Below are 115,343 nucleotides of genomic sequence, written 5' to 3' on the forward strand. Positions count from 1 at the left end.
AACTGAAACAATTAGGCTATGAAGTACAACTGGCATCATAAGTACAAGGCCGATTCTTATTGGTGAAACAATCCCGTCGGTGAAATTGGTTTTGCCTGCTTATAAGCACTTAACATTGTACAGCTATAGTACGGGGAAGAAAATTTTTAATCTTTAGCAGGCGCACTTATGATGCTTTATTAGTCAAACTCCAACCCTTACCCTTTCGCTTAACATCAATCCATTACTAAGGTGGCCTGGTGAAGAAAAAGTATTTGCATAACGTATTAAGAATTTTCGGAAGAAAAGAAAAATATCTTTAAATTATTTAAATAAGATTGTGATCATTAAGCAAACCAACAGAACAAAATGAGTTCGCGTTGTCGAAGCCGGAAGAATATATGGAAATTCGAAAGGAATTTAGCAATAACGTACGTGAAGATTAGTGATTATGCAAGGAGGATTATATTTAGATAAATCCCTAATGGCTAAATGGAGACATGAATATTTTGATGACTTTGTGGCAGAACGATTAACCTAAGAGCCGAACTAAATAAAGGCGGAAATAACTTCCCAGAGGCAGTAAAAAAACTACATACACTACAGCAAATCCCAGAATGTAGAAGCTGGATTATTACTTATTAAAACAGGCCATTCTATTCGCCGCATATTGAATTACAATGAAGGAAAGTTTGAGAAGGAGTCGCTTAATGTATAGCCACTGGTAATTATCCAAAAGATGTGGAAAATTTATCTTTAAATAACAAACTAAATAGGTTGATAAACCAAGCCGGACTCAATAAAAATGTTCGCCGAAACAGCGCACATATTTCTCTCAATTTCGATCCTTCTGAAAACTCTTCAAGTGTGAAGTTAACAGACATGGCACAGACATACATGGATGAAATAGGCCTTGGAAAACAGCCTTATTTAGTCTACCAACGCCAGGATGCCGGGCATCCACATCTACTTATTGTCACGATTAAAGTAAGAGAGGATGGGCCCTGGATATATACGCCAAAACCTTGGTCGTAATTAGTCTGAAAAAGCCACAAAAATAATAGAACAATCATTTGGATTAAAGAGGGCTGAAAATAGCAAACAAGGACAAGTTTACCAACTGAAACCAATTGATATACAATAATACAGTATGGAAAAACGGAAACCAAAAGGGCTATCGCTAACGTACTGAATGTTGTTTTGGATACCAACAAATACTCATCGTTCCCTAAGCTAAATGCAGTTCTGCAACGATACAGTGTAATGGCAGACAGAGGCAATGAAACTTCAAGAGTATATCAGAAAATAATGACTTACAGTTGAATGTTTAACGTCTAGCCACAAATGAGCTCTTCATTTTTAAAAATATGCTTATGGGGCCTAACCGTCTTTTTTCAACTTTGTCCTTTGGGCTGCTACCTATAAGGAGTATTAGTCTATTCATCTGCTTCAACCCCCTCGTAAAGCATTAATAGCAAACACTATGGCTTGCAGAATAACATCTTTAGGAAAATAACAACCTTTAAAAATCCAACAAATTCACCCCTTTACCAAATACTGTAGGGAGGTGCGACAAAAGTGAACCATTTGTTGCAGCATTTAAGGCACACACATCCAACCTTGGCTATTTTTCACAATTATCCTTTCAGTAACCTTAAACAGAGCAGGCAGGATGAAGAACTTACGCAAAATAGAAAACATAGCAGCAAACTACTCGATACCAAGCTGCTTGTAGCAACGGCAACCTCTGCTTAAGAAACCACTATTACTTCATGATCCAAAATAGATTTTATCTCAAATTGACACCATCCTTTTGACACGTTGGCTGAAATACTCTGAGCAGTTACTAAAGATCGAACCTTTCCACCACCCACTTTACCGGGAAGCTTAATTCTTACTTTCAATGGTCCTATAGCGATAAGTTCATCTAACGGTTGCCGCCACGTTGCCGCACTTGTTACATTTACAACATGCAGTATAAGTTTGTTTTGTTGACTGTACAAGTGGCAATCAACCAATCCTGCGCCTTCCACATCCAAAGGAATGTCTTCTTTTGCAGCCCAACGAACAATGTTTCTAAGTAAGTCTCCATGATCAGGAAGGTTGAAGCGACCAAATTGCCTGTCAATGTCAGCAGGTATAAAAATAATGCGGCTGCCATTAGTTCTGGTATTAATAATTACTCCGGGTATATCCGTTTTCGGCTCCCTCATGTACGCTTTTTCAGGTGGGTAAGTAGGAAATTGTGGAATAAAGGTCATGAGAACTTCAGCATCATTATCTATTTTCAGCGGTTCAAGTAAGCCACCGTACGGCAAGATGTCTGTTTCCTCAAAGCCTTTAAAAATAGGATGACGTTTACCAGTAATGACCGGCTCGTTTAGTGTGTGAGGACCTTCCATCTGTCCTCTCAACTCTGGTGTAAGTCGCAGGTAAGTATGATAGGCTTCCCCTGCCATTTTCTCCATCCCGGCGCCTTTTTTCGAAGTTGGCGATGTGACCAGGTGAGCGCCAAATAAATCGGCAAGTGCGTAATCACTGCGTGGATCTCCCCATTCATCAAATAAGCTGGTATCGCCGGTAGCAATGAGGCTGCCACCCCGATCAACAAAACGTCTTACAGCAGCTAGCTGTTCGTCAGTCATCAATGCTAAATTAGGAAGCGCCAATACTGAAAATTGGGCGGCATCGCGATCAATATGATCTGCATGAACGACAAGATGCGGTATTCGTGAACGTACCAATGCTTGTATCATGCCGCGCCATGGCAGATCTACCAATTCACCTACATCATCCCTGCCATAGAAATCAGTGTTTTGCTGCGACCATACTACTCCTATATTGGCAATGGGTTTACGGTTCAAAAGATAAGATTCATTAACATTATACCATTGAAGTACGGGTCCAGGAGTATGATACATGCGCCGATCCTCATGGTAAGCAGATATCATATGCCACCAAGGCTGTATTCCTCCTGCGATACCATTGAGCATCCACATTCTCGCTTCAGCCTGTGGCTTGCTTGACAGCCTGAACCACGGTCTCTGATGCTGGTACATAGCCATGCTTTCCGGCGCAAGCTTTTCCCATCCTAACATTCCGTGAACCAGTTTCCCAATTTCACCGTTGTGTTGAAAGCCGGTGGCATCTGAACGGGATTGATCATCGAGCATGATAATGTCGGCTCTTCTGGCTATCTCTTTATAATCACGAAAGCTTCTGCTCTGCCCGCTTATGGAGCCGCTGTTCATACCTGACCAGATACAGTTAACACCACCCGCGGCTTTGGTAGTGCGGTTATTCAAATCCCAGATTTCAAGCCGACGATCATAATTCCATCTTATCCATTGTTTATAAACTTTGTCATCCCAGTTTTTCGAAGGGATGTTTTTTCCTGTTTTGTCACGGAAACTTCTTTTACAGTTTTCGCAGTAGCAAATAGACTCACGACCAAGACCACTCCAACTGTTATCGGTAAAACCTTCCGGATGGTACATTGTAGCAATTTCAGTAAGTATTGATGGAATATACTCCTCGTAATAAGGACTGTTGACGCAACTAATATAAAGATCAGCAGCTTTGTAAGGTTTGCCATTAGCATCAATAGAAAACCAATCGGGATGTGCCTGGTAAAATTCTTCATGTGCCCTGTTTGAGTCCATCCTTGCAAACACCGCTATCCCATCTTCATGAGCAGCACGCGATAGTTCGCCAAACAAGTCACGCCCCTGCAGATATTCAGCTTTATGGTGAAGTGGGATGAGAGTGGGATAATAGGCAACAATACCTCCTGCATTCACAATTACACCCTCTGTATTTGTCTGCTTCCAGAACTTTCGCCACCAACCAATATCATATTGCCCGGGATCTTTTTCGGTAATATTAATTTGTCCCCAACGTGTAATCCTCTTATACCAGGGAACTTTATCGGCACGCATTGCTGCGCTAGTAGTATTATTAGCCGCAAATGACACAAAATCTGTAGTAGCAAGCATTGCTGCGGTAACGGCTGTTTGCTTTAAAAACGACCGCCTGCCTTTATTTGAATTTTCGTGTTTGGGATTGTCCATGCTTTTATCTATTTATTTATTGTTGAAACACCAACGCGCTTAAACACGAGACTTGAAATTGGGTGAACAAGCTGATAAATATATACAAAAAGTACAGAATGCTTTTTCAACTGGATTTATAGTACGATTTGAAATTACCGTAAAGGCAAGTAAATTACGCGTCGTCACTCTTACACCTTCCTCCAATTTTTCTTTCAAATGCGGATCTATTGTTTGAAATGCTACAATTACATTCAAAAAACCAATTACATTAGTTATTATTTGTGGTATCAGCGGAACCCGAGAGCTTTTCAAGTAAAGAAAGTCGAACACAAAATATATCACAGCAAGTAAAATAAATAAAAAATTCATTTGAAGACGTTCTTAAAATTAAGTGTTGCAAAAATCAAGATCAACATGTGTAGAGCAGTGGGAAAATTATTCAGCCCCTGTTTTTTGCTTTTCATTTTTCTTTATTCATTTTTCCCTGTTGAATGTAAAGCAACTGTTTTATCTGATTTAGGCTTGTATGTTATTCCTTATCCGCAAAAGGTTGTGGCAGATGGAGAAAACTTTATTTTTAAAAATGCACTGAATATTGTTTTAGATAAAAATCCTTCTGCCGCTGATAGGTTTACTGCTGAAGAGTTGATGCATGATTTAAAAAATAAGTGGAATATACTCTTATAATTCATTAAAAGAGGCGAGCCAGTCGGGTGTATTCGATGGAATGATCAGAACATCTTGGGATGATGTCGTATTTCGCAAACAGAAGACCCGATATGACTTAGCTGATCTATGATGAACAAAAGCTAGACTTAGAAGGGTGGTTGGAAAAATTAAAAACTTATATGGAAAAGTATAAAAACAATTCACTATAAAGTCAGTGAAAGAAATAGATTAAACTAAGTGAGTCATATTCTTCTAACTATTATGCTTTTTACTATTATTCATATTCATTCTATTATGAAAAGAAAGACTTTTAAAACACTAAGCGTTCAATTTTCTGTAGCTGCTTGCTGTTATTAATTTTTACAATAAATGGAAAAGCGAAAGGCGCTTATTTACCGAAAGCTGCGTTTACTGATGGCGATACAATTCGCCCTGGTCAATCAGATACGGTTAAAAGACGGGAAACGCTGAAAAAAATAGTAAGTCTTCTACCGCCTGACAGGGTAAGCAACGGGCCTGTTTCATTTCAAGATAAAACATTTGCAGACTGGCTAAAGAGAACAGGAGAACTTCCTCCTGACTTCGATAAAATGCCCTCTATCCCATTTTTACCTAATCCATTAATAATGGATGAAGGAGGGAAAAACATTCCTGTTACAACCATGTCTCAATGGAAAAATAAGCGGCAGTGGATAAAGAAACAACTTGAATATTATATTACCGGTACATGTCCTCCCGCGCCAACTAATTTAACAGCAAAAATAATGAGCGAAAAGAAAGATGGCGATGTTGTTTTACGCGTGGTTGAATTGACATTTGGACCAGAACACCAGGCTAAAATGACCGTAGAATTAATGATTCCACCGGGAGCAGGGCCTTTTCCCGTATACATGACACAATGGGATCATCGCAGCAGGGCACAAATTGCGGTAAGACGCGGATATGTCGGTTGTGTATATGCCGGATCTGATGATAAAGACGACACCGAAAAATATGGCGAAATATGGCCTAAATATGATTTTGACCGCCTGACAAGAAGAGCTTTCGGAGCATCGCGTGTTATTGACTATTTATTTACGCTACCCGAGATTGATAAAGGAAAGATTGGTTTATCAGGTCATTCAAGAAATGGCAAGCAATCGCTTATTGTTGCTGCATTTGATGAGCGCATTTCCGCTGTCATCCCAAGCAGCGGCGGCTCTGGTGCAGAAGTTCCATGGCGGTACAACAGCGTCAAATATGATGTAGAAGACATTGCTTTATTAACTTGTGCTCAGCCTTCATGGTTTCACCCTCGATTAAGATTTTTTGTCGGAAGAGAGAATAAACTACCTATTGATCAAAATTCATTTATGGCACTGGTAGCTCCGAGAGGTTTAATGTTGAGTACAGCAATTAACGAAGATGCAAGCAATCCATGGGGTATCGAGCAAGTTTATGACTCGATGCGCACAGTATATGATTTTTTAGGTGCAGGCAATAACTTAGCGATCAGATTTAGAAAAGGACTTCATGGAACCAATGGAGGAGATATTGAAGATTACATTGATTTCTTTGATTATGTTTTTAAAAGAAGCACGAAAAAACCGGAGAACAGGTTATTGTATAAGTATAGTTTCGAAAACTGGCGGAGGAAAAGTGGAGAGCATATAAATTCAAAAAATTTTCCTATACAGAATCGGAATAATTTATTAGCCACTGCGACAGGTGAACAGATACAATCAGTAAAAAGTTGGGAAAATAAGAAAACAGGCATTCAAAGATTGATTCGGTGGGGATTGGGCGACGAGCCTCCGGGAGTAACTGCCGTTGGTTCCAACAGCTTCAGCAACGGCGAAAGCGAAGCGTATTTTGGCAGCGTTATTGAACGACCTAAGACTACTTCAAAAATGGCAAGAATAAACATTTCTCCTGCAGGTACCGGGTCTAATAATTATCCAAAAGGTTTTGCCGATTACCTGTATGGTTATTTGTACTACCCTCTAAACAAAGAGGAAAAGATGAAAACCGGCAAAGAAAAATTGCCCGTTATTATTTATCTCCACGAATATGGATACTCAGAAGGTTTTACTTCTTCTAATCACCCGATTGATCCTTTCTTTGAGACCCTGGTAGATCAGGGTTATGCGGTTTTTTCATACGATATAATTGGATTTGGTAATAGGATAGAAGAAGGAACCAACTTTTATGACCGATATCCTCATTGGTCAAAGATGGGAAAATCAGTTGCGGACTTAAAAGGCGCTGTTGATGCATTAACACATCTTGATTTTGTGGATAGCGCTAAAGTTTATGTGGCTGGTTATTCCCTCGGTGCTATAGTTGGTCTGTATACTGCTGCGTTAGATAAAAGAATAGCGGGTGTTGTATCTGTATGCGGCTTTACACCCATGCGCACAGATACGCCTGATAAGGGTACAGAAGGAATAAAAGCATATTCGCACCTAAATGGAATGCTTCCAAGATTAGGATTGTTCGTAGGCGATGAAGCGCGTATTCCTTATGATTTCAATGAAATATTAGCTTGCATCGCTCCAAGGCCGCTGCTTGTAATTGCCCCTAAGCTAGACAAAGATGCTACTTATAGCGATGTCCAACACTGCATAAATGAAGATAAGAAAGTGTATCAACTGTATAATTCGTCTCAAAACATAGAATTTTTTTCACCTGATGATTATAATAGGTTTTCTGATGAAATGCGTAATAAAGTTTATGAATGGACAAAAAACAGGCTGAAAACTGATTAAGGCATAACTATTACGGTACAAATAGGGTTGGCAAACCAAATAGTATAAGTTTCTAAATAAAGCCAAGTATATCTTAAGGAAAAAAGCATTTTGGATTGGTTGAAGAAGAGGTCGTCTAATTCCCTTTGTAAGCTCATCCCGAATAAGTGCAACGTAAGTAAGGAATAAATGTTGCCGTTAGTAGTGAGGATGTAGTAAAAGGTCTGCTTGAAATTCCAATAATTATCGCACTAACTCTTCTGCAAGAAATTTGGTCCTAATATAGAGCACAATCACTAAAGCAACTCCGGCTATTTTAGGAACTATTACAGGCCTGTTTCCAAAAATCGCCTCCTGTACTCCTTAGGAATAACTCCGGTAATGCGTCGAAAATGCTTATAAAAATTTGAAAGGTTTTCAAAACCGCTCTCAAAAGATATTTGGGTGATATTTTGATCTTCGTTCATTAGCAATTTACAAGCGTGGCTGATCCTCATTTCTGTTACATAATCAGAAAATGTTTTTCTGGTATGATGTTTAAAGAACCTTGAAAAAGAAGCCTTGCTCATGAACAGCTTCTCTGCTATTTCATGTACATATATTTCTCTGCGAAAATTATTTGTTATATAATCAAAAATGGTATTGATACGACTTATTTCCTGGTCTCCACCAGCTTCAGTGGACCCACCTTTGGGCAAGGTAGAAGACAGGACAGGATTAAGATCAGCCCTCTCGGAAATCTTTACCAAAATATCAAGAAGACTTACCAGTCTTTGCGCCGCACTTTCACCATTCATCCTGTGAAGCCTGTCTATAATATAAGGCTTGACGTCTCCCTGGATCTCCACCGCATACTGAGCGTTTTCGAGTAACTTCTGTACCAGTTTCATTTCCGGCAGATCAAAAAAATTCTTTCCCAGGAAATCTTCTGAAAAATGAATAAAAATCGAGCTCGCTTCAAGCCGGCCATTTCTTTTATAGTAGTTAACATTGTTACGAAAAAAATGAGGAATCCTTGGTGCTAAGAGCATGAGATCCCCCTCTTCAAAATCACTTACCTTTTCTCCTATAAATTTAGTTCCCTTGCTTTTTTCAATCATTACCAATTCATATTCCTCGTGAAAATGCCATGGTTTATCAAAATAGTCACAATGCCAGTTCTTATATAAAAAAGAGCAGTCTTTTAAAGGCAGCTTATGCAATTGTGGTCTCATAAGGGGAATCGAAAGCTTTGCGTTGACAATTTATATATTTTTTTCGCCTGCAGGAAGGCTTTTGAGAAAATCTTCTTCAAAAAAGATTAAAGAAAAGTTATGGAAAATTGATTAATAAAGGAAAATAATCAGTGTATTTGTTATTATCTAGCGGGGTAAACGGGGAAGAAAAGATGTGCTTGCTAAAAAAACATAATTATTAGTTCAATAAGGCTATTTTTAGCTTTCTCAAAAACCTGATTTTTGCTGCAAGAATAATAATCTGAATATAACATATTGCTCATTTGTTTTTTAAGCGGAACTTATGATCTCAAATAGCACTAAAGATGGTATCGAAATTTTGACAACGGAAAATGATCAGCTCTTCTGCTCGATTGCTCCATCTCTTGGCGGGAAAATAACCAGCTTATACAACAAAAGTATTGACAGAGAATTTTTATGGACAAATGAAAATCTTTCTCTGAAAATCCATTCCCTAGGCGCTGATTATGATTCTAATTTCTTTGGTGCAATTGATGAATTAATTCCAAATGATATTCCAGAAACTGTTGACTCCATAACTTATCCAGACCATGGCGAATTGTGGACAACAGTTTTGCAATCTAAAGTAGAAGATGAAAAAATTACGGTCTTTGGTAGGCTTCCCCTCAGTGGACTTTTTTACAGTAAAACGGTTTACCTTGATTCAAACAAACCTATCCTCTACCTCGATTACAAAATAAGAAATGAGTCTGACGTAAAACGAAATTTTTTATGGAAACTCCATGCAGCATTGAAAATCAAACCGGGTGACAAATTGGAAACGGGCGCTAAAAATGGTAAGGTAGTTGATCCTGAATATTCGCGTTTTACGCAATTTGATGAATTTGCGTGGCCATTAATAGAAAATAAAGATGCTTCAATAATTCCGGCAAAAAGTAACACGATGGATTTCTTTTATCTCTATGGAATGCCAAAAGGTGAAATGCAATTATTGAGCAACGATGAGAAATACTTGTTTAGTTACAGCTACGATTTGAAAGTATTTCCCTATCAATGGTATTTTGCGTCTTATGGTGGTTTCTTTGATCATTACACTGCTATACTTGAGCCTTGTACAAATATGCCTATCAGCGTAAATGATGCGCTGGCAAAACATCAAAGCGCCGTTTTGGAACCAGGGGAAGAATTAACCACTACAGTACGAATTTATGCAGGAGAAAAAACTAATTATATTCCTTAAATGAATAGACCAAAAGTGTTAGTCACAGGAGCAGCTTCTGGCATAGGAAGAGCAACAGCTCTGCGGTTTGCGCATGAAGGTTACGATGTATGCGCAAATGATATTCAGCCCGCAAAACTTACTGCTTTACTTAGCGAATTCCCCCCGGGGCATCATTTAATACTAAAGGGAAGCTATGCTGATAAAGAAATTATACAGGAAGGAGAAAAGCTTATCAGGGAAAGTTGGGGAAGTCTTAATGCTTTGGTCAGTTGCGCGGGCATTTCTGAACAAACAGACCCGATAGCGATGGATATAGAAAGGTGGAGGGTGATATTTGATACAATGGTCAATGGCTGCATACTCATTTCTAAATTGGCCGCTCAATTTATGCCAAACGGTGGCAGAATAATTCATGTAACATCAATACATGGGACTCGTGCAGAATTTGGTGCCAGCAGCTACTCCATGGCAAAGTCTGCTATCAACCAATTTTGCAGGTCTTTAGCCGTTCAGCTTGCAGACCGAAACATTCTTGTCAATGCTGTTGCCCCGGGTTTCGTTGACACTGCTATGTCGAGAGTTAATGGTATGAATGAATTAGAGAGCGAATGGTTTAAAACAAATTATGTTCAGGGACATCATTTGCCCTTGCGAAGGGCAGCTACTGCAGATGAAATAGCGGGTGTTGCTTTTTTCCTTGCTGGCAAAGATGCTTCTTATATTACCGGCCAGGTAATTACTGTCGACGGAGGATTAACAATAACTTTTTAAATATTATAAATGAAAATTGAGTCAGTTGACTTCTTCTACCTCAGCATGCCTGAAGTACTCGATATTGGAGACGGTAGCCAGGATGCTTTACTGGTAAGAGTAAGAGCCGGAGGATATGAGGGCTGGGGTGAATGTGAAGCTTCTCCCCTCACCAGTATAGCCAGTTATGTTTGCCCGATGTCTCATAGCGCTTGCAAGCCATTGAAATACTCTGTAGAAGGAAAAAGTATAGACGATGTATCAGACATTCGTCGCATTTCTACTTTAGTTCATGAAAACTCTCTTGATCTTTTACAGGCAGATCATACACTTTCCGGTATTGACATTGCTTTGTGGGACTTATTGGGTAAGAAGCTTAACGAGCCCGTTTATCATTTATTAGGCTATAAAAGAGCTTTTCCCAAGTTGCCTTATGCTTCGCAATTGTTTGGTGACACACCAGAGGAAACTTACCAAAAAGCGAAGCAAACCAACGCAGCGGGATACAAGGCCGTAAAGTTTGGCTGGGGTCCTTTTGGCAAAAATGGAATTGAAAAAGATATTGCGCATTTGAAGGCTGCGCGTGAAGGAATGGGTAACGATGCTTTTTTAATGATTGACGCAGGCACAGTCTGGGGAGAAGCGGTTACTGCTGCTCAGGAAAGACTAGCAGCGCTCAGAGAGGTAAATACGTTTTGGTTTGAAGAGCCTTTTATAAACGGCGCACTGAGCCCATATAAAGAACTTTCAAATTCAAACCCAAAAGTGCCGCTCGCCGGAGGAGAAGGGTGTAACAATTTTGTACAAGCACAAGCGATGATTGATTACTCTGGCGTTTCATATATCCAGATAGACGCAGGAAGAATCGGTGGAATTACCACGGCAAAAAGAGTAGCCGATTTGGCAACTTCCAGAAATGTAACTTATGTTAATCATACCTTTACCTCCCACCTTGCACTAAGTGCATCACTTCAATCTTATGCAGGTATTGAAAAAGACTTTATCAGCGAATACCCTGTTGAATTAAAATCTTTAGCACAGGAAATCGGTAAAGAAAAAATTCTACCTGATAGCGATGGCTATATACACCTACCAGATAAACCTGGACTAGGAATTGAAGTAGATAAGGAGGCTTGTAGAAACTATTTAGTAGATGTGGAAATAAAGGTGAAGGGAAAGGCATTGTATTATATGCCGGAGTTGTGAGGTAAGATGGCGAGAACCGAAGTCAACTTTGAAAAGTGGTTTTCAATATCCGGAAGCTTTGACGAATAAAGCTCTTTTTCAATGAAAGTTTTACATTCTTTATATTGGTAATGTATTGAAAAAGGCATATGAAGGAAACGCACGTTGTAAACGAAAAACGACAACTTTTTATGGACATTAAGATCAAAGTGTGGCTAGGGATTTAAAATATTGAGGGAACCATAATTATTAACTTGAAAAACTACATCTATCATTCTCTACGCTTTAAACATTCTCGCCAACGCTTCAAGAGATTTTTTTGCTTTCCGGTCGACTGTCACAACCCCATATGGGCCGTACGCGGCGTACGTAATGAAATATTTCCTGTGAAAGTAATCAGCCCAACACCATAAGACTCCACCGGCTACTCCCGGAACACTTTTTATTCCTTCCCATATTCGTTCTATATACGCCGACTGGAACTCTTCCGAATAAGAAACATCACCGTGAATATTTTTAATACCCTGCGTACCAAACTCAGTTATCACTATAGGTTTCGATAATTTCTTTCGATGTTCAGCAAGTTCTTTTACAAATGGCTCATAACCTAACTTGTCTATATCAGAAATATGATCACAACTTTTTTCACTGAAAACTCCATTATATTTATTAATACAAACAATATCTGCGTTATCGTATGCAAGATGACCATCAGGACTACCTGCCACCACAAATGTTACTAATCTTGTAGGATCAAGAGACTTTGCCTGAACCAATAAATCGCGCATAACTTTTATTCCAATATCGTTGTTCGTTTCAGATTCATTTGCCATGCTCCAGAAAATGATCGATGGATGATTTTGATCCCTCGCAATCATCTTAGTAAGAGCAGGTTTGGCAAAATGGAGAATATCTAAACTTTGAATGGTGTCGCCATACCACTTTACTCCCCACCAGTTTAACGGAATTTCTTCCATCATCATAAATCCATATTCATCGTATAACGATAGCAAGCGTGAAGACTGCGGATAGTGCATCCTGATAAAATTTATCCCAACACTTTTCATTAAAGCCAGTTCTTCCCTCAAAACTTTTTCGGGGACGACCGGCCCATATCTTCCATATTCATCATACCGATTTACACCTTTTATATGTATCGGTTCACCATTTAAAAGTATTGACGTACCGCGAACGCTTACCTCCCTTATACCAAAACGATCACTCACATCATCAATCACTTTGTCATCTTTTGTTAGGGCTGCTGTTGCTGTGTATAACACCGGTGTTTCAGGAGACCATAGCTGCGGATTAGTAATAACCAGGTCAACACTTATTGACGTTCTTTGGTTTGATTTAAGATTAACTTTTACTTTTTTACTGGAAATAATTTTATCTCTTAGAATAGAAATATCTAAATCAAGTGCCGGGGCACCATTACTTTCACTAAATATGTTTACAACACAATTAATCGTGGCTACTTCTTTTTTGTGAGTTGTTTTAATAATCATGTCTTCTACGAAAACATGATCTGTACTTAGAAGCTCCACTGTGTCCAATATGCCACCATATTGTATCCATTCAATTTGCCTCGCGGCCGGCAGCCACTCTATTCTTGGTTTATTATCCACTCTTACAACCAGCGTATTCTCAATTCCCTGTTTCAACTTATCGGAAATATTGAAATCGAAAGGAAGATAACCGCCGATATTCTCACCAATAAACTCCCCATTGAGCCAGACTTTGCTATAAAACATTACTCTGTTAAACAGTATCAGAGTCCGCCTGCTCATATCAAAATCAACAGTATCTAACTTTGTCATATACCATCCGATACCTTCATATTCCCAGAGAGCTGTCTCATAATAATCCCATGCTTGCGGCACTATAACTTTTCCCCAATCACTATGACTAAACTGTTTGGTAAACCACTGCTCACGCTCACCTATATCTTTAATATCTACCTGAAATTTCCAATTGTCAGAAAGAACAATGCTTTTTCTCTCTGATTTACTTTTTACATCTCCTTTTTGCTGCTCCTGGCTAACGTACGGTCCTGCTAAATCCCGGCTAATAACAGCTGTTCCCAGCAGTAATCCTAATTCAGTTAACGCTTCTCTCCTATCCATAATATTGATGTGATTTATACTCTCTCCACATGCGTAACGACACTGAGTTTCTTTTCTGCACCCGCTCGCTTAGCGCAAAACAATCCGTAGATAATAATTAAAACAACACAAAAACAAGGAATTAAGTAACACAACTGAACACCTCTTGAGTCCGCAATCATTCCCTGCAATGGCGGAAAAACTGCGCCACCTACTACCGCGATGTTTATCAGTGCCGAACCTTTTTCAGTAAATGCTCCTGCGCCTTCAATTCCCAGGCTGAATATGCATGGAAACATTACAGATATGAAAGCGCCTAATCCTACCAGATAATAAGGATTTAATGATGAATTTGTAAAAGCGATAAGCAAATACAAAATCACCATACATGTGCCAAAAACAGCGACCAATTTGCCGGGAGATACAGATTGCAAAAGATAAATTCCGACTACGCAAAAAATAGTGGACGCTATATAGTAATAAGTAAGAAAAGTTGCAGCCTTTTCTGCTGAGAAGCCAGCAATGGAATTATCTCTAAGATAGTTAATAAAAAAACCGGCGGTGCCCGCTTCGGCGCCCATATAAAAAAACATTATGATCGCACCCCAAAACAATTGCGGATAATTTCTCGATTCCTTTATAATAGAAAATAGGGAAAAATCTTTAAGAACTTCCGGCTTAAGAGCAGGAAGAGCTGAAAACAGGATCAGGATCCCAAACAGAAATGTGCCGATACCTATTACGAGATAAGGAAGGTGAAACGAAATAGAGTTTCCGCTTCCATAAATTAAACTTGTACCTATAACCGGGGTGAACGAATAGCCAATCCGACTAAAAAGTTGCACAATATTTACCCGGACATGTGAACCAGAAGGATCTCCTAATAAAGCGGCAAGCGGATTGGCTGCTACGTTAATCATAGCAACGCCTGTCGAAACAATAAAGATGGCTACAAGAGCTAAAACATATGACAAAGCGTAGTACGCAGGAACAAAAAGCATACATCCACAGCCGCAAACGGAAAGGGCTGTCGCGACACTGATCTTGTAACCAAATCGCGAAATGTAGTAGGCGATAGGAATAGGAAAAATAAGATAAACAACGAAGAACGATTGCTGGATAAATGTTGCCTGGACGTATGAAAGGTGAAAAAGGTCTTTAAGTGATGGCAAAAGTATATCGTTCATGCATATCAATGAACCTGTAAACAGAAATACACATGAGACAAGTAACAACGGTTTCCATTGATGCTTCATTTGCGCTTTTTAAAATGTTTAATAAGTGGCGCGACCGCCTGAAATGTCGTAAACAAAACCGGTAGAAAAGCTGTTTTCATCAGAAACTATATAACAAGACATGGCGGCCACTTCATCTATAGTCCCTAACCGATGCATCGGAATTTTCGCAGTCATATAGGCTAATTGTTCGGGAGCCGTATTTTCGTTCATTCTTGTTTTTATGACGGCTGGCGCCAGTCCATTAACGGTAATATCTGTATCTGCAAATTCCTTAGCCACTCCTTTGACCAGGCCAATAACTCCGGCTTTAGTCGACGAATAACCCACCATTCCCGGGTTCCCTTCTTTACCTGCTATAGAGGCAATTAATAACAATCTGCCCTTTCCCGCCTTTTTCATCACTTTCAAAGTATATTTTGTAATGAGAAAAGTACCTCTGAGATTTATCTCGTAGATTTTATCAAAATCTGAAGTTGGAAAGTCAGTTATTTTGGTATTGGTAGGACCGACGATGCCTGCAGCATGTATCACAATATCTATTTTACTCCATAGCCGTTCTACTTCCAAAATTGCTTCTGATACCTGGGATTCGCTGCTCACTTCTACGACAAATCCCTTTGCCTGTATACCCAGACCTTCAAATTCTCGAATAGTCGAATCTAACAACTCCCGGTTGATATCAAAAACTGCTAACACTGCTCCCTCTTTACCCAGCCTGCATGCCACTCCCTTACCTATTCCATCTGCGCCACCCGTGATAATGGCAACCTTATCTTTAAAACGCTCTTTTATTATCATAGAAAATTTTTATAAATAATCAATGAACGGTGAACAATGAACAGCGAACCATGTTCTCAATGCTCAACCATACTTTTTACTTTTCAATTTTTCACTTTTCACTCCTTATCTAACCTGATTAAAAATCCTCCCCCTGGTGCAATGTGTATTTTCATTTCATCATTCTTTTTAACTGTTACATCCTTTTGAATAACATAATCTGCCGCATACCTGTCTGCATTGATTCCATCTTTGCAAATGGTGGCTTTATAATTTCCATCACTTAAAAAATCAAACTTTACACTTACATCTCTTTCAGACCAGTTACTCATTCCACCAACAAACCAGTCATTTCCTTTTTTTCTTGCGGAAACAATAAATTCACCCACTTTTCCGTCTGTAACAACTGTTTCATCCCATGCCGTTGGAAGATTGCCAAGAAGAGACATAAACTCAGCCTCCCGCATTCCTTCCGACGGATTACCAGAAAATATCTGCATAGGACTGTCGTAAACAACAAACATAGCAAGTTGATGGCAGCGTGTGCCAGGGCTTGTTACTACTCCGGCAACGGGTCTTGTTCCCTTTTTTGTTGCATTATTTAAAAGTCCCGGCTCGTAATCAAAGCCTCCTGCAAGCATTCTTGTAAAAGGTAATGTAACATCATGTTCGGGTGTCACCCGGTTACTCCATATATTAAATTCTGAACCCATTACACCTTCCCTTGCTACAGCATTGGGATAAGTGCGGTTAAATCCTTTTGGAGGAAAAGCACCATGATACATGATCATGATCTTATGGTCTGCGCACGCTTTCGCTATCCGGTGATAAAAGTTAACCGTCTTCTGGTCATCACGATCTATAAAATCCGTCATAATAAAATCTACTCCCCATTTGTTGAATTGATTTAGGGCACTGTCCAACTGCCTGTCAAGTGTTTTTGATAAAGTCCACATGCTTATCTTAATTCCCTTTTCTTTTGCATATGCCACCAAAGTGTCCATGCTAATAGTTGGTGTTATTTTAAACAAATCATTATTGTCACTCCAGCCGGCATCCATCATAATACGATCAAAACCGAATCGTTTTGCAAAATCAATATAATACTTATAAGAGTTGGTATTAAGACCTGCTCTGAAAGGCACATTGAAAAGATTAATATCTATCGTCCATTCATCAGTAAGATTTCCCGGCTTTACCCACGAAGCATCCCCAATTCTTGAAGGTGCCCCTAACCTGTACACGATATCATTTGACGGCAATTCTTTATCTTCAGCAGCAATCAGCAGTACCCGCCAGGGAAAGCTTCGCGTGCCGCGGGTTCTTGCAATATAAGGGGCGCGTTTGGTAACCTTCAGTTCTGAATACAACGCTTCTGTTGCCTGCTCTTCAAGCGGGTAAGGGGCAAATACACCTTTTAACATCGAAGAACCTGTGCCACCTAAAAACATTCCGGGATAATCTTCAAGATCAGACTCTGTGATGGCAATCTTAGGATTCAAATCGGGAGCGACAAGTATCGGTGAATAACTTATAACACCGTCAGCAAGAGTATCTATTCTTCTCAATGGATACTCCTCTTCAAAACTTGTATGAAAGATATCAGAATCTTCTCTTTTCTGCACTTTAGGAAAATAAGCTGATGGAGTGCCGGGGAAAGCAAACTCTGCGACTTCATTATTTACATATATAGAATCTTTAAACATAGTAGAGATGCGATAAGCTACCCCATCATCATAAACTCTGAACTCAACTTTATAGGGTTGTTTGAATGCAACAGATAAAACATTATATACATCTGGTATTACCTTTCTTTTCTCAGGAACCGGGGAAATGATCTGTTCCCTGACCTTTTTTACAGAAGACGATTTAATAGAATTATTTGAAGAAAGAGACCTGTTTTTGTCTAATAAAAAATCTATAGACGAAGGTGCGAGAATGACTTTGTTATCATACAAAATCTGATATTGCAACTGCTTACCCATCCATACCTTGACAGCAATTTTACCTAAGGGTGAACTTACCTGTAAAGTATCTTTAGACCATCCCTTAAGACAAATTGCAATAGAAAATATAATAATTATAACATGTTTCATTTTGTTCTGACTGTCCTTCATAAGTTTTTTCTCAAAGATTTTAATCTACCTGTTTAGCTGAACCCTGTTTTATTGTTGATTAATAGACTACTGTTATTAGAGCATGTTTTTCCGTTTGCGGAACTGTTATTAACTCCTTATCCGCGTCCCATTCTTTCCATGGTCGTCCATTGATCATAACTTTCTTTATCGGCCTTGCAAATGGTGAGCGCACAAAGAATAATATCTTCGGACACGGTTTGGGTGGCAATTGAAGATCCGCTTCAACTGTTTGCGGTAATCGTCCCTGGCGTAAGGAATAACTCACTTCGCCATATTCGGTTTGAGCTTTTTTTAGTTCAATATTTTGTCCGGCTTCGAGCCATCGACGAGGTGTGCCCGCAGCTAATAATAATGTATCTTTTTTTTCAGCCACTAAAAGATCACAAACCTGGCTGATGAAACGCGCTTCATCAGGACACTTGTAAAACGGCCCGCTACCATGTCCCCATTCGTGGTACTCTTCTGTATGGGCATTAACATCAGGATATAAACAGGAAACAAAATTATCATAGAGCCCACGTAACGTGGCAGGTATCTCCTGCCTTATTAAATATATCCCGACAGGGTTCTGAAGATTCGCCTGGAATACCATTCCTCCCCGGCTAAACCAATATTCATCATCCACCTTGCCATGCACATTAAGGTTTAAGGAAGACGATAGGGTGAGGTTATCTTCCCAGTCATCCAGTACCCAGTCTGCCATCGGCTCATCTGGGTCAATCAGGCCAGCCTTAAGCAGAACAATAGGACCATATAACGCTTCACGAATAGCAGATAAACGCATATTGGGAGATATGCCTTTCTGGTAACGATCATAATACTGTGCTTTCTTGGTTCCAAAATAACGGAACTGTTGGTAAGGCCGTGATGGCACGTAAGGAACATAGGTATTGTTTCTCAACCGAACAACCGGGCTAAGTTCACTCGAGGTCTTTACGCTTTCCCTGATGTCATCATGATACGCTTTCGCAGCCTTTTTAAAAGAATCGGCTTGCGGGAGACCGGCTTTTTCAAAAGCTTTTGCCATCGTCTCCATGCCTAAACATGCATACGCATTGGTAGCATACCAAAATTGCCAGTCATGAACATCTTCTAAAACTCCTGCCGGCAACAAACCGTAGTGAGGCAATTTATTACCTTTTTCATCTAATTGTTTCGTTTGCTCACGTTGTTGAATAATCCAATTAGCAGCTCTTATCATATGTGGGGCTGCTTTTAGCAACCATTCCCGATCGCCTGAATACAAATAGTGACTGGCCAGACCCCATAGTACCGTCCCATGATGCATGTTGTACCCGTTACCTTCTGTCCAATTATAAACGCTATCAATCTTTAACCCATAAAAAACATCTTTTTGATCGCCGGTGAAAGTCCCGGGTAACTTCACACTTCCTTGTAGCTGCAAAAATGTATTTAGGTATTCGGAAGTAGTTTTGAAATCTCCTAGACGATCGAGCAGCAGCGTCTGGAAAATTGCTTCATTAGGATATCCCCAGTATGATAGAGCGGCTGCAGGAACCATATAAAGGCCGCTTTTCGGTTCCTTGGTTACGCTCATACGAATGTGTGGAATAATAGCTTTTGCCATCTCATTAAACTTCCGTTCCGGCACATTGAAAATAATTGACTTTTCCACCAGCTCTCTCCAATACGAAGTCACCCTGTTTTTTTGAACCTCGTAGTTCAATGACGCCAGTTCGTTCTTATTAGCAGCAGTAAGGTCACCAACAAAAGGAAAGTAGAAATACAACGTTTCCGAAGAATTGGGTTGCAGGAAAAATTGACGGTGAATTGTTCTCATTACGCCTGTGCTGTCGGCCAACAATTCGCTTTTAATCTCGGTTTTGTTCGCCGAAGGCATATAGCACCTCAAGTAATTTTTTTGGTCTACTTCATCCACTAGGAATTCTCCTTCTTTAGCAAGATTTTTAATAGCCTTGTTAGCAGCGAGCCACACGTGAGCGGTATCTGCATGAAGAGATGGATTAGATACGGTGAGTTTAACCAGCAGCACAGCCGGTGTTTGTTCATCTCTTTTAGGATCATTCGGCGCTAAAGGACCGCCTAGCAAAACGGTGAAAGCTTCTTCCCGATAATTCAATCCCTTGTGGTTCCACGAAGACTGCACTACCGGCAGGTAATCGTTCAACATCGACACCTGGCAATTGTCCCTGGTCCTTTTAAAAACCGGGTCGTTGCCCGTGCCTATATTCCATCTAAGATCGTTTCCGATCCAATTACATCTTAAAAGCTCTTTGCCCTGCGCCTTTGTTTCCTGTTTATCCAGTAAAATGTTACCTCCCCATTGCACCGCAAATTTTTGCCAGCTCGCGTCAGAAGCGAGCGGAAGATCAATTGGTCCACCGTGTGATCTATTTGTAGGATCGAGTGGCGGAATTTCATTCCTCGCTCTATCATACGTTTGTTCCGGTTCTTCTAAAATTCTTTCCCGTATCGTTTTACCCTTTTCTACCTTTGATTTGGAAAAAGAAACATTATCATTTGCTTTGGTAATATACACATTGACATATGGAATATAGACAGGACCTTTTTCAACGTCATTCATTGAGAAAGAAAAGGTGCCGGCAGAAGATCGGAAAGTGACTACTGTTTCATCATTGGAACCGGGAAGGCTTTGAGTGGATGATGATATATCAGCAATAATGCCCTTCGGTTTGCCATTCCAGTTTAGGACAAAAGCGTTATCACCTGTTTTTTTATCTGTCCTATCCCAATTCAGGCCGGAAAAAGTCTTTAAGTGGCCATTAAATACATCAATACTGCCAGCTATTCTTGAGTTCTTCTTCTGATTGTCCAGCAACTGAATCCTTATACCGGTATTTTTTTCTTTTGACGTCGAAAAAAAACGGACGGATCTAATCGCCTCATGGTTTACCGGGTATAGTAACCGGAGCTTCAATGTTCTTCGATAAGCAATTTGTCCAGGCAGGTAAGCTGCATTAGGATTTTCGTTTGTCGTCAAAGGCTGGAAGGTATATGTAACTGTGTTCCCATCTGCTTTAATATTAGTGGCTGCGGTTATCCACTTACCTTGCCAGGGATCATCTTCTAAATCCTCCGTAGAAGGCATTTTGGGAGGCGCTTCAGGCCACGTTTTATGCCAGTATTGAACAATAGGCAATCGAGCCGCGTCATTAGCAACGTTTGCTTCGTGAACGACCTCTATTCTTTCAATATCTCTTGCATTCCACCAAAACTCTCCAACATCTGACGAGTCTGTGGTTGTGTTCAAATTAAATTCCTTTAAGCCAACTGTTTTTCCTAAAGGATCCTTCGTTTTGCTCCATGTTTTAAGGACGCCAAATGGAGTAATATCCAGGCTTGCGCTTCCTTTATCAACAGAGGTAACCAGCGAAGAGGCTGGTTGAGCTATAGAAGAGCCGCATACCAGTAGGTTAAATACCCAAAAGAACAACAATCGGTTATGTACAAGCATACAGGATAATTCTATTCTTGAAATTATATATTATACTACTCCTTTTCATGATGTTACTAGCTTGAACCAAGCTTAAAAATATAGATACAGATATCATCAGCCTTAGTAAACTTTGCATGATATCAGCACCTTTTTTCGAAAAATCATTTTTTTGCTCCAAAGAATATGATTTTCGCGCCACCTGTATCAAAAGTCATTTGTAAAACAGCTCTTCCTTTTGCATCAAATGAAACCTCAACTCCTTCATTTTTCCAGGTATCTTTTGCTACTTTATTTTCTGAAACATAAGTGTACTTTCCCGGAATAGTTGCAAATACTACCATAACACCTTTGCCTGTTCTTTCATTAATTTTTTCATATATTTCAGGGCTCGTTCCTGTCTCACCTTGCCTCACGAGACTACTTTCGGTAATGTCATTTTTTACTTGTTTGTATACGCCCAGAACTTCATTAAAATATGCTATGCCTTTCGGCGATACTTTCATAAGCTCACCCCATAAACCGTTAGCACCGAGTATCAAAGAAGCGATATTGATGGTTTGCGAATTTCTTGGTTCATCGGACATATAAGGAGCAAAAAGTAAAATAGAAGGAATCCATTGATCATAGTTTAAAACAGATCGGGCAAACCATCCCCTTGCCGGACCGGGATTGACAAATATATTAGTGTTGCCATTTTTCAACGGACTTTTGCCTTCGGCTGCCAGGTCGTAATTAGAATAGTAGGGCCCATTATTGATGAAGAAGAACTTTCCTGATGATAAAAACTGTAACCCTACAGTTCGCCCTTTTTCAGTTACATCGAAATCAAAAATAGTGTGGGGGTAAGTTTTGCATACTTTATCTATTACTTTCGACATGTATATAGGAAGCTGAAATGCATAACTTCCAGCCCTTTCTTCTTCTGAATTATCAGTCGTACCGTGAAAATGGTGAGGATCATCACATCCATAAGAACCAACACCATCCCAATAAATATAAGTAATGCCTAATTTTTTTATCGTTTCAATTAATTTATCGGCATAGGCTTCCCAGTATTGACTTACTAAACAAAGATCAACACTTTCTTTTGTTTCCCATATTAGTTTCGGTTTGCTCTTTTCTCCCTTCCAGCTCATTACCGAAGAACGATTAGCTGTAAGCAATTTACTGTCAATAGCAGCGACTGTCGGGTTGAACCATAAGCCCAGCTTCATACCATAGTCGTCTAATTTTGCTTTCACTTGCTTAAGCGTGTCAGGAAAAAAAGAAGTGTTTACATCCCAGTCACCTGTTTTTGAAAACCATCCGGCATCAATTTCAAAAATGTCTACGCCCATTTTTTTTGCAATATCTATTTCTTTAAGCGTAGTTGCCATGTTCATGCTACTTAAATAACTCCCGCTTACATCCCTATCACGCTCCTGCCTTCCCCATGAATTATAAAAAATATAAGGCTTACGACTTTCCAGGTTTTCTGTAATATAGCGAAGCATGAAGTTGCGGTAATGCTTTTGCAGGGCAGACTGGTCGCCTTTTGCCCCACCTATCTCAAACCAAAGCGTTTCATATGCCTGTTGATGGTTTAATGGCTGATTATTTACGTAATTTGATTTCGCTGCCTGGAGCGATAAATCATGTGATGGATGAAATTGAAATTCGAGGAAACGGTCAGGCAATTGTGACCCGTGTTCATAAGCAAGTAGAAACTGTTCTTTGGGATCTGAAAAAACGATCATAGGCCCCATAGCTGAAAAATCGTCTTCAAAATAGCGGTTATCCAAAGCTTCTTCGTGCAGCAAATAAGCATGATATTTTTCATTAAATTCTGAAAACCGTATTTCTTTAATACTATTGAACTTTTTTAAAGAAGTAGAACAATAAGTGAAATTATCTTTTCCACTTGTCTTTGTGAGCCGGTGATTACCGGTGGTGTGCAACGCATATTGAAACCTGACAATGGGATTACCGGGAGAGACCCGAAAAAGTATACTAAGTTTTATGGAAGGATCAGAAACAATAGGCCCTTCAAATGTATATTCTTGAACTCCATTAGTAAGGTGAATATCCGGCTTTTTATCAAATACAGACACCTTTGCTGCAACTTTTCTGCCATCAATTTCAAACACCGGCACCTGCATACTCAACGTATTTTGTCCTTCGGCCAGCTGGTAAGTCCATAAGGTACTATTAGAATTATGCACAGCTATCTCGCATAAATTGTTTCCTATTTTACCTGCCTGACTTAGTCCCTCCGCCATTAACGCAACGGGATTACTTGCAGTAATTATAAATATAAAATATAGAAATATTCTTTTGTAGACTTTCATTATGCGTAATGAATGCTTGTAGTAGATGCCCCTGAAGTTTCTTTACGTGCCTCTTCAGGTCACCACTTAAAATCTATTATGCACAAGCATATTATTTTTAACTCCTGATTATCAAAACAACTATTATTTCAATTAATGCGAAGAGTTCTGACGATGCAATGTGCCCAACTCTCCGTTAAAATCTTTACGATTAATATCCCGGATTTTGCACCAGTTGAGGTGCCCTGTTCATCTCGTCAACCGGAATAGGAACCCAATACATTTTTTTATCTGCAGGTCCCCGTTTCTGAACAACAATCTGCCGCCATGTTGTAGTCACCGTATTATTATCCTTATTTCTTGTTTCAACAATATCAACTCCAGTCGCATCGGTAAGCGCCTGGCTTAAAATTTTCCACCTCCTGATGTCATACCAACGAATATCTTCATATATAAACTCAATCCTTCTTTCATATCTTAATGCAGCGGTAATGTCACCAGTAAAATCAGGAAGACCTGCTCGGTTCCTTATGATATTGATGTATTTAGTTGCTTCGCCCGTCTCATTCAATGCCAAACTGGCCTCCGCATAGTTCATAAGAATTTCTGCATACCTAAATTCAAACCAGGCATTCTCATTATTATTCGTTTCGGTGCCGTACACTTTATCGTCAAGGTATTTCTTAAAAGTGTATCCTGTGTAGGTTCCATCGTCGCCGTCAACAGGACCTTGCCGGGTGTCAATTCCAAATATTTTACTTACTTCCTGCCCATTCTGTATAGTGACACGAGTGCGTCTGTCATAAATTCCAAGAGGATCTCTTCCGGCAAGATCAGCATAACGTTTTTGCCAAACTGCACTGTCGTATAATATCTCGGCATAAAACCTTGGCTCGCGGTTATAATACATATTCGGGCTCGTGTACCTGGTGGAGATATTTTTATAGAAACCGTTATTATCTACCTTGTAATGGTTTTTAAAATCTGATCCATCAGCCATTTGAAAAGCGTCTACGAGGTTTCCGGTAGGAGCATTACAACCATACATTACAAACCCGTTTGTGCCATTGATAAGGTTGATCTGGTTACGGCTTCCTACATCTTTCAAAAACATTTTCCCCCAGATAACCTCATTGCTTGACAGATCTTTTGCTTTGAAGAAATTAAAGTAACCTGCTGACACTGCTGCCTGGTCTGGAGCGCCAAAATCCTCGACCTTATATGTTCCCAGGTCCATTACCGCTTTTGCTGCGTTTTTTGCCGCTGTCCACAATGCAGTACGATCAGCGCTTTTATATCCTACAAATTCATTTTCAGCAGTACCGTCTGCGGTAAGATCACTTGCAGCATATAGTAAAAGTCTTGATTTCAGGGCAAGAGCGGCTCCTTTAGTTGCCCTTCCCATTTCCATGTCCGCCTTATCTCCCAGTAATGCAGCAGCGGAATCACATTGTCCTGAAATGAAATCAACTGTTTCTTTAAAACCTGATCGCTTGATGGAAAGATAATCTTCTCCTATCTGAAAAGGTTGAGTAATAATGACCAGTCCACCATAATTACGGGCAAGTTGATGGTAACAAAAGGCCCTTAGAAACAGCGCCTCTCCTTTCATTCGTTCAGCTTGTGTTTTAATAGCCGCTTGTTGTGGTGCAGGGTAAGCGTCAGCAACTTTTTCTATGTTAGCCAGAAATATATTTAGTCTTTGAATATTCTTGTACATAACTCCCCAATTGGTATAATGGAAAGCCCAGTTGCCAAACGGACCGGTAGCGCTGGGTGAAATATTTCCTTGCAGGTAGTTTCCTGTTTCGAAACCATGTGTATCGTGCGATTCATCTGAAATAGAAGCATAAGATAAATACCCAAAGCCGCCTTGTAAACTTTCATTATAAGTATTGAGCAGGTAGCGGTCGGCGAGGTTAATGTCTGAGAACACCAGGGCATCTGAAAATTTATCCTGGGGAGTTTTATCTAAAATCTTGCTACATGACGCAAGGAAAAAGATGGCGAGGGTTAAAAGTGGTATATATAGTTTAAAGAGTTTCATATCTATTTCTTATTTAATTCTAAATCTTAAAACTGATTTTAAAACTGATTATAGGGAAATTCTTGCTCCGACTGTAAACACTCGCATAATAGGATAACTATACACGCCAGGAGCAGGGTCGGTGGCAACGGTAGTGCGTATGCCGCCCACCTCCGGGTCAATCAGTTTGTTGCCAGAATACAGCAGGAAGAGATTTTGCCCGGACAAGTATATTTGCGCATCTTTAAGGCGTATCTTATTTTGTATACCTACTGGAATCGTATAAGCTAATTGAAGATTTTTCAAACGTGCATAAGCTCCACTCTGATAGGAATAGTCCGTTACATAGTCATTCCTCCAATAAGCATCATTTCTATCAAAAGCTCTTGGCTTGTTAGCATTAATATTATCAGGGGTCCATCTGCCATCGGCATCATAAGCAAAATAATTACCGGCAAAACCCTGTAAGCCTACCAGTACCCTCCTGCTTGCATTTGCCGCACCTTGCACAAGGCCATTCAGGCTCCAGTTCTTATAGGTTACGCTAAAAGAAACTCCATAAGTAATCTCAGGGTTAACAGTTTTAGTGTGCAATACCCGGTCATCAGAGTTGATCTGCCCGTCGTTATTATAATCCTGGATAATTATATCTCCGGGTATAGCTCCAGACACATGCGGAGTTTTAGTGATTTGCTCCTCATCTCTAAAGATACCTATAGAATGATAAACAAGTTCTGAACCCTGTGGTTTACCTGTTAACACCTGCCACGGAACGTTGCGTGCTGGTTCATCAAACTCTATCACTTTGTTTCGGGCAAATGCAATGTTCCCGTTGAGCGAGTAAATAAAATCTCTAACCTTGTTATTATATCCTAATGATATTTCAAAACCTCTGTTATCTACAATTCCAAAGTTTTCATCTGGCAATTGAATACCGGTAAAATCAGGCACAGATGCATTTCTTTTTACCAGGATGTTATTACGTCTCTGGTAGAAAAAGTCAGCATTCAGTGTAAAGTGGTTATGAAAGAACATCGACTCAAAGCCAGCGTTGTAAACATTTGCCACTTCCCAAGTAATATTTGGATTAGTAGCGCCTATTTGGCTAAGACCTGTTGAGTAACTTCTGCCGGATCCTAAAACATACCCGGTACTTAAAGAATATGCAGTCAGATATTGGAAGGGTGCAACCAAGTCATTACCCAATTGCCCCCACGACGCTCTCAACTTAAAGTAATCTATAAACCTGATATTATTTTTCCAGAAATTTTCGTTTGATATTCTCCAGCCTGCCAGTACGCTTGGAAAATTACCCCACCGCCCGTGTTCTTTTGAAAATCGTAGTGAACCATCCCTTCTCATCGAAAACTGGAATAAATACGTTTCCTTATAATTATAGCTCAGTCTTCCAAAATAGTTGATACGCGAATCAAGCGACACGAACTCGTTGTTGTTCTTTTCCGCATCTCCCCCAGCGAACAGGTAAGGTAATTGCGAACTAATGAAATACCTTCTATAAGCATCAATACCTTTACCATCATATTCAGAAGATTCGTAAGCAACAAAGGCACTTATATTATGCACTCCCTTAATGGTAGCAGTGTAATCGGCTTTTATATTAAAGGTTTTCGTTCTGGCATCATCGTAAAAATCTCTTAGCCATGGTTCCGGCACTCCTTTTAATGTTCCTACAAGGAAAGCAGAACCATCTTCCACTCCTGTGTTGCCCGCAGCCAGGTAAGCCGGTTCATCTAACTGGTAAAGTGTCCATGGTTTCTGAAATAATTTTCTTTGACCGAGATTAATATCATAAGCATAATAACTTGAAAGAGTTAAGCCTTTTACGCCCGGAATTTTAAGATTAGCACTAAAAATATTATTTGCCCTGTAACGTTTAGAATTATCAAAACCCGTTTGATCTGTTACCGTTACTACAGGATTTTGACCATACGCAATGTCTGGTCCCGGCAGGCCGTTGGGATAAACTGCAGGAGAGGTTGGAAGGCTTTTAATTGCGCCATCGAGATTGAAGCCAGCATCTACGGAAGGATAATTCCTGTTTTCCTGCGAACCATTTATGTCAACTCCAAGTGTTAAATACTCGTTTACTTTAGCGTTAACTGTTGCTTTAAGATTATACCTGTTAAATGAAGTTGATGAATTTTTAAATATTCCATTTTCATATTCAGTACCAAAAGAGACATAATAGTCTACCGCTTTATTTCCACCACTTAGTGCTACATTATGGTTCCGTGTCTGGCTGAATTTCCTGAAAGATGCATTTATCCAATCAGTATTAGGATGTGTCCATGGAAACTTTCCTGACTTATATTTTTCTATATCATCAAGTGAAAATTTCTTGTTTGCTTCGTCAACACCTCCATATGTTTGCACCTCTCTAATCATTTGCGCATAAGAAACAGCATCGGCCATTTTTGGAAGTGCGGTTGGTGTAAGCAATCCCTGGTAAAAGCTATAATTAACAGTGAGAGGAGAGCCTTCTTTCCCGCGCTTAGTTGTAACAAGGATTACTCCGTTAGCAGCTCGTGCACCATAAATAGCAGCAGATGCATCTTTAAGAATGCTAATGCTTTCTACATCGCTTGGATTGATGGAATTTAAATCCCTTCCCAAAATACCATCTATTACAACAAGTGGTTCGTTGTTTCCCAGCGTGGCCATTCCACGAATTAAAATAGTTGCTCCGTTATTTCCCGGCTCTCCGTTTGACTGCTGTACGACAGCTCCGGGAAGGCGTCCGGCTAATGCGTTGGAGATATTTGGAACAGGCGAAGAGGACAGCTCTTTGCTTCCAACAGTTACGACAGATCCTATAACATTTACTTTCTTTTGTGTGCCATACCCCACCACCACAACATCATTTAATGTTTTATTTTCTGCTTCAAGTCTTACATTAACCGTAGTCTGTGATCTTACAGCAATTTCCCTTGAACCGAACCCAACGTAAGAAAGGACGAGGGTACTGTTGTTAGCAGCAGGAATGGAAAATTTTCCATTGTCGTCAGAAGTTGTGGTCTTAGTGTTGCCTTTTACCGAAATACTTACTCCGGAAAGAGGCTCCCCTTTATCGTCGGTTACAACCCCTGTTATAACCCGGCCGCTTTGTGAAGTTTGTGAAAATGTGATAAAAGGAATAGAAAAAATGAAAATCACTATTAGAGTCATTTTAATAAATGACCTAAAAAAAAGCCATTTTCTTTTCATATGGTAATGATTATAACCGTTAGAGTGTTAGCTTGGATAGATAAATGTAGAGGATTCTTTAAGCATAAAAATTCACTTATTTTGCTAATAATTATGCTTTTTTAACGAGTTTAACTTCTTTAGACGCTTGTATTCATTTGCCTCCATTTTCAGCAAAATCAAGAAAGAAACCTGACATATTAATCTTACACATGGAAGTGGTAGGTAATGCGGCCATAAAAAAACAAATCACGCAGCCTTACCCAAACGTTCCGTACGGTAACGTGAGTGAGGATACGGAATAATTTAGGTAAAAGACTGACTAACTAGGAATGAACGGTAGAAGGGAAACTGCGAAAAGGTCATGTTCAATCATCCTGGGTAACGACAATGACTAGCACAAATGTTCTCGTAGCTTGCGCCGTTAAAATGCCGCGGTAACAGGGTTAGCAATACTTTTTTAGAAACAGGCACGGGTGATAGGATTAATACTAGTACTTAATGTAACAAAAAGACGAGCAGTATTAATAAATAGTTAACAATCAGCGGAAATCGAATCCAGTCTTGGGCACTTAATAACCCTTGTATTTCTTTAATTACTATTGATTTACAAGGGTTTATTATTTCCTGTGGGCCATTTTTAACCGCTTTTTTTCTCTTTCTACCTTCTTTTTTGACTAACTTTTGACGAACCGGAAACCGACATTTTGAAACTAGCCTTACTGCTTTCAACAACTTTCTTAAGAAAGATCTATATCTGCTATTGATATTACTGAAAATTTGTGCGAAGGATTACGAGACTATTTGCTGAAAAAATATAATGGCGAAACTCCCGCCAACTAATTATGGGTTTTAAAAGGGTTTTAAAAGCCGGAAAAAAAGATGGAAACAGATGTTTGCATTCTCTTTTAACGTTTCTAGACTTGCATCTGCAATTATTTAAATTTATTTTATGCAAATTCCATCGAGTTAACATTAACCCTTCTACGATACTCGCTAGGGGTCATTTTTTTTATTTTTTTAAATTGCCTGTTGAAATTAGCTAGATTATTAAAACCACATTTGTAAGCAATCTCAACTATGCTTTCATCGCGCTCGCTTAAAAACTTGCAAGCATGGCCAACTCTTACAATATTTAAATATTCAACGAACGTAACTCTATAATGCTCTTTGAAGAAGTTACAAAAAGTAGTGACGGCCATATTTGCTATGGACGAAATTTCTTTCAACGTTATGTCTTTATCAAAGTTTCTCATAATGTAGGCCGTAACCTTACTAAAGCGATTTGTACAGTTTAGCTGGCTATGTTTTAAATAACCCGGGCTTGCTAAAAGTTCGTAATCAGAACTAGTACAAAGAATATCGAATATGGTAAATAATGCTGCAATTCTCTGTATACCATTCATGTGCAGCATTTGTTTCATTAGGACATTTATTCTTTCCCGGCTATTTCCTTTAATCACCATCCCATGCTTTGATAGAGTTAAAAAATTTTTTAAGGGCTTCATTTCAGGGAGGTCAAAAAAATTCTCTCCAAGAAAATCGTCAACAAAATGAATTACAATAGCTTCGGCTAAAGAATCAGCCTGGCCATTGATATACTCCGGATCATTTATCCAAAGGTGTGGTAATATAGGACCCATAAATACAAGGTCGCCTTCGGCGAAATAACCAACACTATCTCCAACCATTCGGACACCGGTACTTTTAGTAACTAATACTAATTCATATTCAGGATGATAATGCCAGGGACATGGAAAAAACTTACCCTTTTCTTTAAATACAATGAAGGATTTGTCGAATTCCTGTGGCAGACGGTATTCTACAGCTTTCATTAAATAAACAGTTAATTATTGGAAACAAAAAAGTAATTAGAATTTTTCACTTTGGCAAACTCTTTTCTCGTCAAACCAATATGCAATAAAATGAGTCTACACTTTATTTTTATAATCTCAATTATAATCCAACGTCGTCTCCTTAATATTACTACTTCAAAGAAAACACAATAGCTTCAGTATCGTAAGGGACAAGGGTCCATTTTCAAAAAATGGAAAGACCATTTATTTTAGCATCAGACTGCTTCTTTACTCCTCTTTACAATGGCAATCTTTAGCCGAAATCGACCCATAATCCTGTATCAAACATCGATAAAAATCTATTTTATGTCTAATGGCGTAAGTGTTACCTGCCTGAAAAATATTTCTGCTCCCTCTGATTGTATTTGAATACGCCCCTTAGAAGGCCGAACATTTACAGCCTGGTTAACTAAAGTACCATTGAGCATTATTGATATTTTATCCCCTTCTGCAATACATTCCATATGGTTCCACTCTCCGGTAGGCTTTTCAATATCATTTTTACCCCGAAATCCTTTAATATCTTTCCAATTTGGGTCACGAGCAAACCAGTTAATGCGGCCGCCGTGAATTGTTGCAAGAGAACCATTGGGCTGAAAAATGTAGGTGCCATTTTGTTTTTCCTGGGCCACCGGGCTCGAGAGCGAAAAATTGGTGGTAGAATCGCCCACTACCAGTAAATCTCCTGTTCCGCCTTCAATAATCTGGCATTCTATGGAATGCATCCAGATACCTGAATAGCCTCCATCCTCACCGTTTGAATGTATCAGCACACCATTATCCCGCGCATTTTCTATTCTGGGTGAATATGTATGTGTACCCCATTTAAATTCTACAACAAGTTTATAGTTTTCAAAGACATCATTAGTTATAATACTTCCATATTCCTCCCCCGAAACATGTATCAATCCATCATGAACAGTAAATACTTGTTTTGGATCATTATCACGGCCCCGGTACTGAACGAACTTGTACCAACCGTCTAAATTTTTACCATTAAATAAGTTCACTCGTTTTGAACCGGCAATATCCGTTGTATTCTGCGGGAACTTCGCAGTGGTGCAGCCCGCCATTACAAGCATAGACAAGAGGAAGTCAAACAGTACAGGAAATACTTTATTCATTTGTAAATTGTTATTTTTATGTCAGCAATCAGTGTTCATTTCCATGTCCCCCCATTCCATCAGGAAGAGAAGTAAGATAAGCTATTAGGTCTGATAATTCTTCGTTGCTTAGTTGTTTATCGAGTCCTGGTGGCATCATTGAAACACTTTGTGGTTCAATTGCTGTAATTTCTGAACGCTGAACGCGAACATTTTGCCCTGGTGCAATTGATACAATAAGGGCTTCAGGTAATTGTTGCCTGATAATGCCAGTATAAGTGGAAGTTTTCGTAATCACTTTAGATGTTTCATGCTCCCTGGCAAAGCTGGCGCTGGGAAATAAAATCGCCTCCAATATATCATGTCTTGAGCGTATTTCTCCAATATTTGTTAAATCAGGAGCAAAATCTCCGCCTTGATTTCCCACAGAATGGCATGTAGAACAAATCGCTTTTCCAAAGAAAAGTTTTCGCCCCTGCGCGACATCGCCTCTTTTCAGATTGGCTTCTACCTGTTGTAATTGTGCGAGACGGCCAGCATTGCGCTCACGCAATTTTGCCATTAATGGTTCGGCTGAAGCTTTTACATCCTTAGGATATTCACCAAATAATTTTTCGAGGTCCTGTTCAGAAAGATTATCCAAGCGGTTTGCTTTACTGCTTAGTGCCGCAATGAGCGCTTTGCCTACTTGTGGATCACTATTCCCCTGGAAAGCGTTTACCAGGTTTGGCAAAAGGAAAACATCGGTCTGCGAAACTTCTTCCTTAGCAAGTGTCAGAAGTTGCATATTACTTAATTTTGCGGAACCAAGTACACGTGCAGCCAATTGTCTTACCGGAGATTCATTTTTTGCATCAAGATAGTTCAATACCATTCGAAATTCTGTTTCAGAAAGTCTTGGATCAGATGAAAGCATAGAGCCGAGCGCTTTAAGGCGAAAATCGGCAGGGGTATTTGGATTTTGCACAATTAATTTTAATTGTTCATTCAAGGCCTTTATGTTCCTTGATTCAATAAGTGCCAGTACGAGTGATCGTAATTCAGGATCTCCCGACTGTAGAAGTTTGCTCAATTGCTGAACCCAAACACCGGGAATTTCCTTTACAGACGAATGATTAATAACATCTATCATTAAAGCTTTTCTTGCAACAGGTGTCGCATCGTTGCCAAGTTGACCTCCAACAAAATTTTGTAATTGTTTGTTTTCAGCGAACGTAATCATCAGATCGCGTACAGGGGTTGCATCTGTAGTAGAAAGATTGGCATTATTTAAACGGTTGCGAAGGAAGTTTACAACTATATCTGCCCAATCTGTATGATGTGAAGCAACCCAAATTCCTGTATTCCGTAATTGAGTGTTTTCGCTTGCAAGAAAAGGGACGACCGCTTCCTTCTGCAAAGGCGTCCCGTCCATTTGGTCAAGCGCGATAACTGCTACCTTTCTTACATTTGGAGAAGAATGATGTAAAGCAGCAATCAGTGGAGCAGGCGTTTTGAGGTTAATAAGCGCATACGTTATTGCATGGTCTACAAAACGATCAATGCTATCTGTTGCCCCATTTAACAGTGCAGTAACCGCACGACTGTCTCCAATTTGACCTAAAGCCGTAGCTGCCTGCCGGCGAACTGATGGTTTGTCCTTCTGAACGATTTCCATAAGTTTATTAACCGCTTCTTTGTTTTTTCCTAATCCCAAAACACGTGCGGCGGCGGTCCTGACTATTGCCGATGAATCATTCAAAGCTGCCCGCACTTCCTGCCATGCATTTAATGTATTGATCCTGGAAAGGGCGAAGACACCCGCAGCCCGAATCTCCTCGTCGTTGGATGCAAGGATTGAATTTTTGATTGGAACAACAGAACGTTCTCCGATTTCAATAAGCTGCTCAATTGCATTGTCACGAACCGCATGACGTGGATCTTTCATATACGCTACGAGATTTTCGGGTGTAAGAGACTTAAATTGTATCTTATGCCCCCAGGGATCTTCCACATGCTCTGAACCTTTTTTCTTTATCCGGTATATGCCGCCATGTACATCTAATTTAGCTACCCTTGACAACGGGCATCCTGCAATAAACCATCCACCTGTATTAAGTACCAGCATACTTCCGTCGGCATCCTCTAACACATCGGTAAGATGTATATCAGAAACAGTTGAAGTGATAAAAGGCTCATCAACCGTTTTATAAGTAGCGCCGTCAGGAGTAATCTGGTGACGCATGATACGGCCTGTATTGAACTCAGCACTAAAAAGGTTTCCCGTATATTCTTTTCCAAAACCCGCTCCCCTGTACCTCATTAAACCTGATGGCGCTACGCGGGCCGTCTTAGTCATCACGGGCATAAGGTCTCCTGTCAATTTAAAATGATCCTGCTCGATAACGGGATAAGGTTTGGGGTACACACCTCCCTCTACCCAATGCATAAGCGCATCTCTCATCCCGCCTTGTGGCTCGATAAAATAGGTCATAGTGCCAATTGTTTCGCCAGAAGGCATAAAGGATAGTTCAATTGCATTGTCATATCCCCCACCCGACATAGACTCCAGCCCTGTTCCATCAGGCCTGCATCTCCAGATGCGGGCACTTGTTCCTTTTAAATTTTTACCCTCTTTCGTAGTAATATCAAATCCCCTCCGGGCATCTGTTAGATACATCCAACCATCAGGGCCGAAGAAAGGCCCACCTAATAAGGCACCATTGTGATTTAGTACCCATCCCGTAAGGATAACGTCACGTTTATCTGCTACACCATCTCCATCGGTATCAGTAAGGCGTAAAAGATCAGGTGAGGCAGTTACGTAAAGACTTCCCTTATAAAAGACCCCTCCTTTTGGAAAAGAAAGAGAGTCGGCAAAAATTTTGCTTTTATCAAAAATTCCGTCACCGTTTGTATCCTCAAGCAGCCGAATATGATAAGGAGGTTTTTTAAGCATATCTTCTGTTGATGGTGAGCTTCCATCAGACTCAAAAACAAAGAGCCGCCCCTGTCCATCGAAAGACGCAAACATTGGATAGGTAACCATACCAGGTCCTGCAACACGCTCAATAGAAAAACCGGCAGGCACTTTTAACCCGTCAACCTCAGTTGTTTTATCACTTTTATCGTCAGAATGACCAGGTTTACAAAAAACAAATAACGTCGATATTATTACCGGAATTATAAACAACTTGTACTTCGATGTTCCGGTATAGTTTGTAAAAAATGTAATTTTTTTCATTAAATCACTTTTATTGTTGAATTAAGTAATGCTCCATCAATCCTTTTGAAAATAAATCTACCAACCCTCGTTCTGTTTTAAATCCCTGTTTAAATCAAGCTCTTTCTGCGGTATAGGCCATAGATAATCCCTTTTTTGAAAACTTCTCACAAATCCAGGTTGAACAACAGTTGTCAATTGTCCATTTTTTACATAAGTAATTCCGGCAACAGGAACAGTAAAAACCTGGTCTGCAATGCCCCATCGTCGTATGTCGAAGAATCGTTGTCCTTCAAACGCCAATTCAACCATGCGTTCGTGACGAACCGTTTCCCTCAACTCTGCTTGTGTTTGGGCCTCGCTGATTGAAGGCATATTTACATCGGGACGTTGCCTCACTGCATTAATGGCATCGTAAACAGATCCATCAATTTGGCCAAGTTCAATTTTTGCTTCAGCATACGTTAATAAAACTTCGGCATAACGCATCAATATGATATTAATTCCACAATTTCCCAGATCAGTAATGTCTTCGCTATTGATATATTTTTTTACATAAAATCCTGTTACAGACACCTGATAGTTCGAACCTACGGCGTCAGCAGTACCACTGTTTGGCCGCGAATCAAAAATAGCCCCTGTAGGAAGGGTGTCACCCGGAACATATATTGAGTATTTGAGGCGTGGATCGCGGTTCTTATATGGATTATAAGGATCAAAGCCGCTGCCGGTTTCATTGATGCCCTTACCATTTGTCATCTGATAATTATCTGCAATCTTTTTAAGTGGTACTACGGTTACTCCATTTGATAATATTGAAAAAGGAGCAAAGAGTTCCATTACATTATTTGCATAAACATTTTTCAAAAACTCCTTATCTAAAACCACCTCACTATTATTCTCCGCAGCATACGAAAAAAGCTGTTTATATGATGGATAGAGGCTATAAACGCCTAAATCAATAACGGCTTTCGCCAATTCAGCAGCTTTATCAAACCTCTTTGCATAAAGCATTGTTCGGGCATTCAATGCAAGAGCTGCTCCTTTCGTAATCCTTCCTTTTTCAGTCGCATTAACCGGCAATTCATTTGCAGCCTCGTTAAGTTCGTTATAAATAAAATCAACGATTTCACTTGCAGGAGTTCGAACCACATTTTTTGCTTCATCAATCGAAAGGGATTTTGTAATAAGTGGTACGTCACCATAAATAAAAACGAGGTTTGTATAAAAGTATGCACGGAGAAAACGAACTTCTCCGGTCAAATGGGTAATAAGGCCAGTATCAATTGATGCGACCTTTCCAATATTTTCAAGAAAATAATTTGCACCGTGAATGCCTTTGTAGTCATTCGTCCACTCTGCCTGAACTACCGGGCTAATAGCATTATAAGCGCCTGTTTCTATTGCTTTATAATCGCCATATTCGTTGTTTGTATGCGCAACATCGCTGAATACGTCCCTCTGCAACTGGTTGGTACCATCAAGAAAGGTGTAGAGTGCATTGCAAGCGGTAACTGCATCTTTTTCCTGAGTCCAGAATATGTCTGAAGTGATACGGTCGTTAGGAATTGTATTTAATAACTCCTTTTTACAACCTACACTCACCAAAACAATGAAAATGCTTATGTATATTTTTAATAGCGGTTTCATAATGAGTTTATTTATTCTTTATTGAAATGTTGGAGGTTAAAAGGTAAGGCTGACGCCAACTGTAGTTAAAGAAACTTGGGGGTATTGACGCATACTCGTGTTAAATTCCGGATCCATTCCCCATTTATTAACTTTGGAAATAGTGAATACATTCGACTTAGCAACGTAGAGCCTCAATCTTTGTATGTTCGCTCTTTTTGTGAGAGAAGAAGGCAACGTATATCCCAGCTGAAAATTCTTCAGTTTTAAATAAGCCGCATTTACTATCCAAAAATCAGAATTTACCCAGTTTTTATCAGCAAAAGCCTCAGGACGAGGAAACTTTGCATTAGGGTTTTGTGGGGTCCAGTAATCTTTTTCAAAATCCATTACGAAACTTTGCCACTCAATGTTGCCTGCCGCTTCCCCTATCATTGCCTCAGCTTTGCCGACTCCCTGAAAAAAAAGATTCATATCAAAGTTCTTATAGTCAAAATTCATATTCATTCCGAAAGTAAAATGTGGTATATCGGAACCAATGGGAACCATATCATCGGAGTTCAATATCCCGTCTTTGTTGACGTCTACATATTTCAGATCTCCCGGCTTAGTTCCCGGGTATAAAGTTGGATAATCATCAACCTCCCGCTCACTTTGAAAAAAGCCCGCCGTCTTATATCCCATAAATGAATTAATAGGTAGTCCTTCTTTCTGAATAGTTGTCACCCAGAAATTGTTATATATGTAAGGACCCGAGCCAGCCAGATTTGTTATTTTGTTTGTAACGTTTGAAATATTAAATGCGAAATTGTAACGAAAGCTCTTTGCCGGCGACCTGTAGGAAACTCCCAGCTCCCATCCTTTATTTTCTACATTTCCCGCATTTTGCGGAGGTGCATCCAACCCTAGCGATAGTGGAATAGGCAGGTAAAGAAGAATCCCTTCTGTTTTTTTCTTATAGTAGTCAAATGAAAGACCGAGCTTTCCACTAAGGAAAGATGCATCCAAACCTATATTTGACTGCACGGTTGTTTCCCACGTAAGATCTTTATTGGCAAGTGTTGCCTGGTAAAGGCCTTGAACAGGGCTTCCACCAAAATTATAATCTCTTGCCGATAGTGTTTCCAGGTAAGAATACAGCCCTACACTCTGGTTTCCGGTTTTACCCCATGATCCACGTATCTTAAATTCATCTGCTATGTTCGATAAATTGTCCCAGAATTTCTCTTTAGAAATACGCCACGCACCCGATACGGAAGGGAAAAAACTGTACCTGTCCTTCCCTGTAAACCTGGACGAACCATCGTAACGCGCATTTAATTCAAAAAAATATTTTTCTGCATAATTGTAATTAAACCGACCAAAATAAGAGCGCAGCCCCCACGCAGATTCATATCCCGTATTGTCCCTTGAAGCAAGTGACCCCTGAGAAAGAGATTGAACATCATTATTATAAAAATCCTTGCGGCTGGCAGATAATAAATTATAGTTATAAGCGACCTGCGAGTAACCTAACAAAGTATTGAACGAATGGCTTCCGGTTGATGTTTCATAAGTTAGAAGATTATTGAGTGTTGACTGCTCTGAGTAATCACGGGTTTCTGTAAGTGAGTTTGTTAATACCTGCTGCCTGATTATAGTCGGATCATAGTAATCGCGAATCGTATAAGCGTTTGAAAATATCTTCTGACTTAATCCATGAAGTGTAAGGCCGTATTGTGTTTGAAATTTCAGTCCCTTCAATATCTCGATATTAGCTTTTAAATTAGCAAAGCCGAAATTATCTTTAAAGTGAGATATTCCCCGGAGATCCGACTGCACCAAAGGGCTGATGCCGTCGGAGCTTAAGCCGTAAGTTCCATCAGGATAACGTGGAACTGCAAAATTGGAACTGGCCCACATATATTTGATCGCATTTTCCTCATAGGTCGGAGCCCTGTAATTTTTCAAACGATAATTGAAGTCGCCTGACAGAGTAATTTTGTCAGAAACTTTGAAATCTGTATTTAAACGAATACTTGGTCTTTGGGAATGACTATTATGAATAATTCCATCCTGGTCGAAAAAATTTACCGCCAATAACGTTTTCATTCTATCCGTACCGCCGGATACTGATAGTGTGTGATTTTGCTGGGGAGCAGGGCTGAACATTACGTTAATCCAATCGTTTACCAATGGATATTTTATTCTGTCAGTGGAATTAACCCAGGTTGTAATGGTATCTTCAGGAAATGGGGCGGGCTTCCCTGCATTGACATAAGCCTCATTTTGCATATGCATGTAATCAGCCATCCCCATCTGCTTTGGAAAGTAAACAGCTTTCTGTATCGCGTAATAGCTATTCAGATTTACCGACAACTTGCCTGACTTTGCTCTTTTGGTAGTTACCAGCACAACACCGTTTGCAGCCCTGGATCCGTAAATTGCTGTAGACGCGGCGTCTTTAAGAACCGTAAGAGTTTCAATATCACTTGGATTGATATCATTCAGAGATTGTTCGATACCATCCACCATAATCAGCGGATCATTACCGCTTAATGTTGTTATACCTCTTACCCTAATAGAGACTTGTGATTGCCCAGGTCCACCACCTTGATCTGTTACCGTTACGCCTGGTGCGAGTCCCTGCAATGCCTGAGTAGCATCTGCCACCGAACGTTTGTTCAAATCTTCTCCTTTTATATCTGCTACAGCACTTGTAAGACTCGTCTTCTTTTGTGTTCCATAACCAACTACAGTTACTTCGTTTAGGGAGTTAGCTTGTGATACCAGTACAACATCAATGGAAGTCCGACCATTAACATTAATTTCCTGTTTTAGATAACCGATGGAAGTAAAAACAAGAATTCCTTTGCTACGAAAATTAACTGCGTATTTTCCGTTTTGATCAGTAGTGCTCCCAATTGAAGTTTGTTTGAAATTTACACTAACACCAGAAAGCGGTTCGCCTTTTTCATTTTTAACCAGCCCTGAAATTTTCGTCTGACCAAAAGAGGAGAACCAAAGAACCTGTAGAAAAATGAAGATATATAACGTTCTTTTGTGAAGCGGATCCCTTTTAATTAAAGAGCATGAATCCACTTTTTTTTGCTCAACAGTAAAAATAAGGCTCATACGTTTTTGTTTAGGGTTTATGATTATTTATTGATCAGAAAGAAGATATAATTACAGTAGTTTTTCTTTGATGTTAAGATTGCTTTCTTTCAGCTTATCAACGACAGACAGGCGTGCTATGTAAGCCTACATGTTTGTCTTACCAGCATTAAATTTCTTAATCCATCTTCTAAAAGGTGTCTTCAAAAATAACTTTCATTTACAGATGAATTTGGTACTTTTATTTACATTAGTAATACTATTTTTCATAAAGTCCCTCACTTCATCACTTTCAATATCGCCAGGTTTTAGTACAACGTGTTTTTATTCGAAAGAACGGACAAGTCGATTGAGACTCACGAAAAAAATTTTAAGAATGCAATAAGAATTTAAGGAAATCGAGTTTAAAACCTTACCTTAAAAATTATAGTTCGTTTCTCCAGGTGCCTAAATAAATGGCACGAACTTATGGGCAGTTGTTATTTTTTGACAGAATATCAAAAGTATCTTCAATTGCAAAACGGACGCGTTCATTTATAGAGCTTAAAAAAAAGACTCTATAATACGTTCACGTCATATTGATGGATATAATAGGCAATTGTGACGGCTCCGTAAACCTTCAGATATTTGCGACGAGCAAATTCAGGTCGTTTAGTTAAGGAATCTTTTGCTTGCTTGTTTTTGGGATCTTAGTTATGGAATCGATTTTATTTTTATTCTATAACTCTGCCCTGCCGGTTTTTTTAATCACCCTGCAGAAAGGTTCACCTCAGCTAAATTCCACTGATCCATGAAAATATAGATGTTCGGTTTTGATATTATTCGAAGTAAGAAAAGGTGGTTCAGGCAATTCATCTCAACATCTGTAAAAAATAGTCTACCACATTTTCCCTTCAGTGTTTTTATATTGTGATAATAAAAAACCTTTCTGGCTATCTTTATCGTAAGTTCCCAACCTATATTTGCATCAAGGCTTTTCGTTGACTTTATTAGGGCTTGATGACAAACCACGCTAATAATTTGTTTAGGTAACAATTTGCCGTTGGCCTTCTCCTTTCAAAAACCCAGCAAACAACTTTCTACACAGGTAAATTCAAAATTGTAATATTCTTTTTCGTCTTCGAGAGAACAAAAAATTCAAAGCAACTGTCTTTATATACACGCTCGTTAGGACTAGAGTATATGGCTTTAGCAAATTTTTCACTTGCGTAATACTTTAGGCATAAGCAGCCGTCACTGTATTCAATTGCAAAAAAACTTGAAGTTTTTAGGTGTATGATAGCCAGGGGCATCACGTCAAGACTATTTCTTATAATGACATCAAGTGTCAGAGAAGGATTGTTAATAGGTACATGATTATCTACAGATAAAAATGGAACACGATTTCCTATATTATTTAAATCGTAGTAAGTATCAAACTTCGTTAAGTTAATATTTTATATTATAACTTCTTCTTCTTTTTCTTTCAGTTTTCTTTTAACAACATCAGCAGGATATTTCAATGCCAGGTTTCGTATTTCATAACTGAAAGCGGTAAATGTCTCTTCCCATAGTTTCGCCTCTTCTGGAGTATAAGAGTAAAATCCGTGGGCATTGGCAACACCTTTGCCTCCTGCCTTAACAATATCATCTATCAATTTTGGCATTTCTGTACTATTGCAGAGAGTGGGGAACAACTCTTTTATTACATTATGATAAGCAGGAACGCCGGTTAAATCCATCCAGCGAAAGACACCTACTAACGTCATCCAGTAACCGGCATTATTACGGCAGGCCCTGTCTACATCTTCAACAGTAGCATAGCCATTCTCAACAAGATAAAATGCTTCCCTGTACATTGCATACATCAGCCTGTTGGTGATAAATCCACGGATATCCTTTCTTACCAGTGTAGGCTCCTTCCCCCAGAAATGAGAAAGTTCATACAGGTACTCACCCTTTTTTACGTCACTCAGTTCTCCGCAGATCACTTCAAGAAAACGGGTAGTATGCGAAGGCTCAGCCCAGTGCAAACCGAAAAATCTTTCCGGTCTATTTGTAAGTTTTTGCAGCAAACTTATTGGGATGGCTGAGGTATTGCTGGTCATAAGCGCATCATCAGCAATTACAGATTCAACTTTTGAGTATACTGACTTCTTTATAGCCTCGTTCTCAATGGTGCATTCTATTACCAGCTTACAATTCTTCAGCAATGAATAATCTTCGGTGATCGTTAAATGCTTCATGTAATATTCTGGCACTTCATTTACCAGCCCCTGTTCGCGCGACTTTAAAAGATGATTACGAACGCGTGACTCGGCATGTTTCAAATCATCACTGATGGGTGCAACTGCTACCACCGGGTGCCCAGCCATAAGCAGGCAAGTTGTGATACTACATCCCATGAGGCCGAGACCAACAACACCAACCCCAATTTCTTTGGTTCTAATTGACATAATATAACTGCTATTATTGCATTAATCATTTAGGTTTCCCACCCTTTTACATCACAGCCTTTACGTTACACTAATGACACCACCTTTCCGGTTCTTACAGATTCATCACAGGCAAAGGCGATCCGCAGGCTGTTTACTGCATCTTCTGCATGGGCAGAAAGGTCCAGATCTTCTACTATTGCTTTCATAAAATAGCGTTGTTCCCTGTTGCACAGTTCCTGGTGATCTGGTTCATCCTGCAGATTGATCCACGTATCTTCTTTAGCAAATTTTTCATTTTCATCCAAGTCAGCATGATGAAACCGGAGCGCTTCTGTTTTTGTATGCGCTTCAATGGAAGAAGATTTTCCCGAGCCGCCGGCGTCTTTTGCCACTATCGATACCGAACCTTTAGGACCGAACACATCTTTTACAAAAAATGCTGTTTCACTTACCATAGGTCCCCAGCCAGCTTCATACCATCCAACAGACCCGTCTTCAAAACGTATTTGTAGCTGACCATAATTATAATTGCCTGCAGGGATTTCTTCCGTCAATCTTGCCCCAATTGCATATACCTGTACCGGCTTTGATCGTGTCATCTGGCACATTACGTCAATATAGTGTACACCGCAATCGACAATAGGACTTAAGCTGTTCATCAGGTTGCGATGAAGGGTCCACATGCTACCATCACTTTGTTGATTCAGGTTCATTCGCATTACCAGCGGTTTGCCAAGTTCGTGTGACAATTCAACAAATCGTTCCCACGAAGGATGATGACGTAATATATAGCCTACCACCAGTTTCTTACCTGCTTTTTTTGAAGCTTCCACTACCCTTTCCGCGCCTGCAACAGTATCCGCTAATGGCTTTTCAATAAATACATGACATCCACTCTCAAATGCTTTTATGGCAAATTTTTCATGTGTGTCAGGATAAGTTGAAATACAAACCGCATCAGGATGTGTAGCTTTCATTGCTTCATCCATATCATCAAATAATGCATACTTGTTTCCAAGCTTTGCATTCAAGACCTCTTTGGAATTACCTTTAGAAACAAGTCCACAAATTTCAAAGCCTTCATTGGTATGGTAAGCCATGGCATGAGATGATCCCATATTTCCACAACCCACTACAAGTACCCTCAAAGCTTTTTTATTATTTTGCATAGGCTAAATATGAATTATATTAAAAAATTACTTTAATTCTTTAATCCGGATATTTTTAGATCGTATTTTAATGCCGCCCCCTGAATGGATCTGCAAAGCAATAACCCCTTCTCCTTTTCCGATCAGCTCATCTTTCAGATGTACCATTTTTTTTCCATTAAGCCAGCTTGTTACCTCGTCATTTTTTACCTCGATTTTCATATGGTTCCAGTCTCCGAATTTCAATACCTTTTCGTCCTCCGGCTTAGGTTGTATCAGCCACTCTCTTCCATATGATTCGTATATACCCCCGGTATGCTGGCCAGGAGGAGCTATCTCTACCTGCCAGCCGCTGATCTTTGTTCCTTCGACTGCCGAGCGGATGAAAACACCACTATTTCCATTAGCGTCCTGTTTAAAATCAAGAGATAAAATAAAATTTTTGTAAGGCTTTTCTGTCGTGAGGTATCCATATCCTTTATCGGGACCACTCTCTGCAACAATTTCTCCATTTTGCACGTACCATTTTTCAGTACCGTTTATCTTCCATCCTGAAAGATCCACGTTGTTAAAGAGTGGTGTACTGCGCTGCGAGTATGAGAGATTAGCTAAAACAAAAAAACAACTTAAAAAAAATAACTGCTTGCTCATATTTCTAATAATTACGTGCTCAAAACTAACTCCCTGCTTTTTATCAATCTAATACTTTTGTTTAGATTCATAATACTATTTTTCTCAAAAAAGCTAAACTTCAATTCATATTATATTTGTTTACTTTCCAACGTTTCCAAAACCACTAACTTGCCTTCAATGTATGATAAACAGTTCCCTTAGCGTAAGCTTTAATAACTTAAAAGTTCTTACTATTTCAATACATTCAATAATAAAGAGGTTAGTTCAAAAGTATTCTGGCTATAGTGTTACGTCATTTTTTTTGGCGTACCTTAAGGTAATTTGTCTCCAAGCATTTAGTCTCACTCACCTTCTATTTCAGGCTAGGAAAGTATTCAAAATCTATTTTTTAGCCCTCAATTTTTAATGCTGGTTTTACCAATTGCGTGTGAAAGCAAAAGTTTTTAATATCCACCAACAATTGATAGCTGAGAACAAAATTGCATCAAGGCTGACAATTGTAATTCTTCTAAATCTCGATATTTCACGTTCTTATTTTTATCAACTTTCAAATCCTCTTGCCGATAAGCCTTTTCATTACAAAGACCTCATCACCAAAAAGAACCACCAATCATATTTTAACCGTTGTTGTTCCACCCCGTTCGAGCAATATATCAACCGGCATATTTTGCTTCCATGCTCCTTTTGTAAAATCGGGTATATCAACAGACGTCGAGCGATTAGCTACAGATTTTTCGCTCAAAGGTGCAATAGCACTCCATAGGGCGGCATCATACACATCCTGATCAAGAGGTAAACCATTACGAAGGCAATCAATCAGCCGCCAATCCATAAGAAAATCCATTCCTCCATGGCCACCTACCTGTTTCGCCATTTCCCCTACCTTTTTCACAATTGCAGGTTGGTATTTTTCCTCCATCGATTTCATTTCCTCCTCAGAAAGCCATTTCTCGTGTCCCATAGCTATTTTACCAGGTAAGGGATATTTTAACGCAGACCCCTTAGTTCCGCTGATCTTGTGTATCCTTGAGTAAACATTGGGAGATGTTACATCATGTTGAATCATGATGGTTCTGCCTTTATTGGTACGTATAACAGTAGTATTCATATTACCCCTATACGGTTTATTTACATATGCCTTGTAAAAATCATCTTTGGCAGCAAGCTCTTTTGCTTTTTCTCCCATCATAAAATCGTTGCCCGACATTGACACCAGATAATCAAGTTTATCACCCCTGTTAATATTCATCACCTGACAAACGGGACCAAGACCATGCGTTGGATAGAGATTTCCATTTCTTCCAATATTTTCTTTAAGGCGCCACATATCCCAATATGCGTTTTTATCAAAGTTTTCATCAAGAAGGTAATGAATATATGCTCCCTCAGCGTGAACTATATCTCCAAAAAAACCTTGTCTGGCCATGTTAAGAGTCATTAGCTCAAAGAAATCATAGCAGCAGTTTTCAAGCATCATACAGTGTTTTTTTGTACGCTCAGATGTTTTAACTAACTGCCAGCATTCATCCATTGTTTTTGCTGCAGGAACTTCAATTGCTACATGCTTTCCTTGCTCCATTGCGTATACAGCCATAGGAACGTGCAGAGCCCAGGGTGTAGCAATATATATAAGGTCAACATCTTTACGATCGCACAGCTTTTTCCATGCATCTTTGTTGCCAGAGTAGAGAGTGGGTTTATGCGCTGAATTGTCAACCTGCTTCTGAGCTTTAAGCACATGGTCTTCGCGAAGGTCACACAATCCCACAATTGATACCCCGCCTAGTTTTGTCATATTATTTAAATGACTTGGCCCTCGTTGACCGAGACCGATAAATCCTACCCTTACCGTATCTATTTTAGGAGCAGCATACCCACACATGTTGAACTGCTGATCACCAAATTTCTCATATTCCGACAGAACCGGGTATTTTTCCGTTTCGTTAGCAAAACCATTCATAATACCACTCGCGACGCCAAGACCGGCAAGACCTGTCAACTTTAAAAAATCTCTTCGATTATCTTTCATATGTATAGTTATTTTTAACTTTAAGAATAATGTGTCTGTTTTTGACTTACCTTTTTTAGCCGCTTCAATATAAACCCAACATTTATCAGACAAGATAACCACTTTTAGCGCTTTTGGATAAATCTTATTATTAATTGCCTTATCAACTTCAATTCTTTAAATTAAGCATCAACAGGATGTTTTGAAATAAATAATTTCAGGAAAAGTAAGTTGTCCCTTCTTAATCATCCTTACTATTTCTATTCCTTTCAAGATTTTTGATGCTGATTCAAAAACTTTTAAATTTTCGCATGTTCTGAAAAGGGTTGAAAAAGTAAAGGAAAGAACTGTCCTTCCATTTTTTCTCCTTTGTCCACCACTGGCACTCCTTGCAGAAGTTCATTATTTGTATCAGACAAAGTACCATCAGCAAATACATTCAAAACAAAAGCGCGGCGGGAGCGATTTGATTTGTTTTCATATGACCCATGTACCATAAGAGGGTGATGAAAGGTTGCATATCCTTTTTTCAACTCTATAGGTACAGGTTTAAATTTCGCCTTTTGCTCTTCGGTCAAATAATCCAACAAACCTTCCATATTACCGGCCAGTTCAGGCTTATCTAGCAACCCCCATTGGTGGCTTTTAGGTACATAGTACAGGCAGCCATTCTCGGTGCTGGCGTCATCCAATGCTGTCCAGCAGGTAAGGTGTTGCATTGGGGTGGTGCGTGTCCAATAAGAGTAATCCTGGTGCCATGCTACTACACCTCCATGATGTGCCGGTTTGCAGAAAAGCTGGTCGTGCCAAAAACGAACGCCCTTATCTCCCAATAATTGGCTTGCCGCCATCACAAATGCAGGATTCCATAACACATCGTGAAAACCTTCTGTAACCCGCCATGCTCCCAAGGCATGAAAGAGGGTGGTATTGGTATCAGCAGATTCATTGGAATGAAATTCATAGAATAGGTGATTGCCAGCGTGTTCGGGGTCTGTAATGGCAGCAAGTTCATCGTTCAGTTTATCTACCTGCCATTCTTCCAGCATTTTGATATTAGACAAATATCCGTTTTCATGAAAAAAATTTACCTGCTCATCGGTGAGCTTATATTGTTCCCATTCTTGGGGGCTAGAGGGTTGCTTAAAGAAATTGGAGATCGGCTTATGATATCCGGATAAATCTTTAGCTTTTTCCGTTGTTAACATAGTATAATGTTTTATTAATTATTAAACTGATTGTGGAGGCATCATTTGTTGAAGTTGAGTACTAAAAATACTTTGAAAAATATTTACCTGGCTACTTTCTTCCCGCACCTCTCCCACTAGTTATAAAGAGCTTTATGGCTATCAATTCCACTATTGCAAAGGAGTTAAATCATGCAGAAATTAGCTTTTCCAAGTACCTTTTTGTGTTTACAATGTAGTCTTTATTGTCTCCGGAAAGTTCACATTCAATTGTAATATTTCCTTTAAAATTCATCTTTTTCAAAAAGGAAATGATGGCCGGGAAATTAACTTCTCCTTTTGGTATAAGCACTTCCTTTCCCAGTTCATTGGGATTCGTAGGATATAATCCATCTTTTGCATGAAAAGATCTTACATACTTGCCTAGCACTTTCAGTCCATCTAGTGGATTTGCTTTTCCATATAGTACAAGATTAGCCGTATCATAATTTACAAACAGGTTACCGGTACCGATGTCTTCCAAAGCTCGAAGAAGGGTGACAGGTGTTTCCTGCCCTGTTTCAAAGTACACATCTATGCCTTTTTTTAAAGCATACTCGCATATAGGCTTCATAATACCTATAAACTCAGTATAAAGTGCATCTTTAGGGTTTTCCGGAATAAAACCAAAATGGGCATGAACAGCAGGAATACCAGCGGCTTTACAAAAATCAATTCCCTGTTTTAACCTTTCTATACGAGGTACCCTTGTTTCTCGCGGAATAAGACCAATGGTTGAAGGGCCATCCACTAAGTCCCAGGTGTAAGTACCAGGCCCCATGCAAATCAATGTAGTGGCTGAAAGCTTATAATTTTCAAGCGTAGCTGTTAAACGTTTTGCTAATTCAGGGGAATAATCCTTAATATTTAACTGGCAAGTTGGGAAGCCTAAGTCTCTTACCACCTTCAATTCTTCTTCCGGGTTATTGGCTCCTGATATCACACCAAGCGAAATATTTTTCAAAGCCTGCTCATCTCTTTTTTCTGCGGTATTTGCGAGACCTTTTAATATTGGTAAACCTGAAGCTAATGCTGTAGAAAGAAGAAAGCTCCTGCGGTTTGTCGCTGTCATTTTTTATTTATAATTTTTGCTTATGTGACTAAAATAATTTTTGTTTACATCTAATGAGCTATTTTTTATCGAATTGCGATAGACTCAACTTCGGATCTATTTTTTGATTTGATGAACGCATTTCATCCCATGTAATCTTTTTATGTGTCTGAGCAGCATTTCTTCCTAAAATTGCCGTAAGTGTTGATTCAGATCCTTGTTGAGTTTCATTTAAGTGATTTCCTGTTTCAATACTTTTGATAAAAGATTTCACTTTGTTGTCATCTGCATCATGTAGTGATGACAAAAAAGCGCCTGTAGCAACTTGTTCAGGGGTAGCTTCACCTTTTACTACACCCGAATCCCATTTATTTTCACCGGTTATATATACTCCCCTGTTATAATGAGCCTCGGCAATTCCTTTTGTTCCTATAAACCGGGCACAAACATCGCCAAAAGCAGGTCCTACCTGTGTCGAATGAATGCTCATATTTACGTCATTAGGATATTTATACAACGCCTGGTAGTTGGTCCATGCATTGCCAAACTCAAGTGAGCCTTTTATTCCCCCTGTACCCATTGCTTCAACAGGATGAGCTTTAAGGGCCCAGTTTGAAATATCCAGCATATGAATTCCCTGGTCAACTAATATTCCTCCGGATAATTCGTAAAAATGGAAGTGATTTCTAATACGGGCTTCATCGTTTGGTACCCCTTTATAAGGCTTAAGAGGAACTGCAGATGAGAAATAGTATAAATCGGCACTTATTATATCTCCTATATCCCCATTGTGGATTCTGTTGATCATTTCGACATAAGGGGTAGCATACCTAATTTCAAATCCAATTGCCACACTTAATTTTCCATTTAAACTTTTACCCAACTGTTCAACTTGCCTGCATCCATCGACGTCCATTGCAACCGGCTTTTCACAATAAACATGCTTTCCGGCTGCAAGAGCTGCTTTCATAAATTCGGGATGAGTATAGCAGGGTGACGATATTAATACCGCATCTACGTCTTTATTCTCCAGTAATTTCAGGTAAGCTTTTGAACCCTGGTACATGTTAGATGTTTGTATTTCGGGAAGTCCTTTGGCTTTATTCAGATCATTATATTTAACCAGGCCGCTTTGCAACTGGTAATCAAAAAGATCCGCCATTGCAATAATGTTGATGTTAGTATTTTTCGACATTGTTGAAATAACAGACGTTCCCCGGCCTCCACACCCGATAATACCCATTCGAATTGCAGAATTAGCTTTTGTTCCAAAAACAATTCGTGGTTTTAAAATTGTTGCCGCCGATATTACACTTGCATTTTTTACAAACATTCTTCTTTTCATGTTGTTATTATTTACCATTTTAAAAATTACCACCCTGGATTCTGTTCTAAATTTGGATTTGCCGCACGTTCATTGTCGGGAATAGGTAATAAGTTATCCTTCTCCTTATATCCTCCCGGAAACTTTGTCTCTATCAAACTTGCATCTGCGGCATGTACCTCAACAGGATAAATAGCAGGGCCAATATTCCAGCGCTTGATATCAGCCCAGTTAATTCCTTCTCCAAAAAATTCTATCCTACGCTCGTGCCTGAGTTTTTCACGCGCTACAACCTGAGATAACCCTGTAGGGAGAAGAGTAATTCTGACATCTTTTCGCTCGGTTCTAATTCTGTTTATAAGTGAAATAGCTTCATCAATATTTTGATTTGTTTCAATGAGCGCTTCTGCCTTAGCTAATAAAACATCAGCATAACGCAAAACAATAAAATTGAGCGGAGACATGCGTGCAGTTGTGATAGGCACATTTTCTCCTACATTTTTCCGTAAGCCAAAACCGACCCTTTGACCTGTATGATTTTTAATTTCAGTAGGATACACTTTTCCTTCGAATAGTGCACCTGGACGCAAAATTGTAAAATCCAGACGAGGATCACGTCCCTGGTAAGGATTGCTTGGATCAACAGCAGATCCATCAACCATTTCATAAGCATCAACAATATGTTGAGTGGGGGCAGGATCACTTGCTCCCGATGAACTGTTTTGAGGCAATGCAAGCCACGCAAAAAAGTTTCCCTGTTGTAACTGACCACCAATGTATTGTATATCAAACATCACCTCCTGGCTATTTTCATTTTCAAGTTGAAAAAGACCATTATAACTTGGAAAAAGTGAATACTTATTTAAAGCCTCTATTTCGTTGATCACATTTAAAACTTCTGCATACTTGTTTTGATATAGATATGCTCTCATTTTTAAACCTAACGCTGCTCCTTTTGTAGCTCTGCCTACCTCGGGAGCATCCACTTGAAGACTTGCAATTGCAGTGTCATAATCTGCAATAGCCTGATTCCACGTTTCCTCCCGTGTAGATCGTGTAACTTTTCTGGCTTCATCTACCCCAATAACTGAGTTAATAATAGGAACTCCACCGTATGTTTCCGCCAGAAGAGCGTATGCAATTCCACGTAAAAAATGAACTTCTCCTGAAAAAGTTGCTTTTGCGTCATTACTGAGGCTACTCACCTTTCCATAATTAGCGAGAAAATAATTTGACCGGCTGATAATTTGATAACAACTCGTCCATCGGTCAATTATTAATCCATCGTCTCCCGGAGTAATAGAACCGTTTCCAATCTGTTTTTCCTTACCATTCCAATGCGCCCATTGATACGCGTCCGGGGTGCACGCATCGAGGGTGGGGCCGGAACCATAAACACCCCGCTGTCTTAAGATACTATATATACCATTTAAAGCCAGGTTTACATCATTTTCAGTTTCCCAAAAGGTAGCTGTAGTTATCCGGTCTTCAGGAAGAACATTCAAATATTCCTTACTGCAACCAAAGGATGTTAGCAGTGATAAAGCAATTAAACTGTATATTAGATTTTTTTTCATTTTGATAATATTATAAATTGAGATTAACTCCGAAAGAAAATATTTTCGGAATTGGATAAAAATTTTCTCCTGAATCGAAAGTATTTCTTTCGGGGTCAAAACCTTCGTAACCCTTATTTACTAGAGAGCCCACATTCTGCGCGTTTAAATAGATATAAAGTTTGGGTACTCCTATTTTTTTAATAACACTGGTAGGAAGATTATATCCTAACTGTATGTTTTTTAATTTAACAAATGAAATATCAGAAACCCAAAAAGAAGAAGCCTGACCGTTCCAGGTGTCATTAATTTTTATACTGGGAATATCAGCTTGCGTATTTGTCGTCGTCCAGGCATTTTTCCATCTTTTTGTTACTGTTCCTCCAGAGATACCAAACGGCTGAGTCCAGGCATTTTGTGTGTAAACACTAGCACCGGCTATACCCTGTAATAGAATAGCCAGATCAAATCCCTTGTAAGATAAATTTGTATTGAAACCAAAAGTGAATTTCGGTATAGTATTTCCTAAACTTGATTTATCTTCAAATCCTATTTTTCCATCCTTATTTACGTCCTCAAATTTAATATCGCCTGCGTGTGGTATGTAGCCATTTGCAAACAAATGGTCCTTCGCCTCCTTGTCAGACTGATAAATTCCTACTGCCTTTAATCCATATAATTCCCTGTAAGAATATCCCTCACGAATCAGATACAATTGATCAGGAGAGTTTTTTCTAAACTTTGTTACCTCATTCACAATATAAGTCAGGTTACCTCCCACGTTAAACCCAAACTTATTCCTGTCCTTGACAGTATTTGAGTAATTAATGGAGAATTCCATACCGTTATTGGTCATCTCACCAACATTTTCAAGCGGAGCCTCCATTCCTCCTAAAACCAGGGGAATTGGTAACTGTACAATAATCCCCTTCGTTGTTTTTCTAAAATAGTCAGCTTCTACTGATAATTTATCATTTAAAACTCCGAATTCGACACCTATATCGGAAGTTACTGCCGTTTCCCAGCTAATTCGGTCTTCGACCAAACTGGTTACTGCAGCTCCCGGGGCAAATGTTCCTCCGTAATTATAGCTTAAAGCATTGGTTTGATTAACGACAGTTAAGTAGGGCCAGTATTGATTGATATTCTGGTTTCCTAACTTTCCCCATGAAGCACGGAGTTTCATATTCGAGAAGACATTCAAATCCTTAATAAACCTCTCTTCACCAAGTCTCCAGCCAGCGGAAAAAGCAGGAAAATATCCCCATCGGTAACCTTGCTTAAAACGGGATGATCCATCTGCACGAAAATTTACTTCGAATAAATATTTATTAGACAGAGTATAGTTAGCACGGCCAAAATAAGAGATGCCACGCAAGGCGTTCATATTACCAGCTGCCACAATACCTGAGGTCCCGGCATCTACCTGCGTCAATCCTTCTTTTGGAGGATCTGTCTTTTGTGAAAGAGAATTTTTGATTATTGAGTTTTCCACCTGCATACCTGCAACTGCGGATACGTCATGTACATGTCCCAGCTTTTTATTGAAATTGAGCGTGGAATATAAAACGTTATAAGTACTTTGAACATTAGTTCTTATTGCCTGTAGCTGAGTTTGGTAATCAAGATTTTTACCTTCGACACCGGCATCAGTAAATCCTGATATTAATTGATTATATCTATCCCCTAAATTGTTATTGTACTGAGTAGAAAAACTGGTTTTCAAAGTCAAAAAATCTGCAAACCTAACGTCTGCAAATGCATTCATTTTTAAAAAATTATTCTCCGCCTGCCTTTTTCCATTTGCCGTCTCAATTAACGGATTTCTGTTTCCAACAATAATATCCCCATTACTATTAATGGCCTGCACTGAACCATAACGACCATCGCGGGTATATGGTGCTGTAAACGGATAAGCTCCATTAGCAAAAATGTATAATATGCGACCAAAATCAAAAGGCTCTTCTGAAAACTTTTTTATGCCATTTATCCGGCCTCCAATAGTGAGCCAGTCTTTGACTTTAGAATCCACGTTAACCGTTAAGCCATATCGTTGTGAACTTGTGTTCTGCATAATACCATCCTGGTTCAAATAGTTAAACGACATGAAGTACCTCGTTTTTTCCGAACCACCTCTTAAAGATAGATTGTGACCAGTAATGGGAGCGGTCTTGAATACTTCTTTAAAAAAGTTTGTATTGGGATATTTATATGGATCGTTATTGTTCTTAAAATTATTTATCACATCGTCGGGGAACAATTTACTTCCTCCCTGGTTTACAAGCGCCTGGTTCCATAAATTCATGTATTCAACACTGTTGTCAATAATGTCATATCTTCTTCCAAGTGATTGCACCCCTACATAACTTGATAGGTTTACTTGCGTTGCCCCATTGAATCTTCCTGATTTAAGGGTTATCAGTACAACACCATTTGCTGCCTTTGATCCATAGATGGCAGAACTTGCCGCATCTTTTAAAACTGTTATGTTTTGAATATCATTAGGGTTTATTTCATTCATTGAACCTTCAACACCATCGATAAGTACTAATGGATTTGCGTTATTAAGGGTACCCCAACCTCTTACCATTATTTGAGCAGCATCACTTCCCGGAGAGCCGGAGTTCTGGCTGACCCAGATACCGGGAACTGCACCACCAAGAGCCTGAGATGCATTTGTAATCGGACGGTTTTCTAAAGCTCCCTCGAATTTAACGGTTGATACTGCACCGGTCAGGTTAACTTTTTTCTGCGTTCCATAACCGACTACAACCACTTCATCTAATCCGGCAGCTACCTTTTCTAAAGTAATACTGATTTCAGTTTTCTTGCCGACATTCACTGTTTTCTTTTGAAATCCTACAATAGAAACGTCGAGAACTATATTTTCTGCATTGGAAACATTTAATGCAAATCGCCCGTCATTATCGGTGATAGTTCCTTTTTTAGTGCCAGCTATTAATACAGACACTCCTTGCAGTGGCTCACCTTTCTCATTGGTTACTTTTCCGCCTATTGCGGCTGGAGGTAATGCCTTAGCACTTGCATTAACACAAATAGCGCATAAAAGAATAATTGTAAAATTGACAAGCGAAAGTGCTTTTAATAAATCCCTTCGCGACCGCCAGGTTAAGTAAATTTTAGATAATCTCATAGACATGTTTTTTGGTTTAAACAATAGATAAATTGACTCTACATTAGTTTGACATTGATTCCCAAAAGGCAGGAAGTGTTTCCGCTGTTCTTTTTTTCTTTTATATTAGACCTAATTGTTCTTTTTGTTATTTAATACTGCTAGTCATAAGGACAAAATTGGGGGGTACAATTATTTTTTCCCTGCGTTCAAGCGACACTGATTGGTGGCTGGGAGTTTCTAATTGTAGTAAGGCTAGTATTCAGTGGAATTTTTGCATAAAAAGAGCTTACTAATTCTTTTTATCCGAGATTGAACACATCATTTTGCTAACTAATAACGAAGTGATGGTCTTTCATTGAAGCAAAAATATTCGCAAAACAAATTGATTTAAACCTCTAATTTGCAAATACTTCTACTCTATTGAAATAATAATATCGTTAATTTAAATTTTTGTTCAAAAAGAAGAATTTAGTAAATGAAAGTTCATTTCGAAAAGCTTATTGCTCTGCCCGGAGAGCCTCTTCTTGTCAGTGAGGTAAAAGCGAAAAAATTTTCTGCTCCACTTCACTTTCATCCTGAACTTGAGCTTACATTGATTTTAGAAAGCTCAGGAAAAAGATTTATCGGAGATAGTATTGAAAATTTTGAAGCTGGAGATTTGGTTTTGGTGGGAGAAAACCTCCCCCATTTTTGGAGCAATGGGAATAACATTTCTAATAACAGCTATTCTCATGCTATTGTTGTACAATTTGAAAGATATTTTCTTGGTGAAAATTTTTTCGAAACAATAGGAGCAGCTCATATAAACAATTTACTAAGCAACAGTAACAGGGGAATTTGTATAAAGAACCCGACGAGGGAATTGGTAAAGGAAAAATTAATAAGAATACTGTCGCTGAAAACGTTTGAAAAAACCTTGCTTTTACTTGCAATACTTGACATCATTGCAAACTCTAGAGACTGTTATTACCTTTCCAGTAGCGACTTTAAACAGTATTCTAACAAAGAAGATTGCACAAGAATGAATAAGATTTATAATTATGTTTACAATAACATCAGTGATCCTTTAGATATAGCAGAAATAGCGGCCCTATTGCACATGAGCGCAAGCGCTTTTTGCCATTATTTTAAAAAGAGAACTCAAAAAACATTTACACAATTTGTAAATGAAATCAGAATTGGCAAAGCCAAACAATTACTGGTAGAAACTGACAAGTCTGTAGCTGAAATCGGTTACAAGTGCGGCTACAACAGTTTGTCTAATTTCAACAAACAGTTTTGTTCCTTAACAAAATCATCCCCAAAAAGTTTTAGGAAAAATTACACGGTTACATACTGAAAAAAGATGCCCAAAAAAAATGCACTTAAATGTTTGATAATGTTCTTATTAAACGTTGTCTACAACAGTCAAGCAAAGAAAAAAAGAACGGAAAATGACTATAAAAAAAAGGATAGGTAATAATCTTAAAATCATATGTTTCTTATTGTCAGGGAAATATTAGCATGAATAAAGGATTTTGCATACTAATACCGGTATTTAAACCTTCGCCCAAAACTTAAATAAAATCTTTCAGCTTTTTTTCAGCTTGTTTTGCCGCATTCGTCCAAATACCTTGCATGTTCGCAACGGCTCCGTTTGTTCGCTTACTTTCGTCTGCAGCTTCCATAAAAGCGTATATTTCCACGGTATCTTCCGGTCTTACCGGAGCTCTGCCTGTTTTAAAAAACTCAACAATTTGAACTAGTAAAGCATCATAATCTTTAAAGGGTCCGAGGCAGATATTCCCTTTGGCTCCGTAGACGGTGCCGCCATAATCGTGGGTGCCAGTACGAGTTCCCCTGAATGTACCCACTCTACCGTCATTCCAGGTTCCCGCAACTATGTCTGTGTCATTAGTACTTACACGCCTCACTTCTTTACAACCTGGCCCCATTACTGAAAATAATATTTCAATACCATGAATGCCATACCAGAAAAAATCAGGGTGAGTCTTTTCGATCGTAGCCGGACTAAAGGTATCAGCTCCTAATACAGTTCCAACTTTTCCTTTGACCACGTCCTGCACGCTTTCCATATATCTAAGAGAGGAAGAAGAAAATATCGGAACATTGTGTTGTTTTGCTGCATCATAAATTGAAATCACATCGGTCAAAGATGCGGCTACAGGTTTATCAATAAACATAGGCTTACCGGCTTTTATCACCTTCATGGCCTGTTCCAAATGAGGGCGTCCATCATTCGTTTCCAATAGAACAAAATCTACTTTTTTCAGCAATTCTTCCACAGAGCCTACAATCTCTACACCCAGCTTTTTTACTTCTTCAATGTATCCCGGAATTCTCTTAACAGACGATTCTATATCGTTGCTGCCTTTAGGATATGCTGCCACTACTTTATAGCCCTTAAATTCGGGTGCTGCTTCCGTACCGTTTAAGGATTTTGTAAAAGCAACACTGTGAGACGTGTCAAGCCCAATAATTCCAACTCTTCCTTCATTTCGAGCATTATTTTTTGCATACAGTTTAGGAAAGCTTTCTAAAAGAGCAGCTCCAATTCCTGCAGCAGTTGCAGTGCGGATAAATTGACGACGAGGTAAGTTTTTTTTCATATTTTTTCAAATTAGATAAACCATTGTTTACAATAAAATTTCAACGATTAAAATCAATAAAATTATCAAGGTGGATATCCTTCAAGAAAACTCTAAAACCTTTGACATTACTGGGTAGAATTGCTTAATTTTTTAAATCGGCCATTTCAAGCAAATCCTTTTCCTTCAAAATACCTGATTTATTATTTCTAAGATTTTTTATTTCTTCTGCTTTAACGGGTTTGCGGCCAAAGGAAAGCTTGGGGCTGGCAGCAACAAATGAATTGTGTAAATAATCAATAATACCTGCTATTTCTTCATCTGTGAAATTGTTTCCGAAGTTAGGCATGGCACCGTTGAACTTATAAAGTTGCCCATTTACATGAAGGGGACCTTCTAAACCATTCAAAATAATCATTCCTAATCTATCTGTACTTCCAGCCACAAATTCAGAGCCATTCAGCGGCGGAGCAACATACTTAATGCCCTCTCCATCTGCGCCATGGCAACCGGCACAGGTGTTACGAAAAATCACAAGGCCTTTTTGAAGTCCCGGCATGGGGATTTTTTTCTGTACGAAAATTGAATTCTTCTTCCCCTCCTGCTTATTCTTAATGGCTTCATTCAACAACTTATTTATTACTTCATCTGATCCTTTATTGTCTTTTGACTTAAGAGTTAGTGCTTGAAAATCCTCTTCGAGTCCCTTTAAACTACTTATGACCGCTTCCTGAAAAACAGCATTCGCTGGATAAGTGTTAGATAATTTTACAAGTATTGGTAAAAACATGTCGCGTGAAGTATCAGCCCAGGGACCTAAAGAAATCGCCAGATAAAGGTTGACAGTGGTATCATTCCCCGACATTAAATGAGTGGCCAATTCCTGCATTGGCTTCACATGATTACTCGTATTATACTTTTGCAACAGCACCAGGGCATGCGCCGAAAGCATTGAGGAACCATTAGCCGCTATTTTTTTAAGAAATTCAAAAGACAGTGCGTTTAGTCCCTCCAATGTATGCAAAGCATGTATCGCAGGAACTGCATCTTTACTATCTTGTACCAATTTTTCTAATTCAGGAATTACTACTCTCTGTTGCTTATAAATCAATAATTGTTGTGCCCTGTCTCTAACCCAGCCATTATTGCTTTTTAACATTGAAACCAAATCAGTAGCTGATGCATTAATCAGATCTGGAATTTTTCCAAGCTCTTTATCTTTATTTTTTATTCTTAATATTCGTCCGGCACTTAAAAGGGTATCGAGTTTTTTGTGGGCTATCCCATTACGATAATATGGCGTTGCAGATACCCTGTGTTGCATAGTACCGCGATGCATGTCTACTACATACATGGCGCCATCTGGTGCATTCCGTAAATTTACAGGACGAAAGCCTTCATCTGTTGAAGCAATAAATTCCCGGTCATTCCAGGCTTGAGTGGCTGTCGTTTTAAGGCTTTCAAAAGTAAGTATATCACGTTTGATTAGATTTCCTTCCGGATCACAAACAAAAGCGTTTTGACTGTAATTATTGGGAAATTGGTCTCCGGAATAAATTAAAGGTCCACAGGCTGCAGTAAAGTTAACAAGCACACTGTCTTTATTAAGTATTCCTTCTACATAACCGCGATTTACCGTTGTAGGATGTAAAGGGTACACCCTTTGGTTCTCTGTCAATAATTTATTGATTGCTTCTTTTGGTTTGTAATATGGATTACTTATAACGGTATTTGGCAAAACATAATCACCCGCGATTTGTATCTCGTTGTAATTGTAATAAAGCCGGCCGAAATTATCTTTTGTGATACCATATTGCCCCCGAAAGGAAGTAGGCTCCTTCATCCACTTCCCATCTTTAAGCTGATAACGGGATGTTGAATATGCACTATATATCCAATTATCAATACCCATAAGCAGGCCGTTAGCTTGATTTTCCGGATTTGAATATTCGTCCGTATATATCGAATCAACAAGGGTCCTTTTACCCGGTTTGTCATTATTTATTTCGACAAACCACAAGTTGGGAGGTGCTGCGTACAACACGCCGCCATAAGCAAGTGCTATCGCCCGGGGGAGCACTAAACTATCCAAAAACACCTTAGCATGCTCGGCTCTTCCATCTTTATCTAACCGATCAAGAATACTAATCCTCCCGTTTGGCTGATCTTCCCCTGTTCCAGCAAGATTAGGCATAAATCCTCTCATTTCAACTACCCACATTCTACCCTTATTGTCGAAATCCATAGCTACAGGAGCTTCAATCAGTGGTTCAGAAGCGGCTAACTGTATTTCAAAACCATCTGCAATTTTGTATTTATCAAAAGAAATAGCAGGGCTTTTATTAGCCCCGCTTTGGCAACTGGTAATTAATACAATTACTAAAAAAAATAATACAAACGAATTTTTAGTATTCAAAACAATGTTTTTAAGATGATAAAAAAATACATAATTCCAATCTTTTGCTTTATTCAATTTAAACTGCTTTTATAACACTCTTTAAAATATTACAGGTATATCTATTTGGTTGCCGCCTTTTCCAATACCTGAGCAATCTGAAAAGTCGTTTGAGCGCATAAAAATCGACATTGTTCGTGACCTGATGCAGTTGAATAAATTTTTAATCTCTATAAATTTTTGGCACTATCTTGATCCAAATAAAGTGTAGCATTACTATGTTTTCGAAGTACTGTTGAGGGATAATGCGCCTTCACCTCACTATTCAGGGTATGATAAACTGCATCTGCCTTTTTATTTCCAGGTACTATACAATAAATACTTTCTGCGCTAAATAATGCAGGAACAGTCAGTGTGATTGCAGAAGTTGGTACATCTTCAATTGTTGCAAAACACCCATCATGTACCTGTTGCTCACGCGAAACCGTGTCGAGGGTAACCTCTTTTACTACAAGCGGATCATTAAAATCGGCAGTATGAGGATCATTGAATGCAATGTGAGTATTCTCACCAATACCTATGCAGACAATGTCTGCAGGATATTGTTTTAATAAATTCGAATACCGCCGACATTCCATGCCAGTATCATCTGCACTTCCATTTATATAATGCACTTCATTAAAAGACACTTTACTAAATATTTTTTCTTTTAAAAATCGAGCGAATCTTTGTGGAGCATTTCTTTCTAAACCCACATATTCATCCATATGAAAAGCATTTACCCTACTCCAATCTACACCTTCCTCTTGTGCCAGAGAAGCTAGAAATTCATTTTGAGAAGGAGCAGCAGCAAAAATGATATTAACAAATCCCTGCTTCAATAATAATTCTTTTATTTTTTTGCATGCGTCTTTAGCCGCATCAGCCCCCATTTGTAACCTCGTTTCATAAATTCTAACTTTCAATTTATTTGCTGTTAATTCTTTTATCGGGCTCATTACCTGAAATTGTAATTTAATATATTTGATAAAAACTGATTTATTTTGAACTATTTAAATGTTGGCAGTCTAACCATCTTTCCGGTACGGGCGCTTTCATAAATGGCCAGTACAATTTCAACTGATTTACGACCCTCAATTCCATCTACTAAAGGCTTGTCTCCTGTTTTAAGAGAATGCAGCATATCTTCTATTTGTCTTTGATGGCCTGTAAAGCTGATGTCTGCAGGATTGGAAACACCGCCATGTGAAATACTTGCTCCTAACATTGAATTCATTATCATTTCATCTTCGCTGGTCTTTTTTTCAAATTGCCATTTTGTTAAACCACTTTCCTCCAGGATGGCTGTTCCTGCGGTGCCCATTATTTCAATACGTTTTAACGCGCCTGGAAAAACAGCTGTAGAACATTCAATTGTCCCTAATGCTCCATTAGTGAATTTTAAAGTAGACACTACTGTATCTTCAACTTCAATTTCTTTGTGTCGGATATTGGCAGTAACAGATTGAACCGATTCAACAGAGCCCATATACCATTGTAATAAGTCAACCGAATGAATACCCTGGTTCATCAGCGCACCGCCACCATCGAATTCCCATGTACCCCGCCATGCAGACGATTTATAATATTCGGGACTTCTGTGCCACTTTACATAAGCATCGCCTAATACCAAATCGCCGAATCTTTTTTCATCTATAGATTTTTTTATCTGTTTACTCGCTTCATAAAAACGGGAAGGGAAAATAACGCCAATTTTTACGCCTGCTTTATAAGCGGCATCAATTATTCTATCGCATTTCTCAAGAGTCACCTCTAATGGTTTTTCAATAAGACAATGCTTTCCGGCTTCAATACATTTAATTGCCGGCTCAAGATGTATACCTGATGGAGTACAAATACAAACGATATCTATTTCAGAAACATTCAGCATTTCATCCAAAGTATTATAAGCAGTGCAATTATTTTTATCTGCAAACGCATTCGATTTGCTTTTATTAATACTATACACCCCAATCAACCTTGCATTGTCTATTGCACTGATAGCCATAGCATGAATGTTTGAAATTACCCCGGCTCCTATTATCCCAAAACCAAACTGCTTTTCTTTCATAGTTAAAATTTCTTTTGTTTCACGATCATTTCTCAAAAACAATCTTTCCATTCTTAATTACTGTGTCAACTTGTATCTCCTTGCTATTTAATTGAAATATTACCTTATCATTTTTATTATTAAAGGTTCATCAATTTAAATAACATTTCAGCTTGCATAAGGATTTGCTTTTATGCTCGCTGTTTAAGAGCAACAATGAGATTTTTTACTTTAACAGGTACTGTTTCTGCAGTCAACCCTAATCCTATAAAAACAATTGCTGACACAATTGTAGGCAAACCCACTTCCAGCGCCAGGCTACTTACATGCATGTCTTTTGTTATGACGAAAGTGATCACCCCCCCAATAATCGAAGAGATAGCTGCTTTTGGACCACAGGACTTAAACACGGGAAGCAAACCTAATAATAACGGCAGGGCTGTAGGGCCCAATAAAGCCGCAAACCAGTTAACAATAAGTCCCAGTACTCCACCAAAGCGTTCGTAATTTAGCGCTATAGCAAGTGTTGCAAGCGTAAAGATAAAAGTTGTGATACGGGCAGTGCGAAGTGAATGTTTATCATTGCGAAATTTGTCTGAAACAACAGGGAGTATATCCCTGGTGATGACGGCAGCGATGGTATTGACATCTGAAGAGGTCATGCCCATCGTAGCGGCAAATAAGGACGCGATCACCAGTCCTATCATTCCCTGAGGCAATATTTTTACCATTAACCATCCATAAGATTCACTAGGGTTTTCCAAATTTGGCAAAATAATGGGAGCAGCCCACATCGGAAAAAATAATATTAAAGGCCAGACTAAGTACAATATCCCGGAAAGCTGCGCTGCTTTTGATGCTTCTTTTTCATTTGGTGATGAAATATATCTTGTCGCCAGGCTCCAGATGCCTCCATTATAACTTAGGAAGTAAACAAAAAACATGACGCCTACAAAACCTGCTGTATAAGGATCATTAAATAAATCACTATGACCAGGAGGCAGACGGCTCCACATTCTTGTAACAGATCCTACTCCACCAAGCTGCTTGACAACCAGCACAAACATAACAATACCACCAAGTATCTGAACAATAAATTGAATTAAGTCAGTTATAATTACACCCCACAATCCTCCGAACGTCACGTAAATTAAAGTAACAACACCTGAAACAAGGATACCAGGTGTCATTGGAACGCCGGCAACTACATTTAGTAAAATACCAATAGCGGCCCATTTGGCTCCCACATCAAAAATTTTCAGTAATACACCTGACCAAGCTATGATCTGTTGTGTTAATACATTATATCTTACATGTAAGTATTCAAGCGGAGATTGTATAAGCAGTTCCTTTCGTAAACGAACCCAATAAACAGGAAATATTTTTGCAGTAGTGATTACGACAATAGCAACAGGGAAAGCCCACCACATATACATAGTAAAGCCATGAGTATAGGCAACTGCAGCATATGCAACAAATACAGCTCCACTATGTCCTGAAACATGATGAGAAATACCTGCTAACCACCAAGGTAGTTTTCCTCCCGCAACAAAATAGTCTTCAGAGTTCTTACTTTTAAAATAAGAAATTACACCTATTATAATCATGCTTGAAAAGAAAAGAATAATAACAACTAAATCTAGTGTATTGAAAGTCATTTATTTGTTTTAATGATTTGTAAATTCAAAATGTTCGATTAATAATGTCAAGAAAAATAATAAAAGTGTATGTGTATACTAATCCTTAACCCAAGCCCATTTCATTCAGTTAACAAATAAGACAGAAGAAAAAAGTTTGCGAACGGTTCATTTCCTTTGATGACCATACTTCGTTGCTGGCCGTATGTCCCTTCAAGACGTCCATTATACCAGCCACCCATTACCCACATTTTGTTTTTAAAAACAACCGACATCGCCAGGTCGCTATGAATCCGCGGTGCGGATAAAGTGTTCCTGGTTGTAATTATTCATAGAGTAGTTTCCAACACACATTATTAAAATCATTTTACAGGCACAAGTACTATCCGGCGCAAATCGAGCATTGCACCTTTTGCCGAATCTGAATTTGATCTAAATACCATTTTATGAGGACCTGCCGGTAATTGAATTGTACCTATTTTCTCTTTTTTGTACGTAAACCATGACCCTGTTTTGCCTATCTTGCCTTTTAGTTTTTTGTCGCCTCCTTCAAAAACAAATGACTTACCTGCTTCAGCATCAGATACTGCCCAGTCGAGATAAACATTATATTTACCTTTTTTTCCTACTTCCACATCCCATTCCGTTTTATCGTCAGTGGTAAACCAGCCAAATGCTTTCCATTCCGGCATGTACTTGATATTAGATCCGATTGCCTCTGCCATCGCAGCGTCAAGGTAAAGCGTTCCATCAGTTCCGGCTTTTACAAGTTTTCGATCATTAACAGTGTCTCTCTCTTCTTTGAAAGATGCAGGCATGAGATCATGAACGGATTTCACAATAATATCTTCAACTTCCAAAGCAAAAGGTGACGGTTTATCGTAATAATACATACTTGACTCAGCTTCGTAACCACCTTCCTGTATAACACGACGTGAAGCAATATAACACGGTACATCGTTAGAGTAACCATTAATCCAAAGATGCTCGGCACCTAATTCGTTTTTCAACCTCGTAGAATAATCTACTACAACTTCACCAGCTAAATTAACCATCGCCAACTTGTTGCCGAAGTTCCAGACCTGAACGGGATAATTTAATTCTGAAGGAATTGCCTGCCCCCTTTGAATGCGATCAAGTGCAAGACGAGCATAGTAACCTTTAACTGTTTTATCCTGTGTTAATTGAATTAGTTCAGGAACAGTAGGAACTTTAGAGAACGGTAACTTAATCCATTTCATGTTGCCGGCGGGGGGCTCTGAAAGTATCTGAAGCTGTGCCTTTAGTAATTTATCTACGTTATCAGCTATCTCTTTTCCATGCTGCTGTACATCTTCCATGTTACCTCGCGGTTGAGGATTGGCATCAGCACCACAACCAAGGGCAATCATAGCAATAACTCCAGGATGCCGCTCCTCTATAGCACGTTGAGCTTCTCCGATCCAATCCCCGTGAACTTCATTGACATCACCATCTAATGTGGTACCATGACATGCATAATTAACAAATACTGCTCTTAATGTTCCATCCGGATTTGTAATCCGCATAAAAGGCAAAGAAGGATCAACAGGACCATCTTTTGTGCGGCGATTTGCTGCAAATCCGGCTTGCCCTTGTCCCCATGCAACAAATGCCGGCTTCCTGCCTTTTAAAGCCGCAAAGGTTACTTCCTGCAGCTTCTGGCTAAGTTGCTCGGTATATTTTGCTATATGTACCAATTGTTCCAGGTTTAGCAATGAGTCGCTGAAGTTTTCGCCGCGGTATTGAAGAATATTTAAAAGGTTACCAACTTCGGGGCCACCATGAGTGTGTGAGGCACAAATAGCAATCTGAGCGGGCTCTATTCCGGCTTTTTTTGAAATTTGCTCAACTAATTCCTGCGTGATGCGTGCCGGGATCCCAACAAGATCTACAGTAATAAGAATAGATGGATGTTGTGCATCGCTACCAAAAGCAATTGCTTTAGCTGACAGCCGCTGAAGCACCCCGGTCGACTCCGACTTGGGTCTGGCGCCATAACCGGCAAGACGTATCGGACCCTCGGGAGTAATGTCAACCCGAGCTACCCCTATGTCCATCGTTTGAGCAGCATCCGCCTTTTGGCCCAATGAAATTTTACTAAAAAGCAAAACAGATATAAAAACAAGGCAATAACAGTAGGCGCGAAAGCTTTTTTGAAATTTCATTACCAATAATTTTAAGTTTGATTTTATGATTTTATCCTGAAAATGATTAACGGCGCCTGCTACCTCTCACCGTTAAGATGCAAAATCTAGTTCAACATTTTAGCACCTTTTTTTAATTTAGTTGATTTTTGCCTCTGCCTGGGACACCCCAACTTCTGCCGCTAACTTCTGAGCCTCATACAAAATATCCGTTTCAATGCTTGATGCCCATGTACTCGGCAACCCGTACACCATTTGTGATGATGCTCCTTCATAACCTCCTTCGCGCAATATTGCTGCTGTTGGAACGTAGGCCATAACATCATTTGAATAGCCAAAAACAAAAATATCTTCGCCAAAAACCCTTTTCAGTTGTATTGCATATTCAATCACTGTTTCTCCGCTTAAAACAAAAATAGATTGATCGCCAAGCTTCCAAACTTCTACCGGATAAGGATATGAGGTAATGAGAGAATCTCCTGCATTTAATTTTTTCAGCAATCGCGCAGCCCATCGTTTTTGATAATTTTCGCCGCTCATTTCAACTATTTTAGACAACTCTGCTTTTGACGTGGGCGAATTCAGGGGCAGTTTTATTTCTGCATATGCCGTTTTTAGCTGAGGAGCTAATGCCTTCATATCCTCGCTAAGCACCCTTGTTACAGCCGCTGCTAATTCCTGTCCATATTGTTGAGCTAATGCTACTGTCCGGCGAGGCAAAGGATTTTGATTGGCACCACAGCCCTGAGTAAACATTGCAGTAACACCTGGGTAGGCTTTTTCTAACTCTAACTGTGCAAATCCTGCATAATCGCCTGAAAATTTATAGCCACTTAAAACAGTATTATGACAGGCATAGCCAAAAGTAATAGCCAATAATTTTCCTGTTTTACTTACGACTTTAATTGCAGGAACTGAATAATCGTTAGGACCTTTTAATTCAGTTTGCCTGGACAAAGTTGCTTCATCATTGTTGCGCCTGTTTACCTGAAATCGTGTAACGCCGTTTCCGGAATAAAGATCAGCAAGTTGCAATGCATGTAATGCTTCACCTACCAGTCTTACCATTTTCTCTCCTAACTGATTGGTATATTCATCAATCTTTTGTTGCTGCTCCAGGTTAACAGGATAAATATCTAATAATGCATTTGTTAATACGGGACCAGAATGAGTGTGAGATGTATTGATAAGAATTTGTGACCTTGTTAAATGATATTTACTTTCCAGCTGATTTCTTACACAGTCGGAAAGAGCTTTCGGAATTCCTACTAAATCTGCTGTAATAAGTACCGCCTGCTTACCTTCTTCATCTTCAAGTGCGAGAGCCTTTACCCACAAATCTACCAATGTTCCTTCTGATGGATGAGTTCGATTAGCATAGCCCGCCATCCAAAGGGGTTGTTCAGGAGTGATTTTTACACGGCTAACGCCAGCTTTCCATCCTTTATAATTTTTGGGTTGCGCATAAACGATGGTAGTAAATAAAGCAAGGGTAAAAAAGGTTTGCAAATGTTTCATTTCAGGTACTTATACTGTCTTATTTCGTATTTAAAAAATGTATCAAAGTGATAACTATTACAACCTACACATGACACCATACTATAAAAATCTTATACAACTATTTAAGGTTGCTCTTTAGATGCCCACTGAATACAATGTCCGGCAGCCCGGACCGGACCCTTAAATAACATACATTCTCCACAAGATTGATTGTCAGTTTTTGGAACAAATAAAGCACAATTACCACAAGAACGATCGGGTAAAGGAGACCTGTCGACATAAGCAAACGTCTTACGCTTCTCCAATTCACTTTTACTTACATTGGAAAGATCGTCGCAAAAGTTAGTTGCTGATGTCTGTTTTTTATCTGCTGGATTCGATTTATTTGAATCGCAACTGCTAAAAATCAGTGCGCCGCCCGCCATAAAAATGCTACTGCTACCTATACACTTACTTATAAATTTTCTTCGTGAATATTCCTTGTTTCTCATCTAAAACGTTTCGTTTGGGCTAATTATAATAAAACTGCTTTTAAGTCCTGCACTGCTTTTGCAGTGTTAACATCTACCTCTGCTTCAATATTCTTCAGGCTTTCTTTTACTGATGCATCTGATCCTTTTGATACTTCAAGACCTGTAGTTAAGCCTTTTACAACAGTTGGCTGCCAACTTTTGGCTTTTGCAGATTGAGATATTGTTTCTAATAAAGCAATTATTTGTGCTTTTTGATTTCTTGCGCCTACAACCGTAGCAAAGTCGTTAAGAAACTGAAATTTCCAGGGGGCAGTCGAATTAAAAAATGAACTTTTTTGAGATAAATTTTTCAATAAGTCAACTGATGCCCCTGCTGAAGAACTTAAAACTGCTGTTCTAAACCATGCGCTTTGGCCGTGCTTTTCTAAAACATTTGCCAATACCGCAGTTACTGATTGCTCATTAAACTCACCAAGACTTAACGTTGCCTGGAAAGCTACTCGAATTGAAGAGTCAGTAGTCATTTCTTTAAGTTGGGGCAAACACTGAGGATAACGCTCAGACAACATTGCTGCATTTTCCCGCACCCCGGCAGATGGATCTTTCATTGCCTTTTTTACAATTTCAGCATCTAATGCATTCATCCCTTCCAAAACATAAATGGCATGAAGCCTGAAACGCGGATCTTCACTTTTATTAAATAAATCGCGAACAGCAGGAATTACAGTTTTATCCTGGCGCTCTAAAAGGAGCCTTTGCGCCTGCAAACGCCACCAACGGTTTTGATGAGAAAGTGATGCAACCAGATCGGATGATTTGGTACTTCTAAGATCGACAGAAACTTTTTTATATGCAGGAGCATTTTTAGGAACAATCCTGTAAATTCTTCCATATCTGTTTCCGGCATTAAAGTCCATACCCACTTGTAAATCTTCAGGAATAGACATAGGAGTTTCAATATGTTGTCTATACATATCAATCATATAAAAATCTCCGTTGGGGCCAACTGTAAAATTTACAGGACGAACCCACGTATCAGTAGAAGCTAAAAACTCTTTGTTTTTCTCTTGCTCGGGCCTGCGTGCTACGAAAAACGGCGCAGTGTCGCTATTTGAAAGAATGTCTCTGTGAACCAAACTGCCGGACCCATCGCCGGTAAAAACATTACTATAATATTCTTTTGGAAGTGCATCTCCATCGTATAAAGTTGCGCCCGTTGCTGCAGTAAAATGATCCTTTTCATATTCTACCCTGTCTAAATGATTTTCCTTGAACTGCTTATTTCTTCGGTTTGTACGTTCTGCCCGCCAGTACGGGGCAGGGGTTTTTTGAAACATTAAAGGATCGTGATCGGAAATATTTACAATTGCTTTTTTTGCAGAAGCGGGAAGGAAAGGATTGCGTTCAAGGTAACGCCGGGGAATAACAGCCTGCTGAATGTGAAGCGAATTTTGTGTAAAAAAACGATGCCCCCAATCGTCTAATGCTAATCCATATTGTCCTGTACCTGTTGTAAGTTCAAATTGATTTCTATCGAGACGGAACCTAAAGTCGGCCCCCTGCATTAAAAGCTTTCGTGCACCAGGCACTCTGTTAAAAGTTATTTCTCCTGCCTGGCCATTGTTATTTGCATAAATCCAATTATCAATACCAAAGCGAAGATTTGAAATTTGAGCCTCTTCATTTTTATTAAAGAACCCTGTAAAAAGCACTTCCTTGGAATCTGCACGTCCGTCGCCATCAGTATCTTTAAAATACAAAATATTAGGTGCAGCGGTTACTATCAATCCGCCTTGCCATGGCAATATGCTTGTTGCTTCTCTCAAACTATCTGCAAAAACGATTGAGGTGTCGGCTCGTCCGTCTCCATTTAAATCTTTTAACATCACAATCCGCCCTTTTCCTTTTACCGAATCTGGTTTATAGGCATCCAGCATTCCCACCACATAAGCATTTCCCTGCTCATCAAATTCCATTGCTACAGGATCAATGACATTAGGTTCTGTGGCAAAAATTTCCGCCTTAAGATCTTCCGCAAACTCAAAAGTTTTTACAGACTCTTCCGGCGAAAGCGGACCATCGTAATGCGATTTGGATTCACATCCAACGCTTAATATTGCAAATCCTATTAAAATTTTTGCGCTATTAATCAAAACCTTTTTTCTAAACAATTTTGTTTTTTCTTTGATCATATATACTGGTATCGGTTTTAATTACCGGATTATCAAGACGATGATGTTAAAGCCTGAATAGCTTTTTTGCATTTTCATACAATAATTTACGCTCCACTTCTTTTGTTGGTGCCAATCTGCGAACTGCCTCTATGATTTGGGATCCATCACAATCTTTTCCCTTTCCTGCCATGTCTGCACAATCGCTTCCAAAAAGAAGTTTATTTTGATGCCGATTTAAATAATCGCGGGTAAAAGCTTCATCTCGTGTAAGAGCGTTAAGCCCCGAACCTGCTGACAAATCACCAAACATGTTCGGGTAATTACTAAGATACGCTTCTGTTAGTCCACCCTTTGCAATAGCGCCCTTTGGATATAACACCGACTGATCTTTATGTTCTTTGTCTAGGTTTGCATGCCATGTTTGGGCATGTCCGATAAAATTTACTCTCGGATATTTTTCAAGCATTTTATAGAAACGCTCAAATCCATAATTATACATCTGGTATTGCCAGTGCATCAGTACAGGCACTTTGTAAGCCTGCGCCAACTGATAAATCTTTTGCATTTCTGTAGAATCGCATTCTATCCCAAACTTCAACTCACCTATTACCACTGCTCCTAACTTTAAATATTTTTCAATTTCAGGTATTGCATCGGGTAGGTCAGGCACATTGTTGGCTCCAAAAAGAAACTCTTTTGAATGTTTTTGGGCAAATAAATAACATTCTGCATTTTCACCGGCTTCTGCCTGCAATCCATTTGAAATGCCGTTATGTGTTGATGCTGAATTTACCGGCCTTCCTGCAGGCAAGAGAATACTGGTGGCTATGCCCATCTCCATTTGATGAAAAAGCATTTGCTCATCCGTACGCTCGTGATAATGAATGTGCTGGTGGATATCTATAATGGGTTCCTTCTTTACTTCCGGCATTTCGGCACCTTTCACCTTTAAAGTTGCCCCAAGAACAAGACAGCTTGTATTGGCGATAAATTTTCTGCGAGAGTAAGTTTTTTTTGATATTGACACGATAAACCGGGTTTAGTTAAAGAAATTTAGTTATACTATTTTAAGTATGAGCAACGCCGAATATTTTATTAATAAAACAATAAGCTTCTTCACGAACTTCGGTCGGAAAATCGTGTTGAGAGTTAGGATAACGCAATTCCAATTTATCTTCCGCCCCTAAAAAACGATATACTTCTGACACATCTTCAATTCCTTTTCTAACTCCCGCTACAGCAAAATTGCCATCATTTACAGGAGAATTTGAAAAAAATGCGCGTGGTGCAAGTGCAGCTATGACGTCACTAAAATCGAAAGGAATTTTTTTGGGATCTAATTTATATTTCTCACGCAACAATGGCATGTAACGGTCTTGTGCCCAGGGACCTAATCGTCCTCCATACCTTTTAGTAACATCTTCACCTGCATTGTAAAAATCCATAATGGTCCAGCCACAACTCGATATAATCACTTTTAATCTTGTGTCAAAAGCAGCTGTAAACAAAGCATTGTGACCACCTAGGGAATGGCCGATGACTCCTATGCGATCTGGATCAACATCTTCTCTCGACTGCAGGAAATCTATACAACGTATATTATCGAAGATACTTTTCATCGTGCCTGATTCGTAAGTATCATTGGTAAAATCATAGCCTTTCAAATCCCCAAATCCGGGATAGTCAGGTGCGATAACAACATATCCTCGCTGAGCCAGCTCTTTTGCATAAGCAAGGTTGGGATTGTGTCCTTTGCCATCTACGCTCATTTTTCCTATCTCATCCGTTTCATGCAGTGCAAGCATAGCAGGATATCTTTTCTTTTTGCTTTTCTTCTCGGGTATATATAAATAGGCCGGAACTTTTTCTTTTTCTGCTGCTGTAAAGCGCAATGTTAAACGAGTGTAATCAGCTTCTTTAACCTTTTCAATGATTTCTATATTGAAGGCAGGCAGCCCAGTAAGGCCTGGAAGTTTACCCATTGCCTTTTGCATTCCATCAAGTATCTGTTGTCTTTTTATTTCCCATTCTCTTAAAGTTGTAACCGCCTTTTTTTCACCACTTGCATCAACATAAGAAAGCAAATCAGATCTGTTAGAAGTTTTACCTTTCCTAATTTCCTTTGCAAAAGATGAGAAAGGATCTGAAACTGAAAAAACAAAAGAACCCATTGCCAGTGAAGCAATCAAACGCCTCCGGGTAAAATGACCTGTTTTCATTTATTAATTTTACTGGTAATGAAGCGAAACATTTAATAACCTTTTTGCTTTTTAACTGTTTTATTGCTAATAGTTTACTCCCCTTTATGTAAAAAAGCAAGAATATCTGCCATTTGTTGTTTATTAATTTTCTTTTCAAAATCATTTGGCATAGCCGACATTCCAAGAGCTATTAATGAAACAATGTCTTGCCGCGCAATATTGGTTACTTCTCCGCTGGTGTTGCTTAAGGTTATAGCTGTGGGAGTTTCCGTTGAAATAACTCCTTGAACGGTCCTTCCGTTGGTAAGTTTAACATTCCACATATCAAAACCGTTAGCAATAGATCTGTTTGGATCTAAAATGTTAGTCATGATATCTGCAGAGGACCACGCGTGAACGGTACCGAGGTCTGGTCCAAAGGCTCTGCCTATCTTTCCCGCAACCTGGTGACAGATACCGCAATTATTTTGAAAAAGTGATCTTCCCTGTGCCGGATCTCCTTTTAATTGCACAGCATCCTGATATTGTGCGATAACGTCTTTTCGATTGTCTCCCTTCTCGGTTAATAGTCGTCTTGCACGATCCATATATTCTCCATGTGACCTAAGCGCAACACTTTGACCCCAGTTAATAGCCCCGCGGTTGACCTTTCCGGCTTCGATTGCATCAAGAAGTAATTTAATCCTTTCATCGGTTGCAATAAAAGTATTAATTGCACTTGTCCGTAATTCGGGTGTCAATGTCTCCCACTGTTGTAGCAAATACTTACTGACGTCTGCGCCTGGTATAACACTGAGCGTTCTTAAAGCCGCAATTTGAACAGGTAAAGGATTACTTGGAGTGATTAACTTTTTTAGAAATTGATCGTATTGCTTTGGATTTCCCAGTGCCAGAAAATCGATAGCTACTACCCGCTTATCTGGAGTTACGCTCTCATTGCCGGCTAATTTTTCAGCTTTGGCCATGGCGGCTGAAGTTTGAGATCCATTTGAAAGACCAATTACTTTTAAAATATGCAAAAGAGAAGCTTTTAAGTCTGAATTTGCAGAATCGGCCAAAATTGTGTTGATGATCAAAGGTCGTTGTGTACCTAATTCAACTGGTATAGATTTTCTATACCCAAGCCCTTGGGCTAAACCATCAACAAGTGCAGGCTGCCACGAATTTAGCTCATTTTTTGCCGTAGTAGCCTTTTGAATTAATTGCTGAATTACAGATGCTTCCTGGCTTTTCCCAATTATACCGCTTAACAGGTTAACTAAAGATGCATGTGCAGGAACTGATGGATCGAGCCTGGAAAGCACTGCATTTAGCAGAGAAACAGATTGAGCCGAAGTTGCACTTAGCGCTGCAATTTGTACCCATTTATCATTAATATCTTTAAAAAGAAGTTCCTGCCTTACCCTATCCGCTTCAAGCGTATTGATGGAACCTAATGTACAAAGCAACTGGTATCTGACTTTTGCATCCAGATCATTTTTCATTGCCAGCAGTGGCGAAACCAGGTTTTTGTCGCCGTCTAAGTGTAACTCGGCTAATTGAATTGCGTTAGTTCTTATGCCAGGCAAAGGATCTTTTAATACCTGAATGATCAAATCTGAAGTTAATTTACCCATTCCTTCCAATGTCCATAACGCATGTAATCGTCCCATTGCAGCCTTTGAGTTTTGGGCCATTTTGATTAATGGGACTGTTGCATTATCTGAGTTTCGATCAACAAGCAATCTTTGTGCGTTGTTCCTCCACCATATATTTTTATCGTTTAGCTTTTCTACCAGTTGTTCCTCCGTTGCCTGGTCGAGGTGCACGCCTTTAGTCCAGTCTGCAGAACCAGCATTTGAAGCACTGATCCGATAAATTCGCCCGGTTCCGGTTCCATTGTATAAATTGACATTTTTAAGCACTTCTTCCGACATAAACTCAGGCCCTTCTATCACCTGCCTGTAAAAATCTACAACATAAAGCGCGCCATCGGGACCGATGTATGTATTTACCAAACGGCAGTAAGGGTCGGTGGATGCAAGAAACTCTTTATGCTCAAGAATGCGGTTTGCCTTAAAGGTTACCCCATCAGACTCTAAACGATCAACATGAAGTACATTACTTACAGGCTCTGCAACAAAGGTTACATTCTCATTATATTTTTCCGGGAAAGCGCCGCCCAGATAAGCAGTAAGACCGCAAGCTGATGTAAATACTCCTACATCTGTCAACATCTGATATTCAGGATTTTTAGTTATAGGAAATACTTCAGAGTGGTTAGCCAGTGTTTTTGTAGCATCAGAAATAATCAAATCGGGGTTACGTTGAAGATACCTGTCGGCGACTACTTCATGGTAAATGTGTTTACTGTTATTTACCATGAAATGATTTCCCCATGCATCAAATGTGTGTCCGAACTGTGTTTTTCCTGATAACGACTCTAACTTTTTCTGTTCTGGCCGAAACCGTACCGATGTTTCTGGCAGTCGTCGGGAAGTATCATCAGGATAATGAATATTGGTTTCTTTTATGACAGGCAAATTGGCGAGATAAATCCAATTGTCCAAGCCATAAAGGGGGTTGTTGACATTTGCTTCAAGATTGGATGTATCAAAACCGGTCAGCATTGTTTGTTTAAAGTCAGCTTTGCCGTCTCCGTCTTTATCCTCCATGTAGTAAACATTTGGAGGATCGGTAACTATTACTCCTTTCTTCCAACGCATGATACCGCTGGGGAGAATCAGTGAATCCGCAAAAACTGAACTTTTGTCCATCTTCGCATCACCATTTGTATCAGTTAATAATATTACCTTTCCCTTTCCCGATTTATCCAGCGGCATCCCCTGCATTTCAACTACGTACATTCTACCCAACTCATCTATAGTCATAGCAACAGGATCGCTGATCAGCGGTTCACTTGCCACCAACTCAATTTTAAATCCTGGTTCTAATTCGAAAGTTGATAAAGAATTCTCGGCAGATTTACTAAACGGAGAAGCGGGCTTATTGTTACAAGCTATTGCCATAGGTAATAACAAAACCACTAAGACTATTAGTAAATAATGCCGACATAAATACACGTGTTTTTTTTGCATGCTCTAATTTTATTATAATCACTAACATAATAGCAAAAGCTCTATATGCGTGATTTGCCTCGTTTCTTGTAGTTTACACAGATATCATTTCTCCTTCTCGAAACAGCTAATTTAGAAGATTCTTTTATAGTAGAAACGGCTCTGGTTAGGTTTACTTTTTTTGTGTTCCATATCCCGCCACCACTCTTCAGCTAAATTATGGTTAAATTTTAGAGTTGCAAGATCACGATAGGTAAAATGATTATTACAACGTTTGAAATTGTTACTACAAACGTTTGAAATAATTAAAAAACTATAGAAACATCGTTATTTTTTTACTATAGCCACTTATATTAGCAGTAAATATTTCTTTATTACCGCTTTAGTTCTTTTAAAAATTACTAATATTTATTTTAATATATTAGATTCTTCTGCTTCGTATTATTTTCAATAACAAGTTCTTTTAAGGGAGAAAAAGAAATGATAGTAATGAAAAAAGGTATAACCTTAAAAGATCTTGCGAGAAGGTTAAATATGTCCATATCAACGGTATCAAAAGCTCTTAATAATGATATTTCAATAAGTATTTTGACAAAAGAAAGAGTAAGTAACCTTGCAAAAGAGTGGGTTATATCCCCAACAAATCTGCCCGAAATTTTAAATTGAATAAAAGCCTGACAATAGGGTTGATATTGCCCGACCTGCTTGATCAATTTTTTGTACCTGCTATAAAATGGTGTTGAAGAGATTGCTGAAAAAGAAAAATATAACATTATTGTGTCTCAAACACATGAGGATGTTGTAAAGGAAGAAAACATAGCAAATGTTATGATAAAGAATCGTGTAGATGGTTTGATAGTTGTCGTCACTAAAAGCACGGTAGACATGGCATTCTTTGAAAAATTTAAAACTGTCGGTATTCCTGTTATGTGTATTGTCAGAGAACCTCAAAATCATTCTTTTAATTGCGTTTCAATAGATAACGAGGAAGGAGCTTTTAAAGCAACAGATTTTTTAATTAAAAAAGGGCACCGCAGGATAGCTCATATAATGGGACCAGACGTTGACACATTTCACAGTTCCGCTTACGGGGATATAAACAAGCACTTAAAAAAAACATGATCCCTTTAGATATGGAGCTAGTAAAAGTGGTTGATTTTACCAAAAGAGATACAGAAAGAGCGATGCAGGAGTTAATGGAATTAAAAGCTGCTCCAACAGCAATTTTCACTTTCAAAAATTATATTACGTTAGATGCTATTGAGTTTATAAAATGTAAATATCCGGACAAGTTAGATTTGATAGATTTTACAGACTTTGGCAACCTCCCATTATTTGACTATTTGGAAAATAAGCCAGTCGCTTCAATTGAAGAAAATTTCTACGAAGTTGGTAAACAAGGCGCAATTTTACTTTTTCAAATTATAAACGAAGTAAATAGGAACTTAAATGAAGATCCAAAAAATATCAAAATACCTTGCAAACTCATAATTCATTGATAGAAATATTTATAAGATTGAGTCGATTTTTACTTACTTAATTTATTTATAAGCTTGTTACTAAAGCAAATCAAAAGCCTGCAACTCCTTCATTTAAACATCAGCTAGGATTCGAACTGCCTGCTGACTAAAAAAAGACAAACAAGGTTGAAAAATAATAAAAATCAACATCTTAAGATTCTAGTCCTGCGCACTTAATAAACCTTGTACTTATTTGATTATCATATATTTACAGGTTTTTTTATCATCCCATTTCTTTTTCAGCAGGACGGATGAATGTGTAGCCGCTCTATTACCGCTCTTAATTTGCCACTGACTTCTGCGGCTATTGATTGCAGGTTTGCATTATCTACGGCACCCATAGACTCTAAAGTATTAATGGCAGATACTTTAACCGTGCCGTTTCATGCTGCTGAACAAGAAAAAACACAATGGGTTCCGAAGAAAGGTTACGAAGCAGTCAAGATATGAAAGTTGTTAGATTAACTTCAACACCCTTACGAAAAGAGGCCATAGCAGGCGGGAAGATCAACAAAAAGCCGGATTGAAATCCGGCTACAATCCATTTTCATTTGGACATGCTAAAAACCATCTTTATAGACCGGATAATTATAGACTGGTTTAATGCAATTTTTTATTGTTAGAGTACCGCTGTTATTAAGTTTATATAATAAAATGCATTTACTTACAACACAATTAAAATACTTATGAGATCATTCAAAACATTATTTATTGGATTATTCTTTTTATCATTTACCTGCAGGGGACAAAACTCATGGCGAATTGCTAAGGAAGAATTAATTTTTAATAACCCGCCTTTTGCCCAATGCCATGCATCCACCATTGTGGAGGTTAAGCCAGGAAAACGAATGGTAGCATACTTTGCAGGTACTGGTGAAGGTCATAAGGATGTTAGTATATGGCTTTCAGTAGAGGAAAAAGGAAAGTGGAATGTTCCGGTATTAATTGCAGACGGAGTGATTAACGATACACTTCGCTACCCCTCATGGAATCCGGTTTTATTTAAGGCAAAAGAAGGTAAACTTTTTTTATTTTATAAAGTGGGACCCTCACCTCGTGAATGGTGGGGAATGGTTCGAACTTCAACAGATGATGGAAAAACATGGACTGCTCCTCAAAAATTACCTGATGGAATCTTAGGACCTATTAAAAATAAACCTGTCCAACTATCTGATGGAACTATTCTGGCTCCGTCAAGTACAGAAACAAGAGAAAGCTGGAAAGTGCATATAGAAAAATCAACTGACCTGGGTGCAACGTGGCAATCGATACCTGTTGATCCTAATACAGCGTTTGATGTCATTCAGCCTAGTATATTATTTCATCCTGGCAAGAGGCTACAAATAGTTTGCAGAAGCAAGAATGATAAAATTATCGAAGCTTACTCTGAAGACAATGGGAACACATGGGGAACTTTATCCAAAACAGATCTTCCAAATCCAAATTCAGGCATCGATGCAGTTACTTTAAAGAACGGGTGGCAACTTTTAGTTTATAACCCAACGAAAAGCAAAGAGGTCTTTAACGAACGGGCAAAGCTGAATGTCGCCGTTTCAAAAAATGGTAAAGATTGGACCGACGTAGCTATTTTGGAAAATGGCACAAAGGAAGAATATAGCTACCCGGCTGTCATTGAAACAAAAGATGGAAAAGTGCACATTACCTATACTTACGATAGGAAGAATGTGAAGCATGTTGTTCTTGAATCCCGTGGTCAGCGCTAAGACTTTTACCGGGAATAAAAGTTTTCACTGTTGTTTTTTGATTTATTGATATCTTAGGTTTCGCCTCTTAAAATAAAAGTGATCTCACAATTTTCACCTTTTGAACCTGCCAATGAAAAGACTTCCGATTATAGATCTATCCATCATTATCATTTACTTATTGGCAATGGTGATAGTGGGTCTTTATTTTTCGCGAAAGAATAAGAGTTCTGCTCAATATACCAAAGCTTCAGGTTCTATTCCCGGGTGGGCTATAGGATTGTCAATTTACGCTACTTTTTTAAGTAGTAATACTTTTCTGGGGGTTCCGGGCAAAGCGTTTGGAAGCAACTGGAATGCTTTTGTTTTTAGTATTTCTATGCCTTTTGCTGCCTGGATCGCTTCTAAATATTTTGTGCCATTTTACCGTAAAACAGGTGAAATATCTGCCTATACCCATCTTGAACACCGGTTCGGCTCATGGGCGCGTACCTATACGGTTATATGCTTTCTGCTGACTCAGCTTGCAAGAATGGGTTCAATATTTTTTGGAATAGCTTTAAGCCTACAGGCGCTTGTAGGCTACCCAATGTCAACGATTATGATTGTAATGGGAATATGTATTATTCTTTATACCGTCTTAGGGGGTATGGAGGCTGTGATATGGACGGAAGTGATACAGGGAGTAATAAAAACCCTGGGAGCTTTTGTTATCCTTTATTTAATTATCAACGACATGCCAGGAGGAATATCAAAAGTATTGGAAACAGGCAATCACGATGACAAATTTAGTTTAGGAGCTTTTTCTCCCAATTTTGTCGAATCGACTTTTTGGGTAGTTCTCTTTTACGGGTTCTTTATCAACCTCAATAATTTTGGTATGGATCAGAATTATATACAAAGATACCATACCGCCACTTCTTCAAAAGAGGCTTCAAAATCACTTTGGTTATGTGTTGCTATGTATGTTCCTGCTTCACTCTTGTTTTTTATAATTGGCTCATCACTCTATTCGTATTACCAGGTTCATCCTCAGGATATCGAAATTGTACGGCAGCAGGTTGCAGGTGAAAAGCTTGGTTCCCTGGCTTCTTCTCATCAAATTAGCCAACTCGCCTCTACTTTAAAACCGGAGGATTATGGGGATAAAGTAATGCCACATTTCATGGTTACTAAAATGCCTGCAGGAATACTCGGTCTCGTTATTTCTGCGATCTTATCAGCAGCCATGAGTACAATAAGTTCCGGCATGAATGCTTCTGCCACTGTGTTTACCGTTGATATTTATAAAAGGTATTTTAAACCAGAACTTTCAGAAAAAAAGAATTTACAGGTTCTTTATATTGGAACGGTAGCGTTTGGATTGTTAGGAATGGGCACCGGTATTGCCATGATTGGCGTAAAAAGTCTATTGGATGCCTGGTGGGAGTTGTCGGGAATATTTGCAGGCGGCATGCTTGGTCTCTTTCTTTTAGGCATTATAAGCCGTCAAACAAAAAATCATGAAGCGCTTACTGCAACTATAATTGGCATCGTTGTTATATTGTGGATGACATTCTCCACCTATTTACCTGAGAAATATTATTTTTTAAAAAATCCTCTACATAAAAACATGGTTATTGTAATTGGAACACTTACCATTTTTTTAGTAGGGCTTGCACTTACATATAGCAAAAGAAATTTTAAAAAAAGATTCGAATTAGTTGAGGTATAATCTAACCCTATTTTTCATAAGTATTATAACTAAACACCGGTCTTATTTTTTTACAAATGAATGTTTCTATGAATACAAAGTTTGTTCCTGTAATGCTTACTCCTTTTAAGGTGAGTGGTGAAGTTGATTATGATTGTTTAACACAGTTGACAGAATACTATTTGAAATCGGGAGCGCAAGGATTATTTGCCAATTGCCTTTCGAGCGAAATGTATGAATTAACTGAAGTAGAAAGATTGCAGGTGGTAAAACATGTTGTGAAAGTAGCGAATGGTTCTGTTCCGGTAGTAGCTACAGGAACTTTTGAAGGTTCAATAAATGAGCAAGCAGAATTTATTAAGCGCATGAATGACGTGGGTACGCAGGCTGTAATTATTATAACAGGGCTTATGGCGACACAACACGAGGGAGAGGATGTTTTTAACCAACGTGTATTTCAATTACTGAACCTTACAGCTAATATTCCTGTCGGCTTGTATGAATGTCCTGTACCATATAAGAGGCTGCTATCTCCCGATCAATTAAAACTATTTATAGACACTGGCAGGGTAAAATACCTAAAGGACACCTGTCTTGATTTAAGCCAGGTTAAAGCCAAAATCAGGGCCGGTTTCGGACACGACTTTGGACTGTATGACGCGTATATGGTTAACGCTGTGGAGTCTTTAAAAGCAGGTGCAGCAGGCCTTTCCTGCATCCAGGGCAATTATTTTCCTGAGCTTATTAGCTGGTTATGCAAGAATTATGACAACGATGAACTGGATACGGAAGTAGACAAAGTGATGGATTTCTTTGTTGGAAACATGGATATTATGCATAACGTTTATCCTATTTCAGCTAAGTATTGTCTACAAAAACAAGTTATAAACATTTCAACAACGGTACGTGCACCAGGCAAAACATTTACCTCAGATGTTAAGAACCAAATAGATGCTCTTTACTGTAAGGGCTTATTATTACAAAAAGATCTTCAATTAGAAGTTTGGCCTTAACTACTGTTTCAAAAAATGATATCGCATATAAATTTAACGCGCAGTTTATCCTAAAGCTTTTCATTTTCCAGCCTATCTACTTTTCACGGCTTGCTTTTTTATTGTTAAACACCAGCTTTCATTTTATCCTCTTATTGCTAATTGCCCTTGAAAAGTATTATAGCTGCCATTCAATTAATTTGTAATGGTTAAGGGAAAAACCTTTTAATTTTGATTACAAGGTTTAATAAATATTTCTTCAGAATTCCAAAGCAAAATGTCGCCGACTTATAAATAACAGCATTATGAATACTAACGAAAATAAATTGTTTCCTGTTCTATTAACTCCTTTTGACTTGAAAGCAAAAGTTGATTATGATGTGTTAGGTCGCCTGATTGATTTTTACCTCGCTGCAGGCGCTAAAGGTTTTTTTGCAAATTGTTTTAGCAGCGAAATGTATAGCTTAAGTGAGGACGAAAGGCTGGAACTTGCAAAATATATTGTACATAGGGTTAAAGGACGTGTTCCTGTTTTAGCAACAGGCTCCTTTGGTTTAACTATTTTTGACAAAGCGGAATTTACCAGGAAAATTTACGCTATTGGTGTTGATGCGGTTATTTTAATAACAAGTCATTATGCCAATGCAGATGAGAGTGATAATGTTCTATTACAGAACTTCGAAAAGATGCTTAGATTAACTGACAACATACCCATGGGATTGTATGAGTGTCCTGTTCCTTACAAACGTATATTAAAAGCAGATGTATTTAAAAAGCTGCTTGCAACTGACAGGATATTTTATCACAAAGATGCGACGGTAGATCCGGATGTTATGAAAGCAAAACTTGAAATAGCAAAAGAATTTCCATCATTACAAATTTTCGAATCTTATACTCCAAATGCTTTGCAATCCCTCAATTGTGGAGCAAAAGGAATATCTTCTATTTCCGGAATCTTTTTTCCTGAATTAGTTGCCTGGCTTTGTAATAACGCTACCAATCACGATAAAACATCGAAAGTTCACTGGCTGCAGGAAGAATTGACCCCAGTGGATGAATTAATTCATGATGCTTATCCGATGAGTGCCAAATATTTCTTAAGAAGAAGAGGTTTACCAATCAGGTTAATAAGCAGGGCTTATGCTAAAGAATTAACGGCCAAGCAAAAGCAATTGCTCGATGAAGTATATAACAAGTTTATAAACTGGTGCGCCACTTTACATATTGAACCCGTAAATGTTGAAGAAGTTTTACTTCCACCCGGACGTTTAGATCCTGCTTTTTAACCTGGGAATATTCAATTTTAAACTAAACGATTCGCTAGGTTAACGGTTTGGGTATTTGCAAAGGCAGGGCATTTGAATTCGGCCAGTCCTGCTTTTGCAAATGCCTTGTTAGGCGTTCGTTGTTTTCATCTCTATTTTTCCGTTATAGTTTGGGTCAAATTCCACAATCCACTCAATACCGTATTTGTCTCTAAAACAACCAAAGTATGAACCCCAGGGGCTATCACCAATTGGCCCTTCTATTTGTCCTCCTACTGAAAGCCCATTAAATAATTTGTCTGCTTCTTCTTTACTCTCCGCATTTATTACAATTTTACTTCTGTTCTCATTTTCGTTTGTTTTTCCCATACTTTCCGGAACATCATTTGCCATCAACATATTACTTTTACCGATAGGCAAAGCAATATGCATAATTTTATTTTCTTCTTTTTCCGCCACCGGAAACTCTGGGCTTGCAAGGTCTTTGAAACGAATAATTTTTGCAAATTCTCCGCCAAATACTGATTTGTAAAAGGTAAAAGCTTCTTCGGCATTTCCGTTAAAGTTAATGTGAGGATTGATGAGTGCCATAGTTATTATAATTGATTTATAGTGTCCAAACGTACCGCTTAACTTCCAAATAAATAAGGTATAATCGCGTCAAAAAAGAGGTTGATTGCGCCAGTAGTTACCTGGATATGTCAGCCTAAATTGGTGAAAGTTGTTAATTACAATGTCGGCTAACGGTTACGGTATTGGCGTAGAGGCGGATTTTAGCACAATAGCTGAATAGAAATACTTCTGTTCAGCCTTGTGCGAGTAATCAATAGAATTTCGTCAGCCGCCATTACGCCATACCTTGTTGGCGGTTCGTTGTTTACTTTTTTCGCTCGTAATGCAGTTGTGTCAATCCCGTTTCAAATGTTTTTACTGTGGTAAATTCAAGTGTTTGCTCAGGTCTTCCGTCCTTAAAAAGTCTTGTTCCGTCACCTAATAAAACTGGGATAACCGAAATTATAAACTCGTCTATCAGGTCGTGCTTCAATAGTTCATTTATAACTTCTGCACCACCATCACAATAAATATTTTTTCCTTTTTCAGACTTTAATCGTTCAACTAATTTGGTCAGGTTTCCTGTATAGAATGTCGTTCTACCTACTTGCGGTCTTTCATTTCTTGTTATGACATAAACATCTCGTTGTCCATTGTCGTAATGAGATGGACCGATTTCTTTAAGCACATAATCATAGGTTCTTCTACCAATAATTAATGTGTCAATTGTGTCTGTAAATTCCGCATAACCATAGTCTTCGCCTTCCTTTTCAACGAGTTTTAAGAAACCAAGGTCGTCATTGGGTTTTGCAATGTAGCCGTCTAAACTTGTTGCAATGAAAAGTGATATTTTTCGCATTTGTTTTGAATTTTAATGTTCCTGCAAAATTACTTTTGGACAATCACTTGCACTTTGTAGAAATGCGACAAATTAAAGTAGTGAGGGTGAAATTCCCGTGTTTCGATTGATTTCATTGGCAAGATGCGAATGGTTATAATATCCACATTCAATAGCAATATCTAAGAAACTCCGATTTTCGTTTAAGGCAAACTCCTAATAAATGTGCTTCGCTTTCAATAAAATTGTCTTTGAATGAAGTCATTGCACCAACTACATAAGTTTTTCCAAATTCCAATGAAACCAAGCCTTGTCTGTCAAACAAGTATTATTCAACTTCACAACTCATTTTCAAAATTTCTGCATGCTGCGGCTATACACTACACATTCAATTTATCGCTCCCGGGCTTTATCATTATTTCTATACTCCTAAACTCCAACCTTTGCGATATTCTCGTTTTACAAATTGGTTTACTTCATCATAATTTGTAACACGCATATTCTCATGATCCCAGACTAATTTCATATTACTTCCAGGGTAATCAAAACCTTTACCTGAAGCTCTTGGTTTAGGCGTATCGGCGGCGCGGATAGCGAGGTTTGCCATTAAGATCGCTTCTGTTAACGGACCAGCTAAATTAAAGGGAGAACTCAGTTCTTTGTTACCATAACCTGCTATCGCTCCTTCTACCCACTGCGCATAATGACCATCTGCGCTTCCGGGAACCCGGGCGAGGGTTTGCTTTACGTGAACTTCATTATTACGTGAAAGTGGTATTAGACGAGGATCCGCTGCATATTCACTGGCCATCATTTTCCCCTTAGTTCCAATAAATAATATTCCGCTATTTCCATCTCCAAATGTTTCATTTGGACCTAGCTCAATAGGACGTTCCGGCTTTATTCCTCCATCCATCCAGTGCATGGTTACCGGGCCTTGTGTTTTAGCTGTTTTCGGAAAAGTCAGTGTTGCATGACTGGAAGGAGGAAAACTATCAGGGAAAACACCTCTTTTACCAAAATCAGTAAACACACTGGTAACGGAGGCTTGTACATCGGTCGCATATTTTAGGCCAAGTACACTAAAAGGAGCTTCCATAAGATGGCACCCCAGATCACCCAATGCGCCTGTACCATAATCCCACCATCCCCGCCAGCTTCCCGGAATTAATTTATCTACATAATCTTTATAAGGCGCTGTACCAAGCCATAAATCCCAATCAAGTCCTTTAGGCACAGGAGGTTTATCTGTAGGCCAGGGGATACCCTGTGGCCATATTGGCCTGTTGGTAAAAATATAAACTGTATCAACATCTCCAATAACGCCGGCGTCATACCATTCACGTAGTTGCCTTACACCATCTCCGGAAGAGCCTTGGTTTCCCATTTGTGTAACGACTTTATAACGCTCAGCTGCTTCTGTTAATTTACGGGCTTCATATATATCGTGCGTCATTGGTTTTTGAACATAGACGTGTTTGCCTCTTTGCATCGCTGCCATTGCAACAACGGCATGAGTATGATCAGGAGTGGATACGGACACGGCATCAAAATTTTTGGCTTCTTTATCAAACATCTCACGCCAGTCTTTATAGTACTTAGCCTTAGGGAAAGCTTTGACTGAAGTTTCCGCCATACGATCATCAACATCACAAAGAAAACCTATGTCAGCCTTTCCACTTTTATAAAAATTAGCGAGATCTGACTTCCCTTTACCTCCTACACCAACGCCTGCTACAATTAGACGATCGCTAGGCGCAAGAAACCCGCGGCCTCCTAATACATGACGGGGAACGATCATAAACCCGGCAGCACTAAGGGAAGTATTTTTGATAAAATCTCTGCGGGTATTACCTCCAGATGAATTCATTTTGTTTTCTGACATAGTTTTTAGTTTGATGGTTATGATGATGGGTTATTTGAATAACTATTTGAGGCACCTCTAACTTTTACTGCAGACTTTTTTACCTGTAATTTGTTCATTTTGGGGAAATGAATATTTTTTTGCTGCAAGAAGCTTAGTACCATAAAATGCCTGAGAGTACATTGTTGCCACCGACAAGCTCTGCTAGTGAAAGAGTTATTATGGCCAATATTCCGATATTTTTTTTCGCAGGAAACTTACACTTCGCTCCAGCTGATCCATACCTTCCACGCCATCCTCAATGCTGATCCATCCGTTAAAACCTACACGCTTTAATTCAGTAAAAATGGCATTATAATCATTTAATCCTTTGCCAATTTCGCCATGACTAAGACGTTTCGCATAACCTAAAGAGCCACCTTCTTCTTTACGCAAATCTTCAATCGTTCCTTCTTTTAAATAACGGTCACTTGCATGCATTGTTACCACGCGGTCAGACACCCGCTTCAGCAAATCAAGTGGATCTTCACCTGCCAAATAAGTATTACTGGGATCATAGTTCACCCCAAAGTTGGGATGACGCACGCGGTCAACGAGTTTACAAAACACATCCATCTTTTGCGCAAACTCCGGGTACTCCCAAAAGTCATCTTTGTAATGGTTTTCAATGATAAGCGTGATACCATGCTCCTTGGCATATGGCAAACAAGCTTCAATACATTGCGCAGCAAGTTCCACCCCTTCATCTATTGATAGTTCAGGCCTGCGTTGCCCTGAAAGTACACGGCAATATGATCCACCCAAAGCATAGGTCATATCAATCCATCGCTTTTGTTTCGCAATCTCATTTGCGCGAAATGCAGCATCAGGATGAGTAAAGTCAGGTGAGCAGCACATCATGGGAATAGACTTACCATGCTCTTCAACCTGATGTCGAAATCGTGGCCAGTTTTCTTCATCAGCCATTTCCAGGAATCCCGCATACCATTCAATACCTTCGATGTCAAGCTTTACAGCCAAATCTATCCATTCAGAAACACGCATGGTTCCGTCTTTGCAAAGTGCATTCATAAATGCTTTTGGAAAAACAGCTAATTGGGGCATACTATATAAATTAAAAAAAATGAGAAACAATAAATTAGTTAGAAAATTGTTCGAACGACTTATCTAATTGTACTTGCATCCTTTGGAGGATTTCGTCCAATGAATGGATGTTGTTCCAGGTCCACCACTTGACCGCTGATGGGGCCACTTTCATCCGCCAACCAATAAACAGCGGCAGCGGCAATTTCCGAAGGCCATAATATGCGACCAGCCGGAGCATACACCGAAGGGATATCTTTGTACCAGTCATCGGCCAAACCATGTGCACGTTTTCGCAGTATCTCAGTTTCAGTAAGCACCCAGCCCGGATTTACCTGGTTTACCCTCACGCCATTTTCACGATGAAGTGTGTCGCCGAGGTTACGTGTCATTGTCATAAGAGCACCCTTTGAAATACTGTAAGCAAATAAATTGGGTTCGCCGCTCCAGGCATTTACAGACCCGATATTCAGCACACAGCCCCTTTCTTTACTAAGAGACGGTAATGCAGCTTTAATGAGTGCAAAAGGAGCAATGGTATTTATTTCCAATATTCTTCTAAGAAAAGCAAGGTCAGTTGTTTGCAGGTTAGACGAGGCTACCAAAGCAGCATTATTCACAACTGCATCCAGCTTGCCAAAAGTTGTAAGCGCGAGGGCTACTAACCGTTCGGGCGCTCCTTCATTAGTAATATCTTCAATATGCAATACAGCTCTCCCCTTCTCAAGTTCTTCAACAACCTTTTCACCCAGGTCCTTTTCTAACCCATGAATTACAACGCTTGCGCCTTCTGCCACACACCGAAGCGCAATCGCTTTTCCAATGCCTGTACAACTGCCTGTAACAATAATAACCTTATTTTTTAAACGCATCCGTTATTTCAAATTTTATAAAAGAAGTTTTCATATCTGTAGCGGGAGAGCAAAATTCTTTTTAGATATTTTGGAGACGGTCCGCTTCTAGACCAATTTTTATTTTATTCTTACTTTTTCATCTCCTGTAGAATTATTATCCAGTACCATCACCTTCATCGCCTGGCGTTATACAGGTTTCAGCACACTTTTTATAACTTCACCCTTGTGCATCTTTTCAAAGGCAGTATGCCATTCGGAGATTGGCCACACGCCTCCTATAATTGGTTTTACATTAAGCTGACCGCTTGCCAGTAATGCAATAACACGTTCCCACATGGGCCAGTTATGGCTGAAACTCCCTTGAAGAGTTATGTTTTTCTGAACCAGCGGATCGAGCGAAAATCCCAGTGGCTGCGGGCCCCATCCAACTTTCGTAATCTTTCCATTTGGCCGCACAAGCTGTAAAGCTATTTTTAAAGTAATACTCGACCCTGCCGCATCAATAACGCAATCAGCACCAAGTCCGTCACGTTCGTATGCCCAACTAGTCGCATCACCAATAATCGTTTCGCAACCATATTGCTTAGCAATATTTAACCGGTGTTTATCTGCGTCCAGTCCTACGATTGCTACTTCTGCCCCGCACAGCCTGGCAACTGCGGCGCATAAAATACCAATCGTTCCGGGTCCTAATACGACAACACGATCACCGGGTTTAAGCCGGGTGTTTTCAACGACAGCACTATAGGCTACGCAGCAAGGCTCAGTAAGGCAGGCTTGTTCAAATGGAAGCTGGTCCGGGACTTTATGTAAACAACGCGCCGGTACGCGGACGAATCGTGTCATTGCTCCATTTACGCCATATCCAAAACCTTTCCTCGTAGGATCAAGGTTGTATAACCCTTTCCGGGTCATCGGATTATTTGCATCAATTACTGCAGCAGTTTCACTCACCACCCTGTCACCTTCTTTCCACCCGGTGACCCGATTACCTTTTTCAACAATAACACCCCCGAATTCGTGACCAAGGACCACCGGATAGTTTACCGGCCAACTATGGTCAGCAGTCCATTGATGAAGGTCGCTGCCACAGACGCCTACATTAGCAACTTCAAGCAACACATCTTCCTCACCAATGGATGGCCGTTCAATTTCACGGATTTCAACTGAACCTTTTTCAGGAGCATAATTAACTACAGATGCTGATTTCATAATTAAATATCTTTTAAATCGCTTTTGTACGAATGAATTTTATCGCAGATGAGACGGAGTGAACTTTCAAGATCACCCCCTGCTGTTTTAAAGCTATCACTGTCGATAGTCAGCGGAGCGCCAAGCACCACCAATGGTGCACCAAATTGCGGGCACTGTATAGCCTGTTCTAAACTGAGGCCTCCTACCGCCTGTACCGGGATTTTTACGGCCTGCACTACTTCCTTTAACTGGTCAAGGGGACTTGGCATACGATTACCTTTTGCAGCTATACCGCGCCGCTCATCATACCCGATGTGATGGATAACATAGTCACAGCCAAGAGCTTCAAGCCACCTGGCCGCCTCGACCATATCATCACTTCCAAGATTGTCTCCCATTACCTTTACACCAAAATCTCGGCCCGCGTTAACCACGCATTTAATAGTTTCTTCATGGGCTCTTGCCATAACTACGACATGAGTAGCTCCGGCCTTTGCCATCATCTCTGCCTCAAGATAACCGCCATCCATTGTTTTAAGATCAGCAACAATAGGAACACCCGGAAAAGCTTCCCGTAATTTCCTGACACCATGCAAACCTTCTGCTAAAATAAGCGGCGTTCCCGCTTCCAGCCAATCTACGCCGGCACGCATCGCCATCGCGGCAGTTTCAAGAGCCTCATCGATGTCTGTCAGATCAAGGGAAATTTGAACAATAGGTCTCATATTTTTTATAAGTTAAATAATTGAATTTACGACACGAGCCTAATCAGGCAAGGGTTTAACCATTATGTCCTTAAACAGGACTGTGCTTTTGGGATCGTGCCCCTGCAAAGCAAATGTACCACTTGAAATTAATCTGCCGGGATGACCTTTGGGAGCTTCGGCATTTTCCGGTTCAGTGTACTCTGTAACAATCTTATCGTTGATTTTCGTAGTTACGCTTTTTCCCTGAACCTTAATATATAAAGTAAACCACTCATTATCCTTTACATATACCTCGCGAGTATCCTTAATGTCATATAGACCGGCTGTTCTTTTCCAGTCAGTATGAGAATTATTTACCTGCACCTCAAATCCCTTGTCAGGGAATCCTGTCTCCTGATATGCTGTATGAAAATACATTCCTGAATTAGAACCTGGTTTCGTCATTACATGCGCCTGAAGTTCAAAATTTTTAAAGTTATGATTCATTACCGGACCATCATAATACAAATGTGATCGCGGGCCTGACACCGCAATACTTCCATCTTCAATTTTAAACGTACCCGGCTTTTCACTGGCTTTCCAGCCATTAAAAGACTTACCATCAAACAGGCTAATCCAGCCGCTACCCCCGCTTGCTTTGTGCGTGCTTGTACAAGCGGCTAGAATCAAGATCGTTGCAACCAATAAACTATTTCTGATCATTAATTTGTTTTTAATTGAATTATTCATTAAAGTTCTAAATTTCCTTTATTTCCAGCCTGTTGCATTTTTTATTTCAGCTTTTGCTACAGCCTTTTGCCTGAATGTCACTTCTCTAATATTCACACAACTTATAGGCTTTCATTCAAGTGAAAGAGTTTGTTCTTTAAAAAGAATGTCCTCGTAGTTACCAATTAATTAAATAAAAAAAGAGCAAGTAAAGTGATCAACCCTCGTTGTACGTGTTTGAATAGAACTTAATGAGCCATGTATCTTTTTAACGAGAATCTGTTCTTTAGTGACTGATCAATAAAGCTATCGCTGCATTTCATTCTAAAGAGTATGAGGAATCCAGATAGTAAGGTCAAAACAGCAACAAGTAATATAGAAGAGCTAATACCCAAAGTATCGGCAACGATTCCCGTAAGAATGGCACCAATTGAATAGCCTAAATCTCGCCAAAAACGAAAAATGCCTAAACTATTGGCCCTGTCAACCGGATGAGTGTTTTCTGCTACTGTCGCCAAAAACGTTGGATACACCATAGCCGTTCCCCAGCCTAAAAGCGAGGAAAGAAGTACATAATGCGTCATAGAGGTGGCAAACAAAAGGGCAATCAAGGCTACGCCCTGCAATAGCATACCGATAAAAAGTATATCTTTTTTACAAAAAAGATCGGCCATTCTTCCGGTAACTAATTGCCCTAGCCCCCACACTGCAGGATAAACGGCAGTCACAATTCCAATTTGTTCTATATTGAAACCCTTTGAGGAAAGTAAAAGAGGAAAAATACCCCACATCATGCCGTCGTTAAGATTATTAATTAAGCCAGCCTGTGTTACCGAACCCAGATTTTTATCTTTCCAGGTAGTTTCCCAGAAAATGTTCTTAAGCCTTGTGATTTTACTGTAAGATGTTTCTTTAACAACATGGTGTTGGGTGTCTCGCACCAGTAGCCAACTTCCGAAAAAACCCATTAATGACAAAGCAATGCCGATATAAAATGGGTAGGGACGAAGTCCATATCTGGAGGCTACCCAACCAGTAAAAAAGGCAACTAACGCCACTGCAATATATCCGGCGAACTCGTTTAAGCCCATAGCTAGCCCCCTTTGCTTTTCTCCTACCAGATCAATTTTCATTACTACTGTACTGCTCCAGGTCAATCCCTGGTTAATGCCCAATAAAACATTTGCGGCTACAATCCAATTCCAGCTATTGGCGAACATCAGTACGAAAGGGACGGGTATACCGATAAGCCATCCAATCGTTAATAAATTTTTTCTTCCTATTTTATTGGCTAAGGCTCCGGTAAAGTAGTTGGTAGTTGCTTTTACAATTCCAAAAACAATGATAAAGGAAAGAATCGCCGTTTTTGCAGCTATATGAAACTCCGTCTCAGCAACTTGGGGAAGTATGCTTCTTTCCAAACCTATCATTCCCCCTACAAAAGCGTTGATGATGACAAGCAGTGTAAACTGTTGCCAATTTTCTTTTAAACCTAACTGTACATTTTTCACACTACATTAAATGGTTTTTAATCACCCAGGAAAGCCCGTTCGTTGACCATCAATAAATCTTTGAAATTTATCTCTACAGTAAAAAGGACTTTTACTCTTTATTTTATTTAACCCTGCTCCAGCACACGCCTGCGCTCTTCGTATTCTTCTTTATTAATTTCCCCTCTGGCAAATCGCTTTTTTAAAATGTCCAAAGGCGATTCTTTATCAGAAGTTCGTTGAATTATATTGTTACGAAAAACAAAAAACACCGCTACAATCAGTAAGAGGAAAAGCCACCAGAGAAAGTGCATACCCCAAAACATTCCATTAGACCTGTGCCACATCGCTTACATTTTTAAATGAAAAATGGATAACGATACGAAACTATACAATGTACAATTGTAGCAAATGACAAGGATCATTTGATATTGTGACAGGTGTCATTACCAGATAGGACATTATTAAGAGGCAAGGCTAATTTGGTTTTTATATATGGAATTATAGCTAAACTGAACACAACGCAGGTCTACCTGATTCTAACCAACCGATTTATGACAGGGAGTAGAATTCGCCTGATAATTCCAATCATTATTAAAAACAAAATGGTGATAACAAGAATAAATCAAGAATGCAATCCCATACTCCTTTACCTCGGTTAATAAAGCCTGCATGAAAAGCTTTTTTTGCTTTATACTACAAAAGTTTATTCTTTCCGATCGGCTCGAGTCTTATACAGCCAAATCCACCTTTTTGCCTGTTTTAACTGCCAAATAGATTGCGTCTATAATTTTTAAATCTTTCAGCGCTTCCTGGCCGTCTACTGGTACGATTGGTTGTTTACCTTTCAAAATTATATCAGACATTTCATCCATTTGTACAGTTTGATGAGTTACAATGGGCTGCTTCAATTCCCCTTTATTAGTACGGCCTTCAATAGGACCATACCCTGTAGCTGGATTTAATTCAGCAAAACCTTTTTCCCCATTTAAGAAAAACCGATCGAGAAAATTCATTTTATAGGTTGACAAACATGATGCTACCGCTCCGCTTGAAAAGCCCAGTTGAAATTGGATTGTTTCGTCAACGCCTTCTTTAAATTTTTCAGGATCAGTTTTGGTTTCTTCTGCTGTTACCCATACCGGTTCTTCGCCGGTCATGTATCGAGAACCGTTAATAGAATAAATGCCGATGTCCATCATCGCTCCGCCACCTGACAATTGCTTGTTCAACCTCCATTGTTTTGGATCACCTATTACAAAACCAGACAATCCCTGAAAAAACATAATTTTTCCAAAGTCTCCTGCTTTGCGCATACGAATAATTTCCAGTGTATGTGGTTCGAAGTGCATCCTGTATCCTACCAGCAATTTCACATTTGCATTCTTACAAGCATCAATCATTTCCTGTGCTTCTTTAGCATTTACAGCCATTGGCTTTTCTGAAATTGCATGTTTGCCGGCTTTGGCTACTCTTATAACCTGGTCGTGGTGCAATGCATTGGGTGTTATTACATATACTGCATCAATATCAGGATTGTCTTTAATACTATCAAAATTCTCGTAGTTGTAACAGTTTTTTTCAGGTATGTTATACTTGGCCTGCCAGGCCTTAATCTTTGATGGGGTCCCACTTATTACTCCTACTAATTTAGCTTTTCTGCACGATTGCATTGCCTCAGCCACGCGTGTTCCGTAACTGCCAAGACCCATAATTGCTACGCGCAGCACAGGTCCGTCGTAAGACTTCATAGAGGGCCCTTTACTGCTTCCGGAAGCACAAGCAGGTAAAGAGGGTAAAACAATAGTTGCTGCGGTAAGTTTTTGTAAAAAGTCACGACGAGAATTCATGGCAAAACGGTTTTATGTTATTTCTAAGCAAAAGCTAATATTAGCCTTGCGCAATATCCTGCATTTTATTTAAATCTTTACAAATAAATCCTGGTAAAGGAAAATTTTTTACAAAAAATCCTATTCATTATTTTTTTCGTTTCGAGGTTGCAAAAGACTACCTGTGTTTTGTCTTGCAGCCTTCCTTACAAGATCGGTTTAACATACCCCAGAAGCAACCTCTTCTAATATTCTTCGTATTTATTAAAAAAAATAAAAAAAATGAAAAAGAAGCTTTTTATAGCAATCCAGGTGAGTCTTGTATTACTTTCATCATGCACCAAAAGTGGAAGTGGTACCTACGGATATAACAACAATACCGGTAGCAACAGCACCAGCAACACGGTAAGCATTGCAAACATGGCTTTTAACCCCTCTTCTACAAGCGTAAATAAAGGCACCACTGTCACCTGGACGAATAACGATAATATGTCTCATACTGTAACAGCAGATGACAACAGCTTTACCAGCGGAAATTTGAGTAAAGGTGACACCTATTCACACACCTTCACTACTGCAGGTACTTTTGCTTATCATTGCAAAATCCATACGGGTATGACAGGGCAAGTAGCAGTGAAATAATTACAAAAGACTTTTTCTTATATATATTAATTACTGTTGAAACCATTATCAAGAAAATGCCTTGATAATGGTTTTTATTTTACAAAATATGCTCATTAAGGAATCAAAAAGGATTTCTCCATGAGATGGTATAAGACCAACTAAAAACTTTGACACGATTCCGTTTTTTACAATCTAATCTTTAATTTTTCTACATGAAAAAAGCACCTTAGTATTAGTTTACTTAAGATGCTTTTTATTTGTATTGCTACAATCAAAAACCAGAAGCTTACCGTTAATTATTGTTTTACAATATACCCGAACAAGCCATCTGCTTCATCATCAGGGCCGGCAGTAAAATATAACCGGTTAGGATCAATACTGGTAGCAGTTGAAGGCGGAAAGGAAATTGCCCATAACTTATCGATCGTCATTACTTTGTTTTCAGTCTTCAACTGCCCTAAAAATTTGCCGTTAAGATCAAAAGCATTTATTCGTCCGTCGCCAAAATTGCCTACCAGTATTGCCGGCTGCGTGTGATCTTTATGTCCATTTTCCAACAAATTTTCAAGCCCACTATCATCAGTATCAGCAAAAAAGCTTGCAGGTGCCTTTGCAAGACCCCATGGAGCATTGAGTGTAGCTTTCGATGCAAAACGTTTTACAAAAGAACCATTGGTGTTAAATATATCTACAAATCCATTTCCACTGCCTGGCTCTTCATCTCCATCAGATGCCACTTTTGCATATGCAACATATAATTTATCTTCTATATTCTGAATATTAAAAGGAGCATAACCTGAAGGCAAATCAGGATCGTTGAAAGACATAGATACGGATGAGAAAGAACCATTCCAAACATCAATTTTACGAGTTTTGAAATTAGCGGCATATAAATAATCAGTTCCATTAGACTTACCTATAGCCAAACCGGTATAAGCCGAAGTGGCAGAGTTGTTTTTGATCAGCAATGCATTATCCCCTGCTGTCGGATTCCATCCTGAAAGTACTCCATCAATGCCTGCAAATAAAAAGGTTGCTTTTTGCTTGTCTGAGAGAAAAAATTTACCATCGCTGTTGTTAAAAACAATGCCTGTAGGATTTCCACCTTTAGGGCCTTCGGGGGAAGGAATATTAACGGGCTTTCTGAGCGTGTTCCCTAGCTTGTCATAAATAGTACTAACATGCCCTGTTTGTGCACTAACCCAGGCAATACCAGTTGGGTTAAATGCAAGCCCCCAAGAGTTCAACAATGCGGGATCGATGTGAGGAGCACCGTATTCATTATTGTTCCCCACAAGGTTTACCTGGCGGAATTCTTTAAGTACCTGCTGATCAAAATGCTTTTTACAGGCAATTGGTAATACCAGTACTGAAAACAAAAGCAGCAATACAGCAAGATGGCAGAAAGTCTGTATTGTTTTGGTAATCTTTTTCATAAAAGAAGATTTAAGGTTAATGAAATGAAAATGAGCTATAAACTAAACATTCAGATTATACGTGGCGCGGCAGAAAAGGGTTGCCCCAGGCAGTTTTATAAAAATGAGATGAAGATGAACTGTTAAATAGGGTTACATGAAAAGGTATATATGAAGTTTGCAGCTTGGCGGTATCGTTAATTCGATACACATTTTTCACTTCTATAATTTCCTTTTTGTAAGGATAACAAATATACCCGAACTAGTGATGGGCAAGCGGCCCATACCTATGCCCGTAACCGGGATTTTTATGTAAGGCTCTGCTCTTAGCATCAAAGATTTGGAAACACTATGATTAAAGCCAATACCGAGGTTTACAATTGAAAATAAATTATTAGATGAGTTTTTATACGATAAGCTCCACTCATTTTCAACACCATTTCTTTGAAAAGTATAGCTATAATTTTCATTCTTCATAAAGTAAGATGAAATGCCCGCATTTGCAGTAAGAAAACTTTTACTAAACGATTTGATTGTATAAGAAAGATTAACAGGCCATTCGATCATACTGCAACTACCATCTACGTCATTTATATTTATATAAGAGGGAATGACCGAATTTTTCGGGTTAAAGTACTTACCGTCCGTGTAATAAAATTTTTTATCCCACATAAGCCCTGTTTCTACAGCTAATTTTTTACCGACCGTATAACCTATCAAAAGCCCTACGGAAAAGCCGGTTCTATTTACAGGTTGAAGCTTAATGGTACTAATATCAGGTCCCGCAATAAGACCGGCGTACAATGCGTGTTTATTTTTATTTTTAACTGCCAATTCTTTCTTTTCTGTAATTTGATTACCTGCAACTGTTTCTGAATTATTCTTGAGATCATTAGTTTTTTTCGGTACACTGCTACTGCCGGTAATACTGTCTGTCTTTAGCCTAAAATAAAACTGCTTATCTAAATCCCTTGACTCTACAATAGTTTTATCTACTGGCGATCCTTCAACTTTATTCAAACTTCGGTTTGGCAATAGAAAAATGTCTTTTCCGTCTATTTTATTTTTTGGGACAAGCCTTGCTATTTCATCTTTATAAGTCTTTAAATTGTAACTGTCTGGAGCTTTCTTATTAAAATNTTTTCCTCTGTAGCCATCATTGCTATTATGTCTCTCAATTGAATTTTGCCTGTTTTTATTGGTTGCCGTAATATTTCCATGGTTATTGGTGACAATAGGCTCAACAGAAGTAGCACCTTCAGGTCTCTTTGCTGTTCCGGCGGAAATGATACGATTATTTATAAGAAAATAATCAACACAAACTAATGGAACTGCCAGCAACAACAAAAGCAATAAAACGTTTGGATATTTGCCTGATGGCCGAGAAAAATTATCCTGTTCAGCAATATCAACTTCCTTGGTTCCATCTGAATGCAGGGCAGTAAACACTTTATCCCAATCAGCACCGGCGGTACTAAGGGGATAACCATTTGCTGCACGCCTAAATAATTCATCCATATCGTCATTCACATCCTGCATATCTTAATTTCGTTTTCATTTCTTTTGATTGCCTTTTGCAATATCTCTCTTGCCTTAAATAAATTAGATTTTGAGGTTCCTATAGCAATTTTTAGTTGACTTGCAATCTCCTGGTGCGTAAATCCATCTATCACATACATATTAAATACTGCCCTGTAAACCGGTGGAAGCTTTTTTATTTCGAGTATAAGTTCTTTGTACAGCAACGATTGATCAGAAGCCTGGCCTTTATCTTCTACCCAAACATTTTCATTTATAATTCCAATTTCGGGTAAAAAATTATCTTTTCTTAGTCGGTCGATTGCAGTATTTATCATAATCGTGCGTATCCAACCTAAAAACATTGGTTCTATATTTTCCGGCTGGTTGCAATAAAAGGAATTAAGCTTTCCGAATATTTTTACAAATGCATCATTTACAACATCTACCGCCTTATCATAATGATACAGGTATCTGAAGACAATTTTCAAACAATACCCATAATACTGCTCGTAGAGTTTCTTTTGATCTCTCGGGTTGTTTTGCACACAACCTTGTATAGTATAAAGCAAGCTATCCAGAGTAAGAATAGGTTTTATATGTGAATACGAGGTTTCACAAAAAGGGTTGCTTCAATATGTAAGATAACGAATATTATTTTCACATGCTTCTCATGTCAGGTAGTAATAAAACCAAAAATAGCGGCTTAATGAATGGAAGAAGACGCAAAAATATAAAGTGGATGTGCAGGCAATTTTTACTAACGCAATTAATTATATTCCCATAAGCATAACGTTATGTGGTGCAATTCATTAGGTAATAAATTTTAAGGGAGGGTGTTTATCCTTATATAAAGGGACGAAACTATTAGCCAAATGATAAAATCGATAAATTAAGGAATTTTGAAAAAGTTTAAAAGGCTTTATTGTATGCTAATTCTTTATTAGTGATTACCCAATATGCATGTTGCAGTTCATGCAACGCCGTAAGTTGAAGTGCCACGTCGCTCCTATTAACCCTCATATGAGTTACGCCCTGGTAATCATATTCCAGTTCTATTTGGTCCTCCGGATGCTCAAAAACATATTGGTCGGTTTTTATAAACGAGCAACGGCTAATCATTTCGGGCGTTAAGGGAACGGGAAATAGTTCAGAGGCATCTGTTGTAACGATTTTACCTAATTGAACTGATATTTTACCATTAGTATTGTCAAGTACTGTCACAGGCTCATCCTTAGTATCTGCAAAAAATACTTTACTGCCTTTTCTTATTGTTTCTGGTTTTACCATAGAAAATGTTTAATAGTGTAATATAAAAATTTTGTTCTAAAACTTCATTACTTTTTATCAAAAAAATATGCTTCAAAAAATACAAGGATGAAAATAAATTGATCTTTTTTATAAGACTGTCATCTTTTTATCTTCTTGCAACGTCTTATTCTATATGTGACTGAGGTTATTATCACATTTCCATCGATAAGTAAGGCATAGTATTGACTTTGATAATAACAACATATACCAAAATTAATAAATAATTTAAAGATTTAAAGTAATGAATACCAAAAAAACTAAAACGACAGAAACTTTTATTCTACCAGAGCAATTTGAAGAATTTACAAAAAGGGGATTTGTAGTATTTATGGAACGACCTACTGCTTTTGGAACTTACAAGGCAATTAAAATAGAACTGGTGACAAAATAATGAATGTAAAAGGTTTTAGTAGTAATTTCTCACTACGCAACTTTTAGAAAAGTTGCAAAAAACATAGAAATAAAGCTTTATAAAAGTTAAATAAAAAAGCAGGTCTGTAAACCTGCTCATAAAAATATTGTTTACTTAAACTTAGTCTTCCCACTGCAAGCCACCTTTTTTAATAATATAGAAAAAACCCGCAAGAAAAAAGGCAACAAACATAGCTACACTTCCAAAGCCTGACCAGCCTAACTCGCGAAAATTTACCGCGTACGGATAAAAAAAGATTACCTCAACATCAAATAAAACAAACAGAATGGCAACTAAAAAATATTTTATTGCCATTGGCTGGCGTGCATTTCCAACCGATTCTATTCCACTTTCAAAGTTTTGCAATTTATCTTCTGTATTTCTTTTGGGGCCAATAAAATGGGTCGCGCCCATCATTACCGCTACAAAACCAATGGCAAACAAAAATTGAATGCCGATAGGAAAATAATTCGCAGATGAATTTGTTTCTGTGATTGCTGCATCTAAAAAGTACATGTTTACAATTTTCTATTTCTCTGTAAAAATAAGGAGTCTGTTTAAATTGTATGCAAATAAAAAACTCCCCGTTTTGCTTAACGGGGAGTTTTTTTTGTATCAGCTAATTATAAGTTAGCTTTTTTTCTTTCTCGTTGAGGTTCCTGTTTTTTTAGTTCCTGATCCGTTCGACGAAGATGATGAACTTTTTGGATTTAAGGCTTTTTCCAGCACTGGCTTCGCCTGAGAAGCAAAGGTATCAGCAGGATCTATAGCAAGTATCTGGTTAATTGCATCCAAAGATCTTTTGTAATCCTTCAGTTTATCTGCAGCAACTGACGCAATATAATAATATTGAGTTTTGATTTTAGAAGCATTCTTAACAGAATCCTGGGTTTTTAAGAAGGTTATATATTGTTCAACCTGGTCAAAGGCGGTTCCCTTAGAAGAGTCTGGATCTGCAGCTTTAGCGGCGCGTGTTAATAGAACATAGCCATATTCCTGGTCAGGATACTTTTGGATATAAGCTCTGCTCATGCTATCAGCTAATGCAGTGTCACCAGCAGTAATGGCTGCATCTGCCATATTGTACATATCGAAGTTGGACGGGCTAGGATTAAGTTTAAAGCTTTTTTGTAACCACTCAAGTCTTTCTTTAGGTTTGTCTGCTTTTTTATATAAAAATGCAATAGTGTCCATATATTTAACCCTGTTAGCCCTTGCAGTATCCAAGTCAAGCGCTTTTTGCAAATAGTTTATTGCTGAATCTTCGCCGCCCTGGAATTTCTTCAACACAGAAGCAGCAAAAAGATAATCTGCGCCTATGTTTTTTGTTTGTAACTCAGACATTTTATCGGGAGTTAAACCAGAAAGGTATGATTGAATGTTTGACCTTGCTTGTGCAGAATCTCCCAACCTGTCATAGTTATAGGCAAACAAAACTTTTAGTCTCGGATAGTTCGCACATGCTCCGGTACTCATTGCTTTAGCCTTATCCAAAGATTCCTGGTATTTTCCTGAGCGGAAAAGGTAGTCTGCTAATAAATAATCAGCACCACAATCCTTATCAGAGTTTGCTATATATTTCTCAAGATATTCTCTGGCTTTATTAACATCCCTGTTTGCGTAATAGTCGTACAGATCAAGATAAACAGGAGTGAAAGCCGGGTCGGCAGCAATTGCTTCGTTGTAATACTGCAAGAATTTTTCGCTGTTGCCCTGGCTTTGGAAAATCTTTCCTAACCTAAATTTTGCCCGGGCATTTTTAGGATCGACTTTGATAGCGTTATTAAACGCCTCATAAGCGTTACCACCCTGATCAGGACCTAATTTTAAATAATTGATACCAAGGTTTACAAAAACATCTGAATTATTAGGATCCAGAGTTATTGCTCTTTTTAAAAGTTGAACCGCGTAAGCAGGATCACCGGTATTAGCAGGACCGTCTGCATTGGCGCGACCAATAGCGTTTAGAATATTTACATCTTCTTTTTTCTTTTTTGTACTGGCTGTTACAGCTGCTTCAAAACGTTGGCGTGCCGCATCTTTTTTTCCTTCCAGTAACTCTACATGGCCCATTCCTACCCATATTAACGGATCGTTTACTCCACTGTTTAAAGCATTTTGATAAACCTGTCTGGCTCCACCAATACTATCCATGGCTAAATAAGTCTGACCAAGCCAATAAATTGCCTGCGCATCTTTTGCATTACCTGCAACAATTTTATCCAGCGCTTGCTTAGCAGAGGTAACGCGTCCGTAATACAGACTTCTTTTTGCGTCATCAACAGATTGTGCTATAAGTAATTTACCTGACAGCAAAACCGCTAATAACAATGTCGTAACTTTCTTCATGTCTCTTTGTTTTTTTTGTTTTGTTTAATTATTCACTTTACTGCATGTTAGTTTTTCTGCGATTAAAATTCATTTTAACCGGTACTAATAAAGCCCTTTTAAATATTAATTGTCCCCGTTCTGTACTTAAAAAACCTACAAATCTTGATCCTAATCCGGCATAATTCTCTTTGAGCACATAATACAATCCACGTACCAAAGGATATTGGTTAAATGTTATAGTTTGTTGTGATGGTTTTGCAAATTCTCCCTTATCACAGTTCTTATTACACTCAATCAGTGCAGTCCTTACTTTGGCAACAGCTTGCTCTTGTTGTGTGCTTTGTGGATTGGTTATCCAACTTATGCCTATAAAGCCTACTGCGTTATCAGTGTTTGCAATATAGTTGATAAGATCTTCACTATTCTTAGCGCCAGTAATATTTTTTCCAAAAGCTGCCCCTTTCAAAACCGAATCTCTCAAATACCTTACAGTACTTGTTGCCCTGTTACCATCTATTGCAACGTTCCATTTTTTATTTCCATTACCTGTTAACAATTGTTTTAGATCGTTGACAGTAAAGACGGAATCTGGGTTTTTTGCATTTACAATAACCGCTACCGCATCTTTAGCCAGTTGAGCAAATTCAGGTTTATATTCTATTTTTTGATCAAAAAACTGGGTCTCATCACGCGAAAGCTCTCTTGAAATAATTACAATTTTAGTACTGTCTTTTTGCAAATCCCTGATACATTCTGATTCGGGTTTATATTCTGCTACTACTTTTACATCAGGATATGAAGATTCAAAAACTTTTACCTGTTCGGTTATCACGGGTTCAAAGCTTTCATCAACACTTATATAAAGTGTTTTGATTGTTTGAGAATTTGTTTCTACTTTTTTTGCAGGTTCATTTTTACAAGCAGCAAACAACAGTATCGCCGCTAAAAAAACCTTCCAATTTTTTATCATAACTAAAAATAGTCTTTCTTAAATCCTCTGTAAATTCTCCAAAAACCATAGACAGCACACAGACCTCCAAAAATATATCTGAAAGTTATATCGAAATTTTCCATCTCGAAGCCGAACCTCTCAGCAAAAAACAAAAAAGCCGCAGCCGCAAGATATAATATACCCATTGTATAATCCATCAGCGAACGCATGACGGAGTAGCTTTTTGTTCTTTTCTCTCTTAAATCCTTAAACTCTTTATCCATTTAAATAGCTTTAAAGATTTGCAATATAAATATTTCAAAGAACAATTTAATGAGCTGTTATATGACAAATCATCTAATTGTACTCAATTCTCCAATCAGGCAGTTATCTCAAATAAAGCCTTTTTTAAATCCGACTCTGATCATTTGTAAAACGCTGTCTTCGCATTCAATTTTCGCGCCACCTTTAACAGTTTTTATATTTTTTTCTTTTTATCAGTAGTCCTTTATTTCTGTCGCAGCAACAAGAAACAGTAAAAACCTATTCACTATGCTATAAAAAAACCTTGCCTTATCGTATCGATTAGATGCAAACATTTGATTAAATCCACACTTTTTTCAAAAAGTTATAAAACAAAAAATAAGATTGGTAATAACAGATTGTAATTAAACATTATTAAACCTGATCTATAAATTCCCTGATAAGCTGTTTGGTTTTGATCCGGGTTGCTCCTGATCTTATTGTCTTAATAGATTATTGACCCACTATCTTTGCACGATGAAAATTTTAATGGTATGCCTTGGAAATGTATGCAGAAGTCCACTCGCCGAAGGTATATTGAAAGACAAAGTGAAAAAAGCTGGTCTTAAATGGTACATAGACAGTGCAGGAACGAATGGTTATCAACCGGGATGTCCTCCTCACCAGTCTTCTCAAAATATAGCAAAGAATTACGGGATTGATATTGGCAAACACCAATGCCGTCATTTTACCAAAGAAGATATCGATGAATTTGACAAAATTTACGTGATGGATGACGAAAATTATAACGATGTACGAAAAATATGCAGTCATACATGGAGTGAAGAAAAAGTAGAGTTTCTTTTAAATGAAGTTTATCCGGGCGAAAACCGAATTGTTCCAGACCCTTGGTTTGGAGGGGAAGATGATTTTACTGAAGTTTATGAATTAATTGATAAAGCTTGTGAAGTGATTGTAAAAAAATATGCACTGGCTGACGCAGCAAAAACAGAAGCTTTGTAGCCCATCGCTTATTTATACTGCGATCATTTTCAGAACTTATATTATTTGATTAAAAAATAGAAATAAGCCTTTCTAGGGCTTTATGGCATGAAACCAACATTACCGCAGGGCACAAGAGATTTTTCCGCCGAAGTCGTTCGTAAACGCAATTACATTTTTTCAACTATCCGCACAGTATTTGAATTGTATGGTTTTCAGCCTTTGGAAACACCAGCAATGGAAAACCTCGATACTTTAATGGGAAAATATGGAGAAGAGGGGGATAAACTTATTTTTAAAATTTTAAATAATGGGTTAGACAATCCTGCAAAACACGCGCAGGCAAAGGACGACTTCGAAAAAATACTGCAGGGCAAAAACACAAAAGAGCTTACCGAAAGAGCTTTGAGATATGATCTTACCATTCCATTTGCAAGGTATGTGGCAACTAATTACGGCCAGCTTACTTTACCCTTTAAACGCTACCAAATACAACCCGTATGGCGTGCGGATCGTCCGCAGAAAGGAAGATACCGGGAATTTTATCAATGCGATGCAGATATAGTCGGAAGCAATAGCCTTTTGAATGAAGTTGAATTAACAAACATCTACTATACTGTATTTAAAAGGCTTGGAATAGATGTAGAAATACGAATAAACAGCAGAAAAATTTTAGCAGCCCTGGCAGAATTATGCGGAGGAGCTGATAAAATGATGCACATAACTGTTGCCATAGATAAACTGGATAAGATAGGCATGGAGAAAGTAAAAGAAGAACTTTCTCAACGTGGCCTGAATGCAGCGCAAATAACTACAATTGAAAATTACCTGTTAATTGAAGGAAATAATGAAGAAAAACTGTCGGCTTTAAAAAAACTGTTAGGGCATCTCGATACTGGCAAAAAAGGGATCGAAGAAATAGAGTATATATTTAATTATCTTCCGTCTTCTTTTTCAAATGGTTATCTTGATGAATTAACAACTGATTTTACCCTTGCCCGTGGTTTAAATTACTATACAGGAATTATTTTCGAAGTAAAAGCCAAAGGTGTAAAAATTGGCAGTATCGGCGGGGGAGGAAGATATGATGATCTAACGGGATTGTTTGGGGTACCAAACGTACCGGGAGTAGGTATCAGTTTTGGGGTAGACAGGATATATGATGTAATGGAAGAGCTGAAACGGTTTCCGGGAGAAGTACAAATAGGAACAAAAGTTTTATTTTTCAACCTGGGAGAAGCAGAGAGTAAAGTTGCATTTTCGCTGATGCAACAATTAAGAGATAAAGGAGTTGCAGCTGAAATTTTTCATGAAAATTCAAAGTTTGATAAACAATTTAAATACGCAGATAAGAAAGGAATACCGTATGCGGTTATCATAGGAAGCAAAGAATTGCAGCAAGAAAATTGTGTTCTTAAAGATCTATCTAAAGGTGAACAATGGATTTTAAACCAACAAGAATTGCTGAAATACAATTTTTAAAAGGTGTTTTATAAAAATGAAAACTATTTGTAGTAAGGTTAATATCTTTTAAAACAGTAATTTAGATTTGAGTAAAAATGGTATAATTTTCAAATTTAATAAAAACAACACCTTATGAAAACCCTACTGATAATAATTATGGTTGTTTCCTCGCTTACAGCCAGGAGTCAGGCAAGGAATGAAATAAAGGCGCGTCCTCCTAAAATTAAAAACGGCAATGTTCTTATTGTTCCCGATCAGAAACCAGTAATTGTAGAAAGAAGGGAAGACCAGGATATCGACAAAAGAAAGAGTCCGGTTATTCACAGAAATAACCTACCTCCTGGCCAGGCCAAAAAACTGTACGGTAAAAAATCTTCACGTCCGTTTGCGCCCGGCCATCGTAAAAAAGCTGTTCTGGCTGTCAAGCATTAGTTGATTATCGTAAAAACTTTAATTTTTTCCCCTTACACCAAAAATAGAAAGTTGGAAAACAAGCCTTAATAAACCGTTGGCTTCTACCTATTCTTCAAATCCCTACCTTTGCCGCTCAATTTTTCTTTTATATGAAGACTGATAATAATACGGTCATTGGTTTTGTGTTGATAGGAATTCTTTTTATTGGTTATTTCTGGTTCTCAAACCGCCAGCAACAGGCTATTTTACAGGAAAGAAAACGAACTGAAGATTCACTAGCCCGGGTAAAAGCTTTAACAGCTCCCACGGTTAACCCTGCAACAGTACAATTAGACTCTTTAAAAAGAGATTCTCTCAATAACATTGCTGCTGCCGGCAATTTTCAAAGTGCTGCAAACGGAAGCGAAAAACTTACTGTAGTAGACAACGGACTAATTAAAATAACATTTACCAATAAAGGAGCGCAACCTAAAAGCGTTGAACTTAAAAATTATAAATCTTATGATAGTACGAATGTAGTTATGGCTGGTTCTGCATTTGATAATCTTTCATATACTATCAATACATCAGCCAACCAATCTGCACCTACGAGTGGATTATATTTTAATTCCCCTGTGATCGCCAAACAGCCTGATGGCAGACAAATCATTAGTTATAACCTGCAGTCGGCCGATGGGCAAAGCATTACGCATCAGTTTATTGTTAAGCCAAATGATTATATGATAGATTGGAATATCATTATGAATGGCGCTAACAGGCTTTTGACAGGTAATTCATTGAACATTAACTGGCAGGTTCAGGCACACAAGCAACAAAGCGACATCAAATACGAGCGAACCCAATCACGCCTATGCTATGTAGAAGATAATAGCTATGATTATAAAAACGCTGCAACAGGTACTGCCGAAACTTTTGAAAAACCTGTTAACTGGGTTTCTGTAAAACAACAATTTTTTAATGCTACCCTGGTTGCCAAAAATAATTTTAATTCCGGTGAAGTAACGGTTACAGCCCCCGATGATACAAGCCTGGTTGTGGAAAAAGCTATTGCCAATATGAAAATGCAACTTCCTGCAAGTGCATCCGCCACTGTTCCTCTGGCTTTATATTACGGACCCAACGAATTTAATGTACTCAAAAAGTACAACCTGAAGATGGAAAACATCCGCGACCTTGGTTCGGGTATGTTTTCTTTTGTAAAATATATTAACAGGTTTATTATAATTCCCGTTTTTGATTTTTTTGCAAGCTTTATTGGAAATTATGGTTGGGTAATTGCTTTACTTACAATTTTTATACGGCTGGTAACTTCTCCGCTAACCTATACCAGTTATCTGAGCGGCGCTAAAATGAAAGTGCTTCGTCCCGAGTTAGATGCATTAAAAAAGAAATTTGGTGATGACCAGCAAGGATTTGCGATGCAACAAATGAAGTTGTTTAGAGAAGCAGGCGTTAATCCGTTAGGAGGATGTATACCGGCTATTCTGCAAATTCCTATCTTCTTTGCACTGTACAGTTTTTTTAATTCTGAGATTTCGTTGCGCGGTCAGAGTTTCCTGTGGGCTAAAGATCTTTCTTCTTATGACGTCTTTGCAAAGCTTCCTTTTTCAATTCCTTTTGGGTTTGGCGACCACATTAGCCTATTTACTTTAACTGCTGTTATTACCAGTTTTCTTATTTCCATATACAACATGAGCATGACCCCTGACCAGGGAAACCCGGTAATGAAGTATATGCCTTATTTTTTCCCATTTATACTACTGTTTATATTCAACAAATTGCCATCGGCGCTGACATGGTATTATACAGTTTCTAATCTTATTACCTTAATTCTACAGTTTGTAATCCAGAACTACATTATCAATCATGATAAGATTTTGGTGAAAATTGAACAAACACGTAAAAAACCAAAGGTAAAATCAAAATGGCAGCAACGTTATGACCAGGTGATGGAGTCACAGAAAAAATTGCAGGATATAAAGCAGCGTACAGATAACAAGAGGTGAGGGTAATATTAGTTGAGGATTATTTTAGTTTCATCCTTTTGACTGTTCTTAATAGTTGTTGTCGATTAAAAAAGATATGAAAAAAATTTTTGCAGCACTTGTTATTATTTTCTCGTGTTATCACAGCGTTTTTGCGCAGGGAACAAAAACAATATCAGATTGTACTGTCTATTTTAATGTTTCTATAGAGGATGCGAACGCAGATCCTCAAGTTATAAAATCAATGGCTGGAGCAACTAAAGTGCTATATATAAAAGGATCGAAAAGCAGAAGTGATTTAATAACTCCAGGCTTTAAGCAAACAACATTAACAGACGCAAAAAGCGATACAACTGTTATATTGAGAGAACTTGGCAACACCAATTATATCTCTTACCTAAATAATAGTAAGAGAAAAGCGCAAAATAAAAAATATGAAGGGATTCAGTTCGCTAACACAAATGAAAAGAAAACTATCTTGGGCTACGAGTGCAAAAAGGTAATAGCCAAACTAACCGACGGATCTACATTTAATGTTTATTATACTTCTTCCATTTCACCTTCTAACAAGGACTTTGAATATCAATTTAAAGACTTGCCGGGATTTGTGCTTGAATACGAATCAGAATCTGTAGAAGGAAAAACGAAAGTAAAATATTCCGCCACTAAAATATCTGTAGAGCCTGTACCTATTGCAATGTTTGATCTGCCAAAAAGCGGATACCGGGTACTATAAATAATTGATTTTAACCAATTATCTGAAAGCGGGAGGCATAGGAGTTTTGAACTTAGGAATAATAATTTTGTGGGAATAAGGATAAATATATGTGGTATTACCTTTCTCAAAACGCATCATTGAGATCATGGTAATATCCCCGTTTAGTTCTTTCTTTTGGCTTAAAAATCGGGTTCCTTTATATTCAAATCCTGCTCTTAAAGAGCAGTATGAAGTATTTCTATAGAAATTTCTATTAAAGTTCTTTAAAGAATATATACTACTTGACTTTTTCTCTGAGGTACCTGTAAAAGCCCCCATTGCTATATGTGTAACACTCACTAAAAGAAGTGCTATTATTACCTTTTTCACTTTTACCTTTTCCATAAACATCACTTTTACAAGACAAAGTTAAAATTTTTTTCCGAATATTTAACAACTATTTATTCATTATATAAAGACTATTAAAATTTAAAAAAGTTACAAAAGAAAATTTGTTTTTTTTGTAAGGTATCTTAACTTTCATAAATAGAAAGACAAAATGGGCGAAAATTCATATAGAGAAGATAGAGAAGATCGGGAAGAATTGAGAGAACTGCTGCGGCAGTTCGAAAATTTAAGGTCAGGAACTCAACATGACTTTTTGGAAGAAGAAGCATTTGAGCGAATTATAGACCATTTTGATGAAAAGGACGACCTGTTTAAAGCAATGGAAGCAGCAGATCTTGGTATAGAGCAGTTTCCGTTTTCATCGGTTTTAATGATAAAAAAAGCGGACTTATTACTTGCCGGAAGAAAATATTGGGCTGCCTTAGAAATTTTGGAAAAAGCCGAGTTGTTTGACAGTACTGATATCAACCTTTTTATTTTAAAAACAGATGCCTACCTGGCACTAGACCAGCAAAGCAAGGCGGTTGAACTTTTAGAAGCAGCCCTGCTTCAATTTGAAGGAGATGAACGGATAGAACTGTTATTTGAACTTGCGGATGTTTATGATGACTATGAAGAGTTTGATAAAGTATTTGATTGCCTTAAATTGATATTGGAGGATGAGCCAAATAATGAGGAAGCCTTATATAAAATTTGCTTTTGGACAGATTTCACCGGGCGGAATGAGGAAAGCATTCAAGTACATTTACAGATAATTGAAGAATTTCCCTATAATGAATTAGCATGGTTTAACCTTGGTGCTGCTTACCAGGGATTGAAACTGTACGAAAAAGCGATAGATGCTTATTTGTACGCGGTAACAATAGATGAAAAGTTTGATTATGCTTATCGCAACATGGGCGATGCCTATCTGCGCTTGCGAAAATTTAAAGAAGCCATAGAAGTACTGGAAAAGGTGCTTGAGCTAAGCCGGCCCGAAGATGTAATTTATGAAGCTATAGGACATTGCTACCATAAAATAGGAAATTTTGCGCAAGCACGTTTCAATTACAGAAAAGCTTCGCATTTAAATCCTGAGGATAGTAAGTTGTATTACAAAATGGCACTAACCTACATAAACGAAGAACAATGGGACAGTGCAGTAAAACAACTGGATAGTGCCATGCGCATCCATCGCACTTTACCTGAATATAATCTTGCTATGGGCGAGTGCAAAATGCAGCTCAAACAATTTAAAGAAGCAATTTTGTATTTTGGAAATGTTGTCAGATCTCGCCCAAAAAGTGTAGCCGGCTGGGAAGCTTTAATACGCTGCCTTTTTAAAGCAGAGTTTTACGAAGAAGCATTGGAACAATGTGTTGCTGCATTAAAGATAACCGAGGGCAAGACTTTATTTATCTACTACTTCAGTGCATGCCTATTTGCATTAAAGAAAACAAAAGAAGGAATTTTGCAGCTTGAAAAAGCAATGGAGTTTTCTCCGCGACAGGTTAAAAAGCTTATTGACCTGCATCCCGCCATATTACAGAATCAGCAGGTCGTTGACCTTATTGCCAGGTATAAAAAAGCTAAAAGACACTAAAAAGCTTCAAATGGAATTAAATTCCAACAACTACTATTGTGAAAAATGGCAATCTATGAGTCTGCTGTAATTGTTATGTAGTACATCATTGCAATTTGAAATGCTTCTCCTACTTTTGCGACTCTTAAAAAGTTTTGAAGAAATATTTGATTAAATTTATTTTTTATGGCAACAACCGCTGATATCAGTCGTGGAATGATTTTGAAATTAGATAACAGTTTATATACTGTAATAGAATTTGGACAGAACAAAACGGCTCGTGCAGCAGCAAAATTCTGGGCAAAATTAAAAGGGGTAGATAATAACCGTAGCATTGAGCATACATGGAATAGTGGAGATACAGTCTTCCCGGTGAGAGTTGAGAAAAAGCCCTACCAATTTTTGTATAAAGATGAAAGTGGCTACAATTTTATGGATAACGAAACTTTTGAGCAACTTTCTCTGGCAGAAACAATGATCGATGCTCCCCAATTTTTAAAAGATGGACAGGAAGTTTCAGTATTGATCAATACTGAAACTGATCAACCTATGAGTGTGGAGCTTCCAGATAAAATAGTGATGCAGGTAACATACAGCGAACCAGGGGTTAGAGGTGATACAGCTACCAGGACTTTAAAACCTGCTACTGTAGAAAGCGGCGCTACTGTTATGGTACCGTTGTTTGTAAATGAAGGTGAACTGATACGAATAAATACAAAAAGCGGCGAATACGTTGAAAGGGTTAAAGAATAAGATCGATTTATCTTGATAATTAAAAAAGCAACTTATTCAGTTGCTTTTTTAATTATCTACTACTACTTGTACTCTATATCAATTCACTCTGCATCAACGGATTTTTAAACGAGGTCCGCTTTTCATTGTACTTTTTAGATGCTGTTACAAAGTGAACAAACAACGGAGCGGGGTTTTCAACTGTACTTTTCAATTCAGGATGATATTGAACACCAATAAAAAAAGGATGATTTTGCAATTCAATTATTTCCACTAAACCCGTTTCCCGGTTGACGCCGCTTGCGATCATTCCCGCATTTTCAAACTGCTCTAGAAAATCATTATTGAATTCGTAGCGGTGACGATGACGTTCACTTATATGCGTTGTTTCATAAATTTTTGATGCCAGGGATCCTTCTTTAATCTCGCAAGGATAGGCTCCCAGTCGCATTGTCCCCCCCATTTCCTTAATTTTCTTCTGCTCTTCCATCATATTTATAACAGGGTAAGGTGTTCGTTGATTCATCTCTGTGCTGTGGGCATCGGCAAGTCCCAAAACATTTCGACCAAATTCTATTACCGCCATTTGCATGCCCAAACATATTCCAAAAAACGGAAGTCCATTTTCTCTTGCATATTTTACCGCGATTATCTTTCCTTCAATTCCTCTGTGTCCAAAACCCGGAGCAACCAGCAACCCATCAAGTCCGTCAAGTTTTTCCGCTACATTCTCATCATTTATAAACTCACTATGTACATTTACCACCTGCACCTTACATTCATTCATTGCACCGGCGTGTATAAAACTTTCAAGTATTGACTTATATGCGTCCTGCAGTTCGATGTACTTTCCAATCAGGCCAATTGTAACTTTACTTTTAGGATATTTAAGTTTATCCAGAAAAACCTTCCACCGGGTTAGATCAGGTTCGTTGTAATTGGTAATGTTTAATTTCTTCAGCGTAATAACGTCGAGCTTTTCTCTTAGCATCATCAAAGGCACTTCGTAAATGGTAGAGGCATCTGCCGACTCAATTACCGCTTCCTGTTTAACATTGCAGAACTGCGCGATTTTTCTTTTTATTTCGTTATTTAAAGGCTCTTCTGTACGACAAACTAAAATATCAGGATGAACGCCATTTTCGCTCATTAGCTTCACGCTGTGCTGAGTTGGTTTTGTCTTTAGTTCTTTAGCAGCCTTAAGGTATGGAATGAGGGTTAAATGCACTACCAGGCAATCTTCCTCCGGCAGTTCCCATTGCAATTGACGAACAGCCTCAATAAAAGGTAATCCTTCAATATCACCAACCGTACCACCAATTTCTGTAATTACAATATCATATTTATCATCTTTGCCCAGTAACAACATCCGACGTTTTATTTCGTCAGTAATGTGAGGAATTACCTGGACGGTCTTACCAAGATAGGCTCCTTCCCTCTCTTTATTGATAACAGTCTGGTAAATACGGCCTGTTGTAACATTATTCGCCTGGGAAGTAAAATCATTTAAAAATCTTTCATAGTGCCCGAGATCCAAATCGGTTTCTGCACCGTCTTCCGTTACGAAGCATTCACCATGCTCATAAGGATTAAGTGTACCCGGATCTACGTTTATATAAGGATCGAATTTTTGGATAGTAGTACGTATTCCTCTTGCCTGCAGCAGCTTAGCAAGTGAAGCAGCAATGATTCCTTTTCCTAAACTGCTCGTTACCCCGCCGGTAACAAAAATAAATTTGGCCATAATATATGGTTAAGAAGTTATTATTATCGTTTTAAAATTTCTTTTGTGACCAGCTATATCATTTGGCTCAGCATCGTTGTGTCACTCACTTGTACTCATAAAACATTACTTAGCTTTTACCGTATTTTATCTTAAAAAGAGTTTTACTATCAAAAAGGTAAAGGCACGTTTTCTTAAGATCAGGGCTTGAAAAGTATAAGCTATTACTAAATAACCAATTTTAAAAGTTCCGCATTAAGTAATTGAAGTGACAACTAAAATATTTTCAGAGGTCGTACAAACCTACTGCAATTTTATGTTTCAAAAAAATTCATTCTAAATCTTAACTAACAAAAGGGCTTTTTGTTAAATTTATAAAAATTAGCTGTATGAAAAGTTTTCTTTTACTTACTATAGGAGCTTTAATAACTGCAGCACTACTCAGCTATACTTTAAAATCTGACATTAAACCATCTACAATTAAAGCCCGGAATTATGCTCATTGTTATTCCGATGTAAGAGAAATAGCCCGGCTTGAAGCAGCAACCAAAGAATTTGCAGCTCTACATGAAAATCCGTTTGATTTTAAGCTACAGGATGCGAAAGGCACAACTGTTTCCTTTACCACTCCTGATGGGCAAAAAGCGTCCGGATATGAAATAAAAGATGAAAAAAACACAAAAAACTATCTTTTTGTAATACACGAGTGGTACGGATTAAATGATTACATAAAGCAGGAAAGTGATATTTTAAGCAATGAATTGGATAATGTGAATGTTATTGCTCTTGATCTGTACGACGGCAAAGTTGCCTCTACTGCAGATAGTGCAATGAAATATGTATCTGAGGCAAAAAGCGACCGGCTCGAAAACATAATTAAAGGAGCAATAGAGTATGCAGGAAAAGATGCAAAAATTTACACCGTTGGCTGGTGTTTTGGCGGCATGTGGAGTTTGCAGGCCGCTATATTAGCAGGGAAACAAGGTGCAGGATGTGTTATGTATTATGGAAGACCCGAAACAAATATTGAAAAACTAAAACAGTTAAATACAGATGTAATAGGATTTTTTGGAAATCTCGATAAGAGCATAACACCCGAAAAAGTTTCAGAATTTGAAAGTAACATGAAAGCTGCCGGAAAAAAACTTACTGTTTACCGCTATGAGGCGGGCCACGGCTTCGCAAATCCCAGTAACCCGAGTTTTAATAAAGAAGCCAAAGAAGATGCACATAAAAAGACAATAGAATACTTAAAGGAAAGAATTTAACTCACAGCTGCAAGTACACCTCTAAAGAATCCTATCGACTCAGCAATGCCAGGTAAAGGATCTGTCATGTCTTTTTCAAATTCAATACTACAAACGCCTTTGTAATTAATCTTATATAAAACTTTAACCAGCGCCTCGAAATCAATAACACCTCTACCTATTTCAATTGCTTTAGCATCCTTAAATGCGCCGGTTACATCTTTTATATGTAAATCAAAGAGTCTGTCTTTGTAATCATTTATTGCATCTTCCAAATTGGCTCCGGCCCGGGTTGCGTGACCAATATCCAGGCAAAGGCCCATGCGCTGATCCCTGTTCTTTATGTGCTCGTATACGTTTTGAGGTCCGGGATAAAGCTTGTCTTCAGGACCGTGATTATGTATAGCTATTTTTATATTCATAGCTTTTACTTTTTGTTCTGTATAATCGAGTAAGTCATAAGTAGGTACGCCTACTATCATATCGACCGCTACTTTTTTAGCATAATCAAAAGCAACGTCTACTTCCTGCTTTGTCTTCATGTAAATAACGCCCGCAGTGTATATTTTTATATTTGCCTCTTTAAACTTCGAAAGAACTTCTTTGATCTGTTCGTCGTTGCTGTTTAAAGGCAATTGCATATCTTTTATAGATAAAAAACGGACGTCTAATCTATTCATCATTGCAATAGCTTTATCCACATCAAATTTTGCAAATGTGTAGCCGGCTATCCCTACTGGCAAACGCGCCTCGGTTTTGAAAGTTTCCATTGCAGAAACAGCAGCCTGCCCAATAAAAGGTGTACTTGCTGCCCCTGCCATTCCTAATGCCGCTTTCTGAATAAAGTTTCTTCTTGAATTTTTCATATTGTTCCGTATCTGGTTACCAATGAATAAAAACGAATAATATCGCAATCGATGTTTTGAATACTTAAAACCTTTTCTCTAAATCTTTATTGTTATTTATTTGCCATTTCCAAAGCTTTAGTAGAAGTGTAATATTTCGAAATCATGTTCGGCACTTCCCACGATGGCAATCTTTTTTCTTTTAAATACTGCAAATAACGCAACATTACCTGTCCAAAATGTGCTTCGTGTCCTACTTTATATTTTTGAGGAATAATAACTTTCCAACCTTGAGCATTTTTTTCTAAGTCAACTCCCGGGTAGGTGCTGTTTAGTTTTTGAACAGCCCTTTTCAATTCTAACGCATATTCACTGCCCTGTTTTTGACTTGTAGGAATAATATAAAGCGCAGGCTGGAAACCATCTTCTTTTCCCTGCCTTATTTCGAGCGTAGCCTTTGAACCCCTGAGCCTGGAATAATGGGTGTCCCCGCCATCTTCTGCTTTATAATCCCACCGCGCAGTTATTTTAACATGTATATTTTTAAGGGTATAATTTATCTCACCATTAGCATGCGTTTGCAGTACTGTGTCATCTTTTACATATTGTTTTAAAAAGCCGGGAAAAGAATTTTCTTTGGTTATTAATGCATACTGCGAAAGGGTAAGAGGTGTTGTCCAAGTCTTTGAAGAAAGAATTTTAATATCTTTTTTATAATCTATTATTTGCTCCGGAAAACATTCCCATTGTGCAAGGTCTATTAAATGTGTGCCTACATCAGTTATTACATCTCCTTGCTGCAACGGATCAAAAAACCAATCAGGTCGTGTAAGGGCTTTTCCTGAAACATATTTATAAAAATAGTGAACACTTTCGAGAGTGACCGCCGGGTCGTTGACGGTACCTTTTTCCAACTCTCCAAAAACTCCGGGTAAATGCGATAACTCTTTTTGAAGGATGTTGGTTATTTCTGACCTTTCAGTCATGATATCATATAATAGCAGTTTCTTCTTAGCAGCCTCAACAAACGATTGTTGCAATGTATTAAAATCAGCATAATTAATGGCCATCGGCTTATCACCCAACACATTTATACCGGCATCAATTGACTTTTTGATATATTCTGTTTTGCGGCGGTTATTGCCTGCTATTATCACTACATTCCCTTTCTTTTCTGTTAGCATTTTATCTAAGTAATCGTCTCCCTTGTAAACTTGTTCAACCCAATGCGTCGGGTTTTCTTTTCTTTCGTTATACTGTTTTATCAGATCTAGATGAGCCTGCAACTCTGGCCCGTCTGGCGCATATACATTTACAACAGAATCGATACCAGGGTACATTTCCTTTTGAACAAGGGCTGCGTGAAAATGGCCCGGATCTATGGTGATTAATTTTACAATAGCACCATCTTCCAAGTTCTTTCTCCCTGTACTGTTAAGGGACTGGCTACTCGCTAAGGAAATGGACATTATTGAATATAAAAACAGTGTGACAGCATAGGTTATTCCTTTCATTA

The 115,343-nt window shown here is 38.6% G+C and carries 84 protein-coding genes and 1 pseudogene; 25 read left to right on the forward strand and 60 right to left on the reverse strand.

The features are described from left to right. Positions 1-720 precede the first annotated feature (720 nt). Together B154_RS31055 and B154_RS34030 are read left to right on the forward strand one after the other, a co-directional pair. Positions 721-1,014: a relaxase/mobilization nuclease domain-containing protein gene (locus B154_RS31055; RefSeq protein WP_425423123.1), complete on the forward strand. Its 294-nt coding sequence runs from the start codon at positions 721-723 to the stop codon at positions 1,012-1,014. A 543-nt stretch (positions 1,015-1,557) separates the two neighbouring features. Continuing rightward, positions 1,558-1,734: a JAB domain-containing protein gene (locus B154_RS34030; protein ID WP_157580944.1), complete on the forward strand. Its 177-nt coding sequence runs from the start codon at positions 1,558-1,560 to the stop codon at positions 1,732-1,734. Here B154_RS34030 and B154_RS0124055 read toward each other — a convergent pair. Continuing rightward, the gene (locus B154_RS0124055; RefSeq protein WP_018616914.1) at positions 1,731-4,049 is read right to left on the reverse strand and encodes an alpha-amylase family protein; all 2,319 of its coding nucleotides are present in this window, start codon (positions 4,047-4,049) and stop codon (positions 1,731-1,733) included. The two genes, B154_RS34030 and B154_RS0124055, sit on opposite strands and share 4 nt — an antisense overlap. 396 nt (positions 4,050-4,445) lie before the next feature. On the opposite strand from B154_RS0124055, the gene B154_RS0124065 reads away from it, so the two are divergent. Continuing rightward, positions 4,446-4,718, forward strand: a complete 273-nt coding sequence (locus B154_RS0124065) for a beta-N-acetylhexosaminidase family protein (RefSeq protein WP_018616916.1) — start codon at positions 4,446-4,448, stop codon at positions 4,716-4,718. A 326-nt stretch (positions 4,719-5,044) separates the two neighbouring features. After that, complete coding sequence (locus tag B154_RS29660) at positions 5,045-7,447, forward strand: alpha/beta fold hydrolase (RefSeq protein ID WP_018616917.1); 2,403 nt, start codon at positions 5,045-5,047, stop codon at positions 7,445-7,447. A gap of 305 nt (positions 7,448-7,752) precedes the next feature. On the opposite strand, the gene B154_RS0124075 is transcribed toward B154_RS29660, so the two are convergent. Beyond that, positions 7,753-8,640, reverse strand: coding sequence for an AraC family transcriptional regulator (locus tag B154_RS0124075; protein WP_018616918.1), 888 nt, complete (start codon positions 8,638-8,640; stop codon positions 7,753-7,755). Positions 8,641-8,944: 304 nt separating this feature from the next. Here B154_RS0124075 and B154_RS0124085 point away from each other — a divergent pair, with 304 nt between their 5' ends. Genes B154_RS0124085 through B154_RS0124095 form a run of 3 tightly spaced genes read left to right on the forward strand, consistent with a single transcriptional unit; the run spans position 8,945 to position 11,800 of the window. Next, the gene (locus B154_RS0124085) at positions 8,945-9,862 is read left to right on the forward strand and encodes a DUF5107 domain-containing protein (RefSeq protein WP_018616920.1); all 918 of its coding nucleotides are present in this window, start codon (positions 8,945-8,947) and stop codon (positions 9,860-9,862) included. Beyond that, positions 9,863-10,615: an SDR family NAD(P)-dependent oxidoreductase gene (locus B154_RS0124090; protein ID WP_018616921.1), complete on the forward strand. Its 753-nt coding sequence runs from the start codon at positions 9,863-9,865 to the stop codon at positions 10,613-10,615. Positions 10,616-10,624: 9 nt separating this feature from the next. Next, positions 10,625-11,800 carry a mandelate racemase/muconate lactonizing enzyme family protein gene (locus B154_RS0124095; protein WP_018616922.1) on the forward strand — a complete coding sequence of 392 codons (1,176 nt, stop codon included), beginning with the start codon at positions 10,625-10,627 and terminating at the stop codon, positions 11,798-11,800. 257 nt (positions 11,801-12,057) lie between these two features. Here B154_RS0124095 and B154_RS0124100 read toward each other — a convergent pair whose 3' ends face one another. From B154_RS0124100 to B154_RS0124215, 23 genes are all read right to left on the reverse strand, one after another. Beyond that, entirely contained in the window at positions 12,058-13,905 is a 1,848-nt protein-coding gene (locus B154_RS0124100) for a glycoside hydrolase family 2 protein (RefSeq protein ID WP_018616923.1), read from the reverse strand. Positions 13,906-13,919: 14 nt separating this feature from the next. After that, entirely contained in the window at positions 13,920-15,140 is a 1,221-nt protein-coding gene (locus tag B154_RS0124105; protein WP_018616924.1) for an MFS transporter, read from the reverse strand. Between the two features lie 18 nt (positions 15,141-15,158). Beyond that, the gene (locus tag B154_RS0124110) at positions 15,159-15,920 is read right to left on the reverse strand and encodes an SDR family NAD(P)-dependent oxidoreductase (RefSeq protein ID WP_018616925.1); all 762 of its coding nucleotides are present in this window, start codon (positions 15,918-15,920) and stop codon (positions 15,159-15,161) included. A gap of 98 nt (positions 15,921-16,018) precedes the next feature. After that, a complete protein-coding gene (locus B154_RS0124115; RefSeq protein WP_018616926.1) occupies positions 16,019-18,016 on the reverse strand; it encodes a glycoside hydrolase family 97 protein in 1,998 nt (665 codons plus the stop codon). A 58-nt stretch (positions 18,017-18,074) separates the two neighbouring features. Further along, complete coding sequence (locus B154_RS0124120; RefSeq protein WP_018616927.1) at positions 18,075-21,494, reverse strand: hypothetical protein; 3,420 nt, start codon at positions 21,492-21,494, stop codon at positions 18,075-18,077. A gap of 143 nt (positions 21,495-21,637) precedes the next feature. Further along, positions 21,638-23,803, reverse strand: coding sequence for an alpha-galactosidase (locus B154_RS0124125; protein ID WP_033412616.1), 2,166 nt, complete (start codon positions 23,801-23,803; stop codon positions 21,638-21,640). A 190-nt stretch (positions 23,804-23,993) separates the two neighbouring features. After that, positions 23,994-25,829: a RagB/SusD family nutrient uptake outer membrane protein gene (locus tag B154_RS0124130; RefSeq protein WP_018616929.1), complete on the reverse strand. Its 1,836-nt coding sequence runs from the start codon at positions 25,827-25,829 to the stop codon at positions 23,994-23,996. Between the two features lie 48 nt (positions 25,830-25,877). Beyond that, positions 25,878-29,033 (reverse strand): SusC/RagA family TonB-linked outer membrane protein, encoded by a 3,156-nt coding sequence (locus B154_RS0124135; RefSeq protein ID WP_211217543.1) that lies wholly within the window; start codon positions 29,031-29,033, stop codon positions 25,878-25,880. 929 nt (positions 29,034-29,962) lie between these two features. Further along, the gene (locus tag B154_RS0124145; protein ID WP_018616933.1) at positions 29,963-30,847 is read right to left on the reverse strand and encodes an AraC family transcriptional regulator; all 885 of its coding nucleotides are present in this window, start codon (positions 30,845-30,847) and stop codon (positions 29,963-29,965) included. Between the two features lie 320 nt (positions 30,848-31,167). Beyond that, positions 31,168-31,992 carry a 3-keto-disaccharide hydrolase gene (locus tag B154_RS0124150; protein WP_018616934.1) on the reverse strand — a complete coding sequence of 275 codons (825 nt, stop codon included), beginning with the start codon at positions 31,990-31,992 and terminating at the stop codon, positions 31,168-31,170. Positions 31,993-32,020: 28 nt separating this feature from the next. Further along, positions 32,021-35,194: a PVC-type heme-binding CxxCH protein gene (locus B154_RS0124155; protein WP_018616935.1), complete on the reverse strand. Its 3,174-nt coding sequence runs from the start codon at positions 35,192-35,194 to the stop codon at positions 32,021-32,023. Between the two features lie 57 nt (positions 35,195-35,251). Then, positions 35,252-36,823 carry a RagB/SusD family nutrient uptake outer membrane protein gene (locus B154_RS0124160; protein ID WP_018616936.1) on the reverse strand — a complete coding sequence of 524 codons (1,572 nt, stop codon included), beginning with the start codon at positions 36,821-36,823 and terminating at the stop codon, positions 35,252-35,254. Between the two features lie 36 nt (positions 36,824-36,859). Continuing rightward, entirely contained in the window at positions 36,860-39,916 is a 3,057-nt protein-coding gene (locus tag B154_RS29665) for a SusC/RagA family TonB-linked outer membrane protein (RefSeq protein ID WP_018616937.1), read from the reverse strand. 1,058 nt (positions 39,917-40,974) lie between these two features. Beyond that, on the reverse strand, positions 40,975-41,187 hold the full coding sequence (locus B154_RS34035; protein WP_071595324.1) for a carbohydrate-binding family 9-like protein: 213 nt from the start codon (positions 41,185-41,187) through the stop codon (positions 40,975-40,977). Positions 41,188-41,331: 144 nt separating this feature from the next. Further along, positions 41,332-42,330: a 3-hydroxyacyl-CoA dehydrogenase family protein gene (locus tag B154_RS0124175; RefSeq protein ID WP_018616939.1), complete on the reverse strand. Its 999-nt coding sequence runs from the start codon at positions 42,328-42,330 to the stop codon at positions 41,332-41,334. Between the two features lie 65 nt (positions 42,331-42,395). Continuing rightward, positions 42,396-43,481: a Gfo/Idh/MocA family protein gene (locus B154_RS0124180; RefSeq protein WP_018616940.1), complete on the reverse strand. Its 1,086-nt coding sequence runs from the start codon at positions 43,479-43,481 to the stop codon at positions 42,396-42,398. Positions 43,482-43,508: 27 nt separating this feature from the next. After that, positions 43,509-44,111, reverse strand: a complete 603-nt coding sequence (locus B154_RS0124185; protein ID WP_018616941.1) for a 3-keto-disaccharide hydrolase — start codon at positions 44,109-44,111, stop codon at positions 43,509-43,511. Between the two features lie 592 nt (positions 44,112-44,703). After that, the gene (locus B154_RS0124190) at positions 44,704-46,122 is read right to left on the reverse strand and encodes a Gfo/Idh/MocA family protein (RefSeq protein WP_026260404.1); all 1,419 of its coding nucleotides are present in this window, start codon (positions 46,120-46,122) and stop codon (positions 44,704-44,706) included. A gap of 278 nt (positions 46,123-46,400) precedes the next feature. Further along, a complete protein-coding gene (locus B154_RS0124195; protein ID WP_018616943.1) occupies positions 46,401-47,309 on the reverse strand; it encodes a phytanoyl-CoA dioxygenase family protein in 909 nt (302 codons plus the stop codon). A 169-nt stretch (positions 47,310-47,478) separates the two neighbouring features. Then, positions 47,479-48,399 (reverse strand): sugar phosphate isomerase/epimerase family protein, encoded by a 921-nt coding sequence (locus B154_RS0124200; RefSeq protein ID WP_018616944.1) that lies wholly within the window; start codon positions 48,397-48,399, stop codon positions 47,479-47,481. Between the two features lie 58 nt (positions 48,400-48,457). Then, entirely contained in the window at positions 48,458-49,723 is a 1,266-nt protein-coding gene (locus B154_RS0124205; RefSeq protein WP_018616945.1) for a Gfo/Idh/MocA family protein, read from the reverse strand. Positions 49,724-49,749: 26 nt separating this feature from the next. Beyond that, positions 49,750-51,279, reverse strand: coding sequence for a RagB/SusD family nutrient uptake outer membrane protein (locus tag B154_RS0124210; protein ID WP_018616946.1), 1,530 nt, complete (start codon positions 51,277-51,279; stop codon positions 49,750-49,752). Between the two features lie 10 nt (positions 51,280-51,289). Next, positions 51,290-54,412 carry a SusC/RagA family TonB-linked outer membrane protein gene (locus B154_RS0124215; protein ID WP_169337700.1) on the reverse strand — a complete coding sequence of 1,041 codons (3,123 nt, stop codon included), beginning with the start codon at positions 54,410-54,412 and terminating at the stop codon, positions 51,290-51,292. A gap of 457 nt (positions 54,413-54,869) precedes the next feature. Here B154_RS0124215 and B154_RS29670 point away from each other — a divergent pair, with 457 nt between their 5' ends. Beyond that, positions 54,870-55,733, forward strand: a complete 864-nt coding sequence (locus B154_RS29670) for an AraC family transcriptional regulator (protein ID WP_018616948.1) — start codon at positions 54,870-54,872, stop codon at positions 55,731-55,733. 217 nt (positions 55,734-55,950) lie between these two features. On the opposite strand, the gene B154_RS0124230 is transcribed toward B154_RS29670, so the two are convergent. The 12 genes from B154_RS0124230 to B154_RS0124290 all read right to left on the reverse strand — a co-directional run bounded on the left by B154_RS0124230 (position 55,951) and on the right by B154_RS0124290 (position 74,693). Continuing rightward, a complete protein-coding gene (locus B154_RS0124230; RefSeq protein WP_018616950.1) occupies positions 55,951-57,003 on the reverse strand; it encodes a Gfo/Idh/MocA family protein in 1,053 nt (350 codons plus the stop codon). A gap of 124 nt (positions 57,004-57,127) precedes the next feature. After that, entirely contained in the window at positions 57,128-59,398 is a 2,271-nt protein-coding gene (locus B154_RS0124235; RefSeq protein WP_026260405.1) for a DUF7133 domain-containing protein, read from the reverse strand. Between the two features lie 209 nt (positions 59,399-59,607). Further along, the gene (locus tag B154_RS0124240) at positions 59,608-60,375 is read right to left on the reverse strand and encodes a glucosamine-6-phosphate deaminase (RefSeq protein ID WP_018616952.1); all 768 of its coding nucleotides are present in this window, start codon (positions 60,373-60,375) and stop codon (positions 59,608-59,610) included. A gap of 50 nt (positions 60,376-60,425) precedes the next feature. Beyond that, complete coding sequence (locus B154_RS0124245) at positions 60,426-61,538, reverse strand: Gfo/Idh/MocA family protein (protein ID WP_018616953.1); 1,113 nt, start codon at positions 61,536-61,538, stop codon at positions 60,426-60,428. A 119-nt stretch (positions 61,539-61,657) separates the two neighbouring features. Then, a complete protein-coding gene (locus tag B154_RS0124250; RefSeq protein ID WP_018616954.1) occupies positions 61,658-63,124 on the reverse strand; it encodes a sodium:solute symporter family protein in 1,467 nt (488 codons plus the stop codon). A 341-nt stretch (positions 63,125-63,465) separates the two neighbouring features. Beyond that, on the reverse strand, positions 63,466-65,289 hold the full coding sequence (locus B154_RS0124260; RefSeq protein WP_018616956.1) for a neutral/alkaline non-lysosomal ceramidase N-terminal domain-containing protein: 1,824 nt from the start codon (positions 65,287-65,289) through the stop codon (positions 63,466-63,468). A 117-nt stretch (positions 65,290-65,406) separates the two neighbouring features. Then, positions 65,407-66,786: a neutral/alkaline non-lysosomal ceramidase N-terminal domain-containing protein gene (locus B154_RS0124265; RefSeq protein ID WP_018616957.1), complete on the reverse strand. Its 1,380-nt coding sequence runs from the start codon at positions 66,784-66,786 to the stop codon at positions 65,407-65,409. 104 nt (positions 66,787-66,890) lie between these two features. Next, positions 66,891-67,259 (reverse strand): high-potential iron-sulfur protein, encoded by a 369-nt coding sequence (locus B154_RS31060; protein WP_018616958.1) that lies wholly within the window; start codon positions 67,257-67,259, stop codon positions 66,891-66,893. 23 nt (positions 67,260-67,282) lie between these two features. After that, positions 67,283-69,433 (reverse strand): PVC-type heme-binding CxxCH protein, encoded by a 2,151-nt coding sequence (locus B154_RS0124275; protein ID WP_018616959.1) that lies wholly within the window; start codon positions 69,431-69,433, stop codon positions 67,283-67,285. Between the two features lie 46 nt (positions 69,434-69,479). Then, the gene (locus B154_RS0124280) at positions 69,480-70,442 is read right to left on the reverse strand and encodes an amidohydrolase family protein (protein ID WP_018616960.1); all 963 of its coding nucleotides are present in this window, start codon (positions 70,440-70,442) and stop codon (positions 69,480-69,482) included. 40 nt (positions 70,443-70,482) lie between these two features. Next, on the reverse strand, positions 70,483-71,634 hold the full coding sequence (locus tag B154_RS0124285; RefSeq protein ID WP_018616961.1) for an alpha/beta hydrolase: 1,152 nt from the start codon (positions 71,632-71,634) through the stop codon (positions 70,483-70,485). A gap of 74 nt (positions 71,635-71,708) precedes the next feature. After that, positions 71,709-74,693, reverse strand: a complete 2,985-nt coding sequence (locus tag B154_RS0124290) for a PVC-type heme-binding CxxCH protein (protein ID WP_211217544.1) — start codon at positions 74,691-74,693, stop codon at positions 71,709-71,711. A gap of 468 nt (positions 74,694-75,161) precedes the next feature. Between B154_RS0124290 and B154_RS31645 the strand changes: the two genes are divergently transcribed. The 7 genes and pseudogenes from B154_RS31645 to B154_RS29680 all read left to right on the forward strand — a co-directional run bounded on the left by B154_RS31645 (position 75,162) and on the right by B154_RS29680 (position 81,866). Further along, the gene (locus B154_RS31645) at positions 75,162-75,338 is read left to right on the forward strand and encodes a LacI family DNA-binding transcriptional regulator (RefSeq protein WP_018616963.1); all 177 of its coding nucleotides are present in this window, start codon (positions 75,162-75,164) and stop codon (positions 75,336-75,338) included. A 78-nt stretch (positions 75,339-75,416) separates the two neighbouring features. Then, positions 75,417-75,794 (forward strand): annotated as a pseudogene (locus B154_RS0124300) (substrate-binding domain-containing protein); the annotation flags it as partial. Positions 75,795-75,805: 11 nt separating this feature from the next. Then, the gene (locus tag B154_RS0124305) at positions 75,806-76,171 is read left to right on the forward strand and encodes a type 1 periplasmic-binding domain-containing protein (protein ID WP_245542652.1); all 366 of its coding nucleotides are present in this window, start codon (positions 75,806-75,808) and stop codon (positions 76,169-76,171) included. A 707-nt stretch (positions 76,172-76,878) separates the two neighbouring features. Further along, a complete protein-coding gene (locus B154_RS0124315; RefSeq protein WP_018616966.1) occupies positions 76,879-77,916 on the forward strand; it encodes a sialidase family protein in 1,038 nt (345 codons plus the stop codon). Positions 77,917-78,028: 112 nt separating this feature from the next. Next, entirely contained in the window at positions 78,029-79,609 is a 1,581-nt protein-coding gene (locus B154_RS0124320) for a sodium:solute symporter family protein (RefSeq protein ID WP_018616967.1), read from the forward strand. A 68-nt stretch (positions 79,610-79,677) separates the two neighbouring features. Further along, positions 79,678-80,601, forward strand: a complete 924-nt coding sequence (locus tag B154_RS0124325; RefSeq protein WP_018616968.1) for a dihydrodipicolinate synthase family protein — start codon at positions 79,678-79,680, stop codon at positions 80,599-80,601. 284 nt (positions 80,602-80,885) lie between these two features. Then, on the forward strand, positions 80,886-81,866 hold the full coding sequence (locus B154_RS29680) for a dihydrodipicolinate synthase family protein (RefSeq protein WP_018616969.1): 981 nt from the start codon (positions 80,886-80,888) through the stop codon (positions 81,864-81,866). 108 nt (positions 81,867-81,974) lie between these two features. Here the strand turns inward: B154_RS29680 and B154_RS0124335 are convergent, their stop codons facing one another. From B154_RS0124335 to B154_RS0124390, 11 genes are all read right to left on the reverse strand, one after another. Next, positions 81,975-82,436: a VOC family protein gene (locus tag B154_RS0124335; RefSeq protein WP_018616970.1), complete on the reverse strand. Its 462-nt coding sequence runs from the start codon at positions 82,434-82,436 to the stop codon at positions 81,975-81,977. Between the two features lie 286 nt (positions 82,437-82,722). Further along, complete coding sequence (locus tag B154_RS0124340) at positions 82,723-83,256, reverse strand: dihydrofolate reductase family protein (protein ID WP_018616971.1); 534 nt, start codon at positions 83,254-83,256, stop codon at positions 82,723-82,725. A gap of 400 nt (positions 83,257-83,656) precedes the next feature. Next, positions 83,657-85,120: a Gfo/Idh/MocA family protein gene (locus tag B154_RS0124345; RefSeq protein ID WP_018616972.1), complete on the reverse strand. Its 1,464-nt coding sequence runs from the start codon at positions 85,118-85,120 to the stop codon at positions 83,657-83,659. Between the two features lie 198 nt (positions 85,121-85,318). Then, on the reverse strand, positions 85,319-86,203 hold the full coding sequence (locus B154_RS0124355; RefSeq protein WP_018616974.1) for a sugar phosphate isomerase/epimerase family protein: 885 nt from the start codon (positions 86,201-86,203) through the stop codon (positions 85,319-85,321). 59 nt (positions 86,204-86,262) lie between these two features. Next, positions 86,263-87,054 carry an SDR family NAD(P)-dependent oxidoreductase gene (locus B154_RS0124360; protein ID WP_018616975.1) on the reverse strand — a complete coding sequence of 264 codons (792 nt, stop codon included), beginning with the start codon at positions 87,052-87,054 and terminating at the stop codon, positions 86,263-86,265. 168 nt (positions 87,055-87,222) lie between these two features. After that, positions 87,223-88,248 carry a zinc-binding dehydrogenase gene (locus B154_RS0124365; protein WP_018616976.1) on the reverse strand — a complete coding sequence of 342 codons (1,026 nt, stop codon included), beginning with the start codon at positions 88,246-88,248 and terminating at the stop codon, positions 87,223-87,225. A gap of 2 nt (positions 88,249-88,250) precedes the next feature. Continuing rightward, positions 88,251-88,955 (reverse strand): orotidine 5'-phosphate decarboxylase / HUMPS family protein, encoded by a 705-nt coding sequence (locus tag B154_RS0124370; protein ID WP_018616977.1) that lies wholly within the window; start codon positions 88,953-88,955, stop codon positions 88,251-88,253. A 39-nt stretch (positions 88,956-88,994) separates the two neighbouring features. After that, positions 88,995-89,639 (reverse strand): 3-keto-disaccharide hydrolase, encoded by a 645-nt coding sequence (locus tag B154_RS0124375; protein WP_018616978.1) that lies wholly within the window; start codon positions 89,637-89,639, stop codon positions 88,995-88,997. Positions 89,640-89,893: 254 nt separating this feature from the next. Next, the gene (locus B154_RS0124380) at positions 89,894-91,156 is read right to left on the reverse strand and encodes an MFS transporter (protein WP_018616979.1); all 1,263 of its coding nucleotides are present in this window, start codon (positions 91,154-91,156) and stop codon (positions 89,894-89,896) included. Between the two features lie 107 nt (positions 91,157-91,263). Further along, positions 91,264-91,482, reverse strand: a complete 219-nt coding sequence (locus B154_RS33670; protein WP_018616980.1) for an SHOCT domain-containing protein — start codon at positions 91,480-91,482, stop codon at positions 91,264-91,266. Positions 91,483-91,866: 384 nt separating this feature from the next. After that, positions 91,867-92,985 (reverse strand): Gfo/Idh/MocA family protein, encoded by a 1,119-nt coding sequence (locus tag B154_RS0124390; RefSeq protein ID WP_018616981.1) that lies wholly within the window; start codon positions 92,983-92,985, stop codon positions 91,867-91,869. Positions 92,986-93,246: 261 nt separating this feature from the next. Here B154_RS0124390 and B154_RS31650 point away from each other — a divergent pair, with 261 nt between their 5' ends. Beyond that, a complete protein-coding gene (locus tag B154_RS31650; RefSeq protein WP_018616982.1) occupies positions 93,247-93,606 on the forward strand; it encodes a cupredoxin domain-containing protein in 360 nt (119 codons plus the stop codon). Positions 93,607-93,884: 278 nt separating this feature from the next. Here B154_RS31650 and B154_RS29685 read toward each other — a convergent pair whose 3' ends face one another. The 4 genes from B154_RS29685 to B154_RS0124415 form a co-directional block, all read right to left on the reverse strand. After that, positions 93,885-95,024, reverse strand: a complete 1,140-nt coding sequence (locus B154_RS29685; protein ID WP_018616984.1) for a TIGR03118 family protein — start codon at positions 95,022-95,024, stop codon at positions 93,885-93,887. A gap of 201 nt (positions 95,025-95,225) precedes the next feature. Further along, on the reverse strand, positions 95,226-96,542 hold the full coding sequence (locus B154_RS34040; protein ID WP_018616985.1) for an outer membrane beta-barrel protein: 1,317 nt from the start codon (positions 96,540-96,542) through the stop codon (positions 95,226-95,228). Then, the gene (locus B154_RS0124410; RefSeq protein ID WP_245542653.1) at positions 96,530-97,069 is read right to left on the reverse strand and encodes an RNA polymerase sigma factor; all 540 of its coding nucleotides are present in this window, start codon (positions 97,067-97,069) and stop codon (positions 96,530-96,532) included. The genes B154_RS34040 and B154_RS0124410 overlap by 13 nt, the downstream gene beginning before the upstream one ends. A 364-nt stretch (positions 97,070-97,433) precedes the next feature. Continuing rightward, positions 97,434-97,811 (reverse strand): hypothetical protein, encoded by a 378-nt coding sequence (locus B154_RS0124415; RefSeq protein WP_018616987.1) that lies wholly within the window; start codon positions 97,809-97,811, stop codon positions 97,434-97,436. A 262-nt stretch (positions 97,812-98,073) separates the two neighbouring features. On the opposite strand from B154_RS0124415, the gene B154_RS32620 reads away from it, so the two are divergent. Beyond that, positions 98,074-98,223 (forward strand): hypothetical protein, encoded by a 150-nt coding sequence (locus B154_RS32620; RefSeq protein WP_018616988.1) that lies wholly within the window; start codon positions 98,074-98,076, stop codon positions 98,221-98,223. A gap of 141 nt (positions 98,224-98,364) precedes the next feature. Here the strand turns inward: B154_RS32620 and B154_RS0124425 are convergent, their stop codons facing one another. The 4 genes from B154_RS0124425 to B154_RS0124440 all read right to left on the reverse strand — a co-directional run bounded on the left by B154_RS0124425 (position 98,365) and on the right by B154_RS0124440 (position 101,790). After that, entirely contained in the window at positions 98,365-98,760 is a 396-nt protein-coding gene (locus tag B154_RS0124425) for an NADH-quinone oxidoreductase subunit A (RefSeq protein WP_018616989.1), read from the reverse strand. A gap of 114 nt (positions 98,761-98,874) precedes the next feature. Next, positions 98,875-100,593 (reverse strand): tetratricopeptide repeat protein, encoded by a 1,719-nt coding sequence (locus B154_RS0124430; protein WP_018616991.1) that lies wholly within the window; start codon positions 100,591-100,593, stop codon positions 98,875-98,877. Between the two features lie 37 nt (positions 100,594-100,630). Then, positions 100,631-101,545, reverse strand: coding sequence for a PstS family phosphate ABC transporter substrate-binding protein (locus tag B154_RS0124435; protein WP_018616992.1), 915 nt, complete (start codon positions 101,543-101,545; stop codon positions 100,631-100,633). 2 nt (positions 101,546-101,547) lie between these two features. After that, positions 101,548-101,790, reverse strand: a complete 243-nt coding sequence (locus B154_RS0124440; protein ID WP_018616993.1) for a hypothetical protein — start codon at positions 101,788-101,790, stop codon at positions 101,548-101,550. 496 nt (positions 101,791-102,286) lie between these two features. Between B154_RS0124440 and B154_RS0124445 the strand changes: the two genes are divergently transcribed. The 5 genes from B154_RS0124445 to B154_RS0124465 all read left to right on the forward strand — a co-directional run bounded on the left by B154_RS0124445 (position 102,287) and on the right by B154_RS0124465 (position 107,350). Continuing rightward, positions 102,287-102,772, forward strand: a complete 486-nt coding sequence (locus B154_RS0124445; RefSeq protein ID WP_018616994.1) for a low molecular weight protein-tyrosine-phosphatase — start codon at positions 102,287-102,289, stop codon at positions 102,770-102,772. 87 nt (positions 102,773-102,859) lie between these two features. Continuing rightward, the gene (gene hisS / locus B154_RS0124450) at positions 102,860-104,233 is read left to right on the forward strand and encodes a histidine--tRNA ligase (protein WP_018616995.1); all 1,374 of its coding nucleotides are present in this window, start codon (positions 102,860-102,862) and stop codon (positions 104,231-104,233) included. A gap of 114 nt (positions 104,234-104,347) precedes the next feature. Beyond that, on the forward strand, positions 104,348-104,647 hold the full coding sequence (locus B154_RS29690) for a hypothetical protein (RefSeq protein ID WP_018616996.1): 300 nt from the start codon (positions 104,348-104,350) through the stop codon (positions 104,645-104,647). A 131-nt stretch (positions 104,648-104,778) separates the two neighbouring features. Next, complete coding sequence (gene yidC, locus B154_RS0124460) at positions 104,779-106,635, forward strand: membrane protein insertase YidC (protein WP_018616997.1); 1,857 nt, start codon at positions 104,779-104,781, stop codon at positions 106,633-106,635. 76 nt (positions 106,636-106,711) lie between these two features. Further along, a complete protein-coding gene (locus B154_RS0124465) occupies positions 106,712-107,350 on the forward strand; it encodes a hypothetical protein (protein ID WP_018616998.1) in 639 nt (212 codons plus the stop codon). A gap of 18 nt (positions 107,351-107,368) precedes the next feature. On the opposite strand, the gene B154_RS0124470 is transcribed toward B154_RS0124465, so the two are convergent. Next, positions 107,369-107,716: a hypothetical protein gene (locus tag B154_RS0124470; protein WP_018616999.1), complete on the reverse strand. Its 348-nt coding sequence runs from the start codon at positions 107,714-107,716 to the stop codon at positions 107,369-107,371. Between the two features lie 154 nt (positions 107,717-107,870). On the opposite strand from B154_RS0124470, the gene B154_RS0124475 reads away from it, so the two are divergent. Together B154_RS0124475 and efp are read left to right on the forward strand one after the other, a co-directional pair. Further along, on the forward strand, positions 107,871-109,301 hold the full coding sequence (locus B154_RS0124475; protein WP_018617000.1) for a tetratricopeptide repeat protein: 1,431 nt from the start codon (positions 107,871-107,873) through the stop codon (positions 109,299-109,301). Between the two features lie 165 nt (positions 109,302-109,466). After that, on the forward strand, positions 109,467-110,033 hold the full coding sequence (efp, locus tag B154_RS0124480; RefSeq protein ID WP_018617001.1) for an elongation factor P: 567 nt from the start codon (positions 109,467-109,469) through the stop codon (positions 110,031-110,033). A gap of 73 nt (positions 110,034-110,106) precedes the next feature. Here the strand turns inward: efp and B154_RS0124485 are convergent, their stop codons facing one another. Further along, on the reverse strand, positions 110,107-111,756 hold the full coding sequence (locus tag B154_RS0124485; RefSeq protein WP_018617002.1) for a CTP synthase: 1,650 nt from the start codon (positions 111,754-111,756) through the stop codon (positions 110,107-110,109). 368 nt (positions 111,757-112,124) lie between these two features. Between B154_RS0124485 and B154_RS0124490 the strand changes: the two genes are divergently transcribed. Further along, complete coding sequence (locus tag B154_RS0124490) at positions 112,125-113,003, forward strand: dienelactone hydrolase family protein (protein ID WP_018617003.1); 879 nt, start codon at positions 112,125-112,127, stop codon at positions 113,001-113,003. Here the strand turns inward: B154_RS0124490 and B154_RS0124495 are convergent. Continuing rightward, on the reverse strand, positions 113,000-113,848 hold the full coding sequence (locus B154_RS0124495) for a sugar phosphate isomerase/epimerase family protein (protein WP_018617004.1): 849 nt from the start codon (positions 113,846-113,848) through the stop codon (positions 113,000-113,002). The genes B154_RS0124490 and B154_RS0124495 overlap by 4 nt on opposite strands. 92 nt (positions 113,849-113,940) lie before the next feature. Beyond that, the gene (locus B154_RS0124500; protein ID WP_033412655.1) at positions 113,941-115,296 is read right to left on the reverse strand and encodes a putative oxidoreductase C-terminal domain-containing protein; all 1,356 of its coding nucleotides are present in this window, start codon (positions 115,294-115,296) and stop codon (positions 113,941-113,943) included. Positions 115,297-115,343: the final 47 nt, after the last annotated feature.

Origin of the sequence: Segetibacter koreensis DSM 18137, assembly GCF_000374045.1 — a bacterium.
In the GTDB taxonomy this organism is placed as follows: domain Bacteria; phylum Bacteroidota; class Bacteroidia; order Chitinophagales; family Chitinophagaceae; genus Segetibacter; species Segetibacter koreensis.

Excerpts from the sequence above, each read along its gene's own strand:
- B154_RS0124055 (WP_018616914.1), bottom strand. The coding sequence starts at position 4,049 with ATGGACAATCCCAAACACGAAAATTCAAATAAAGGCAGGCGGTCGTTT.
- B154_RS0124065 (WP_018616916.1), top strand. The coding sequence starts at position 4,446 with ATGTGTAGAGCAGTGGGAAAATTATTCAGCCCCTGTTTTTTGCTTTTC.
- B154_RS0124075 (WP_018616918.1), bottom strand. The coding sequence starts at position 8,640 with ATGAGACCACAATTGCATAAGCTGCCTTTAAAAGACTGCTCTTTTTTA.
- B154_RS0124085 (WP_018616920.1), top strand. The coding sequence starts at position 8,945 with ATGATCTCAAATAGCACTAAAGATGGTATCGAAATTTTGACAACGGAA.
- B154_RS0124090 (WP_018616921.1), top strand. The coding sequence starts at position 9,863 with ATGAATAGACCAAAAGTGTTAGTCACAGGAGCAGCTTCTGGCATAGGA.
- B154_RS0124095 (WP_018616922.1), top strand. The coding sequence starts at position 10,625 with ATGAAAATTGAGTCAGTTGACTTCTTCTACCTCAGCATGCCTGAAGTA.
- B154_RS0124100 (WP_018616923.1), bottom strand. The coding sequence starts at position 13,905 with ATGGATAGGAGAGAAGCGTTAACTGAATTAGGATTACTGCTGGGAACA.
- B154_RS0124105 (WP_018616924.1), bottom strand. The coding sequence starts at position 15,140 with ATGAAGCATCAATGGAAACCGTTGTTACTTGTCTCATGTGTATTTCTG.
- B154_RS0124110 (WP_018616925.1), bottom strand. The coding sequence starts at position 15,920 with ATGATAATAAAAGAGCGTTTTAAAGATAAGGTTGCCATTATCACGGGT.
- B154_RS0124115 (WP_018616926.1), bottom strand. The coding sequence starts at position 18,016 with ATGAAGGACAGTCAGAACAAAATGAAACATGTTATAATTATTATATTT.
- B154_RS0124120 (WP_018616927.1), bottom strand. The coding sequence starts at position 21,494 with ATGCTTGTACATAACCGATTGTTGTTCTTTTGGGTATTTAACCTACTG.
- B154_RS0124125 (WP_033412616.1), bottom strand. The coding sequence starts at position 23,803 with ATGAAAGTCTACAAAAGAATATTTCTATATTTTATATTTATAATTACT.
- B154_RS0124130 (WP_018616929.1), bottom strand. The coding sequence starts at position 25,829 with ATGAAACTCTTTAAACTATATATACCACTTTTAACCCTCGCCATCTTT.
- B154_RS0124135 (WP_211217543.1), bottom strand. The coding sequence starts at position 29,033 with ATGAAAAGAAAATGGCTTTTTTTTAGGTCATTTATTAAAATGACTCTA.
- B154_RS0124145 (WP_018616933.1), bottom strand. The coding sequence starts at position 30,847 with ATGAAAGCTGTAGAATACCGTCTGCCACAGGAATTCGACAAATCCTTC.
- B154_RS0124150 (WP_018616934.1), bottom strand. The coding sequence starts at position 31,992 with ATGAATAAAGTATTTCCTGTACTGTTTGACTTCCTCTTGTCTATGCTT.
- B154_RS0124155 (WP_018616935.1), bottom strand. The coding sequence starts at position 35,194 with ATGAAAAAAATTACATTTTTTACAAACTATACCGGAACATCGAAGTAC.
- B154_RS0124160 (WP_018616936.1), bottom strand. The coding sequence starts at position 36,823 with ATGAAACCGCTATTAAAAATATACATAAGCATTTTCATTGTTTTGGTG.
- B154_RS29665 (WP_018616937.1), bottom strand. The coding sequence starts at position 39,916 with ATGAGCCTTATTTTTACTGTTGAGCAAAAAAAAGTGGATTCATGCTCT.
- B154_RS34035 (WP_071595324.1), bottom strand. The coding sequence starts at position 41,187 with ATGCCCCTGGCTATCATACACCTAAAAACTTCAAGTTTTTTTGCAATT.
- B154_RS0124175 (WP_018616939.1), bottom strand. The coding sequence starts at position 42,330 with ATGTCAATTAGAACCAAAGAAATTGGGGTTGGTGTTGTTGGTCTCGGC.
- B154_RS0124180 (WP_018616940.1), bottom strand. The coding sequence starts at position 43,481 with ATGCAAAATAATAAAAAAGCTTTGAGGGTACTTGTAGTGGGTTGTGGA.
- B154_RS0124185 (WP_018616941.1), bottom strand. The coding sequence starts at position 44,111 with ATGAGCAAGCAGTTATTTTTTTTAAGTTGTTTTTTTGTTTTAGCTAAT.
- B154_RS0124190 (WP_026260404.1), bottom strand. The coding sequence starts at position 46,122 with ATGAAAGATAATCGAAGAGATTTTTTAAAGTTGACAGGTCTTGCCGGT.
- B154_RS0124195 (WP_018616943.1), bottom strand. The coding sequence starts at position 47,309 with ATGTTAACAACGGAAAAAGCTAAAGATTTATCCGGATATCATAAGCCG.
- B154_RS0124200 (WP_018616944.1), bottom strand. The coding sequence starts at position 48,399 with ATGACAGCGACAAACCGCAGGAGCTTTCTTCTTTCTACAGCATTAGCT.
- B154_RS0124205 (WP_018616945.1), bottom strand. The coding sequence starts at position 49,723 with ATGAAAAGAAGAATGTTTGTAAAAAATGCAAGTGTAATATCGGCGGCA.
- B154_RS0124210 (WP_018616946.1), bottom strand. The coding sequence starts at position 51,279 with ATGAAAAAAAATCTAATATACAGTTTAATTGCTTTATCACTGCTAACA.
- B154_RS0124215 (WP_169337700.1), bottom strand. The coding sequence starts at position 54,412 with ATGAGATTATCTAAAATTTACTTAACCTGGCGGTCGCGAAGGGATTTA.
- B154_RS29670 (WP_018616948.1), top strand. The coding sequence starts at position 54,870 with ATGAAAGTTCATTTCGAAAAGCTTATTGCTCTGCCCGGAGAGCCTCTT.
- B154_RS0124230 (WP_018616950.1), bottom strand. The coding sequence starts at position 57,003 with ATGAAAAAAAACTTACCTCGTCGTCAATTTATCCGCACTGCAACTGCT.
- B154_RS0124240 (WP_018616952.1), bottom strand. The coding sequence starts at position 60,375 with ATGAGCCCGATAAAAGAATTAACAGCAAATAAATTGAAAGTTAGAATT.
- B154_RS0124245 (WP_018616953.1), bottom strand. The coding sequence starts at position 61,538 with ATGGAAAGATTGTTTTTGAGAAATGATCGTGAAACAAAAGAAATTTTA.
- B154_RS0124250 (WP_018616954.1), bottom strand. The coding sequence starts at position 63,124 with ATGACTTTCAATACACTAGATTTAGTTGTTATTATTCTTTTCTTTTCA.
- B154_RS0124260 (WP_018616956.1), bottom strand. The coding sequence starts at position 65,289 with ATGAAATTTCAAAAAAGCTTTCGCGCCTACTGTTATTGCCTTGTTTTT.
- B154_RS0124265 (WP_018616957.1), bottom strand. The coding sequence starts at position 66,786 with ATGAAACATTTGCAAACCTTTTTTACCCTTGCTTTATTTACTACCATC.
- B154_RS31060 (WP_018616958.1), bottom strand. The coding sequence starts at position 67,259 with ATGAGAAACAAGGAATATTCACGAAGAAAATTTATAAGTAAGTGTATA.
- B154_RS0124275 (WP_018616959.1), bottom strand. The coding sequence starts at position 69,433 with ATGATCAAAGAAAAAACAAAATTGTTTAGAAAAAAGGTTTTGATTAAT.
- B154_RS0124285 (WP_018616961.1), bottom strand. The coding sequence starts at position 71,634 with ATGAAAACAGGTCATTTTACCCGGAGGCGTTTGATTGCTTCACTGGCA.
- B154_RS0124290 (WP_211217544.1), bottom strand. The coding sequence starts at position 74,693 with ATGCAAAAAAAACACGTGTATTTATGTCGGCATTATTTACTAATAGTC.
- B154_RS31645 (WP_018616963.1), top strand. The coding sequence starts at position 75,162 with ATGAAAAAAGGTATAACCTTAAAAGATCTTGCGAGAAGGTTAAATATG.
- B154_RS0124305 (WP_245542652.1), top strand. The coding sequence starts at position 75,806 with ATGGAGCTAGTAAAAGTGGTTGATTTTACCAAAAGAGATACAGAAAGA.
- B154_RS0124315 (WP_018616966.1), top strand. The coding sequence starts at position 76,879 with ATGAGATCATTCAAAACATTATTTATTGGATTATTCTTTTTATCATTT.
- B154_RS0124320 (WP_018616967.1), top strand. The coding sequence starts at position 78,029 with ATGAAAAGACTTCCGATTATAGATCTATCCATCATTATCATTTACTTA.
- B154_RS0124325 (WP_018616968.1), top strand. The coding sequence starts at position 79,678 with ATGAATACAAAGTTTGTTCCTGTAATGCTTACTCCTTTTAAGGTGAGT.
- B154_RS29680 (WP_018616969.1), top strand. The coding sequence starts at position 80,886 with ATGAATACTAACGAAAATAAATTGTTTCCTGTTCTATTAACTCCTTTT.
- B154_RS0124335 (WP_018616970.1), bottom strand. The coding sequence starts at position 82,436 with ATGGCACTCATCAATCCTCACATTAACTTTAACGGAAATGCCGAAGAA.
- B154_RS0124340 (WP_018616971.1), bottom strand. The coding sequence starts at position 83,256 with ATGCGAAAAATATCACTTTTCATTGCAACAAGTTTAGACGGCTACATT.
- B154_RS0124345 (WP_018616972.1), bottom strand. The coding sequence starts at position 85,120 with ATGTCAGAAAACAAAATGAATTCATCTGGAGGTAATACCCGCAGAGAT.
- B154_RS0124355 (WP_018616974.1), bottom strand. The coding sequence starts at position 86,203 with ATGCCCCAATTAGCTGTTTTTCCAAAAGCATTTATGAATGCACTTTGC.
- B154_RS0124360 (WP_018616975.1), bottom strand. The coding sequence starts at position 87,054 with ATGCGTTTAAAAAATAAGGTTATTATTGTTACAGGCAGTTGTACAGGC.
- B154_RS0124365 (WP_018616976.1), bottom strand. The coding sequence starts at position 88,248 with ATGAAATCAGCATCTGTAGTTAATTATGCTCCTGAAAAAGGTTCAGTT.
- B154_RS0124370 (WP_018616977.1), bottom strand. The coding sequence starts at position 88,955 with ATGAGACCTATTGTTCAAATTTCCCTTGATCTGACAGACATCGATGAG.
- B154_RS0124375 (WP_018616978.1), bottom strand. The coding sequence starts at position 89,639 with ATGATCAGAAATAGTTTATTGGTTGCAACGATCTTGATTCTAGCCGCT.
- B154_RS33670 (WP_018616980.1), bottom strand. The coding sequence starts at position 91,482 with ATGTGGCACAGGTCTAATGGAATGTTTTGGGGTATGCACTTTCTCTGG.
- B154_RS0124390 (WP_018616981.1), bottom strand. The coding sequence starts at position 92,985 with ATGAATTCTCGTCGTGACTTTTTACAAAAACTTACCGCAGCAACTATT.
- B154_RS31650 (WP_018616982.1), top strand. The coding sequence starts at position 93,247 with ATGAAAAAGAAGCTTTTTATAGCAATCCAGGTGAGTCTTGTATTACTT.
- B154_RS29685 (WP_018616984.1), bottom strand. The coding sequence starts at position 95,024 with ATGAAAAAGATTACCAAAACAATACAGACTTTCTGCCATCTTGCTGTA.
- B154_RS0124415 (WP_018616987.1), bottom strand. The coding sequence starts at position 97,811 with ATGGTAAAACCAGAAACAATAAGAAAAGGCAGTAAAGTATTTTTTGCA.
- B154_RS32620 (WP_018616988.1), top strand. The coding sequence starts at position 98,074 with ATGAATACCAAAAAAACTAAAACGACAGAAACTTTTATTCTACCAGAG.
- B154_RS0124425 (WP_018616989.1), bottom strand. The coding sequence starts at position 98,760 with ATGTACTTTTTAGATGCAGCAATCACAGAAACAAATTCATCTGCGAAT.
- B154_RS0124430 (WP_018616991.1), bottom strand. The coding sequence starts at position 100,593 with ATGAAGAAAGTTACGACATTGTTATTAGCGGTTTTGCTGTCAGGTAAA.
- B154_RS0124435 (WP_018616992.1), bottom strand. The coding sequence starts at position 101,545 with ATGATAAAAAATTGGAAGGTTTTTTTAGCGGCGATACTGTTGTTTGCT.
- B154_RS0124440 (WP_018616993.1), bottom strand. The coding sequence starts at position 101,790 with ATGGATAAAGAGTTTAAGGATTTAAGAGAGAAAAGAACAAAAAGCTAC.
- B154_RS0124445 (WP_018616994.1), top strand. The coding sequence starts at position 102,287 with ATGAAAATTTTAATGGTATGCCTTGGAAATGTATGCAGAAGTCCACTC.
- hisS (WP_018616995.1), top strand. The coding sequence starts at position 102,860 with ATGAAACCAACATTACCGCAGGGCACAAGAGATTTTTCCGCCGAAGTC.
- B154_RS29690 (WP_018616996.1), top strand. The coding sequence starts at position 104,348 with ATGAAAACCCTACTGATAATAATTATGGTTGTTTCCTCGCTTACAGCC.
- yidC (WP_018616997.1), top strand. The coding sequence starts at position 104,779 with ATGAAGACTGATAATAATACGGTCATTGGTTTTGTGTTGATAGGAATT.
- B154_RS0124465 (WP_018616998.1), top strand. The coding sequence starts at position 106,712 with ATGAAAAAAATTTTTGCAGCACTTGTTATTATTTTCTCGTGTTATCAC.
- B154_RS0124470 (WP_018616999.1), bottom strand. The coding sequence starts at position 107,716 with ATGGAAAAGGTAAAAGTGAAAAAGGTAATAATAGCACTTCTTTTAGTG.
- B154_RS0124475 (WP_018617000.1), top strand. The coding sequence starts at position 107,871 with ATGGGCGAAAATTCATATAGAGAAGATAGAGAAGATCGGGAAGAATTG.
- efp (WP_018617001.1), top strand. The coding sequence starts at position 109,467 with ATGGCAACAACCGCTGATATCAGTCGTGGAATGATTTTGAAATTAGAT.
- B154_RS0124485 (WP_018617002.1), bottom strand. The coding sequence starts at position 111,756 with ATGGCCAAATTTATTTTTGTTACCGGCGGGGTAACGAGCAGTTTAGGA.
- B154_RS0124490 (WP_018617003.1), top strand. The coding sequence starts at position 112,125 with ATGAAAAGTTTTCTTTTACTTACTATAGGAGCTTTAATAACTGCAGCA.
- B154_RS0124495 (WP_018617004.1), bottom strand. The coding sequence starts at position 113,848 with ATGAAAAATTCAAGAAGAAACTTTATTCAGAAAGCGGCATTAGGAATG.
- B154_RS0124500 (WP_033412655.1), bottom strand. The coding sequence starts at position 115,296 with ATGTCCATTTCCTTAGCGAGTAGCCAGTCCCTTAACAGTACAGGGAGA.